Origin of the sequence: Citrobacter sp. UYEF32, assembly GCF_040546205.1 — a bacterium.
Taxonomy (GTDB): Bacteria; Pseudomonadota; Gammaproteobacteria; order Enterobacterales; family Enterobacteriaceae; genus Phytobacter; species Phytobacter diazotrophicus.
The window spans coordinates 57,011-168,822 of sequence record NZ_JBEPNI010000005.1 but is presented as its reverse complement, the minus strand read 5'-3'; the positions used below and the strand labels follow the sequence as shown (position 1 = coordinate 168,822).

General features: G+C 53.3%; 121 protein-coding genes and 1 pseudogene (1 of these 122 cut by a window edge). 61 read left to right on the top strand and 61 right to left on the bottom strand.

Annotated features, from left to right (window positions below):
* From ABIB59_RS15400 to ABIB59_RS15370, 7 genes are all read left to right on the top strand, one after another.
* Window positions 1–279, top strand: partial view of a methyl-accepting chemotaxis protein gene (locus tag ABIB59_RS15400; protein ID WP_039078951.1) — the end only. It extends 1,299 nt beyond the left edge of the window; the window shows 279 of its 1,578 coding nt (coding positions 1,300–1,578); its start codon lies off the left edge, out of view; it ends in the stop codon at window positions 277–279.
* Between the two features lie 254 nt (window positions 280–533).
* Window positions 534–2,387, top strand: a complete 1,854-nt coding sequence (locus ABIB59_RS15395; RefSeq protein ID WP_354036354.1) for a type VI secretion system family protein — start codon at window positions 534–536, stop codon at window positions 2,385–2,387.
* Window positions 2,384–3,055 (top strand): DUF2931 family protein, encoded by a 672-nt coding sequence (locus ABIB59_RS15390; RefSeq protein ID WP_502910514.1) that lies wholly within the window; start codon window positions 2,384–2,386, stop codon window positions 3,053–3,055. The genes ABIB59_RS15395 and ABIB59_RS15390 overlap by 4 nt, the downstream gene beginning before the upstream one ends.
* A gap of 42 nt (window positions 3,056–3,097) precedes the next feature.
* Complete coding sequence (locus tag ABIB59_RS15385; RefSeq protein ID WP_125124627.1) at window positions 3,098–3,757, top strand: DUF2931 family protein; 660 nt, start codon at window positions 3,098–3,100, stop codon at window positions 3,755–3,757.
* A gap of 42 nt (window positions 3,758–3,799) precedes the next feature.
* Window positions 3,800–4,456, top strand: coding sequence for a DUF2931 family protein (locus ABIB59_RS15380; RefSeq protein WP_354036047.1), 657 nt, complete (start codon window positions 3,800–3,802; stop codon window positions 4,454–4,456).
* Window positions 4,457–4,498: 42 nt separating this feature from the next.
* Complete coding sequence (locus ABIB59_RS15375) at window positions 4,499–5,155, top strand: DUF2931 family protein (protein ID WP_354036045.1); 657 nt, start codon at window positions 4,499–4,501, stop codon at window positions 5,153–5,155.
* A gap of 42 nt (window positions 5,156–5,197) precedes the next feature.
* A complete protein-coding gene (locus ABIB59_RS15370) occupies window positions 5,198–5,872 on the top strand; it encodes a DUF2931 family protein (RefSeq protein ID WP_110295275.1) in 675 nt (224 codons plus the stop codon).
* Window positions 5,873–5,953: 81 nt separating this feature from the next.
* Here ABIB59_RS15370 and ABIB59_RS15365 read toward each other — a convergent pair whose 3' ends face one another.
* Window positions 5,954–7,369: an aldehyde dehydrogenase family protein gene (locus ABIB59_RS15365; protein WP_354036043.1), complete on the bottom strand. Its 1,416-nt coding sequence runs from the start codon at window positions 7,367–7,369 to the stop codon at window positions 5,954–5,956.
* Window positions 7,370–7,467: 98 nt separating this feature from the next.
* On the opposite strand from ABIB59_RS15365, the gene ABIB59_RS15360 reads away from it, so the two are divergent.
* Window positions 7,468–8,370 (top strand): LysR family transcriptional regulator, encoded by a 903-nt coding sequence (locus ABIB59_RS15360; RefSeq protein WP_039078947.1) that lies wholly within the window; start codon window positions 7,468–7,470, stop codon window positions 8,368–8,370.
* On the opposite strand, the gene ABIB59_RS15355 is transcribed toward ABIB59_RS15360, so the two are convergent.
* The gene (locus tag ABIB59_RS15355; protein ID WP_354036040.1) at window positions 8,362–8,841 is read right to left on the bottom strand and encodes a carboxymuconolactone decarboxylase family protein; all 480 of its coding nucleotides are present in this window, start codon (window positions 8,839–8,841) and stop codon (window positions 8,362–8,364) included. The genes ABIB59_RS15360 and ABIB59_RS15355 overlap by 9 nt on opposite strands.
* 92 nt (window positions 8,842–8,933) lie before the next feature.
* Between ABIB59_RS15355 and pdxR the strand changes: the two genes are divergently transcribed.
* Complete coding sequence (pdxR, locus tag ABIB59_RS15350) at window positions 8,934–10,331, top strand: MocR-like pyridoxine biosynthesis transcription factor PdxR (RefSeq protein ID WP_354036034.1); 1,398 nt, start codon at window positions 8,934–8,936, stop codon at window positions 10,329–10,331.
* Between the two features lie 386 nt (window positions 10,332–10,717).
* Here pdxR and ABIB59_RS15345 read toward each other — a convergent pair whose 3' ends face one another.
* The 9 genes from ABIB59_RS15345 to sad form a co-directional block, all read right to left on the bottom strand.
* Window positions 10,718–12,169 carry a tagaturonate reductase gene (locus ABIB59_RS15345; RefSeq protein ID WP_039078944.1) on the bottom strand — a complete coding sequence of 484 codons (1,452 nt, stop codon included), beginning with the start codon at window positions 12,167–12,169 and terminating at the stop codon, window positions 10,718–10,720.
* Between the two features lie 137 nt (window positions 12,170–12,306).
* Complete coding sequence (locus tag ABIB59_RS15340) at window positions 12,307–12,834, bottom strand: GNAT family N-acetyltransferase (RefSeq protein WP_039078943.1); 528 nt, start codon at window positions 12,832–12,834, stop codon at window positions 12,307–12,309.
* An 80-nt stretch (window positions 12,835–12,914) separates the two neighbouring features.
* Window positions 12,915–13,883, bottom strand: coding sequence for a sensor domain-containing diguanylate cyclase (locus ABIB59_RS15335; protein WP_125124623.1), 969 nt, complete (start codon window positions 13,881–13,883; stop codon window positions 12,915–12,917).
* Between the two features lie 110 nt (window positions 13,884–13,993).
* On the bottom strand, window positions 13,994–14,986 hold the full coding sequence (locus tag ABIB59_RS15330; RefSeq protein WP_107222766.1) for a sensor domain-containing diguanylate cyclase: 993 nt from the start codon (window positions 14,984–14,986) through the stop codon (window positions 13,994–13,996).
* Between the two features lie 212 nt (window positions 14,987–15,198).
* Complete coding sequence (locus tag ABIB59_RS15325; protein WP_107222767.1) at window positions 15,199–16,644, bottom strand: GGDEF domain-containing protein; 1,446 nt, start codon at window positions 16,642–16,644, stop codon at window positions 15,199–15,201.
* Window positions 16,645–16,768: 124 nt separating this feature from the next.
* Complete coding sequence (locus ABIB59_RS15320; RefSeq protein WP_039078939.1) at window positions 16,769–17,125, bottom strand: DUF4186 domain-containing protein; 357 nt, start codon at window positions 17,123–17,125, stop codon at window positions 16,769–16,771.
* The gene (gene glsB, locus ABIB59_RS15315) at window positions 17,125–18,051 is read right to left on the bottom strand and encodes a glutaminase B (protein WP_354036030.1); all 927 of its coding nucleotides are present in this window, start codon (window positions 18,049–18,051) and stop codon (window positions 17,125–17,127) included. Before glsB ends, ABIB59_RS15320 begins: the two co-directional genes overlap by 1 nt.
* A 49-nt stretch (window positions 18,052–18,100) precedes the next feature.
* A complete protein-coding gene (locus ABIB59_RS15310) occupies window positions 18,101–19,690 on the bottom strand; it encodes a methyl-accepting chemotaxis protein (protein ID WP_039078937.1) in 1,590 nt (529 codons plus the stop codon).
* Window positions 19,691–19,792: 102 nt separating this feature from the next.
* Window positions 19,793–21,181 carry a succinate-semialdehyde dehydrogenase gene (sad, locus tag ABIB59_RS15305; protein ID WP_354036028.1) on the bottom strand — a complete coding sequence of 463 codons (1,389 nt, stop codon included), beginning with the start codon at window positions 21,179–21,181 and terminating at the stop codon, window positions 19,793–19,795.
* Window positions 21,182–21,285: 104 nt separating this feature from the next.
* Here sad and ptrR point away from each other — a divergent pair, with 104 nt between their 5' ends.
* On the top strand, window positions 21,286–22,164 hold the full coding sequence (gene ptrR / locus ABIB59_RS15300) for a putrescine utilization regulator PtrR (protein ID WP_039078935.1): 879 nt from the start codon (window positions 21,286–21,288) through the stop codon (window positions 22,162–22,164).
* On the opposite strand, the gene ABIB59_RS15295 is transcribed toward ptrR, so the two are convergent.
* Window positions 22,118–22,600, bottom strand: a complete 483-nt coding sequence (locus ABIB59_RS15295) for a GNAT family N-acetyltransferase (protein WP_354036026.1) — start codon at window positions 22,598–22,600, stop codon at window positions 22,118–22,120. The two genes, ptrR and ABIB59_RS15295, sit on opposite strands and share 47 nt — an antisense overlap.
* A gap of 147 nt (window positions 22,601–22,747) precedes the next feature.
* On the opposite strand from ABIB59_RS15295, the gene ABIB59_RS15290 reads away from it, so the two are divergent.
* Entirely contained in the window at window positions 22,748–23,692 is a 945-nt protein-coding gene (locus tag ABIB59_RS15290; RefSeq protein ID WP_354036024.1) for an L-lactate dehydrogenase, read from the top strand.
* Window positions 23,693–23,705: 13 nt separating this feature from the next.
* On the opposite strand, the gene ABIB59_RS15285 is transcribed toward ABIB59_RS15290, so the two are convergent.
* From ABIB59_RS15285 to dtnK, 3 genes are read right to left on the bottom strand one after another with little or no spacing between them, the layout of a single operon-like run.
* Entirely contained in the window at window positions 23,706–24,467 is a 762-nt protein-coding gene (locus tag ABIB59_RS15285; protein WP_039078932.1) for a DeoR/GlpR family DNA-binding transcription regulator, read from the bottom strand.
* 1 nt (window position 24,468) lies between these two features.
* The gene (locus ABIB59_RS15280; RefSeq protein ID WP_107222770.1) at window positions 24,469–25,455 is read right to left on the bottom strand and encodes a D-threonate 4-phosphate dehydrogenase; all 987 of its coding nucleotides are present in this window, start codon (window positions 25,453–25,455) and stop codon (window positions 24,469–24,471) included.
* Entirely contained in the window at window positions 25,448–26,683 is a 1,236-nt protein-coding gene (dtnK, locus tag ABIB59_RS15275) for a D-threonate kinase (protein ID WP_125124619.1), read from the bottom strand. Before dtnK ends, ABIB59_RS15280 begins: the two co-directional genes overlap by 8 nt.
* Before the next feature lie 175 nt (window positions 26,684–26,858).
* Between dtnK and ABIB59_RS15270 the strand changes: the two genes are divergently transcribed.
* From ABIB59_RS15270 to ABIB59_RS15245, 6 genes are all read left to right on the top strand, one after another.
* Window positions 26,859–27,998: an iron-containing alcohol dehydrogenase gene (locus tag ABIB59_RS15270; protein ID WP_169039419.1), complete on the top strand. Its 1,140-nt coding sequence runs from the start codon at window positions 26,859–26,861 to the stop codon at window positions 27,996–27,998.
* Between the two features lie 21 nt (window positions 27,999–28,019).
* Complete coding sequence (locus ABIB59_RS15265; protein WP_039078929.1) at window positions 28,020–28,904, top strand: dihydrodipicolinate synthase family protein; 885 nt, start codon at window positions 28,020–28,022, stop codon at window positions 28,902–28,904.
* Window positions 28,905–28,979: 75 nt separating this feature from the next.
* Window positions 28,980–30,392, top strand: coding sequence for a sodium:solute symporter family protein (locus ABIB59_RS15260; RefSeq protein WP_079498237.1), 1,413 nt, complete (start codon window positions 28,980–28,982; stop codon window positions 30,390–30,392).
* 1 nt (window position 30,393) lies between these two features.
* Window positions 30,394–31,557 (top strand): sialidase family protein, encoded by a 1,164-nt coding sequence (locus ABIB59_RS15255; RefSeq protein WP_079498235.1) that lies wholly within the window; start codon window positions 30,394–30,396, stop codon window positions 31,555–31,557.
* Window positions 31,554–32,024, top strand: coding sequence for a NanQ anomerase/TabA/YiaL family protein (locus ABIB59_RS15250; protein ID WP_169039420.1), 471 nt, complete (start codon window positions 31,554–31,556; stop codon window positions 32,022–32,024). The genes ABIB59_RS15255 and ABIB59_RS15250 overlap by 4 nt, the downstream gene beginning before the upstream one ends.
* Before the next feature lie 2 nt (window positions 32,025–32,026).
* Window positions 32,027–32,704 carry an SDR family NAD(P)-dependent oxidoreductase gene (locus ABIB59_RS15245; RefSeq protein WP_039078925.1) on the top strand — a complete coding sequence of 226 codons (678 nt, stop codon included), beginning with the start codon at window positions 32,027–32,029 and terminating at the stop codon, window positions 32,702–32,704.
* A gap of 54 nt (window positions 32,705–32,758) precedes the next feature.
* Here ABIB59_RS15245 and ABIB59_RS15240 read toward each other — a convergent pair whose 3' ends face one another.
* Window positions 32,759–33,553, bottom strand: a complete 795-nt coding sequence (locus ABIB59_RS15240; protein ID WP_354036021.1) for a PhzF family phenazine biosynthesis protein — start codon at window positions 33,551–33,553, stop codon at window positions 32,759–32,761.
* 182 nt (window positions 33,554–33,735) lie between these two features.
* Here ABIB59_RS15240 and ABIB59_RS15235 point away from each other — a divergent pair, with 182 nt between their 5' ends.
* On the top strand, window positions 33,736–34,938 hold the full coding sequence (locus ABIB59_RS15235) for a sugar transporter (protein ID WP_039078923.1): 1,203 nt from the start codon (window positions 33,736–33,738) through the stop codon (window positions 34,936–34,938).
* 94 nt (window positions 34,939–35,032) lie between these two features.
* On the opposite strand, the gene ABIB59_RS15230 is transcribed toward ABIB59_RS15235, so the two are convergent.
* Window positions 35,033–35,707, bottom strand: a complete 675-nt coding sequence (locus ABIB59_RS15230) for a MarC family NAAT transporter (protein ID WP_039078922.1) — start codon at window positions 35,705–35,707, stop codon at window positions 35,033–35,035.
* 239 nt (window positions 35,708–35,946) lie between these two features.
* Between ABIB59_RS15230 and marR the strand changes: the two genes are divergently transcribed.
* The 3 genes from marR to marB are packed head-to-tail and all read left to right on the top strand — an operon-like array spanning window position 35,947 to window position 37,030.
* Window positions 35,947–36,381 carry a multiple antibiotic resistance transcriptional regulator MarR gene (gene marR / locus ABIB59_RS15225; protein WP_039078921.1) on the top strand — a complete coding sequence of 145 codons (435 nt, stop codon included), beginning with the start codon at window positions 35,947–35,949 and terminating at the stop codon, window positions 36,379–36,381.
* 18 nt (window positions 36,382–36,399) lie between these two features.
* The gene (gene marA, locus ABIB59_RS15220; RefSeq protein WP_139153698.1) at window positions 36,400–36,783 is read left to right on the top strand and encodes an MDR efflux pump AcrAB transcriptional activator MarA; all 384 of its coding nucleotides are present in this window, start codon (window positions 36,400–36,402) and stop codon (window positions 36,781–36,783) included.
* Between the two features lie 31 nt (window positions 36,784–36,814).
* Window positions 36,815–37,030 (top strand): multiple antibiotic resistance protein MarB, encoded by a 216-nt coding sequence (marB, locus tag ABIB59_RS15215; RefSeq protein ID WP_039078919.1) that lies wholly within the window; start codon window positions 36,815–36,817, stop codon window positions 37,028–37,030.
* A 38-nt stretch (window positions 37,031–37,068) separates the two neighbouring features.
* Here the strand turns inward: marB and eamA are convergent, their stop codons facing one another.
* Entirely contained in the window at window positions 37,069–37,962 is an 894-nt protein-coding gene (gene eamA, locus ABIB59_RS15210) for an O-acetylserine/cysteine exporter (RefSeq protein ID WP_132441140.1), read from the bottom strand.
* A 194-nt stretch (window positions 37,963–38,156) separates the two neighbouring features.
* On the opposite strand from eamA, the gene ydeE reads away from it, so the two are divergent.
* Window positions 38,157–39,344 carry an efflux MFS transporter YdeE gene (gene ydeE / locus ABIB59_RS15205; protein WP_071194273.1) on the top strand — a complete coding sequence of 396 codons (1,188 nt, stop codon included), beginning with the start codon at window positions 38,157–38,159 and terminating at the stop codon, window positions 39,342–39,344.
* 14 nt (window positions 39,345–39,358) lie between these two features.
* On the opposite strand, the gene ABIB59_RS15200 is transcribed toward ydeE, so the two are convergent.
* The 3 genes from ABIB59_RS15200 to ABIB59_RS15190 form a co-directional block, all read right to left on the bottom strand.
* On the bottom strand, window positions 39,359–40,588 hold the full coding sequence (locus ABIB59_RS15200) for an MFS transporter (protein WP_039078916.1): 1,230 nt from the start codon (window positions 40,586–40,588) through the stop codon (window positions 39,359–39,361).
* Window positions 40,589–40,744: 156 nt separating this feature from the next.
* Window positions 40,745–41,851, bottom strand: coding sequence for a cobalamin-independent methionine synthase II family protein (locus ABIB59_RS15195; protein ID WP_107222775.1), 1,107 nt, complete (start codon window positions 41,849–41,851; stop codon window positions 40,745–40,747).
* A gap of 153 nt (window positions 41,852–42,004) precedes the next feature.
* Window positions 42,005–42,400, bottom strand: coding sequence for a rhodanese-like domain-containing protein (locus ABIB59_RS15190; protein ID WP_039078914.1), 396 nt, complete (start codon window positions 42,398–42,400; stop codon window positions 42,005–42,007).
* Between the two features lie 67 nt (window positions 42,401–42,467).
* On the opposite strand from ABIB59_RS15190, the gene ftrA reads away from it, so the two are divergent.
* Window positions 42,468–43,472, top strand: coding sequence for a transcriptional regulator FtrA (gene ftrA / locus ABIB59_RS15185; protein WP_354036017.1), 1,005 nt, complete (start codon window positions 42,468–42,470; stop codon window positions 43,470–43,472).
* A 109-nt stretch (window positions 43,473–43,581) separates the two neighbouring features.
* Window positions 43,582–43,677 (top strand): protein MgtS, encoded by a 96-nt coding sequence (gene mgtS, locus ABIB59_RS15180; RefSeq protein WP_039078912.1) that lies wholly within the window; start codon window positions 43,582–43,584, stop codon window positions 43,675–43,677.
* 289 nt (window positions 43,678–43,966) lie between these two features.
* On the opposite strand, the gene ABIB59_RS15175 is transcribed toward mgtS, so the two are convergent.
* The 3 genes from ABIB59_RS15175 to ABIB59_RS15165 form a co-directional block, all read right to left on the bottom strand.
* A complete protein-coding gene (locus ABIB59_RS15175) occupies window positions 43,967–44,164 on the bottom strand; it encodes a hypothetical protein (RefSeq protein ID WP_039078911.1) in 198 nt (65 codons plus the stop codon).
* 595 nt (window positions 44,165–44,759) lie between these two features.
* Window positions 44,760–44,921 carry a hypothetical protein gene (locus ABIB59_RS15170; protein ID WP_158276519.1) on the bottom strand — a complete coding sequence of 54 codons (162 nt, stop codon included), beginning with the start codon at window positions 44,919–44,921 and terminating at the stop codon, window positions 44,760–44,762.
* A gap of 360 nt (window positions 44,922–45,281) precedes the next feature.
* Window positions 45,282–45,668, bottom strand: a complete 387-nt coding sequence (locus ABIB59_RS15165; protein ID WP_079498229.1) for a winged helix-turn-helix transcriptional regulator — start codon at window positions 45,666–45,668, stop codon at window positions 45,282–45,284.
* 99 nt (window positions 45,669–45,767) lie between these two features.
* Here ABIB59_RS15165 and ABIB59_RS15160 point away from each other — a divergent pair, with 99 nt between their 5' ends.
* Both ABIB59_RS15160 and ABIB59_RS26405 read left to right on the top strand, forming a co-directional pair.
* Window positions 45,768–46,499: an SDR family NAD(P)-dependent oxidoreductase gene (locus ABIB59_RS15160; protein ID WP_039078909.1), complete on the top strand. Its 732-nt coding sequence runs from the start codon at window positions 45,768–45,770 to the stop codon at window positions 46,497–46,499.
* 48 nt (window positions 46,500–46,547) lie between these two features.
* A pseudogene (locus ABIB59_RS26405) lies at window positions 46,548–46,643 on the top strand (MBL fold metallo-hydrolase); the annotation flags it as partial.
* Between the two features lie 77 nt (window positions 46,644–46,720).
* Here the strand turns inward: ABIB59_RS26405 and ABIB59_RS15155 are convergent.
* Entirely contained in the window at window positions 46,721–47,269 is a 549-nt protein-coding gene (locus ABIB59_RS15155) for a thioredoxin fold domain-containing protein (protein ID WP_071194278.1), read from the bottom strand.
* A 279-nt stretch (window positions 47,270–47,548) separates the two neighbouring features.
* On the opposite strand from ABIB59_RS15155, the gene ABIB59_RS15150 reads away from it, so the two are divergent.
* Genes ABIB59_RS15150 through ABIB59_RS15135 form a run of 4 tightly spaced genes read left to right on the top strand, consistent with a single transcriptional unit; the run spans window position 47,549 to window position 51,339 of the window.
* A complete protein-coding gene (locus tag ABIB59_RS15150) occupies window positions 47,549–48,364 on the top strand; it encodes an SDR family NAD(P)-dependent oxidoreductase (protein WP_039078907.1) in 816 nt (271 codons plus the stop codon).
* Window positions 48,365–48,390: 26 nt separating this feature from the next.
* Window positions 48,391–49,152 carry an SDR family oxidoreductase gene (locus tag ABIB59_RS15145; protein WP_354036350.1) on the top strand — a complete coding sequence of 254 codons (762 nt, stop codon included), beginning with the start codon at window positions 48,391–48,393 and terminating at the stop codon, window positions 49,150–49,152.
* A gap of 41 nt (window positions 49,153–49,193) precedes the next feature.
* Window positions 49,194–50,393 (top strand): MFS transporter, encoded by a 1,200-nt coding sequence (locus ABIB59_RS15140; RefSeq protein WP_039078905.1) that lies wholly within the window; start codon window positions 49,194–49,196, stop codon window positions 50,391–50,393.
* 10 nt (window positions 50,394–50,403) lie between these two features.
* Window positions 50,404–51,339, top strand: coding sequence for a GlxA family transcriptional regulator (locus ABIB59_RS15135; protein ID WP_039078904.1), 936 nt, complete (start codon window positions 50,404–50,406; stop codon window positions 51,337–51,339).
* A gap of 2 nt (window positions 51,340–51,341) precedes the next feature.
* Here ABIB59_RS15135 and ABIB59_RS15130 read toward each other — a convergent pair whose 3' ends face one another.
* The gene (locus tag ABIB59_RS15130) at window positions 51,342–52,292 is read right to left on the bottom strand and encodes an AraC family transcriptional regulator (RefSeq protein ID WP_165158606.1); all 951 of its coding nucleotides are present in this window, start codon (window positions 52,290–52,292) and stop codon (window positions 51,342–51,344) included.
* A 121-nt stretch (window positions 52,293–52,413) separates the two neighbouring features.
* Between ABIB59_RS15130 and ABIB59_RS15125 the strand changes: the two genes are divergently transcribed.
* Together ABIB59_RS15125 and cspE are read left to right on the top strand one after the other, a co-directional pair.
* Entirely contained in the window at window positions 52,414–52,947 is a 534-nt protein-coding gene (locus ABIB59_RS15125) for a carboxymuconolactone decarboxylase family protein (RefSeq protein WP_354036013.1), read from the top strand.
* Window positions 52,948–53,384: 437 nt separating this feature from the next.
* A complete protein-coding gene (cspE, locus tag ABIB59_RS15120; protein WP_016495754.1) occupies window positions 53,385–53,597 on the top strand; it encodes a transcription antiterminator/RNA stability regulator CspE in 213 nt (70 codons plus the stop codon).
* Between the two features lie 246 nt (window positions 53,598–53,843).
* On the opposite strand, the gene ABIB59_RS15115 is transcribed toward cspE, so the two are convergent.
* The 5 genes from ABIB59_RS15115 to ABIB59_RS15095 form a co-directional block, all read right to left on the bottom strand.
* On the bottom strand, window positions 53,844–54,971 hold the full coding sequence (locus tag ABIB59_RS15115; protein WP_039078899.1) for a response regulator: 1,128 nt from the start codon (window positions 54,969–54,971) through the stop codon (window positions 53,844–53,846).
* Window positions 54,964–56,046 carry an HDOD domain-containing protein gene (locus ABIB59_RS15110; RefSeq protein WP_354036011.1) on the bottom strand — a complete coding sequence of 361 codons (1,083 nt, stop codon included), beginning with the start codon at window positions 56,044–56,046 and terminating at the stop codon, window positions 54,964–54,966. Before ABIB59_RS15110 ends, ABIB59_RS15115 begins: the two co-directional genes overlap by 8 nt.
* Before the next feature lie 5 nt (window positions 56,047–56,051).
* Window positions 56,052–57,146, bottom strand: a complete 1,095-nt coding sequence (locus tag ABIB59_RS15105; protein WP_107222783.1) for a sensor histidine kinase — start codon at window positions 57,144–57,146, stop codon at window positions 56,052–56,054.
* A gap of 3 nt (window positions 57,147–57,149) precedes the next feature.
* Window positions 57,150–58,262, bottom strand: a complete 1,113-nt coding sequence (locus ABIB59_RS15100; RefSeq protein ID WP_039078896.1) for an FIST N-terminal domain-containing protein — start codon at window positions 58,260–58,262, stop codon at window positions 57,150–57,152.
* Between the two features lie 238 nt (window positions 58,263–58,500).
* On the bottom strand, window positions 58,501–59,295 hold the full coding sequence (locus ABIB59_RS15095) for an AraC family transcriptional regulator (RefSeq protein WP_110295252.1): 795 nt from the start codon (window positions 59,293–59,295) through the stop codon (window positions 58,501–58,503).
* Between the two features lie 77 nt (window positions 59,296–59,372).
* Between ABIB59_RS15095 and ABIB59_RS15090 the strand changes: the two genes are divergently transcribed.
* The 4 genes from ABIB59_RS15090 to ABIB59_RS15075 all read left to right on the top strand — a co-directional run bounded on the left by ABIB59_RS15090 (window position 59,373) and on the right by ABIB59_RS15075 (window position 63,101).
* The gene (locus tag ABIB59_RS15090; protein ID WP_354036008.1) at window positions 59,373–61,424 is read left to right on the top strand and encodes an FUSC family protein; all 2,052 of its coding nucleotides are present in this window, start codon (window positions 59,373–59,375) and stop codon (window positions 61,422–61,424) included.
* Window positions 61,414–61,629 carry a DUF1656 domain-containing protein gene (locus ABIB59_RS15085; protein ID WP_071194287.1) on the top strand — a complete coding sequence of 72 codons (216 nt, stop codon included), beginning with the start codon at window positions 61,414–61,416 and terminating at the stop codon, window positions 61,627–61,629. The genes ABIB59_RS15090 and ABIB59_RS15085 overlap by 11 nt, the downstream gene beginning before the upstream one ends.
* Window positions 61,626–62,489 (top strand): HlyD family secretion protein, encoded by an 864-nt coding sequence (locus ABIB59_RS15080; protein WP_039078892.1) that lies wholly within the window; start codon window positions 61,626–61,628, stop codon window positions 62,487–62,489. The genes ABIB59_RS15085 and ABIB59_RS15080 overlap by 4 nt, the downstream gene beginning before the upstream one ends.
* 324 nt (window positions 62,490–62,813) lie before the next feature.
* A complete protein-coding gene (locus ABIB59_RS15075; RefSeq protein ID WP_039078891.1) occupies window positions 62,814–63,101 on the top strand; it encodes a hypothetical protein in 288 nt (95 codons plus the stop codon).
* Between the two features lie 95 nt (window positions 63,102–63,196).
* Here ABIB59_RS15075 and ABIB59_RS15070 read toward each other — a convergent pair whose 3' ends face one another.
* Together ABIB59_RS15070 and ABIB59_RS15065 are read right to left on the bottom strand one after the other, a co-directional pair.
* Complete coding sequence (locus ABIB59_RS15070; RefSeq protein WP_354036005.1) at window positions 63,197–63,628, bottom strand: NUDIX hydrolase; 432 nt, start codon at window positions 63,626–63,628, stop codon at window positions 63,197–63,199.
* 58 nt (window positions 63,629–63,686) lie between these two features.
* Complete coding sequence (locus ABIB59_RS15065; RefSeq protein WP_039078889.1) at window positions 63,687–64,256, bottom strand: LOG family protein; 570 nt, start codon at window positions 64,254–64,256, stop codon at window positions 63,687–63,689.
* A gap of 186 nt (window positions 64,257–64,442) precedes the next feature.
* On the opposite strand from ABIB59_RS15065, the gene ABIB59_RS15060 reads away from it, so the two are divergent.
* The gene (locus ABIB59_RS15060) at window positions 64,443–64,589 is read left to right on the top strand and encodes a hypothetical protein (protein WP_158276518.1); all 147 of its coding nucleotides are present in this window, start codon (window positions 64,443–64,445) and stop codon (window positions 64,587–64,589) included.
* A gap of 91 nt (window positions 64,590–64,680) precedes the next feature.
* Here ABIB59_RS15060 and ABIB59_RS15055 read toward each other — a convergent pair whose 3' ends face one another.
* The 3 genes from ABIB59_RS15055 to ABIB59_RS15045 all read right to left on the bottom strand — a co-directional run bounded on the left by ABIB59_RS15055 (window position 64,681) and on the right by ABIB59_RS15045 (window position 65,648).
* Window positions 64,681–64,860, bottom strand: coding sequence for a hypothetical protein (locus tag ABIB59_RS15055; protein WP_125124603.1), 180 nt, complete (start codon window positions 64,858–64,860; stop codon window positions 64,681–64,683).
* Between the two features lie 106 nt (window positions 64,861–64,966).
* Complete coding sequence (locus ABIB59_RS15050; protein WP_107222788.1) at window positions 64,967–65,269, bottom strand: hypothetical protein; 303 nt, start codon at window positions 65,267–65,269, stop codon at window positions 64,967–64,969.
* Window positions 65,270–65,453: 184 nt separating this feature from the next.
* Window positions 65,454–65,648: a hypothetical protein gene (locus ABIB59_RS15045; protein ID WP_071194289.1), complete on the bottom strand. Its 195-nt coding sequence runs from the start codon at window positions 65,646–65,648 to the stop codon at window positions 65,454–65,456.
* A 466-nt stretch (window positions 65,649–66,114) separates the two neighbouring features.
* Between ABIB59_RS15045 and ABIB59_RS15040 the strand changes: the two genes are divergently transcribed.
* Window positions 66,115–66,399, top strand: coding sequence for a hypothetical protein (locus ABIB59_RS15040; RefSeq protein WP_039078886.1), 285 nt, complete (start codon window positions 66,115–66,117; stop codon window positions 66,397–66,399).
* A gap of 172 nt (window positions 66,400–66,571) precedes the next feature.
* Here ABIB59_RS15040 and ABIB59_RS15035 read toward each other — a convergent pair whose 3' ends face one another.
* Window positions 66,572–66,850, bottom strand: a complete 279-nt coding sequence (locus tag ABIB59_RS15035; RefSeq protein WP_079498210.1) for a hypothetical protein — start codon at window positions 66,848–66,850, stop codon at window positions 66,572–66,574.
* 251 nt (window positions 66,851–67,101) lie between these two features.
* Window positions 67,102–68,499, bottom strand: coding sequence for a H(+)/Cl(-) exchange transporter ClcA (gene clcA, locus ABIB59_RS15030; protein WP_039079142.1), 1,398 nt, complete (start codon window positions 68,497–68,499; stop codon window positions 67,102–67,104).
* A gap of 229 nt (window positions 68,500–68,728) precedes the next feature.
* On the opposite strand from clcA, the gene ABIB59_RS15025 reads away from it, so the two are divergent.
* Window positions 68,729–69,247, top strand: coding sequence for a DUF6622 family protein (locus ABIB59_RS15025; protein ID WP_354036001.1), 519 nt, complete (start codon window positions 68,729–68,731; stop codon window positions 69,245–69,247).
* 717 nt (window positions 69,248–69,964) lie between these two features.
* Here the strand turns inward: ABIB59_RS15025 and dcp are convergent.
* Entirely contained in the window at window positions 69,965–72,010 is a 2,046-nt protein-coding gene (gene dcp / locus ABIB59_RS15020) for a peptidyl-dipeptidase Dcp (protein ID WP_354035999.1), read from the bottom strand.
* Window positions 72,011–72,182: 172 nt separating this feature from the next.
* Between dcp and ydfG the strand changes: the two genes are divergently transcribed.
* The 3 genes from ydfG to ydfZ all read left to right on the top strand — a co-directional run bounded on the left by ydfG (window position 72,183) and on the right by ydfZ (window position 74,085).
* Entirely contained in the window at window positions 72,183–72,932 is a 750-nt protein-coding gene (ydfG, locus tag ABIB59_RS15015) for a bifunctional NADP-dependent 3-hydroxy acid dehydrogenase/3-hydroxypropionate dehydrogenase YdfG (protein WP_039078881.1), read from the top strand.
* Window positions 72,933–73,022: 90 nt separating this feature from the next.
* Entirely contained in the window at window positions 73,023–73,709 is a 687-nt protein-coding gene (locus ABIB59_RS15010; RefSeq protein ID WP_039078880.1) for a GntR family transcriptional regulator, read from the top strand.
* Between the two features lie 172 nt (window positions 73,710–73,881).
* A complete protein-coding gene (ydfZ, locus tag ABIB59_RS15005; protein ID WP_039078879.1) occupies window positions 73,882–74,085 on the top strand; it encodes a putative selenium delivery protein YdfZ in 204 nt (67 codons plus the stop codon).
* Between the two features lie 32 nt (window positions 74,086–74,117).
* Here ydfZ and ABIB59_RS15000 read toward each other — a convergent pair whose 3' ends face one another.
* The 6 genes from ABIB59_RS15000 to ABIB59_RS14975 all read right to left on the bottom strand — a co-directional run bounded on the left by ABIB59_RS15000 (window position 74,118) and on the right by ABIB59_RS14975 (window position 81,661).
* Window positions 74,118–75,581 (bottom strand): mannitol dehydrogenase family protein, encoded by a 1,464-nt coding sequence (locus ABIB59_RS15000; protein WP_071194295.1) that lies wholly within the window; start codon window positions 75,579–75,581, stop codon window positions 74,118–74,120.
* A 207-nt stretch (window positions 75,582–75,788) separates the two neighbouring features.
* Window positions 75,789–77,123 carry an MFS transporter gene (locus ABIB59_RS14995; RefSeq protein ID WP_039078877.1) on the bottom strand — a complete coding sequence of 445 codons (1,335 nt, stop codon included), beginning with the start codon at window positions 77,121–77,123 and terminating at the stop codon, window positions 75,789–75,791.
* Between the two features lie 58 nt (window positions 77,124–77,181).
* The gene (gene manD, locus ABIB59_RS14990) at window positions 77,182–78,396 is read right to left on the bottom strand and encodes a D-mannonate dehydratase ManD (protein WP_071194297.1); all 1,215 of its coding nucleotides are present in this window, start codon (window positions 78,394–78,396) and stop codon (window positions 77,182–77,184) included.
* 255 nt (window positions 78,397–78,651) lie between these two features.
* Window positions 78,652–80,031 carry an MFS transporter gene (locus tag ABIB59_RS14985; protein WP_039078875.1) on the bottom strand — a complete coding sequence of 460 codons (1,380 nt, stop codon included), beginning with the start codon at window positions 80,029–80,031 and terminating at the stop codon, window positions 78,652–78,654.
* A gap of 166 nt (window positions 80,032–80,197) precedes the next feature.
* Window positions 80,198–81,223: a Zn-dependent oxidoreductase gene (locus ABIB59_RS14980; RefSeq protein WP_354035995.1), complete on the bottom strand. Its 1,026-nt coding sequence runs from the start codon at window positions 81,221–81,223 to the stop codon at window positions 80,198–80,200.
* A gap of 111 nt (window positions 81,224–81,334) precedes the next feature.
* Window positions 81,335–81,661: a YnfA family protein gene (locus tag ABIB59_RS14975; protein WP_039078873.1), complete on the bottom strand. Its 327-nt coding sequence runs from the start codon at window positions 81,659–81,661 to the stop codon at window positions 81,335–81,337.
* Window positions 81,662–81,804: 143 nt separating this feature from the next.
* Between ABIB59_RS14975 and ABIB59_RS14970 the strand changes: the two genes are divergently transcribed.
* Both ABIB59_RS14970 and speG read left to right on the top strand, forming a co-directional pair.
* On the top strand, window positions 81,805–82,146 hold the full coding sequence (locus tag ABIB59_RS14970) for a DUF1283 family protein (protein WP_039078872.1): 342 nt from the start codon (window positions 81,805–81,807) through the stop codon (window positions 82,144–82,146).
* A 62-nt stretch (window positions 82,147–82,208) separates the two neighbouring features.
* Window positions 82,209–82,769, top strand: a complete 561-nt coding sequence (gene speG / locus ABIB59_RS14965; protein ID WP_108701219.1) for a spermidine N1-acetyltransferase — start codon at window positions 82,209–82,211, stop codon at window positions 82,767–82,769.
* A gap of 18 nt (window positions 82,770–82,787) precedes the next feature.
* Here the strand turns inward: speG and ABIB59_RS14960 are convergent, their stop codons facing one another.
* Window positions 82,788–83,486: a YnfC family lipoprotein gene (locus tag ABIB59_RS14960; protein ID WP_064572401.1), complete on the bottom strand. Its 699-nt coding sequence runs from the start codon at window positions 83,484–83,486 to the stop codon at window positions 82,788–82,790.
* 93 nt (window positions 83,487–83,579) lie between these two features.
* Window positions 83,580–84,218: a LysE family translocator gene (locus tag ABIB59_RS14955; RefSeq protein ID WP_110295241.1), complete on the bottom strand. Its 639-nt coding sequence runs from the start codon at window positions 84,216–84,218 to the stop codon at window positions 83,580–83,582.
* A 108-nt stretch (window positions 84,219–84,326) separates the two neighbouring features.
* Between ABIB59_RS14955 and ABIB59_RS14950 the strand changes: the two genes are divergently transcribed.
* The 10 genes from ABIB59_RS14950 to osmV all read left to right on the top strand — a co-directional run bounded on the left by ABIB59_RS14950 (window position 84,327) and on the right by osmV (window position 94,051).
* Window positions 84,327–85,238 (top strand): LysR family transcriptional regulator, encoded by a 912-nt coding sequence (locus ABIB59_RS14950; protein WP_079498202.1) that lies wholly within the window; start codon window positions 84,327–84,329, stop codon window positions 85,236–85,238.
* Between the two features lie 91 nt (window positions 85,239–85,329).
* On the top strand, window positions 85,330–85,635 hold the full coding sequence (locus ABIB59_RS14945) for a DUF1161 domain-containing protein (RefSeq protein WP_071194302.1): 306 nt from the start codon (window positions 85,330–85,332) through the stop codon (window positions 85,633–85,635).
* Window positions 85,636–85,790: 155 nt separating this feature from the next.
* The gene (gene ynfE, locus ABIB59_RS14940) at window positions 85,791–88,229 is read left to right on the top strand and encodes a selenate/tellurate reductase subunit YnfE (protein ID WP_354035990.1); all 2,439 of its coding nucleotides are present in this window, start codon (window positions 85,791–85,793) and stop codon (window positions 88,227–88,229) included.
* 10 nt (window positions 88,230–88,239) lie between these two features.
* Window positions 88,240–88,857: a DMSO/selenate family reductase complex B subunit gene (locus tag ABIB59_RS14935; RefSeq protein WP_079498197.1), complete on the top strand. Its 618-nt coding sequence runs from the start codon at window positions 88,240–88,242 to the stop codon at window positions 88,855–88,857.
* 1 nt (window position 88,858) lies between these two features.
* Window positions 88,859–89,716, top strand: coding sequence for a dimethyl sulfoxide reductase anchor subunit family protein (locus ABIB59_RS14930; protein ID WP_354035988.1), 858 nt, complete (start codon window positions 88,859–88,861; stop codon window positions 89,714–89,716).
* Window positions 89,717–89,736: 20 nt separating this feature from the next.
* A complete protein-coding gene (dmsD, locus tag ABIB59_RS14925) occupies window positions 89,737–90,351 on the top strand; it encodes a Tat proofreading chaperone DmsD (RefSeq protein WP_110296307.1) in 615 nt (204 codons plus the stop codon).
* 255 nt (window positions 90,352–90,606) lie between these two features.
* Window positions 90,607–91,317, top strand: coding sequence for an osmoprotectant ABC transporter permease OsmY (gene osmY, locus ABIB59_RS14920; protein ID WP_108701215.1), 711 nt, complete (start codon window positions 90,607–90,609; stop codon window positions 91,315–91,317).
* Between the two features lie 26 nt (window positions 91,318–91,343).
* Window positions 91,344–92,246, top strand: a complete 903-nt coding sequence (osmX, locus tag ABIB59_RS14915) for an osmoprotectant ABC transporter substrate-binding protein OsmX (protein ID WP_071195528.1) — start codon at window positions 91,344–91,346, stop codon at window positions 92,244–92,246.
* 9 nt (window positions 92,247–92,255) lie between these two features.
* The gene (gene osmW / locus ABIB59_RS14910; RefSeq protein WP_335255121.1) at window positions 92,256–92,903 is read left to right on the top strand and encodes an osmoprotectant ABC transporter permease OsmW; all 648 of its coding nucleotides are present in this window, start codon (window positions 92,256–92,258) and stop codon (window positions 92,901–92,903) included.
* Complete coding sequence (osmV, locus tag ABIB59_RS14905; RefSeq protein ID WP_039078847.1) at window positions 92,903–94,051, top strand: osmoprotectant ABC transporter ATP-binding protein OsmV; 1,149 nt, start codon at window positions 92,903–92,905, stop codon at window positions 94,049–94,051. Before osmW ends, osmV begins: the two co-directional genes overlap by 1 nt.
* Before the next feature lie 106 nt (window positions 94,052–94,157).
* Here the strand turns inward: osmV and bioD are convergent, their stop codons facing one another.
* The 3 genes from bioD to ynfL form a co-directional block, all read right to left on the bottom strand.
* Complete coding sequence (bioD, locus tag ABIB59_RS14900) at window positions 94,158–94,853, bottom strand: dethiobiotin synthase (RefSeq protein ID WP_039078846.1); 696 nt, start codon at window positions 94,851–94,853, stop codon at window positions 94,158–94,160.
* A gap of 125 nt (window positions 94,854–94,978) precedes the next feature.
* Window positions 94,979–96,199 (bottom strand): sugar metabolism global transcriptional regulator Mlc, encoded by a 1,221-nt coding sequence (mlc, locus tag ABIB59_RS14895; RefSeq protein ID WP_039078845.1) that lies wholly within the window; start codon window positions 96,197–96,199, stop codon window positions 94,979–94,981.
* A 130-nt stretch (window positions 96,200–96,329) separates the two neighbouring features.
* Window positions 96,330–97,226: a multidrug efflux transcriptional activator YnfL/SxtR(Kp) gene (gene ynfL, locus ABIB59_RS14890; RefSeq protein WP_354035984.1), complete on the bottom strand. Its 897-nt coding sequence runs from the start codon at window positions 97,224–97,226 to the stop codon at window positions 96,330–96,332.
* A 108-nt stretch (window positions 97,227–97,334) separates the two neighbouring features.
* Here ynfL and ynfM point away from each other — a divergent pair, with 108 nt between their 5' ends.
* Complete coding sequence (ynfM, locus tag ABIB59_RS14885; protein ID WP_039078843.1) at window positions 97,335–98,585, top strand: multidrug efflux MFS transporter YnfM/SxtP(Kp); 1,251 nt, start codon at window positions 97,335–97,337, stop codon at window positions 98,583–98,585.
* Window positions 98,586–98,649: 64 nt separating this feature from the next.
* On the opposite strand, the gene ABIB59_RS14880 is transcribed toward ynfM, so the two are convergent.
* Window positions 98,650–98,742: a KPN_01571 family protein gene (locus ABIB59_RS14880; RefSeq protein WP_223886976.1), complete on the bottom strand. Its 93-nt coding sequence runs from the start codon at window positions 98,740–98,742 to the stop codon at window positions 98,650–98,652.
* 169 nt (window positions 98,743–98,911) lie between these two features.
* Here ABIB59_RS14880 and ABIB59_RS14875 point away from each other — a divergent pair, with 169 nt between their 5' ends.
* From ABIB59_RS14875 to ABIB59_RS14860, 5 genes are all read left to right on the top strand, one after another.
* The gene (locus ABIB59_RS14875; RefSeq protein ID WP_071195525.1) at window positions 98,912–100,399 is read left to right on the top strand and encodes a carboxypeptidase M32; all 1,488 of its coding nucleotides are present in this window, start codon (window positions 98,912–98,914) and stop codon (window positions 100,397–100,399) included.
* A 68-nt stretch (window positions 100,400–100,467) separates the two neighbouring features.
* On the top strand, window positions 100,468–100,938 hold the full coding sequence (locus ABIB59_RS14870) for a GNAT family N-acetyltransferase (protein ID WP_354035981.1): 471 nt from the start codon (window positions 100,468–100,470) through the stop codon (window positions 100,936–100,938).
* A 301-nt stretch (window positions 100,939–101,239) separates the two neighbouring features.
* Window positions 101,240–101,641 (top strand): acid resistance repetitive basic protein Asr, encoded by a 402-nt coding sequence (gene asr / locus ABIB59_RS14865; protein ID WP_039078840.1) that lies wholly within the window; start codon window positions 101,240–101,242, stop codon window positions 101,639–101,641.
* Between the two features lie 91 nt (window positions 101,642–101,732).
* Entirely contained in the window at window positions 101,733–101,816 is an 84-nt protein-coding gene (gene ydgU / locus ABIB59_RS26400; RefSeq protein ID WP_090088754.1) for a small membrane protein YdgU, read from the top strand.
* A gap of 101 nt (window positions 101,817–101,917) precedes the next feature.
* A complete protein-coding gene (locus ABIB59_RS14860) occupies window positions 101,918–102,739 on the top strand; it encodes a trypsin-like serine peptidase (RefSeq protein WP_071195522.1) in 822 nt (273 codons plus the stop codon).
* A 2-nt stretch (window positions 102,740–102,741) separates the two neighbouring features.
* Here ABIB59_RS14860 and ABIB59_RS14855 read toward each other — a convergent pair whose 3' ends face one another.
* From ABIB59_RS14855 to ABIB59_RS14835, 6 genes are all read right to left on the bottom strand, one after another.
* Complete coding sequence (locus ABIB59_RS14855) at window positions 102,742–104,904, bottom strand: bifunctional diguanylate cyclase/phosphodiesterase (protein ID WP_039078838.1); 2,163 nt, start codon at window positions 104,902–104,904, stop codon at window positions 102,742–102,744.
* Between the two features lie 110 nt (window positions 104,905–105,014).
* On the bottom strand, window positions 105,015–105,344 hold the full coding sequence (gene mdtI, locus ABIB59_RS14850) for a multidrug/spermidine efflux SMR transporter subunit MdtI (protein WP_071195520.1): 330 nt from the start codon (window positions 105,342–105,344) through the stop codon (window positions 105,015–105,017).
* Window positions 105,331–105,693: a multidrug/spermidine efflux SMR transporter subunit MdtJ gene (mdtJ, locus tag ABIB59_RS14845; protein WP_354036347.1), complete on the bottom strand. Its 363-nt coding sequence runs from the start codon at window positions 105,691–105,693 to the stop codon at window positions 105,331–105,333. Before mdtJ ends, mdtI begins: the two co-directional genes overlap by 14 nt.
* Window positions 105,694–105,807: 114 nt before the next feature.
* Window positions 105,808–105,906 carry a protein YdgV gene (locus tag ABIB59_RS26395; RefSeq protein WP_418904010.1) on the bottom strand — a complete coding sequence of 33 codons (99 nt, stop codon included), beginning with the start codon at window positions 105,904–105,906 and terminating at the stop codon, window positions 105,808–105,810.
* A 189-nt stretch (window positions 105,907–106,095) separates the two neighbouring features.
* Window positions 106,096–107,163, bottom strand: coding sequence for an AI-2E family transporter (locus ABIB59_RS14840; protein ID WP_039078864.1), 1,068 nt, complete (start codon window positions 107,161–107,163; stop codon window positions 106,096–106,098).
* Window positions 107,164–107,179: 16 nt separating this feature from the next.
* A complete protein-coding gene (locus tag ABIB59_RS14835; RefSeq protein ID WP_334749044.1) occupies window positions 107,180–107,356 on the bottom strand; it encodes a hypothetical protein in 177 nt (58 codons plus the stop codon).
* A 160-nt stretch (window positions 107,357–107,516) separates the two neighbouring features.
* On the opposite strand from ABIB59_RS14835, the gene umuD reads away from it, so the two are divergent.
* Window positions 107,517–107,939 carry a translesion error-prone DNA polymerase V autoproteolytic subunit gene (gene umuD, locus ABIB59_RS14830; RefSeq protein ID WP_071195519.1) on the top strand — a complete coding sequence of 141 codons (423 nt, stop codon included), beginning with the start codon at window positions 107,517–107,519 and terminating at the stop codon, window positions 107,937–107,939.
* Window positions 107,940–107,947: 8 nt separating this feature from the next.
* Here the strand turns inward: umuD and ABIB59_RS14825 are convergent, their stop codons facing one another.
* The 4 genes from ABIB59_RS14825 to ABIB59_RS14810 all read right to left on the bottom strand — a co-directional run bounded on the left by ABIB59_RS14825 (window position 107,948) and on the right by ABIB59_RS14810 (window position 111,792).
* On the bottom strand, window positions 107,948–108,709 hold the full coding sequence (locus ABIB59_RS14825; protein WP_039078835.1) for an SDR family NAD(P)-dependent oxidoreductase: 762 nt from the start codon (window positions 108,707–108,709) through the stop codon (window positions 107,948–107,950).
* Between the two features lie 269 nt (window positions 108,710–108,978).
* Window positions 108,979–110,040 (bottom strand): ABC transporter ATP-binding protein, encoded by a 1,062-nt coding sequence (locus tag ABIB59_RS14820; protein ID WP_039078834.1) that lies wholly within the window; start codon window positions 110,038–110,040, stop codon window positions 108,979–108,981.
* A gap of 2 nt (window positions 110,041–110,042) precedes the next feature.
* Window positions 110,043–110,912: a carbohydrate ABC transporter permease gene (locus tag ABIB59_RS14815; RefSeq protein ID WP_354035977.1), complete on the bottom strand. Its 870-nt coding sequence runs from the start codon at window positions 110,910–110,912 to the stop codon at window positions 110,043–110,045.
* The gene (locus ABIB59_RS14810; protein WP_107224162.1) at window positions 110,890–111,792 is read right to left on the bottom strand and encodes a carbohydrate ABC transporter permease; all 903 of its coding nucleotides are present in this window, start codon (window positions 111,790–111,792) and stop codon (window positions 110,890–110,892) included. The genes ABIB59_RS14815 and ABIB59_RS14810 overlap by 23 nt, the downstream gene beginning before the upstream one ends.
* Window positions 111,793–111,812: the final 20 nt, after the last annotated feature.

Genomic DNA, 111,812 nt, shown 5'->3' with positions numbered 1-111,812 from the left:
TCTCGTTATGCAGACACCGCCAGCCGGGCGATGGAGCAGATCGTCACCTCTGTTAATAAAGTGACCGATATTGTCGCGGAGATTTCCGCTGCCTCGACCGAGCAGCATCAGGGGATTCGTGAAATCAGCGTCGCCATCGACCAGATGGATCAGGTTACCCAGCAGAACGCCACGCTGGTGGAACAGGCCGCTGTCGCTGCTCACTCCATGTCTGAGCAAAGCGAACAATTGCGTAACTCCGTGCGTTTCTTCCAGTTAAAAATGCAAGATCCACGCTAAGAAAACGTGACGCCGGGAAACCGGCGTCTCTCAATCACCGTCACCCTTCTTCATTCCTTCGCAACTCTCTTCTGACATTCCTGATACTACAACCCAGAAAAACCCTTAGCATCATCCTGGAATACGGCTGGAATTTAGGTTTAGTACAAAGAGCTGGTTACCATACGCACAACGTCTTTGAAACGTTTCCAGATTTGAAAATCTACTGACAGGCGTTGCCGAAGGATCGGAATCAAACATCAGGGAGGATAATGATGGCAATAGGATATTTTTTAGTCAGAGGCGACAAAACCACCTGTGGCGGCGTCATTATTGAGGGGGCAGATGATCATACCATCATGGGAATACCGCAGGCACGAGAGTTCGATAGCGTAACCTGCGGCAGATATTCTGGCGTTTATAAAATAATAGGGGGTGTTCCCCAGACATTTCTTCACGACAAAATGATGGCAGGGACGCTGCACAGCATGAGTAGCTGCCCATGCCGTTCTCGATTTATCGCATCTCAGCTCAACGATACATATGAAACAGGCGGAGGTGGCCGAGAGCCAACACAGCACGCGCAATCTGCCCATAAGCCAAATTTGGCCGCACCTGCTCCTGAACAGGAAAAACAGGAAGAAAAGCGCGAAGTGACGCTTACGATTGGCATTTTCTTTGATGGTACAGGCAATAACGCCGTCAATGCCGCAAACATGATGAAAGCATGTACAGCCGAACACTACCACATTTCAGGCAGGGAAGCCGAAACGCTTCTGGGTAAATGTGCACGAGATAAATTCGGTGTTTCAGGTATCGGCGCGACCAGTTATTTGGGGTATTACACCAACGTGCACTGGTTGGCGACGTTGTATAAAACAATGGGATCTGTCAATGATACTAACTTTCAAAAAGAACTATATATCGACGGTATTGGAACCAAAGCCGGAGAACCAGATAGTATGCTTGCGCAAGCACTGGGCTGTTCTGATACTGGCGTTTTAGCTAAAGCAGAAAACGCTATTAGTAAGATCAGCGGATTACTTGCGGAAATCATTGAGGAAATTGTCAGTAAACTACCAAACCAAAAACTCATCATTCAGTCCCTCCAGTTCGATATCTTTGGTTTTAGCCGTGGCGCAGCAGCAGCCAGACATTTTGCCAACCGGGTATATGCACGAGACCCGGCCATCATTAGCGCTATCCAGGATGGCATGCGAGGTATGTCCTTTACGGGGCTGCCCGCCGGAAAGACCCGTTTTATTGGCATTTTTGACACTGTGGCTGCAATTGGCACTCCGACAAATGGGTTCAATCCCCATAATGCCGACACAGGAGCAGTAAATATTGCGCTTCGTCCCGGCGTGGCAGAAAAAGTCTTTCACATCACGGCGGCACATGAATGCCGATTCAATTTCGCGCTAAATAGCGTAAAACCCGCATGGCCGGAGCTGGCATTGCCAGGCGTACACTCGGACATTGGCGGAGGGTACCTGCCATTACTGGAGGAAAATCTTTTTTTGACGCGCCCGCAAACGGATACCGTGCCGCTCCGGCAACCCGGAGAAGAGACCAGAGGTTACTATCAAACCCTAAAACAAATGGCAATCCTCGATAATTACCCCTGCATTGCCCCGATCATGCGTACCAGTGAAATTTCTGCAGAGACCTGGTTTGATGACCGTATGCCGTCTGATCGCTATGGTGAACCACAAAAACGCAGCTATGCTGCATTAACGTTGCGACACCGAAATGTCAAAAACGACTGGTCGAAAGTAGTGCTACGAGTGATGCTCGATGCAGCGCAGGATGCGGGGGTGTTATTTGAGGATATTCAAGAAAACGATAATTTGAATCTTCCTCCTGAGCTGATTCCGCTTTGTAAAAAAGCGATCGCAATAGGAAAAGCCGTGCGATCCGGCCAACCGCCGGAAAAATTTAGCGAAAAAGAATTGAATATAATCGCCACGAACTATATTCACTGCTCGGCGCACTGGAATGCCATTCTCACTGATTCGAGCGGCGTTATTCGTGGTGGCGCTTCCCCTGCCGAGCTGATTGGTTTTGTTAACCGGCCAGATGAAAATTGGATTCGAACGATTTATAACATGGACGGGAAAAAGGCATGATGTCAAAAATCCCCGCAGCCCTGATTTTGTTGATGGCTTTAAACGGCTGCCAGGCACGTGCACCGCAGACGCCGGAAGAAACCGGCGAAATGCCTTACGGCAAGTGGCAGTTCGCCTTTTTTACTCCTCACGCCTTACCCGCTTTAGTCTCACGTGTGTTGATTATTGACAGTGAAGATGTCGTTTATACCTTCGGCACGCTTGATAGAGTACCCGGCTATCCCGGGACCATAGGAACCTGGAATAACCGGGTCAGGATGCATGCACATTTCAACAAAGCGCGCCATCCTCCGGCCATGATGTTGTTCTGCTGGGACTCGGTGATTGATAAAAAAACGTACGAGACGCGGATTGTGTTTCACCGCTCCATCCACGACACCATGATGACGCCAACCGGGAAAGATCGCTTAGGCAACACGGCCTGGTACAAGACCCTGCTGATTGGTCTGGCACCGGAAGGGAAAGTCCGGATATGGCTGCAGAACAGCGCAGAGGGAGATAACCTTCCCGTTGAGCCACGAAGGCTCACCACCCTGTCCGGGGAAGGTCTTGATGCCTGTAAACAGGTGCCGACACTAATTGATTTTAATTACAGTATTCCTGATGGATATGACCAGTACGTAAAAGATTTCATCAAGGATAAAACCTACCCCTACGGTCGCTGGTGATCCTGGCTGAAATAACGGACTGTTCCATGGATGGAGAAATCTATGACACGTAAAACCCCCGCAGCCCTGATACTGCTGATGACTTTAAACGGCTGTCAGGCACATTCGCCGCAGACGCCGGAAGACACCGGCGAAATGCCATACGGCAAATGGCAGTTCGACTTTTTTACCCCCCATGCCCTACCCGCTGATGTCACACGTGCGTTGATTATTGACAGCGAAGATGTCGTTTATACATTCAGTACGCTCGACTACACCGAGTCCGATCCTGCTGTTGTCGGGACCTGGAATAACCGAACGGGCAGCAGGAGTATTCGCTTCAACAAAGCGCGCCATCCTCCAGCCATGATGTTGTTCTGCTGGGACTCGGTGATTGATAAAAAAACGTACGAGACGCGGATTGTGTTTCACCGCTCCATCCATGACACCATGATGACGCCAACCGGGAAAGATCGTCTAGGCAACACAGCCTGGTACAAGACCCTGCTGATTGGTCTGGCACCGGAAGGGAAAGTCCGGATATGGCTACGAAGTAGTGCAGCAGGCGATAACCTTCCCGTTGAGCCACGAAGGCTCACCACCCTGTCCGGGGATAAACTGGATGCCTGCAAAGGAATAACTAACCATTCTCAGGGTTATGGTTACACCAAAACAACCCGCGAGTTTATCAAGGATAAAACCTACCCCTACGGTCGCTGGTGATCCTGGCTGAAATAAAGGACTGTTCCATGGATGGAGAAATCTATGACACGCAAAACCCCCGCAGCCCTGATACTGCTGATGACTTTAAACGGCTGTCAGGCACATTCGCCGCAGACGCCGGAAGACACCGGCGAAATGCCATACGGTAAGTGGCAATTCGCCTTTTTTACCCCTCACGCTTTACCCGCAGATGTCACACGTGCGTTGATTATTGACAGCGAAGATATCGTTTATACATTTAGCACACTGGACAGCCAGCCCGGGGATCCTGACACTATAGGGACATGGAATAACCGGGTCCGGATGCGTGCACATTTCAACAAAGCGCGCCATCCGCCGGCCATGATGTTGTTCTGCTGGGACTCGGTTATCGACAAAAAAACGTACGAGACGCGGATTGTGTTTGATAAATCCATTTACGACACCATGATGACGCCAACCGGGAAAGATCGCTTAGGCAACACGGCCTGGTACAAAACCCTGCTGATTGGGCTGGCACCGGAAGGGAAAGTCCGGATATGGCTGCAGAACAGCGCAGCGGGAGATAACCTTCCCGTTGAGCCACGAAGGCTCACCACCCTGTCCGGGGATAAACTGGATGCCTGCAAAGGAATAACTAACCATTCTCAGGGTTATGGTTACACCAAAACAACCCGCGAGTTTATCAAGGATAAGACCTACCCCTACGGTCGCTGGTGATCCTGGCTGAAATAACGAACTGTTCCATGGACGGAGAAATCTATGACACGTAAAACCCCCGCAGCCCTGATACTGCTGATGGCCTTAAGCGGCTGTCAGGCACATGCGCCGCAGACCCCGGAAGACACCGGCGAAATGCCTTACGGCAAATGGCAGTTCGCCTTTTTTACCCCTCACGCCTTGCCCGCAGATGTCACACGTGCGTTGATTATCGACAGTGAAGATGTCGTTTATACCTTCGGCACGCTTGATAGAGTACCCGGCTATCCCGGGACCATAGGAACCTGGAATAACCGGGTCAGGATGCATGCACATTTCAACAAAGCGCGCCATCCTCCGGCCATGATGTTGTTCTGCTGGGACTCGGTGATCGACAAAAAAACGTACGAGACACGGATTGTGTTTGATAAATCCATCCACGACACCATGATGACACCAACCGGGAAAGATCGCTTAGGCAACACGGCCTGGTACAAAACCCTGTTGATTGGTCTGGCACCGGAAGGGAAAGTCCGGATATGGCTGCAGAACAGCGCAGCGGGAGATAACCTTCCCGTTCAGCCACGAAGGCTCACCACCCTGTCCGGGGATAAACTGGATGCCTGCAAAGGAATAACTAACCATTCTCAGGGTTATGGTTACACCAAAACAACCCGCGAGTTTATCAAGGATAAAACCTACCCCTACGGTCGCTGGTGATCCTGGCTGAAATAACGGACTGTTCCATGGACGGAGAAATCTATGACACGCAAAACCCCCGCAGCCCTGATACTGCTGATGACTTTAAACGGCTGTCAGGCACATTCGCCGCAGACCCCGGAAGACACCGGCGAAATGCCTTACGGCAAATGGCAGTTCGACTTTTTTACCCCCCATGCCCTACCCGCTTTTGCCACACGTGCGTTAATTATTGACAGCGAAGATGTCGTTTACACGTTCAGTACACTCGACTACACCGAGTCCGATCCTGCTGTTGTCGGTACCTGGAATAACCGAACGGGCAGCAGGAGTATTCGCTTCAACAAAGCGCGCCATCCACCGGCCATGATGTTGTTCTGCTGGGACTCAGTGATCGACAAAAAAACGTACGAGACACGGATTGTGTTTCACCGCTCCATCTACGACACCATGATGACGCCAAGCGGGAAAGATCGGTTAGGCAACACGGCCTGGTACAAAACCCTGCTGATTGGTCTGGCACCGGAAGGGAAAGTCCGGATATGGCTGCGAAGTAGTGCAGCGGGCGATAACCTTCCTGTTCAGCCACGAAGACTCACCACCCTGTCCGGGGAAGGTCTTGATGCATGTAAAGAGGTGCCGACACTGATTGATTTTAATTACAGTATTCCTGATGGATATGACCAGTACGTAAAAGATTTCATCAAAGATAAAACCTACCCCTACGGTCGCTGGTGATCCTGGCAAAAAGGATCCATGGCTGATCCTTTTTGTTTTCAGTTCATAAATCGGTCTTGCGAAAAACCATTTTTTACTGGGCTACCTGACCACCGCCTTCGGCTCCATAAACGCCGCTATCCCCCAGCGCCCCATTTCGCGACCGATCCCTGAGTGTTTAAAACCGCCAAACGGTGCCCCGGCTTCGTGTGCCAGGGTATTGATTTGCACCCGACCGGAGATGATACGCCCGGCGATACGCTGTGCGCGCTGCACATCTGCGCCCAAAACCAACGCGCTAAGACCGTAATCCGTGTCGTTAGCGATTGCTACGGCGTCGTCATCGTCTCGATAGGGAATAATCGACAATACCGGGCCAAAAATCTCCTCACGGGCGATGCGCATACTGTTGTCCACATCGGTAAAAAGTGTCGGTTTCACAAACCACCCCTTCCCGCTGTTTTCCGGACGCCCTTCTCCGCCAGTCAGCAGACGTGCGCCCTCTTGCAGGCCAAGGTGAATATATCCCTGTACCCGCTGCCACTGTTTTTCGCTGACCATCGGGCCAATGTCCGTTTGCGGGTCGAGCGGGTCACCGGATTTCACCGCCGCAACCGCTTTGCGCAGCGCCTCTTCACACTCGGCTTTGCGCGATTGTGGCACCAGAATTCGCGTACCGGCGATACACGCCTGACCGCTGTTCATAAAACCGGCCTGGATGGCAAGCGGTACCGCTGTCGCCAGATCGGCATCGTCCAGAATCAAGGTTGGAGATTTACCGCCAAGCTCCAGTGTCACACGTTTAAAACTTTCGGCGGCATTACGCAAAATCGCCTTACCGGTCTGCGTCGAGCCGGTAAACGAAATTTTGGCAACGTCCGGATGACGGCTTATGGCCTCACCCACCACCGCGCCAAAGCCGGTAACGATATTGCAAACACCCGGTGGTAGCGCGGCCGTATGCAGCGCTTTCATCACCACATGGGTTTGTAACCCGCTCATCTCGCTTGGTTTGATCACCGCCGTACAACCAGCCGCCAGCGCCGCGGCGAGTTTGCCGCAGATAAACCCGGCGTTACTGTTCCACGGTGTAATAAGCCCGGCCACCCCGAGCGGTGTCATCTTCACCTGGGCTTTGCCAACCGCAGTGGAAAATTCAAATTGCCGTAAATCATGTATGACCTGATCAATCACCGCCACCGGATAACTGGCCATCCACGCGGAACGTGACGCCGGGGCACCGTACTCCTCGATAATGGCATGCAGCAGTTCATCCTGACAGGCGGCCATGGCATCACGCATTCGCTGTAAAACTGCCAGCCGCTCTTCAACACTTGTGTGCGACCAGTGAACAAAGGCCGCTTTTGCCGATGCAATTGCCCGCGCGGCGTCATCGGCATTTGCCATACGTATCCGCCCTGTTACCTCGGCGGTAGAAGGGTTATATAGTTCGAAATAGTCCTCGCCCTGGGGCCGGGTAAATTCGCCATTGATCCAGAGATGTTCAAGCTGTCGCATAGTGTCCTCCACGGTTAATGCAGCCAGTCTGGCACAGCTTTATCGCGCCGATAATCCGGGTTATCCTGCAAGGGTTGTTTCGATTATCAGGATAATCTATGCATCGTTCAGGTTTGATTGAACTGGAAGTGGTGATGGCGGTGCTGCGTCGGGGAAGCTTTCGTGCCGCAGCCCAGGAGCTGGGGATGTCGGCAACGGCGGTCAGTAATGCCATCGCCGGGCTGGAAACGCGTCTTGACGCCAGACTTTTTAACCGCACGACTCGCAGTGTCGCGCTCACCGAAGCCGGACAGCGTTTTGTCGCCCGCATCGGTCCGGCATTGCAAGAGATCCAGCAGGCCGCGGACGAAATTCACAGCCAGCCTGATGAGCCTTCCGGTACCTTACGCATTAATGTACCGCAGGCTATCGGGCAGCTATTTTTCGATGAACTGGTGATTGCTTTTCTGGCGCGCTATCCGCAAATGCGCATGGAAACCGCCAGTGATGCCCGCATGATCGATATTGTCGCCGAGGGGTACGACGCCGGGGTTCGTCTGGCGGAAGCGGTTCCACAGGATATGATTGCCGTGCCGCTGACGCCGGATATTCATATGCGGGTGGTCGCCACGCCACAATGGTTTGCTGAACACGGCACGCCGCTCACCCCGGAAGCCCTCACCCGGCAGCAAGGTATCTGCATGCGAATGTCGCACGGGGGTATTTATCGCTGGGAGTTTGCGCGTCACGGCGAACAATTTGCCATTGCCGTGCCGCCGAGACTTGCCACCACCGACCTGTTTACATCCATTGCCGCGGTACGCGCCGGGCTCGGCATCGGTTTTTTACCGGAATTGTATATTGCAGATGATTTACGTTCAGGCCGGCTGGTCAGTGTGCTCAATGAGTGGACACAGCCCTTTAAAGGGCTGTGTTTGTATTACCCCGGTCATCGTCATATCCCTGCCGGTTTGCAGGCGTTTATCGCCTTTATCCGCGAGTACAGGCAGCACTCACTGTAACCCGGCGCGATCCAGACCATAGGCCGCATCCTGCGAGCCGGGTGCTATTTGCGCGAGAATCTGCAGGCGGTTCCAGGCGTTGATGGTGGCAATGGCAAACGCCAGTTCGGAAATTTCTACCTCGCTAAAATGATCCCGCGCGTGGCGATAAACCTCATCCGTCACCCCTTGCGGACCGAGATGTGTTAAGGCTTCGGTTAACGCCAGCGCCGCTTTTTCTTTGGCGCTAAACAAGGGTGATTCCCGCCAGATAGCCACATGGTAAAGACGCAGTTCGCGTTCGCCGCGCAGTTTGCCCTGCTTCACATGCATATCCAAACAAAACGCGCAGCCGTTAAGTTGAGAAGCGCGAATATCCACCAGGTTTTTGATTGCTCCATCCAGTGAACTTTTATGTGATGCCATACTGGCTTCAACCAGCGTGTTGATAAGTACAGGTACGGTCTGAAAGTGGTTAGCACGAGTGGTCATTGTCATTTTCCTCATGAATTGATTTGACAGCCGCTATCTTAGAGATTTATGACGTACTAAAAAGGTACAAAAACAGACAAATGAGGTAGGACATGAGGTTAGGCTATCGTGACATTTACGAACGCTATCGGCACAACATTCTCAGCGGGTTGTTAAGACCCGGAGACAAAGTCCCTTCGGTGCGTGTGCTGGCTGACGAACTGGAGGTGGCGCGAAAAACCGTGGAAACGGCGTATGCCATCCTGGTAGGCGAAGGCTATCTGGTCAGCCAGGGTGCGAAAGGCACACGGGTAAACCCGGACCTGCTGATCCCCAAAAAGGCAGAATGCCCCGTTCAGGCCTGGACCGCTGACACACAGCTCAGATCAATGGTAGATGTTCGCGACAGGGAGGGCTATTTCCGTCTGGGCATTCCCGCACTGGATGCCTTTCCTTACAAGAAATGGCTGCTTCTGTCCGGCAAAGCCGTGCGCGCTATGTCACCCAAAGAGATGACCAATCCCCCATTGATGGGCTATCCGCCGCTACGTGAGGCCATTGCCCGTTATCTGAGTGTTTCTCGTGGGCTGACTTGCACGGCAGAGCAGATTTATATCACTGGAGGTTATCGTAATAATCTTACGCTTATCCTCGATGCGCTGGCGGCGCGCGATGATAAAGTCGTTATTGAAAATCCGGGCTATATCTTTGGCCAGCAATTACTGAGAAAGAAGGTCGAAAACCTTCATTACGCGCCAGTCGACAAGCAGGGGCTTAACGTTGATTATCTGCTGAAATACCATTCGGATGCCCGCTTTGTCTGCATCACTCCCTCACACCATAGCCCGCTGGCGGTCACCCTTTCCCTGCCGCGTAAACGCCAGTTACTGGAGTGGGCCAATGCTAACAACGCATGGATCATAGAAGATGATTATGATGGCGAATTCCATTACACCCGCAAGGTACTGCCTGCCCTCAAGAGTATTGATAATGAGGATCGGGTCATTTATATGGGCACATTCAGTAAAACGGTGATGCCTGCCCTGCGTATCAGCTATCTGGTTATGCCGCGCACCACCCTTAACGCCTTTCATGAGGCCGGTGAAATCACTGAAAGCGCACAACCGGTGCTGACACAAAAAATCGTTGCGAACTTCCTTGCTGAAGGACATTTCTTTCGCCATTTAAAGAAGATGCGCACGCTTTATCAGCAACGTCGCCAGATGGCACTCGATGCGCTAAGCCTGGTTTTTCCGGATCTGTTTGATGTTGAGGTTAACGATGGCGGCATGCACATTATCGCTTTTTTGCGCCATGGCACAGAAGATGTACATCTGGCAAAAATCTGGCAAAACGCCCAGCTAAAGGTCAGTCCACTTTCAGAGTGGTATAACAGCCCTGAAAAACGCTACGGGTTAATCATGGGTTACACCAATATTCATAGCAGCGAAGAGGCGGTGGCGTTATTACAACGAGTGGCGAAAGAAACACGGGAATGGTTTAAGGCCTGAAAGGGGAACGTGTCCCCTTTCAGGCAACTACTCAGGGCAAAGTACTGACGAATGAGATATCCCATGCCGTGGCAATAAGCGAAATACTGACGACCAGACCCATAACAACAGGCACCGCTCTTTCCAGCTTTTCCATTGCTTGTCCCTCTCTTTCGTTCTTGTTGCGCCAGGCTGCGGCAACAACGGATTTCCCTGGCCGAACGTATCGGCACTGGTGTGGCAAAGTAAAGTATAGAAAAGATCTTCCGTCCTGACAGACCTTTTCACATTTTTCCGCCGATTCTGATGCGCGTGCTTTAATCCTCTTTAATAGTATGTTGTAACTAAAAGCAGGAAAAAGAAAACCCGGCGCAAGCCGGGTTCGTTACACGCTTAACAGAATGCCATTAGCACAGCGGTTTCACAGCCTGACGCATGCCCTGCAGCAGGATAGCGTCGAGATCAAGAGAAACTTGTTCTACCAGTCCACTGACTTGAGTCAGGTCCTGCTCCCAGTGTTCGCTGACCGACAATACCGCTTTTACCAGATCGCTGGTGCTGATCTGATGATCACCATGTTGGCCCCACAGTTGCTGGTAACGGGTGATCCAGTGGGCGTCATCCTGCACCGGATAGGCTTCGCCATTGCGGTCTGCACGGTAGAAAGCGATCAACGCGGCCAGCGCAAAAGTCAGGCGCGCAGGCAGTTTACCGGTAGCTTTCTGCCCTGCCAGCAGTTGCGGCAGAATGCGGGTACGGAATTTGGTCATGCCGTTCAGGGCGATAGAGAGCAACTGATGTTTGATATACGGGTTACGGAAACGCCCGGTCACCGCGCTGGCAAAGGATTCCAGCTCATCACGCGGCAGGTCGAGCACCGGGATAATCTCTTCATAAATCGCTTTCTCAACAAAGGCACAGATTTCGGTATCGTTCATGGCCTCGCCTACGGTATCAAGACCCGCCTGGAAGGCAACCGGAACCAGTGCGGTATGCGCACCGTTCAGAATAGCGACTTTGCGTTCTTTATAGGGTTTGATGTCGTCGACAATCAGCACGTTCAGCGGATATTTGTCCAGACGTAGTTCGGCGGCCAGTGACTGCGGCCCCTGGATCACAAACAGATAGAAGTGTTCTGCGGTGTCGAGGAAGTTATCATGGTAACCCAGTTCCGCTTCAATTTTTGCCACTTCATCGCGCGGATAGCCCGTTACGATACGGTCAACCAGCGTTGAGCAGAAGGTGTTAGCAGAATCGAGCCATGCCACGAACGCATCGCCCAGCGCCCAGTCCTGCGCATAGCGCAGCACCAGTTCACGCAGCGCGTCACCGTTGTAGTCAATCAGTTCACACGGGATGATGACCCAACCTTTATCTGCCGCGCCGTTAAAGTGGCTAAAACGTTCGAACAGCAGACGGGTCAGTTTCGCCGGATAGCTCACCGCAGGTGCGTCATCGAATTTGTCGCCAGCGTGATAGCTGATACCGGCTTCGGTAGTGTTGGAGAAAACGAAACGCATCTCCGGGTTATGCGCAAGTTTCAGGAACTCATCGTACTGCCCGTAAACACTGATTTCACGATTCACGGAACGGATCAGGCGTGAGTCGCTAACCGCTTCGCCCTGCTCATTCAGGCCACGAATGATAGTGGTATACAAGCCGTCCTGGGTGCTCAGAGAAGGCGGGAAGTCGCTGTCGATTGGACGAACAATCACCACCCCGGCATTGAGGTCAGTGTGCTCGTTCAATAAATCGATCTGCCAGTCGACGAAGGCACGCAGAAAGTTGCCTTCGCCAAACTGAATCACACGCTCTGGGTAAGAAGCGCCGGGGAAATCGCGACGGTTAACTGTGTTCACAATGGGTTCCTTTTTTGATTAGTCATACAACCTAGGAAGATTGGTCTAATAACTTATCAAACTTTTCGACCATGAACCCCTGTTTTGATCAAAGCGAGACAACATTTCCAACGGCAATCACAAAAATACAACACCCGTCACAAAAACTTATAAAAGACGCTCGTCGCGGTCATCGCCCCATCTGGCATTAGGGCATAGCGCGGGATCTCACCGACCTTTTGCCAGCCGCACCGGGTATAGAAAGATTCCGCCCCGCTCCCGGTACTGGTGTCCAGTACCAGTACCGTTTTTCCCTGCTCACGGGCAACGATTTCAAGGTGTGCCATTAACTTACCGGCGATACCCTGACGTCGGGCACGTTCATGCACCAGGAGTTTGGCGACATCGGCACGATGCGGCTGGTTTTCGGGCTGGTTGACAATAAGCTGAACGGTGCCGTTTATAAGGCCTTCACTATTTTCATCTACCAGTACGACGCGTTCATTACGCCCTGCGCTGTCAGCCACACCCTGCCAGAAGGCGCGAGATTTTTCCCGCCCAAAAGGCAACATAAAACTGACGGACGCCCCGCCCTGCACGCAGTTTTCTAATACGTCACAGAGTTCATCGATACGGGCACGGATTTCGCTGGCATCAAGGAGGCGAACTAAAGAGGTGGTGGTCATTTTTGTTCCTTAAAAATAACCACTATGCATTTTACATATTGTTAACACAACATCCCGTGCCATAGGTTTTTATTATGTCACTAGCGTTCGCGATGGTTTTTCGTCTTCATGGCGTACATTTTGGCATCCGCATCTTCCAGCCAGGCTTTTATATCGCCGTTACCGTTATGATCGAACTCACTTACCCCCCAGGAAAAGGCAAGCTTCCAGGGTTTGCCAGAGGACAAGTTCCAGGCCTGAGTCTGCTCCACCAGATACTCCAGGGCAATCCACGCCCCCTGTTCATGGGTGTCGGAAAAAAGGACTGCGAACTCATCCCCACCATAGCGCACTAACAGATCCGCTTCCCGGAAGCTTGCGCGCATCACTTTTGCCATTGAGCGCAGGGCCTCATCGCCCTCGCTGTGCCCCCAGGTGTCGTTGATCTGTTTGAAACCGTCGAGATCCACCCACGCCAGCGCTAGCGGTTCAGCGCGACGACGGGCGCTGTTTATCGCAAATTTCACCAGGTTATCAAACGCACGGCGGTTAAACAGCCCGGTGAGTTCATCGGTGGTCGCGGCGCTCATCACCGCAAACTCATTTTCCACGATCAGCGCAAAATCTTTCAGAATATCCACCTCGGCGGATGAGAAATCGCGCGGGCTGCGGTCGAGCAGGCAAAATGAGCCGACCAGCGCCCCATCGGGCAGACGCAGCGGATAGCCTGCATAAAAGCGCAGATGGGATTCGCCGGTTACCAGTGGGTTATCACAAAAACGTTCGTCGCTACCGGCATCGTTGACGATAAGCGGCGTTGTGCTGAGGATGGTGTGTCCACAAAAGGAGAGATGGCGCGGCAGGCTTTCGTGGGCGGTGCCGTCACTGGTTTTAAAATGCAGAGTCTTTTCACCCACCAGGGTCACCAGCGCGATAGGAACATTGAACAACCGCTTTGCCAGCCTTGTCAGGCGGTCAAAACGTTCATTAGTTCCTGTATCAAGCAACCCGGATTCGCGCAACGACGCCAGGCGTTTTTCCTCATCAAAGGGAATTGCAGGAGTTTTCATAAAGTGCCTATCTCGCTAGTCAGTATCGGCAGGTGTCCGCGATTATAAGACGTGATCGAGCGACCGATTCGCGGTGTACAGGATAAAGCTTAGCGTATTCAGCACGTTTGTCAGTGTGAGTAGATTTGATTTTTGCCGCGGCGTTTTGCTTTATAGAGGGCGTCATCCGCCGCTTTCAGCCAGTCGGTGACGTTTTGCATCCCCTGGGTCGCACTGGCAATGCCAATACTCAGTGTACAGTGGAAGGCATATTCCTGAGTTACGCTCATCACGGCAGCGGAATCCATAATTCGCCCGGCAACGGCAAGCGCCTCTTCCTGGGTAGTATCCGGAAGCAAAATCACGAATTCATCCCCACCCAGCCGCGCCGGGGTATCCGTTTTTCGCGTCGCGGCATGCAGGATCTTCGACACTGTGACCAGCAGCGCGTCGCCCACTTTGTGACCAAACCGATCGTTAACTTCTTTGAAATTATCGATATCGATGAACATCAGCATTGAATTGCGCGGCAGTTCACGCAGTTTATCCAACTCATACTGGATACGTTTTTCCAGCAGGCGACGGTTGGCAATATCCAGCAGCGGGTCCATCATCGCAATGCGTTCCAGCTCGCGGCTTTTATTTCGCAGCTTTACGGCAATATTGTCGGTCAGTACGCTGAGCGCCAGCATATAGATGGCAATCAGGGGCAGCGTCGTGAACATGGTGCGCTGAGACACCTCAACATAAAAATCCATACCCTGCGCCACCCATGCCGCCGCAAAAGCGGCCAGCATTAACATCCCCGCTTTGCGCATCAGCTCAACGCCACCCGCCGAGAGGCGATCGGCGAGCAGGATCGTGGCAATGACCACCGATGGCAGGGGGTTAACCGACATCATGGCTATCCAGAAGCCACCGGCACCGGCATCTAAGATCAGGTTTTGATGTTCCAGCGTCAGGGGGATGTCGGAGCAGCGGGCGCGCATAAACGCCAGTGTCGGCCAGATAAAGGCATTAGCGCCCAGTAAGAGTATCAGCCACAGGGGACGATGGAGTTCCAACAATACGGAGAGGATGGGGAAAAAACAGAGAAAGGTCCCAAGAATACGCATCAGGTACATGCGCCTGACGAACCTGCCGCCAGTGATCCGCTCGCTTTTCTTCAAATTGTCAGATCCATTCATGGCGCAAATTTTTTCCGATACATATACTCGGTTATAGTATTGACGATGAAAATTTGTAGCAAGTAATTTAATAACTTATCGCTATCGTTTTGCCTTATTACATTGCAGATGCGCGCTGTCGAAACAGGAGATTGAGAAACCGTTCGGGCTCAGAAACTGACCGAAGGCTTTAATGTTTCTTCCAGTGGCGACTGACGCATACTGGTGCAATTTCGCCCCGCCTTTTTGGAACGATAAAGATACTCATCCGCCTCAGCGAGTAATTTATTAAAAGCCTCCGTCAACGAGCCGGAAAGGACCTGTCCGTTGCTGACGCCAATACTGACCGTCAGGCGCAGTGTCTGGTCATGCCAGTGAAAAAGTTGCCCCTCAACCGACTTACGCAGCCGTTCAGCCAACAGAAAACCCTGCTGCGGACCAGGCGTAGCGGCTATTACCGCGAACTCTTCACCGCCCATCCGGGCAATAATGCCCTGCTCCCCCAGCGCCTGACGAACCTTCTGCGCAAACGAGGTGAGTATCCGGTCGCCGCACTCGTGCCCGTGGTTATCATTAACGCTTTTGAAGTAATCGATATCCAGCAGCATGACCGTCAGATGTTGGTTGGCAAAGCCATTACTGTCATGGTTGAGCGCTTCATACAGACCGGAGCGGGAGTAGACGCGGGTCAGAAAATCGTAGTCCGCGCGCAAAGACACATGGCGCATCAGACGGTTGATGGTTTCTACGCTAACAGAAACGATGACCGGGCAAATTGCCATTGTGGCAATGCCCAGTCGGGCAGAAAACATGCGCGACATCTGTAACGGCGAGGCGACAAAAATATTGATCAACCCGTTGGCCACCAGGATGATCTCCAGCCCGCCGGTTATCAATGTCAGCAGGCAGGTCAACGGCAAGGAGAAAGTGACGGCGCACCAGATAAGCGCCGGCAGCGGGAATGCCAGACTGCCCGCTCCCCCTACCCACACCGAGGCCAGTACGGAGACAATCAGCGCCAGTACTGGCAGCAACGTTTTGCTATTTAAAGCCAGCCGCGTATCCGGCCAGACAGCGGTCAGAATGCAAGGCAGGATCAGTACGCCCGTCGAGAACTGCTCGCTGAACCAGTCACCAAAGAGCATCAGGAAATCTTGGTTGATGACTACCCCCATCGAGCCAAAGGCACCGAAAAGCGAGCAGAGCATTGCCGACACCAGACAGTAGCCAAAAAGATTAAGGGCGTTTATGGGTTGCGGCGCATGACGCATAAGCCGCTGCTCGCGTTGCACCAGTTGCGCCATGGTTATGATAAAAACCATGTTAGAAAAGTTAATCACCACCGATGACCAGCCCCACGAGGTGGTGACGCCGTCATAGATAAGCATCGCCACAAAGCTCATCAGATAGTAAGGCCAGCGCTGTAAGAAAGCGTAACGGGCAAAGATCCCTGCCATTACTGCATTTAGCGGCCAGAAGAGCGAAAGCGCCTCGACCAGACGCAGCATCGCCCCAACAAAATAAAAAAGCGTGGTGATCAGAAAAATCACCGTCGCATTGATGAACGGCTGATCATTTCGCAGCAGGCGAAATGTGGGCGAAAAAAGAGCGCGCATTACTTATCAATCCCAGGTAAGGATGTTGCAGGTCATTTCGACGCGACAAAAACGGCGTATAGCTTAACATGTAATGTCGATATAACAGACTTTTAACATGTGTTTGCCGTTTAATTCATTAGTGTTATGAATTCATTTGCAGGACCAGCCAGTGATAAATCACCCCGACGATATAGCGCTGCTGTACCTCTGTAAGTTCAGCGCCTGCAGGAATAGCGTGCCATTTTGCCAGACACCCCCGACAGCAGGTGGCCGTGGCATGCTGGGCAATAAAGACCGGATGACCGCGCATCGGCGTCTGTTTGCCGTCATTATGAGGTAGCGCAGGGGCCAGGCGCCGGGCAACAAAATCAGCCGCGTGTGCCGCGATAACCTCTGCGCCCTTATCCACGCAGTACTGGCGCTCTTTCGCCCCCAGCCGAAAGCGGGAACGAAAAGTGGAGCGGGCAAGCCGCGCAAACAAAGCGTCGTAGTCAGACATCAATACACCGAACGCCCCAGTTTTTGGGTCAGCGCCTCCAGTAGGGCAATCCCCGCCAGTGAATTGCCGGCCTCGTCCAGTTCCGGGCTCCAGACCGCAATGGCCATCTCTTGCGGCACAATCGCGACAATGCCGCCGCCCACGCCCGATTTTGCCGGTAACCCGACACGCCAGGCGAACTCACCGGCATTTTGATACATGCCGCTGGTTGCCATCAGCGCGTTGACCTGGCGTGTTTGTTGCGGCGTTAACACCGGTTGCGCAAGGTGCGGCGCCGTGCCTTTATCGGCCAAAAAGAGAAAGGTCCGCGCCAGCTCGACACAGCTCATTTTCAGCGCGCAGTAGTGAAAGTAGTTTTGCAGTACCGTGGCAACATCATTATTGAAGTTACCAAAGGATTTCATCAACCAGGCAATCGCCGCGTTACGCGCGGAATGTTCAAACTCGGAGCGGGCCACCACGCTGTCGAACGTGATATCCGGCGTGGCGGACAGTTTGCGCACGATTTCCAGCATCCGCTGGCGTGGGGCGCTCAGGCGGCTATGCAACATATCGCAGACCACCAGCGCGCCCGCATTGATAAACGGATTACGCGGTTTGCCCTGCTCTATTTCAAGTTGCAATAGAGAATTAAACGGCTGACCGGACGGGTCTTTACCGACACGCGTCCAGATTTCATCCTCCTCGTAATGGTTCATCGCCACCACAAGGCTGAGGACTTTTGAAAGTGACTGAATGGAAAAACGCTCGTCGGCATCACCTGCCTGGAAATGTTCACCGTCGACGGTACAAATGGCGATGCCCAATTTATCCCCGCTGACGGTCGCCAGCGCGGGAATATAGTCTGCCACTTTTCCCAGACCTTTCAGCGGGCGTACCTGCTCAAGCAATGCCTCAAGTACGCTGTTATCCATGACTGTCGCCACACCCGATCCTTACTCGCAGCCGTAAAATGGGCTGCGAGTATAGCAAAAATCAGGCCGGGAGACGAAAGCGGGAAACGGCCTGCATCAGCGCGTGAGAATCATTATGCAGTTGCACGGACGCTTCGGTGGCATCCGTGACCAGCTCCCCGGTGCGGCGCGCCACCTTATTGAGCGAATGCAAACGACGGGTCATATGATGAATGCTCTCCCCCTGGCTTAGGGTCGCCGTGGAGATATCGTTCAGTAATCCGCTAAGATGCCCGACCAGGCCGGTGACCTGTTGCAGGTTATCTTCCAGCTTACTGACCGCGTGAGTACCGTCGTTAATGCCCTGCAAAGAGTGGTTGATCAGTTGCTGGATGGTTTGCGTCGAATGGCTGCTCTTACGCGCCAGCAGACCCACCTCTTTGGCCACCACCGCAAAGCCGCGCCCGTGGTTACCCGCGTGCGCCGCCTCGATGGCGGCATTGAGCGCCAGAATATTGGTCTGGAACGCCACCCCTTCAATCAATTCGACGATACCGCGCATTTCAGACGCCCGGCCCACAATCGCCTGCATCGACTGGTTTACCGTCTCCATCATGCTGTCGCCCCCCGCCGCGACTTTACGCGCTTCATCAGCACGTTCACTGGCAAGCTGGGCATAGCCGCTATTGCCTTCAACATGGGATTCAAGGGTCGCGATATGGGCCGTCACGTCCTCAAGCTCTTGTGCCTGGCGGGTCGATTGCTGATACAGCTTCTGGTTGCCCTGCGCCAGGCTATCAATATTGTTCACCATCGAACGGGTGGCGTGACTCACCTGGCTGACCAGTTGCTGTAACCCGTGTTGCATGGTGTCGACGCTCAGGACAATCTGATCAACTTCACGGTTGAAGCGTTTGACCTCCGGCAATGGCGTGGAAAGGTCACCGGCGGCCAGAGTATTGATATGGGCAATTAGCCGACGCAGCGGTGAAATTACCCAGCGCGACATGCCAAACCAGACTGCAATGGCAATAACCACCAACAGCACAGGCACCAGCACAAACACCTGTTGCAGGCGCGCTAGCCCGCCCATTAAGGTCAGACGGCCTTCATCGGCCCGCTTTTCACTGGCCTGCTGAAAACGCGCGTAGTTGTCGTTAAAATCGGCCTGAAACGCCTGGGCCGGAACGGCAAAGAACGCATCGATAGAATTGGTTTTCACCAGCCCGTCGGCCTGTTCTTTGATTGCCCCGTAGAAAAGCTGGTAACTGTTGATCAGCCCGTCATCTTTCGGTGGATTCATCGCAAGCCATGCCTGCCAGGATTTCTGCGACGTCGCAAGCGCAGCCTGCGCCTCATCCATCAGGCTATGCCAGCTACCGTCAGAACCGGTCTCTTTATCCTGCATAAAATAGACGCCTGCGCGGTTAAGCAGATCGCTTGCCGCCAGTAACGCCACGCGGGCTTCATCGACTTTTACCTGTTGCAGGTGGGTTTGTTGATTGAGTTGTTCGTTGTGTTGCGCATCGCGCAACGACAGGGTGAGAACGAAGGAGGAGGCAATCTGGAGTGCGGAAAAAAGTCCTATTATCCAGAAGATACCTGCCAGTAAGCCAAACTGCCGTGGTGTCAATTGCCGAAAAATTCGGCGGAAAATTTGCTTTAAGTTCATGATATTCTTCTATAACCTCACGATGCCCGCGAGTTTACGAAAGAAGTATGACGAAACCATGACATCCGCAGACGGCGCGCCCCCGCAAGGGCGCGCATACGATCACAGGCGATCTTTCCATACGGTTTGCACGTTACAAAACTCGTGCAGACCGAAATGCGACAACTCACGACCAAATCCGCTTTTCTTCACACCACCGAACGCCACGCGGGCATCGCTGGCGCTGTAGCCGTTAATAAAGACGCCACCGCACTCCAGGCGGGCGGCAATATCCTCTGCCAGCGCCATATCGGCGGTAAACACCGTCGCAGACAGACCGAAATCACTGTCATTGGCCAGTTCCAGCGCATGTTCCGCATCGCGCGCTACGGTGATGGCTGCCACCGGGCCGAACATCTCCTGACGGAAAGCGGTCATCTCTGGCGTCACATGGGTCAGCACGGTTGCCGGGTAGTAGTTCCCTGCCCCGGAGGGTTTTTCACCGCCGAGGGCCAGGGTTGCCCCTTCGCTGACCGTCGCCAGTACCTGAGCGTGCAGTTCATCACGCAGGTCGTAACGTGCCATCGGGCCAAGGTAGGTTGACTCAGCCTGCGGTTCCCCCTGGGGTAAGGCCGCCGCCGCCGCGATAAATTTCTCCGTGAAGGCATCGGCAATGCTGGCTTCAACAATAAAACGTTTAGCCGCCGCGCAAACCTGCCCGGTGTTCTGATAACGTCCGGCCACTGCTGCTTTCACGGCCAGATCGAGATCCGCATCACCAAGGACAATAAACGGGTCGGACCCGCCCAGTTCGAGCACACATTTTTTCAGCGCGGCGCCGGCCTGAGCGCCAATCGCCGCCCCGGCACGCACGCTGCCGGTAACGGTTATTGCCGCAATGCGCGGATCGTTAATCGCCTGGCTCACGCCGTCGTTGGTGGCATTCACCCAGCCAAAGACGCCCTGCGGCACCCCGGCTTCGGCAAAGATTTTGCCTGTCAGCGCCGCACAACCCAGCACATTCGGCGCATGCTTAAGCAGATAGCTGTTGCCCGCCAGCAGAATCGGCACCGCACCGCGCAGCACCTGCCACAGCGGAAAGTTCCACGGCATCACCGCCAGAATCGGCCCCATCGGACGGTATTCAATGGTCGCCCGGTTGTTTTCAACCTGGGTGGCTTCTGAACCCAGCATCGCCGGGCCGTGTTCGGCGTACCAGTCGCACAGGTTGGCGGATTTAGCGACTTCGCCGCGCGCCTGGGCTATCGGTTTGCCCATTTCTTGTGAAATCAACTGCGCCATCGCTTCGCCGTGACGGCGCAATACCTCACCGACCGCACGCAAAACCTGCGCACGCTCATTGACACTTTTTTGCCGCCACTGGCGATAGCCTCTGGCAGCAAGTTCCAGGGCAGCGTCGACGTCTTCACGGCTGGCCCAGGGGGTAGCCGACAGGGTTTCCCCGGTCGCCGGATTCACGGAAATGGCATGGGTGGCAGATGAAATTGACATAATTCTCTCGCTTTCGCTGTTCAGGTATTGCGCTATCGTCGCTGAATTTGTTATTCCTGAAAACTGAATAATATTAACTTCACTATTCACGAATGGAGAACGCTATGGATTTAACGCAGCTTGAGATGTTTAACGCCGTGGCGCAGACCGGCAGCATTACCCAGGCCGCGCAAAAAGTGCATCGTGTGCCGTCGAATCTGACCACCCGCATTCGCCAGCTTGAGGCCGACCTGGGGGTGGATCTCTTTATTCGTGAAAACCAGCGGCTGCGTCTTTCTCCCGCCGGGCACAGCTTTTTGCGCTACAGCCAGCAGATCCTCGCGCTGGTTGATGAAGCGCGGATGGTTGTGGCCGGGGACGAGCCACAGGGGTTGTTTTCGCTCGGTTCGCTGGAGAGCACCGCAGCAGTGCGTATCCCGGCCACACTGGCGAAATATAATCAGCGCTATCCGCGCATTCAGTTCGATCTGGCAACCGGGCCTTCCGGCACGATGATTGACGGTATTCTCGATGGCACGCTGAGCGCCGCCTTTGTCGATGGGCCGGTGATGCATCCCGGTCTGGAAGGCATTCCGGTCTACCGTGAAGAGATGATGATTGTCGCCCCGCACGGCCACGAGCCCATCACCCGGGCCGCCCAGGTGAATGGTTCCAGTATTTATGCGTTTCGCGCCAACTGTTCCTATCGTCGCCATTTTGAGAGCTGGTTTCACGCCGATCAGGCTACCCCCGGGAAAATCCACGAAATGGAGTCCTATCACGGCATGCTTGCCTGCGTGATTGCCGGTGCCGGACTGGCGCTTATTCCGCGCAGCATGCTGGAAAGTATGCCCGGTCACCACCAGGTCGGCGCCTGGCCGCTGGCGGAAAACTGGCGCTGGCTGAACACCTGGCTGGTGTGGCGGCGTGGTGCGAAAACCCGCCACCTGGATGCCTTTATTGAAGTGCTGAAAGCCGATCCGCAGTCAGCCGTTTTTCCATAAAAATACTGAGCGGATCTTCTGCGTAAGGGGCAAAAGCCTCCCGCTGCTGGTATCCGCAGCGTGTATAAAGACGAACTGCCGACTGCTGTTTAATGCCCGTCTCCAGGCGCAGCGTATGGCACTCGCGCGCAACGGCCGCCGCTTCCAGGGCATTCAGCAGCTTATCCCCCAGTTGCTGACCCCGGTGGCGCGCATCGATATAGACCCGCTTCATCTCACCGGTACCATCGTCGTTAAGCACAATGGCACCGCAGCCGACCATCTCTCCGGACGTATGTACGATGGCTTGCATGATTACGCTCTCAGGTGGCAGGGTTGCCAGATCCAGCAGGTGATTACTCTCCGCCGGATAGAGTTGGGTTTGATAAGCATCCAGGGCGGCAATCAGAGTACGAATGTCCGGCTGGCTCGCCGAGGCGGGGATAAAGGTATACATGGGCTCTCCTGTTATGGTTCTGTTAAATTACGCGCAAACCCTGCTCACTTCGCCATACAATTAACTTATATATCCCTGTCCGGATTGCATAAATCGCGCCTGCGGCGGTAATTTACGCTCACGCGTAATCGTGATAACGGAAGAGAAATGAATACCAGAGCCCGCAAAGTGATGATCATCGGTACTGGCAATGTTGGCGCATCGGCGGCTTACGCCCTGCTGAATCAGAACATTGCCGAAGAGTTGATCCTTGTTGATTTGAACCGCGATCGCGTTGAAGGCCATGTGCAGGATCTGGCGGATGCCGCCGCGTATATGCCGGGCATGATGCATATTACCCACCGCTACGCCGCCGACTGTGCCGATGTGGACATTGCGGTCATCACTGTCTCCGGCGGCCCGCTTAAACCGGGGCAGACCCGCCTGGACGAGCTACAAAACACCGCGCGTATCGTTAAAAACATTGTGCCGCAGATGATGGAAAACGGCTTTAACGGCATCTTTCTGATTGCCACCAACCCGTGCGACATCATCACCTGGCAGGTGTGGAAACTCTCTGGCCTGCCGCGCAGCCAGGTCATTGGTACCGGCGTGTGGCTGGATACCACCCGGTTGCGGCGCGCGCTGGCGCAGACGCTGGATATCGGCGCGCAGAGTATCGATGCTTTTATCCTTGGTGAGCATGGCGACACCCAGTTTCCGGTGTGGTCGCACTCGTCGGTCTACGGTTCGCCGATTGCCGATGTCTGGAAGCGCCGTACCGGGCAGACAATCGATTTTGACGGACTGGCGGAGAGCGTGCGCAAGCACGGTTTTGAAATTTACGCCCGTAAAGGCTGCACCGAGTACGGTATTGCCGGAACCATTGCGGAAATCTGCCGCAATATCTTTACCGGAAGCCACCGCGCGCTGGCGATCTCCTGCGTACTTGACGGTGAGTATGGCGTAAGCGACGTTGCTATCGGTGTCCCGGCGGTCCTGACCCAGAGCGGCGTACAGCAGATTATTGAGTTACAGCTTGAAGAGGACGAAGTGGCGAAATTCAACCACTCCGTATCGGTAATAAAAGCCAATATCGCGCGCCTGCCCTGAGGGCGTGGCCCGGTTATTCCGCGATGGTTAACCGGGCAGGTAATACGGCAAGTTTCTGGCGGATATCGTCACCCAGGTGACTGTCGGTGACAATATCTGTCAGTGAATCAAGACGGGCGACGTTAAACAGCGACCACGCCCCGTATTTACTGCTGTCGGCCAGCAACACCCGGCGCTGCGCATTATCAATCAATGCCCGTTTCAGCGCCGCCTTCTCTTCGGTTGGCGAGGTGATGCCTTTTTCCAAATCCCAACCGTTGCAGCTTACGAATGCCAGATCCGGCCAAATCCCCTGTAACAGTTTACGGCCATGATCGCCGATGCAGGACTGGCTGGTGTCATCAATACGCCCACCAATAATTGTCACTTCGATCTGCTTAAACTCGGAGAGGAACAGCGCAATGTGCAAATCGCTGGTGATCACCCGCAGCGGCAGATGCGTCAACTGACGGGCAAGTTCAATCATGGTGGTACCGGCATCAAGGACAATCGCGTCACCGGCTTTCACCAGCGACGCGGCCGCACAGGCGATGGCATGTTTTTCCGACAGGTTACGCTGCATTTTCTCATGCGTCGTCGGCTGCGAGGGGATAAACCGGTTAAGGGTAACGCCGCCGTGCGAACGGCTTATCACCCCTTCCTGATCGAGTTTGATCAAATCGCGGCGAATGGTGGCAGGAGACGCATTGGTGATGGTCACCAGTTGGTCTACCGTTACCAGATTATGGCCTTTCAGATAATCCATAATCTGTTCTAACCGGTTATATCCCTTCATATTATTCTCGTGTGATTTGCATAGCTAACTGGATGGAAACCGCCATGCTCTCCGGTTTCGCTTTTCCGGTCCAGGCGATATCAAAAGCGGTGCCATGATCCGCAGAGGTACGGATAAACGGCAAACCAGCAGTGATATTAACCCCATCGTAAAAGCCCAGCAATTTTAACGGAATATGTCCCTGATCGTGGTACATCGCCACCACCATGTCGTACATCCCTTCGTTGCACTGCATAAACACCGTATCTGGCGGGCACGGGCCGTAAACATTGATGCCTTCGGCTTTCATGGCCTCAACCGCCGGACCTACGGTGGTGATCTCTTCATCGCCAAACAGACCATTTTCTCCGGCATGCGGGTTCACCCCGGCCACCGCGATACGCGGATTTGCAAAGCCAACGCGTTTGAGGAACCTGTCCGCCACACGAATCACCGTCTTGATGCGATCCTGATTCAGGGTATCGAGGAATTTACGCAGCGCGATATGCGTAGTGACGTGAATCACTTTGAGTTTGTCGGTATAGAGCACCATCGCGTAGTCATTAATGTTGGTCAGTTTCGCCAACAGTTCAGTATGCCCCGGATAGTGGTGGCCGCCTAAGTGCAGTGCTTCTTTGTTCAGCGGTGCGGTGGCAATGGCCTTCACGTCGCCGGCCATCGCCAGTTCGGTCGCACGACGTACGCAGCGGTAGGCCAGATCGCCTGCCTGGGCTTGTACTTTACCGGGTTCCAATGCCTGCGGGTCCGCCAGCGGTTCATCCAGTACGTTAATCACGCCAGGGGCAAAATGGGCCTCACTGACCTGGTTAATAATGCGCAGTTCCGCATGCGGCGTGATGTTCAGCGCCAGAATACGGTTGAACGTTTGGGCACAGCCCACAACCACAACCGGCGCCCCGGACAGTTCCCCTTCGACCAGCGATTTAATAATAATCTCCGGACCAATCCCCGCAGGATCGCCCATGGTTACGGCAATAATGTTAGTCACTCGACTTCTCCTCAATAAAATGCAAAACCTTGCGCAACGTGGTTTCGTCGCCGAAACCGCCCGCTTTGGTCATCACTGGTCGTTGCCATTCGCAACCTGAAAAATATCCCCAAGGCACGCAACCTGCGGCGCGCCCACGAATCTGAAACCCTTTTGCCCCGAGCGCCCTGGCGACCGCTATCGCCACATCACCCCCCGAGAGATAGAGACCGTCAGGCGTACTGTGTTGCAGCACATCGCGGGTAAGTGCGCCTAAATAATCACAAATACGCTCGCCGCACTCAGCGCGGCTCACTCCCCAGCGCTCGCACAGCGCCGCCACCTGATGGCGCGCCTGTTCATCCGGGCAGGTATGGACCAGGCAATGGCGTCCACCGTTAAGCGCGGCGACAATCGCGGCGCGATAATCGGTGGCTGACGACTGAAAGACGTCATTAATGTCAACAAAGATGTGTTCGCAGCGTGGATGCTGCGCGGCTATGCTCACCTGTTTTTGAGCGATTTCACTCATTGAGCCGACAACCGCCAGTACTACCGGCTGTTTTTGCGGCGCCAGACGGCGTGACAGGGCATCACATAACCCGGCGGAACCGACCAGCAGCGGCCTTTCACTCGCCTGCATGGCATGGGTGATGATGTCATCCAGATCGGCGTCCGTTTGCGCATCCACCACCAGCAGCGCAGGGGCTTGCGCACTGCCACTCAAGAGTGCGACGGGCAACTGCGAGGGTGTGATGTTCTGGCTATGTCCGCTAAAGAGCGCGCCCACGTCCGCACGGGTAATCGGCGTTTTCGGATCGCTGGCAAACTCGGTGTCGGTAAGCAGCACGCCATTGACCAGGCATTTCCCCTCGCGGGTGATGCGCCCTGCAGCCGGAAATGCCGGGGCGATAATCACGGCCTTTGCACCCGTAATTCGCTGCATGGCCATCACTTCCGCCCCCGGATTACCGCGCAGCGTGGAATCTATCTTTTTCACCAGCCACGCGGGTGAAGAGAGACGCAGTACGCTTTCGGTCAGTGCGGCGACCTTCTCGTACGCCGCCGTCGCCGTCATCGCCCGGCTGTCGCTGTTATAAATGAGCGCCTGCGCATCACTTTGATATGTCGCTTCCAGTGCTACTTCTACACGCATCCCTGCCTGCGCCAGGCTTACGCCCGCATCGTTTGCGCCTGTGAAGTCATCGGCCAGAATCACCACTTGCTGGACCGCGCTTTGTTTGTTCATCCCTACTCCGCGTCGTTACATTCTGGATATGATTATATTCAATCATAATTGATTATATGTGAGCAAGATCAACTTATTTAATTTGCGAATAAATTATAAATTTATGCCATACAGTGACCGTGATTGAAAAAAGATGATTGAGTTCAATCACCACAAAGACAGACAGGAGAACGTTGTGGTAACAATAAACAGCACCCTGATAAGCGGCGCAGGGGCCATCCCCGCTATCGCGCCTTTGCTTACAGGTAAAAAGAAACTCTTACTGGTCAGCGATGGCAACGTCATCAAACTTGCCGCAACGCAGCAAATTCTGACGCTGCTGCAGGCAGAAGGCCGACTGGTACAGATTATTGACAACGTACCGCCGGAACCCAGCCAGCATGATGTCGCCCGTATTCTCGCCGATGCGCCAGACGCGGCATTTGATCTGGTCGTCGGTATCGGCGGCGGCAGCGTTCTCGACGTCAGCAAACTGTTATCGGTACTTTATCACCCGCGCTCTCCGGGCCTTGACGCCCTGCTGGCCGGGGAAAAGCCGACCGCACGCGTACCGTCTTTATTGATTCCGGCCACCGCCGGGACCGGCTCCGAAGCCACGCCGAATGCGATTCTGGCGATCCCGGAACAGAACACCAAAGTGGGGATCATCTCTCCGGTGCTGCTGCCAGATTATGTCGCCCTGCTGCCGGAACTGACCACCAGCATGCCTGCGCATATCGCCTCTTCTACCGGTATTGATGCCCTGTGCCACCTGATCGAGTGCTTTACCGCCACGATCGCCAACCCGGTGAGCGACAACGTCGCCCTGACCGGTCTGCGTAAGCTTCTGCACAACATCGAAACCGCCGTCAGTGAGCCACACAACCTCACCGCGCGCCTCGAAATGTTGTGGGCCTCTTATTACGGTGGGGCGGCGATCACACATGCGGGTACCCACCTGGTGCATGCGCTCTCCTATCCGCTGGGTGGCACTTACCACCTGCCGCACGGTGTCGCCAATGCCATTCTGCTGGCCCCCTGCATGAAAGTGGTGCGCCCGTACGCCGTCGAAAAATTTGCGCAGGTGTGGGATCTGGTTCCGGGCGCGGATACCACGCTCAGCGATGAGGATAAATCCCACGCGCTGGTGGATTACTTTGCCGCGCTGGTAAAACGCCTCAACCTGCCGGACAACCTGGAAGCGCTGGGGGTGCCGCGCGCGGATGTTCCGTCGCTGGCCGATGCCGCCCTGAACGTTAAGCGCTTGATGAATAATGCCCCTTGCACTGTTGATCACGCCGCCGTGCAAGCGATTTACCAGACATTGTTTCACTGATTTTTCATGGAGAGATGTGCAATGAGTAAGAAAATTGAAGGCGTGCTGACGGCGATCGTCACGCCTTTTGATGAAGAAGGCGGATTGAACGTTCAGTCACTAAAAGAACAGGTCAATCGCCAACTGGCTGCCGGAAACGGTATTTTCTGCGGCGGCACAAACGGTGAGTTTTTTGTGCTGAATGAGCAGGAAAAAATCACCGTCACCGCAGCCTGTGTTGAGGAAGTGGCCGGTCGCGCCAATGTGGTGGCTCATATTGGTGAGATCGCTACCCGCGAAACGATTCGTCTGGGTAAACAGATTGAAAAACTGGGCGTCGACGCGGTCTCCGTGATTACCCCCTATTTTGTGCCCTTAAAACAAAACGAATTAATTAACCATTATACCGCTGTCGCTGATGCCCTTAGCGTCCCGGTATTTCTCTATAACATCCCTGCCCGCACCGGGAATACTCTTGAACCGCAAACCGTTCGCGTGTTGGCGGAACATCCGAACATTATTGGCATTAAAGACAGCGCAGGCAGCTATGAAAGCCTGAGCGGATTTCTGAACGCCGTAAAAGATATCGATAATTTCGATGTCCTTAACGGACCGGACTCCCTGATTCACCGGGGATTCGTGGAAGGGTGTTCAGCCTGTATCTCTGGCCTTGCGAACGTCGCCCCGAATGAAATTAATGCGATCTGGTCGCATTTCAGGGCTGGCGACGTGGAAGGTTCTCGTCAGGCGCAAGAAAATGTCACCGGCCTGCGCACCGATCTCTATAGCGTAGGGTTCTCTCCGGCGGCGGTTAAAAAAGCAGTACAACTGATGGGCTATAACGTCGGCGAAAGTCGTTATGCCGTTTCATTCACCGAAGAACAACAACTGCAAATTCGCCAGATAGTGACGCAGTACGTGCGTTAAGGCGTTTTTCATTCGTCATTAGAATATTGGGCACCTCAGGTGCCCTGGCTTCACTCGCCCCAAAGAGAGGCAAAGATGAACACGTTTACTTCACAAGATACCCTGATCATTGTCGGTATAGTCATTGCCTATATCGTCTTTACCACCTGGCTTACCTTCCGTTTACGCAGTAAAAACTCCGGCGATTTTATGGAAGGCTCGCGCGCAATGCCGGCCTTTCTGGTAGGCATCTTATTGATGTCTGAATACATCGGCGCCAAATCCACTATCGGTACCGCACAGGCCGCGTTTGAAGGTGGGATTGCCGCCTCCTGGTCCGTTCTGGGCGCGGCTATCGGTTTCCCGTTGTTTGGTCTGCTGCTGGTAAAACGTATTTATAACACCGGCAAAATCACCATCTCCGGCGCGATTGCGGAGAAATACGGCAACAGCACTAAGAACATCATTTCTATCATCATGATCTACGCGTTGTTGCTGGTAAACGTCGGTAACTACGTCAGCGGCGCGGCGGCTATCGCAACCGTGCTGAAAGTGAGTCTGCCGGTGGCAGCCTTTATTACCGCGATTGTCAGTACGTTCTACTTCGCTTACGGCGGGATGAAAGGGGTCGCCTGGGTTACCCTGCTGCACAGCGCACTGAAATATTTTGGTATCCTGGTGATCATGGGCTTCGCGCTGTACAAAACCGGTGGTTTCACCCCTATGATCAGAGAGATGCCGCACTTCTACTGGACCTGGGACGGTAACTTTGGCCCAAGCACGATTTTCGCGTGGTTGATTGGCACCATTGGTTCTATTTTCTGTACCCAGTTCGTGATTCAGGCCATCTGTTCTACCAAAGACGTGAAATCCGCCAAACGTTCCACCTGGATTGCCTTCTGGTTCTGTCTGCCTATTTCCCTGGCGATTGCGGTGATCGGTGTGGCAGCCAAATATCTGCATCCGGAAATCAGCAGCCTGTACGCGATGCCTATCTTCCTGCAGGATATGAATCCGTGGATTGCCGGACTCGTGACAACGTCACTTGTTGCCTCCATTTTCGTGAGTGTGAGTACCGTGGCGCTGGCTATCGCCTCGCTGGTCGTCAAAGATTTCTACGTGCCTTACCGCAATCCAACGCCGGAGCAGGAATTTAAAGCGACGCGCTGGCTGTCTCTGTTTATTGGCTTCCTGCCGCTGATTTTCGTGCTGCTGGTCCCGGAAGTACTGAAACTGTCGTTCTTTACCCGTGCTATTCGGTTGTCCATCACCGTGGTCGCTGTGATTGCCTTCTATGCGCCCTTCTTTAAAAGCACCCGTGGTGCGAATGCTGGCCTGATTGGCGCCTGTGTCGTCACGTCTGTCTGGTACGTGCTGGGCGACCCGTTTGGTATTAACAATATGTATATTGCGCTGATTACCCCTGCGGTGATCATGGTTCTTGACCGTCTGATCCCGAATAAAGAACACCCAAAAGCGCCAACACCCGTTCAAAATAGTGGAGTTTGATATGTCCGTAACCGTTAATCGTGATGGTGTAATTCGTCAACAGGAAGACGCACAGGTACTGAGTGCAATGCTGCCCTCGCCCTGCCCGCAAAACCACGCGGCCAACATCCTGCCGCTACCTGATGGCACACTGATGTGTGTCTGGTTTGGTGGCACCCAGGAAGGGGTAGCGGATATTTCCGTGTGGGGCTCACGCCTCGCACCGGGCAGCGAACGCTGGAGTGACGCGGTGAAGCTGTCTGACGATGCCACCCGCTCTGAACAGAACCCGGTCCTTTTTCTGGCCCCGGATAACGTACTGTGGCTGATGTGGACCGCGCAGATCTCCGGCAACCAGGACACGGCAATTGTCCGCTATCGCCAGTCGACCGATCTGGGTGTCAGTTGGGGTGAGATTGCCACGCTGCTTGATAAGCCTGGTACCTTTATTCGCCAGCCGATCACCGTACTGGAAAACGGCAACTGGCTGCTGCCGGTCTTCTATTGCCGCACAAAACCGGGCGAAAAATGGGTGGGTAATGATGATGTCAGCGCGGTGAAAATCTCCGCCGACCAGGGGAAAACCTGGCGTGATGTTGACGTTCCGCAAAGTCTCGGCTGCGTGCATATGAACATCACCGCGCTACACAACGGCACGCTGGTCGCGCTCTTTCGCAGCCGCTGGGCGGATAACATCTATTACAGCCAGTCCACTGATGGCGGTGAAAGCTGGTCCGTACCGGAACCGACAACGCTGCCTAACAACAACTCGTCTATTCAGGTCACGACACTGGCGGACGGTAATCTGGCGCTGGTCTTTAACCACATGAGTGCCGCAGGTGCGCTGGAACGTCGCGCCTCCTTATACGATGAGATTGATGATGGCGACGGACGTAAAGAGCCGGAAGTGACCGAAGGGCGAAGCGCGTTCTGGGGGGCGCCGCGCGCGCCGATGACCGTGGCGATATCGCCTGACGGCGGGAAAAGCTGGCCGTGGCAGCGTCATCTTGATGAAGGCGACGGCTATTGCATGACCAATAACTCCCAGGAAAAACTGAACCGTGAGTTCTCCTACCCGAGCATCAAACAGGGCGCGGACGGCAGTTTGCATATTGCTTACACGTATTTTCGCCAGGCGATTAAATACGTGCGCGTATCACCGGAATGGGTTAAGGAGTCAGTGTGATTTTTGGCAATCTTAACGCCCTGCCGCAGGCAGGGTTACCTGCGGTGTTGCGCGAAATTCTCGCGCTTCCCCAGTGTTCGCTCGCTGCACTGCAGACGCGCGATGACGGACGTTTTCAGTTACCGGGCGCAGAATGGTTCTGTACCGTTGGCCCGGCCAACACGCAACGGCGTGAAGACCGCCATACGGAATATCACCACCAGTGGGCGGATATTCAGGTACTGCTGACGGGGGAAGAAATTATCTGCGCCGGTACGCAAAATACGCCGCTGGCAACGGATGAGGAACGTAAACCGGATCTGTTTATCACCACCACCGCAGAACTGCCGGTCAGTATGCTACTGCAAGCGGGTGATTTTGCCGTGTTCTTACCCGGCGAACCGCATCAGGCACTGTGCGCGGCGGCGGAACCCATGACCGTTCGCAAAGCGGTGTTCAAAGTGCCGCGCTCACTGCTGGGGGGGTAAACATGCCACATGCGATTGTAACGGGGGCAAGTTCCGGGATTGGCGAGGCCATTGTCAGCCGCCTGCTTGAGCAGGGGTGGAATGTCACCGGGCTTAGCCGTTCGAAGGTCACGCGCGACAACACACACTTTAACAGTGTCTGTGTCGATCTCAGCGACAGCGCGGCGCTGCGTGATGTGCTCAATACCCTGCCCGTGCCCCATGCGCTCATTCATGCCGCCGGAATGATGGCCGCCGCACCGCTTGGTGAAATAACGCCTGAGGTCAGTCAGCGGTTGTGGCAATTGCATGTGCTGGCGGCGGAAACACTGGTGAACCACTTCGCTCCACAGATGGCCTCCGGGGGCAGGATCGTGGTTATCGGTAGCCGGACGTCGCGCGGCGCGGCGGGACGATCGCAGTATGTTGCCACCAAAGCGGCGCTTGTGGGAATGGTGCGCAGTTGGGCAGCGGAGCTTGCGCCGCGCGGTATCACGGCCAACGTGGTGGCGCCGGGTGCGACGCAAACGCCGATGCTCAGTGCGCCCGGACGCGAAAGCTCGCCACCCAATATGCCGCCCATCGGACGGTTGATTAAACCGGAAGAAGTGGCCGCGCTGGTGGGATTCGTCCTGTCACCGGACGCGGCGGCCATGACCGGTCAGGAGCTGGTGATATGCGGCGGCGCATCGCTTAAGTAACGAAAAAGGGGGTGACACTGTCACCCCCTTTAACTTTCTCAACGGTGCTTATTTTTAACCACGTAAATAGACTTTGCCAATCAGATAAATGGTGGCCTGGCCGCCAATCAATACCCTTTCGCCACGCGCTTCGCAGCGCAGTTCTCCGCCACGGGCTGAGAGCTGGCGGGCCTGCAAAACGGTCTTACCGAGCTTATCCGCCCAGTACGGAATCAACATGCTATGAGTCGAACCGGTTACCGGATCTTCCGGCACTGATTCACCCGGACAGAAAAAGCGACTGACAAAATCATGCTCGTCGCCCGGTGCGGTAATACAGACCATTTTGTTTAAGGGGATCATCGCGGCAATATCCGGGGTAACGGCTTCAACCTGCTGTTGATTATCCAGCACCACCATGTAATCGCGCGCCACACGCACCTCTTTGGACTGGGTGATACCGAGCGTTTCAAACAGCAGCGCAGGCGGCGTTTCCACCTTTTCTGTTTGCCAGGCCGGGAAGTCCAGCGTCAGCCAGTCGCCTTTGCGACTTACGGTAAGCGGGCCAACAAAGCGGGTAGTAAAGTTAATCTGCGTCTCGGGGTAGTCCAGATATTCGAAAATCACATGGGCTGCGGCAAGCGTGGCGTGACCACAAAGGTTGATTTCATACTGCGTGGTAAACCAGCGCAGCTCGAAACCGTCGTCGTTACGAACAAAGAAGGCGGTTTCCGACTGATTATGTTGTTGCGCCATTTTCAACAGCACATCGTCAGGTAACCATTCTGTTAGTGGACAAACGGCGGCGGCGTTGCCGCCAAACGTACGGTCGCTGAACGCGTCCACCATGTAGAAGTCGATTGTATGCATAGCCTTTCCTCTTGTTTTCCTTTTTGTTTTAGTTCGTTTTTCCCTTGTATTGCTTTTTGTTTCAACTGGCATCGTTGTGCCCCACCGAAAAATGAGACATTGATCACAAAAAGTTTGTATTTTGAGCAGAATTAGATCTAAGATCTGCACATCTTCTTCTCCTGCTACCGATCCCAAAATATATGACAACACAAATGGTTTCACGAAAAGTCGCGTGGCTCCGGGTGGTGACGCTTGCCGTTGCTGCGTTCATTTTTAATACCACTGAGTTCGTGCCCGTGGGGCTGCTGTCGGACATCGCGCAAAGCTTTGACATGGAAACACCGCAGGTCGGTATTATGCTGACGATCTACGCCTGGGTTGTGGCGCTGATGTCGCTGCCGTTTATGCTACTGACCAGTCAGGTGGAGCGCCGTAAGCTGCTGATTGGCTTGTTCGTCCTGTTTATTGGGAGCCATGTTCTCTCCTTCCTGGCGTGGAATTTCCATGTGTTGGTAATAAGCCGTATCGGTATCGCTTTCGCTCATGCCATTTTCTGGTCTATTACCGCCTCCCTGGCCATTCGCCTCGCCCCGGCAGGCAAACGCGCGCAGGCGCTGAGTCTTATTGCTACCGGTACGGCGCTGGCTATGGTGCTGGGTATTCCGATTGGTCGCGTCGTCGGGCAATATTTTGGCTGGCGTACCACCTTCTTCGCCATCGGTTTTGGTGCGCTGGTCACCCTACTGTGTCTGATCAAACTATTGCCGAAACTGCCCAGCGAGCACTCCGGTTCGCTGCGTAGCCTGCCGGAACTGTTCCGTCGCCCGGCCCTGTTGTCGATTTATTTGCTGACGGTCGTGGTGGTTACCGCCCATTACACCGCCTACAGCTATATTGAGCCGTTCGTGCAGAATGTGGCGGGCTTTAGCGGTAATTTCGCTACCTTACTGCTGCTGATTCTCGGCGGTGCGGGGATCTTTGGCAGCGTGCTGTTTGGCAAGCTGGGCAATAAACATGCCTCCGGTCTTATTAGCGGCGCAATTGGCCTGCTGCTCATTTCGCTGTTGCTGCTGCGCCCTGCGGCAGGCAGTGAGATGAACCTTGCCGTGTTGAGCGTCTTCTGGGGTATCGCGATTATGATTATCGGCCTCGGTATGCAGGTGAAAGTCCTGGCGCTGGCACCGGACGCGACCGATGTCGCCATGTCACTGTTTTCCGGCATTTTCAATATCGGGATTGGCGCGGGCGCGCTGGTCGGTAACCAAGTCAGCCTGCAATGGTCGATGTCAGCCATTGGCTATGCGGGCGCCATTCCGGCGCTGGCCGCGCTGGTCTGGTCGGTCGTGATTTTCCGTCGCTGGCCGGTATCGCTTGAAGAAAGGCAGCAACCGCACCATATGTAATGCCTCACCGTCAGCGGGTCGCAGTTGCGCTACCGCTGACGGTATTTATCTCCCCGCCTCTGGCTCTGGCGCCATCAGCGTAACGGCTGTCACATCAGGCAGCGGCGTGGTAGGTCGTAATGATTTCCAGCACGCCATTAATGATAAATTGCACCCCCATACAGACCAGCAAAAAGCCCATCAGACGAGAAATAGCCTCAATTCCACCCTTTCCTACCAGCCGCATTATCGCCCCGGAACTGCGCAGACATCCCCACAGGATCACCGCCACGGTGGCGAAAATCAGCGGTGGCGCAATCCACAACACCCATTCAGGGAAGGCGCTGCTTTCGCGCACGGTCGACGCGGAACTGATGATCATCGCAATCGTCCCCGGCCCGGCAGTACTCGGCATCGCTAAGGGCACGAAAGCGATATTGGCCGTCGGTTCGTCTTCCAGCTCTTCCGATTTGGTTTTGATCTCCGGCGCTTCATGCATTTTCTGCGGCGGGAAAAGCATACGAAAGCCGATAAAGGCCACAATAAGCCCACCGGCGATACGCAACCCCGGAATTGAAATCCCGAAGGTGTTCATCACCACTTGCCCGGCATAATACGCCACCATCATGATGGCAAAGACATAGACAGAGGCCATCAGCGACTGGTGATTGCGCTGGGCGCTGTTCATATTGCCGGCGAGCCCTAAAAAGAGCGCAACGGTGGTGAGCGGGTTTGCCAACGGCAGTATCACCACCAGTCCAAGGCCAATTACTTTCAATAAATCCATCATCTAATAAGGCTCTCCAGGGCCAACAAACGTACCGGAGAGTATATCTTCATCGCGACCTGCCCGGCAGTGGCTTTGCTTATCTCTTTATTAATTAAGAAAAAACAAAGAGATAGCTGACGAAAAATGCAGACATAACGCGGCTTTAGCAAATCGTGGCATAAGCTAATTCATTCAGTTGACTTATACTTGCCTGAGCAATAATATCTGCCGTGACTAATATACTTGCCGGGGCAACCACTGTGAAAAGCACAAGTGATCTGTTTAACGAAATCATTCCACTTGGTCGCTTGATCCATATGGTTAACCAAAAGAAAGATCGCTTACTTAACGACTATCTCGCGCCGCTGGATGTCACCGCCACGCAGTTTAAGGTGCTCTGTTCTATCCGCTGCCAGGGATGTATCACCCCGGTTGAATTAAAAAAGATCCTCTCTGTCGACCTTGGTGCGCTGACGCGCATGCTTGACCGACTGGTCTGCAAAGGCTGGATCGAAAGAAATCCTAATCCGCATGACAAGCGCGGCGTGCTGGTGCAATTAACCACCGACGGCGCCGCGTTGTGTGAGCAATGTCATCAATTAGTAGGGCAAAACCTGCATCAGGAATTAACAAAAAACTTAACGGCAGAAGAAGTGGCAACTCTGGAGCACTTGCTCAAGAAGATCTTGCCGTAACGAAAAAGAGGTATGACGATGTCCAGACGCAATACTGACGCCATCACTATTCATAGCATTTTGGACTGGATTGAAGATAACCTGGAATCGCCGCTCTCACTGGAAAAAGTGTCAGAGCGTTCGGGTTACTCCAAATGGCACCTGCAACGGATGTTTAAAAAAGAGACGGGGCACTCCCTGGGACAGTACATTCGCAGCCGTAAGCTGACTGAAATCGCACAGAAGCTGAAAGGCAGTAATGAACCGATCCTGTATCTCGCGGAGCGCTATGGGTTTGAATCGCAACAAACCCTGACGCGCACGTTCAAAAACTACTTTGACGTGCCGCCACACAAGTATCGTGTGACAGAAATACCCGGAGAGTCTCGCTATCTATTTCCGTTAAACCACTGTAATTGCTAATCGCCTGTTTTAAAGACGTATCGAGGAAATCATGAAACGTATTGCCTGTGCCGCCCTCACCGTGATGGTGTTACTGACCGGCCAGAGTTATGCGGAACAATTCGCACACCCTGCGAAACAGAACCCACGTGACACAATGGTAATGCCCACCTCCCATGAACAGTCGCCTTTCGACTTTAACCACATGGGAGCTGGGAGTGATAAATCCGACGAATTGGGCGTGCCTTATTACAACGAGCGCACCTAATCGTTTTGCCCCGCCTTCGGCGGGGCTTTTTTTATCTCTTACGCCTGAACTGCCCGACGTAAGCGAAAACCAAACACATTGATGTACAGCCCCGCCATAATCAGCACCGCCCCGCCCAGTTGCAACAGGGACAACGACTCACCCAGCAGTAGCGCGGCACTGGCCATCCCGACCACCGGCACCAGCAGCGACAGCGGCGCCACGCGCCAGGTTTCATAACGCCCAAGCAGCGAACCCCAGATACCATAGCCGACAATCGTCGCCACAAACGCCAGATAAACCAGCGACAGAATAGTCGTCAGGTCAATACTGACCAGGCTTTGTCGCATCGACGCCGGGCCTTCAAAGACCAGCGATGCCACCATAAAGGGAATAATCGGAATCAAGGCGCTCCAGACCACCAGCGACATGACCGGCGGGCGTGAGCTGTGGCTCATGATTTTTTTATTGAAGATATTGCCGCAGGCCCAACTGAACGCCGCCGCGAGGGTAAGGGCAAAACCGATCATCGGGATGTGTTGCCCGCTCAGGCTGGCCTCAATCAGCACCATCACGCCGAAGACCGCCAGCGCAATGCCCGCCAGTTGTTTCCCCTGCAGACGTTCGCCGAACACGCCTGCGCCAAGGATGATGGTGAAAAACGCCTGCGCCTGCAGAACCAGTGACGCAAGGCCCGCAGGCATGCCGAACTTGATGGCGCAAAATAAGAATGCAAACTGCCCGAAACTGATGGTCAGACCGTAGCCCAACAGTAAGCGCAGAGGCACTTTAGGGCGCGCAATAAACAGCAGTGCCGGAAAGGCCACCAGAACGAAGCGTAAACCCGCCAGCATAAGTGGAGGCATGTTGTGCAGCCCGACTTTGATCACTACAAAATTCAGGCCCCATACCACCACAACCAACAGCGCCAGCAGTCCATCTTTACGCGTCATTCTTCGCCTCTGATTTTTAAACTTTTGTAAAAATTTACGTTAACGCAAAAAACAGTCCAGAGACAGATCATTATTTTTGGCAGGTCAGTTTTGGCATCCACGGATAAATCAACCGATGTACATCACGCTTTATGCATGTTATTGCTGTTAGACATCACAAAAAACTATAACAACAGGCATTGTCGGGCAGGAAAATGATCTCAACACAAAAGCGCTCTACCGCCGCGCTACTGGCGTCGTCGTTGCTGTTAACCATTGGCCGCGGCGCAACGCTGCCATTCATGACTATCTATCTCAATCGCCAGTACGCCATGTCCGTTGACCAGGTGGGTTACGCAATGACGACGGCGTTGACCATTGGCGTGGTCTTTAGTCTTGGCTTCGGTATCCTGGCGGATAAATTCGATAAAAAGCGCTATATGTTGCTGGCCATCGCCGTCTTCCTGCTTGGTTTTAGCGCTATTCCACTGGTCAGCCATGCCGGTCTGGTGGTGTTATTTTTCTCGCTCATTAACTGCGCCTATTCGGTATTTTCGACCGTTCTGAAAGCCTATTTTTCCGATACGCTGGGCGCGGCGGCGAAAGCGCGGATTTTTTCGCTCAACTATACGTTTATTAATATCGGCTGGACCGTCGGGCCGCCGATCGGCACGATGCTGGTCATGTACAGCATCAATCTGCCTTTCTGGCTCGCGGCCTTCTGTTCCGCGATACCCCTGGTGTTTATTCAGCTATTTGTTCGCCGCGTGCGCATGGCGCAGAGCAGCGAAAACAGCGTGGCCTGGTCGCCATCGGTCTTATTGCGTGACCGCGCGCTACGCTGGTTTACGTTATCCGGCCTGCTGGCCTCTTTTGTTGCCGGGTCGTTTGCGTCTTGTATCGCGCAGTATGTCATGTCGATCGCCGACGGCGACTTTGCCGAGAAGGTCGTTGCCGTAGTACTGCCGGTGAATGCCGCAGTAGTAGTAACGTTGCAATATGGGCTGGGCAGTAAGCTGACGGCAAACAACCTGCGCCCGTTAATGGCCTTCGGCACCGTCTGCTTTGTGCTGGGGCTGGGCGGGTTTATGTTCTCAGGGGACAATCTCTGGTTCTGGGGCGTGTCGGCCGCCGTCTTTACCCTTGGCGAAGTGATTTATGCCCCCGGCGAGTACATGCTGATCGATAACATTGCCCCGCCGGGGATGAAAGCGAGCTACTTCTCAGCCCAGGCGCTGGGCTGGCTGGGCGCGGCAATGAACCCGCTGTTAACCGGGATTATCCTGACCACCCTGCCGGCATGGACGCTCTTTGTCATTATGATGGTCACCATCGTGCTGGCATGGCTGATGATGCTGCGGGGGATGCAGGCAAAACCACTGGGTGCGTTGCAGACAAGCTAACGCCCGTCTGTGCTTTAGCGGTTCGGGCGGATCTGCGGCGAGTTGTCGAGCAAACGAATGGCGGGAACAAAGCAGGCCGCCACCGTCGCCAGCACCACCGCCAGCGCGCAGGCCAACAGGACAGGCGTGCTGCCATAGTGCTGCGCCAGCGGACCGGCGGCAATTTCACCAACCGGGATCGCAACAAACGAGCCCAGGGCATCATAGGCATACACCCGCGCCAGTTTTTCAGGCGGGATATGGGTTTGCAGTGACTGCGCCCAGACCACGCCAAACAGACCAAAGCTCACGCCGGCCAGGAAGAAACCAGCCATCAATGCGGTCGTCGTGGGATAGATTCCCAAAGCCAGCAACGGCAACGCGCAAAAGTTAACCAGTATCACCCCAATAAACAGATCGCGTCGGGGACGCCAGCGCAGCGCAATCAGCGAACCGGCAATCAGGCCAATGCTTTGCGCCGCCACGCCGAGCCCCCAGCCGGTACGGCCAAAGGTTTCATCCGCCACGATGGGGCCGAGTACCATCGCCATCCCACTAAAGGCTGCATTGACAATAGTAAACTGCACCACAATCGCCCAGACCCAGGTACGGGCGATAAACTCTTTCCAGCCATCGCGCAAATCCTGCAGGATATTTGATTGCGTTTCATGTGATGCGATTGCCCCAACACGAATCAGTAAGTAGAGCGGAGCCGAGGCCGCAAAGCCAAGCGCATCAATCGCCAGCCCCCATCCAGGACCGATAGTGCTGGTGAGCATACCGCCAAGCGACGCGCCAATCACCGTACCGCCATACACACCAAGCTGGATAAGAGCATTCGCTTCGCGCAGGGTACGCAGGGGCACCGTCTGCGGCACCATCGCCGAAGAGGCAGGCAACGCGATGCCCGCCGCCGCGCCGTTAAGCGCGCCGAGCACAGCCAGCAGCATAATGGTTGCGCTGCCGTCGAGCACCAGCCAGGCCACCATCCCCTGGGCCACTGCCGCTACCAGCGAAGAGGAGACCAGCACCAGGCTTCGTGAATAGCGGTCCGCCAGCACACCGCCGAGCAGCAAGAAGATAACGTTGAAGAGTGAACGTGCCGCCACAACCAGCCCCAAGTCCGTCGCGGAGCCGCCGATATCCAGCACCGCAAACGCCAGCGCAATCGGGGCAATGCCGTTTCCCAGCACGGTCAGCAGGCGGCCAAAGAACAGGTAGCGAAAAGAAGAAGAGTGAAAGGCCCGTTGGCCGCGCGACGCCATCACCTCAGTGTCCACAAATCTGCTCCGATTTATCCCTTTTTGTCGCCATTAATGGCTCCCTTGTGTCTGGTTCTGGCCTGGCCGAATAAATAAAGAAAGGACATGCAGGGTGACCCGCATGTCCAAAGTATTCTGTTTGTCGTTATGACTGGCGGATTACCACACCTCTTCCGCTATCTGCGTAACCAGGCGCACTTTATCCCATTGTTGCTCTGCTGTCAGCGTGTTCCCCTCCTCCGTTGAGGCAAAACCACACTGCGGGCTCAGGCAAAGCTGGTTCAGGCTGACATATTTCGCCGCCTCCTGTAAGCGTGCTTTGATGCCTTCCGGGTTCTCCAGTTCCCCATTTTTGGTGGTAATCAGCCCCAGCACCACCTGCTGTTTGCCTGGGCGAATAAAACGCAGCGGCGCAAAATCACCGGAGCGGTCATTGTCATACTCAAGGTAGAACGCATCGACATTCACGCTGCCAAACAATACTTCCGCCACCGGCTCATAGCCGCCTTCGGAAATCCAGGTAGAGCGGAAATTGCCGCGACAGACGTGCAGACCAATCGTTAAGTCCGCCGGTTTGCCTTCCAGCGCTTTGTTCAGTACGCGGGCATAGATTCGCGCCAGCTCATCCGGGTCTTCACCACGCTCCACTATCTGACGGCGCTGATCGTCAGAGCACAGGTAGGCCCAGACGGTATCGTCCAGTTGCAGATATCGACAACCTGCGGCGTAGAACGCATGGATCGCGTCACGCCAGGTGGTCGCAAGATCGTCAAAATAGTCTGCCAGGTCCGGGTAGACGGTGGCGTCGATATCTTTACGGCCACCACGGAAATGCAGCACGCTCGGGCTTGGAATGGTCATCTTCGGCTGGGCATTACCGCTGATGCTTTTCAGGTAAACAAAGTCTTCCAGCATTGGGTGATCGCCAAAACCGAGTTTCCCGGTCACCCGCACGCCGTGTGCTTTGGTCTGCACGCCATTGAACTGGATGCCTTTATCCGCGTCATAGCGCTCAACGCCCTGCAGACCATCAAAGAAATCGAAATGCCACCAGGCGCGGCGGAACTCCCCGTCGGTCACCACATGCAAGCCGCAGTCACACTGCTGCTGAACCACCTGACGGATAGCCTCGTTTTCCACGGTACGCAGTTGCTGTGCGCTGATTGTGCCCTGCGCAAATTGTTGACGAGCCTGTTTAATGGCATCCGGACGCAGGAAGCTGCCTACTACGTCTGCGCGGAACGGGGCCTGATGACGCTGCTGCATGGTGATCTCCTTGCACGCCGGGCCAGATAGTTTCCCGGCGTGATAGTTCATTATTTGAATTTTTAGCCTTCTGGATGGCTAAACGTCCAAATAAAATGTCATACGCAGCGTCTGTGTGGCAAACGAGATTTTCTCATCACACATGAAAAAAATTCATCTTGCCGCGAAACTGTACCCTTCATCTTCCCAGCCGGTTATCCCGCCGATCATAATTTTCACCGCCAGCCCCAACCGCGCCAGTTTGAGCGCCGCACGGTCCGCCCCATTACAATGGGGGCCTGCGCAATAGACAACAAAGAGGGTATCCTGGGGCCATTGCGCCATGCGTTCTGGTGTCATTTGCGAATGCGGCAGATGGATCGCGCCGGGAATATGGCGCCTGGCGAAGGTCTCCGGGCTGCCCACCACATGTAACAACACAAAATCTTGCTCCTCGTGGTTTAACGCGTGGTGAACGTCGGCGCAATCTGTCTCGACGCTCAGGCGGCGCAAAAAGTGGCTGGCGGTAATCTCAGGCGAGGCGGCAGGAACTTCCGATACATAGCTCATAGTGCTTTCTCCAGGTTTGTGTTAACACTAATGTAACGAAAACAGGACACAGCGACTGTATAGCTTTATGCCAGATAACCGCAAAAACATGACAATTTCACTGCCCCACGAACATCAACACCTGGTCGTCGCTCTCGCTTATGACGGTTTATGTACTTTTGAGTTTGGCGTCGCCGTGGAAATTTTTGGTCTGCCACGCCCCGAACTGGGCGAGAACTGGTATCGCTTCGCCGTTGCGGCGGTGGATGAAGGTGAACTGCGTGCGACCGGCGGTATCCGCATTGTGACCGAAGGCGGCGTGGAACTGCTCGAACAGGCCGATACAATCATTGTTCCAGGCTGGCGCGGCGCGCAAATGCCGGTACCGGAGACGCTTTGCCAGGCACTTCGCCAGGCCCATCAGCGCGGATGCCGGATAATGTCTATTTGCTCCGGGGTCTTCGTGCTTGCCGCGGCCGGGCTCCTCAACGGACGAAAAGCGACAACCCACTGGCGCTACACTGATCTGCTGCGTCAGCGCTATCCGGCAATCAAGGTGCTGGAAGATGCGCTCTACTATGATGAGGGCCGCGTGATGACCTCTGCGGGTAGCGCGGCAGGCATCGATCTGTGTCTGCATGTTGTCCGCACCGATTTCGGTCGCGACATCGCCAATAATGTTGCCCAGCGTCTGGTGGTTCAGCCCCACCGCGACGGGACACAGACGCAAAAAGTGACGGCACCGGTGGCCCGTTCGCGGGAGAGTCAGTCGCTGGGTAAACTGTTTGATTTTGTGCACCAGCAACTCGCCGCAAGCCATACCGTTGAGTCGCTGGCCCGTCATGTCGGCATGAGCCCGCGCACATTTTTACGCCGGTTTGCGGAATCCACTGGCACTACACCCGCCCGCTGGATTTTGCAGGCCCGTCTGCGGCGCGCCGAAGAGTTGCTAACCCAGTCACGAATGAATATCGACGTGATTGCCGAACAAATCGGTTTTAGCAATGGTGCCGCCCTGCGCCATCATTTTCAGCAACATTACGCACTCACCCCAGGACAATTTCGCAAAAAATTTACGCTGGTGAATAAATAGTTCACATAATTAAGCTATTGTTTAGATTCAATGAGGTAGTATTCCATTCAACGCGGCAAATAACGAAAGGTAAGTGAGGTTAGTATTATTCGATAAAAGGAGAGTAACCATGTTAGGAAATATGCATGTTTTTATTGCAGTGCTGGGAATCATTTTATTTTCTGGTTTTCTTGCTGCTTATTTTAGCCATAAATGGGACGACTAATGAACGGAGATAATCCCCCACTAAACAGGCCCCTCGCGCCGATACGCCGCGAGGGGCCTTCTTTTTTGCCGTAATGCAGGCAAAAAAAACCGCCAGTTCACACTGACGGTAAAATGCTTGCATGGATAGATTTGTGTTTTGGTCTATACGCTACCCTGTAGCCACAGGATTAACGGATCACGTTTAATCTACCCACCGTTTCCTAAATAAAGACTAAACGATGGCAAACTAAGCCCCGGAATCACATTTGTCATGGCCTTAATGTGACGCCACGCAAAATAGTGGGCCTTTATTTCCCTTTCATTACCAGACTCGCCGCCTGCGTAAAAATGGCATCCTCCACCCCGTCGCCCCTGTTTCTGCCCTGACGCTCTATCTCTTCAATGATATTGTCCCGATTAATAACCTTACCGCCCGAAATCAGCCCAATAACGGCGGCCCCAATGGCTAATCCAATGAGTCCCGTACGCTCGTCATTGAATTTCATACCGTTTCCTCTCTGTTCGACCTCTTTGTTGGGTCAGGAAAAATTTAGCATAGGGTTTACAGGCCGCCATTCCTCGAGGCTAAAAAGCGATAAAAATCTTACTGAATGCAGGGTTTTTAGATGAGGCGAAACGGTATTGCGTATCCTGATAATAGAGCCGAGAGACATTAATTCGGGCTAATCAACTGATTTTTCAGTACGCAAAAATGCCATGTCGGCAGGATGGCGCTTCGTGACTCTCTCTGACCCGCAGGCCAAAAAAAATGTAACGAAACCTGACATTCTGCGACTAAAAGGTGAGTGGTAAGCGCGTTATGCAACGTACCCATTGTTTTCTTGTGACGCCGTTCTCTCCCCCAACGGGCCGCAATTGCTCAACCCCCGTGCGCAATAAAACAAGCATCGTCTGGTTGCAGATCATGACAGGTAAAAGTGCAATTTTTGATAAGTGAGGCTGGTGTCATTTTTAAAGGAACATAAGAGTAAAAATACGCAGGCAAGAAGACGATAAACAGAGAGGGGTATAAGAGAGGATAAAATTTACACCCCGGCCTTCGCCAGGGCGTTTATTATGCAGCTAATTTTGCATTATTATTCAGTGCCACTTCAGCCCATAATGTTCGCGGACGACCTTTTCCAGTGCGACGCGATCAACGGTTACTGCCGCCCGTTCTTCGGGAATGGCCAGCCGATATTCGCAGCCGGGGATAATGGTAGTTAGCCGATGCAATCTTTTTTTATAACGGATCCATTTCATATTCATCCCCTACCTCTACAGCGCAATTCATTCTTGCTTTATTTTATTGTAGTCAGGGTAAACCTTGAGCGTAATGATAAAGATCATCTATTTATTTTGTTTTATGAAAAAAACTAACGGGATACAGATTGTAGTGGCACAAATGTTAACACAATACGTCTGGATTTGCGTATCTGATATACAAGCAAACGTACAAAAGATATTCAGCCACCCTTCATATGAAAGTTGCATTTAAAATAAATAACGTTTTGCGCAAACACGCGGCTATTTTACCAGCCTGTTTCAGAAATACGCACTGACGCTCAGTATCCCGCTTAAAAATAACCCACGGGATATCTCTTTTAGCAGCAAAACGTTCTGTCAGACGACGGACTCTTCTTCATGTCGCTGTTTGTCATACTCTTTTTGCGCAGCCTCCAGAGTCGGACCATGTTCCAGCGCCCAGTGGTAAAGCGCCTCGAAAGGTTCACGCAGCGAATGTCCTAAAGGGGTAATACTGTATTCCACCCCAACCGGCATGGTGGGCAGCACTTTTCGGTATATCAAACCGTTGCGTTCAAGGCGCTTGAGAGCATCAGCAAGCGCCTTGTGGGTAATGCCATCCAGGCGGCGGCGTATCTCATTGAAGCGCGAAGGTTCCGTGCACAGTACGGTCAGGATCAGAATCGACCATTTGTTGGTGATGTGCTCAAGCACCGGACGCGTTTTTCCTACTTCTCTCAGGCTGTTGCAATCAATTTTTGTCATGTCGGTATATCCATTGATATCTGGTATAAACAAAGTGCGTAATTGATACTAAATATAAAACTTATATCATCTGTTTTCCACTCACTGAGGAGAGCAATGATGAACAGACTCAATAATAAAGTGTCCGTCGTACTGGGCGGAGCCAAAGGCATCGGTCTGGCGATTAGCCAACGTTTCGCCCACGAAGGTGCCGCCACCTGGTTTACGTCTCGTCGGGATGAAGAGTTGCAGGCCGCCGCTGCCACCATCGGAAACAATGCCCTGCCATTGCGCGCCGATGTCAGCCAACAAAGCGAGCTCATCCGAATTATGGAAAAAGTGCAGGCCGAATCCGGTCATATTGACGTGCTGGTGATTAACGCCGGTATGTCGGAACATGCGACGCTGGAACAGATTTCCGCCGATCATTTTGAGCAGATTTTTGGGCTGAATGTCCGCTCTCCGGTGTTTGCGTTGCAGGCGGCCCTGCCCCTGCTGAAACCCGGCGCCAGCGTGGTGTTAATTGGTTCGATAGCCGACGTTATTGGCTCGGAAGGTTATGGGGTCTACAGCGCCAGCAAAGCCGCGCTGCGATCTTTTGCACGTACCTGGACACGTGAACTCGCCCCTCGCGGTATTCGGGTGAATGTCGTCGCACCCGGTCCGGTGGACACGGAGATGATGGCCGCCGCATCGGAGGCGTTCCGTCAGGGGATCATTAGCGCCATTCCGTTAGGCAGAATGGGCACGCCGGAGGAAATTGCCAGCGCCGCGCTGTTCCTTGCCAGTGATGACAGTCGCTATATCGCCGGTGCGGAAATTTGCGTCGATGGCGGGCTGACCCAGGTGTAATAAAGACCGTGCTGTAAAGAGGCCGCTATGCGGCCTTTAATCAAACCCTTTTATATTCTGGAAAACAAAGGGGTAAAAATTGTCTTTATTGGCAAGCTTGTTCATGTGGCTGCGGTGCAATTTCCACAGCCCAGTGTCACGATCATCTAATATCCACGTCGCCAAAGCAGCGGCCCGTTCTGGCGATGAAACACGTCGTGACTGGCCGCCTGTGCAGTATATTAGTGTAATTCAGAGAGAATTCTGTCCGGCGATACGCTGCCCAGGAAAGTATGGGCGGAGCTATCGAGCACAACCATCGCGGGCGTTACCTCTACGCCCAGCCGGTCTGCAAGTGCAGATTGTTGAATGATCAGATTCTTACATTTTTCCGTGCTGTCATTTGCCGGTAAAAATCCCGCCATCGCATTTTGCAGGCTTTTCGGGCGATCTGACGCACACCATACTCTGGCCATATCTTCGATAACCGAATCTTTTATTGATGACGGAACAACAGTCAGAAACGACATGGTCAAACCTGCATCCGTATATTTCTTTATATTTTTGACGACGAAGCTGCAATAGACGCACTGATTATCTACGAAGACTAACAATTTGTGTTTTTCCGGACTGGCCTGAAAGGTAATAGGTTCAAGCGCAGGTAAAGAGTGTGAGATATCTTCATAGGCCATCTGCGGCGTGGTATCGGTGGCGGGGACAGACGACGCCAGCGCTGCAGAACTGGCTGAAATCATAAAAACTGCACTTACTGCTTTAAGAAAACCCTTCATTCCCTTTTTCCTTCCTGATTTGGTTTCGGATTAACGCTACTGTGGCGGTGCCAGTAAACGCCTTATCCATTATTTTTTCAGCATTTTATTGCATAACTGTGCATCGCTTCGTTTAAGCAGGCCATCTTCGCAAGTCCGAACAGTAAAGCTGCGACATCACCTGTCACCGCACTGGTGAATCCAGAATGTCCTGAATAACGACCATTATCGTCATTTAAGACATTCCTTTCTTCCTTATGATTCTTCCATCGAATCAATGGTGACTGAAAGGAACCTGCTATGAACATCGCGACACACCCCAGTAAAGGCACAGCCGTGATCACCGGTGCATCAACCGGCATCGGTGCTATTTACGCCAATCGCCTGGCACGCATGGGTTACGACCTGATTATTGTTGCCCGCAATCACAACCGCCTGAATCAGATGGCAAGCCATATCACCGCCGATACGGCCCGCAATGTTGAGGTGGTGGCGGCCGATCTTGGCGATGCCGAACAACTTAACGCCCTCGAGAAAAAACTACGCGACGATGCCAGCATCACTTTACTGGTCAACAATGCGGGCACGGGCACACACACGCCGCTGTTATCCAGCGATGTCGACCAGATGCAGGCGATGATTAACCTGAACGTGGTTGCGCTGACTCGCCTGACATATGCCGTTGTTCCCGGATTCGTCGCGCGTGGCAACGGCGCCATCATCAATATCTCTTCCATCGTCAGCATCGCACCGGAATTGTTAAACGGTGTTTACGGCGGAACAAAAGCGTTTGTGCTGGCCTTTAGTCACTCCTTGCACCACGAACTGGCCGACAAAGGGATACAGATTCAGGCCGTATTACCAGGCGCAACGGCAACGCCATTCTGGGATAACGGCGGACTCCCGCTGGAGCAGCTCGATAAAGCGATAGTTATGAGCCCTTATGACCTGGTGGATGCCGCGCTAACAGGCTTTTTGCGCGGTGAACTTGTCACCATCCCTTCTTTGCACAACGAAGCCGAGTGGCTGGCGATGGAAAACAGCCGCAAGGCCATGATCCAACATCTTTCGAGCAATACCCCGGCTGAACGCTACCGCGACAGCGCTGGCCGCTAACCCTTTTATCCAACAGGAATGACATGATGAAACTCACCGGAAACACTCTTTTTATTACGGGCGGCACCTCAGGCATTGGTCGCGCCATCGCCGAAAAATTTCACCAGCTTGGCAATCAGGTGATCATCTCTGGTCGTCGTAAGGCGCTACTGGAGAGCGTGACTGCCGCCAATCCGGGTATGGATTACGTGGTCCTCGATGTCACCAGTGCTTCAGATATCAAAAAAGCGGCACAGCAAGTACTGTCTCGCTATCCGGCGCTGAACGTAGTGATAAATAACGCAGGGATTATGCCGTTTGATAATCCCGCCGCGGAACTGGATGACGAGATGGCCACCACGCTGCTGGATACCAATCTGCTGGGCACCGTTCGGGTGAGCGCCGCGTTTGTTGAGCATCTGAAACAGCAAGATGATGCGGTACTGATCAACAACAGTTCCATACTGGCCTTTTTGCCACTGGTCACTAACGCGTTCTATTCAGCAACCAAAGCCGCGATCCACTCTTATACCCTTTCCCAGCGCTTTTTGCTCCGCGACGCGGGAGTGAGCGTGATAGAGATTGCACCGCCGTGGGTGGACACCGATCTGATCTACAAAAGTGGCGATGCACGGGCAATGCCCTTAGCAGACTTTATCGAACAGACCTTCGAGAAACTGGCTACGGATAACCCCGAAGCCATTGTCGATAGCGTGCTCCCTGCCCGCGCCAACCCCGGTGCGAATGAACACGCAATGGTGAACGCGTTTAATCAGGCGATGGTTGAAAACCCAATCCCGGTTGCGTGATCGGATGTCGGGCAGGCAACTGCCCTTCGCTGGAGTTTATGATGCAAAACCACATTTCCACGCCGCAACGCCGCGCGCTCTGGGCGCTGAGTATTGCTTATTTTATTCAGGCAACAGGTTCCCTTTCCGTTGCCGGTAGCCTGGCGCCCATTTCCCATGAATGGGGACTCAGCGATGCGCAAAGCGCCCGTTTGCTCTCTATTTTCGGCCTGACGTTTGCCCTGGGTGCGCCACTGGCGCAAGTGATGTTTGGCACGATGATGCGCAGAACCCAGGTCCTGGCAGGCATGCTGGTGTTCGCGCTGGGGGGCGCTATTTTTGCCGTCGCGCCGAATTACGCATTGCTGGTCATCTCGCGTATTGTGATGGGGCTGGGGGCGTCGCTGATAGGCCCGGTGCTGGTGGCGTTGGGCGCTGAGTTAGTGTCCCCCAGGGAGCGTGGCAGCGCCATTGCCATGATTTTGCTGGGCGTGTCGATGGCAAGTATGGTGGGTATTCCGCTGGCCGCGTGGATAGCCAATGCCTGGGGGGCGCGGTGCTTGTTTACCCTTGTCGCGCTGGTAAGTCTGATAACCGCTACAGGTGTGTGGCTGCTGGTGCCGAATGAGGTTAAAGGCGTCGATATCCGTTTGCGTCATGTCGGCCAGGTGCTGACCGACGGTAAATCGCTGTCCGCGTTTTTGGTGGTCTTTTTTATCACCTCCGGGGTATACGATATGTATGCGTTTATCTCGCCGATGATCCGCGACCGCTGGCACGGTGCGGCCACCGATGTCTCTATCGCGTTAACGGTTATTGGCGTGGCAGGCATACTGGGCAACCTTTTTGTCAGTCGTGCTGCACGCGTTTACAGTGCGGAGCGTTTACTGATCATCGGTATGACCTTGCTGGTCGCAGATATGCTGCTGATAACGCTGCTACCCGCTCAACTGGCGTGGTTGTTTATCCTGCTGGTGGTGTGGGCCTTTTCAACGGACCTGCTATGGCCAACGCAGCAGCGACGCATCGTGGAAATCTCCTCAGCAGAAACGCGGGGGATTTCGCTGGCTTTAACCAGCGCCTTTATGTTCTGCGGTATTGGTTTTGGCTCAGCGGTCGCGTCCTGGCTTTATCCTCTGAGCGGTTTTTACGGTGTGATGATAAGCTCGATGCTGTTTTTGTTGCTGGCATTGGCCAGCCTGGGTATATCGGAGCGGCTACGCGCCCGTTCTGCGCAATGGGTAAATGTTGAATTGCCATAAAGAGGTTGCGATGCACCGGATAGGATTGATTATTTCTGACCACTTTCAGATGCTGGCATTGTCGACGCTGACGGTATTTGAGTTTGCCAACTTCGTGGCTGAAAAGCCTTTTTACCAGTTGACGGTCTATTCCGAATCCGGTGGCAAGGTGCGTTCCTCCTCTGGTATTGGCGTGGATTCCGAACAGTTGAGCGACGAAACCCTGGTTGATTCCTGGCTGGTGGCGGGGGTGCTTTCCCCGGTAGAGGAGCCCGCAAGCCCGGCGGTGATTCATTTTCTGCAAACCTCTGCCCGAAAAGCACGCCGTATCGCGGGCATCTGCACCGGCGCCTTTGTGCTGGCACAGGCCGGGCTTCTGGCGCAAAAACGGGCCACCACGCACTGGGCGCACTCCCGCAGTTTCACCACGCTGCATCCCGGCGTTCAGCTTGAAGATGACCGTATCTTTATTATCGATGACACCATCTGGACTTCGGCAGGGATGACCGCCGGGCTGGATATGGCGCTCGGTATGGTGGAAAAAGATCTTGGCGCAGAGATTGCCCGTATTGTGGCGCATCGCCTGGTCATGAATCAGCGCCGTTCAGGCGGCCAGACACAGCATTCCGAAATGCTGGCGCTGGCGCCTCGCTCAGATCGCCTGCAAAGCGCGCTCGAATATGCCCGCAACAACCTGCATAAAACGCTGACGGTGGAACTGCTGGCCGATGCCGTGCATGTCAGCGCCCGCCAGCTCAGCCGCCTGTTTCGTCAGGAAACGGGGAAATCTCCGGCGAAAGCTATCGAAGGATTACGGCTGGAAGCGGCAAGATTGATGATTGAACAAAGCCGCCTCTCCCTGGATACCATTGCCCGTGAAGCCGGTTTTCGCGACCGGCGTCATATGCGGGAGGTTTTTATTCGCGGCTATGGTATTCCGCCGCAGTCACTCCGTACGGGCAGGTAGTATTAAGCAGTAAGGTGCGTGTCTGCCCGCGTCCCCGGTTTTTGCAGACTCGCTTTTCGGTAGACGGACGGGGTGATGCCATAGCGTTTTTTAAAGGCTTTGGTGAATGATGACAGCGACAAAAAACCACACCTTTCGGCAATGATATCCACCGCCAGAACCCTTTCATCAATCAGTAACCGTGAGGCCAGCGCCATACGCAAATGTGTCAGCCACGATTGTGGCGTCTGGTGATAACTGTGCGCAAAATACCGGGCAAAGGTTGCGCGCGATAAAAAACAGCGCTCAGCCATTAACTCAAGGGTCCACGGGTACGCCGGATCCGCGAACACTGCTAATAACGCAGGCGTCAGACGCTTATCACTCATCAGCCGCAGCATACCCGGAGGCGGTTCTCGCAGCGAAAGTAAAATCCGCAGCATCATCGCCAGCAGCGTATTTGCCAGCCCTTTAACCATCGCCATACTGCCTGGTAAACTGTTCTGGCTTTCACGGACTAACATCGTCAGTAACATTTCCAGCTCCGGAAAGCTTTTGCGCTCCGCAGGCTGAAGATGGATAAGCTCGCTCTCTTCGGCGAACAGCCAGGTGCAGTCCGCCCCAAAATAAAACTCCCCGCACAATACCTCAACGGACGGTCCCGAACCTTCCGTGCGTACCTGCGTCAAAATGCCATTATGATGCCCCTGCGCGGGTACCACTTGTCCCCAGTCCACCAGGCTTTCAAGGATATGGGGCGAACCCTGAGGAAGCAGCAGAATATCTCCGGCACGCACGTTAAGGGTTTTACCTGCAATGTGCAGGCGCGCCTCCCCCCGCATAATGACATGCCATGGCACAATCCCGGCTGGCAGTTGCTGATGGTCAGCAGCCCATCGCCCGTTAAACCGACAATGAAGATTCACCACGCATTGCGGTGCCAGCACAGCCAGTAATGAACTGAGGTTATCCACGCGCACTCCTGAGACGATAAGACAAAAAATAGCGGATTTGGGGGCAATAATAGCATGGCCTGCGCCCTATGATGTGTCCATCGCCAATACGGTGGCGCACATTAACTGACAGGAGAACACTATGAGCCGTTTAACCGCAATTCAGGTCGAAAATGCCACAGGCAAAACTGTCGATCTTTTCACAATGATCAAACGCGCAATGGGTAAAGTGCCAAACGCATATCAGACGATAGGTATCGCGCCCGAGATCCTGGGCCAGGCGCTGCAACACAATGCCACGCTGGCAAAAAGTACGCTGAGTAAACAGGAGCTGGAAGCCATTAACCTGGTCGTGAGTGAACTCTCCGGCTGCGATTACTGCCTGGCCGCGCATACCTTAACGGGCAAAATGGCCGGTTACAGCCTCGCGCAAACACAGGCACTGCGCCGGGGCGAATATCCGGATGATGCCCGTATTGATGCGCTGGTGAAATTCGTCGCAACCGTGGTCTCAACCCGCGGTACGCTGGCGGAAGAGACGGTAACCCGCTTCCTGGCGGCAGGCTTTAACGACCGCCAGGTTATAGAAATCATCAGTGCGATCAGCGCGATTCTGTTTACCAACATGGTCAACCGCGTCAACAATACCGTGGTGGATTTTCCACCCGTAAACTAAACACACTCGGACATTAAGATTTCTATCATGGCGGTGACGGGTTCCTTTGCACATCATTACCCGCCCCGCCGTTCTCACGGGCAGGCACGGCCTGACGCGCTACAATTTTTCCACCAGCGTTTTTAATTGCCTGAGTAAATCGTCTTTTTCATCTTCATCGCTGCCTCCGTACGGCCAGCCAGATAGCCGTCCGGGCGTGTAAGCGGTTAAAATAAAAAAATATAAACGTTGCTTAATTAATTTCGCTATGTCTTAATAGCGCCATCGGTTTGGAATACAGACCTTATGAAAGCAGTTTTAGTAAAGCAGTCCTCAGTTCAAGTGTTATCCATAGATATCCTTCTTCGAGAGCCTCCTCCTAAGTGCCAAATAAGTCACTCTAACATTACAGGCCATTATTGCCACTCTGCGTGACCCATAAAATTAAGGAAGTATCTATGTCTAATAAAATGACTGGTTTAGTAAAATGGTTTAACTCCGATAAAGGTTTTGGCTTTATCACTCCTGACGATGGCAGCAAAGATGTATTCGTACATTTCTCTGCAATCCAGAGCGACAGCTACAAAACGCTTGATGAAGGCCAGAAAGTATCCTTCACTATCGAAAGTGGCGCTAAAGGCCCTGCGGCCGGTAACGTTACCGCGCTGTAAGTTGCGCGCATTATCAGTGATGTTTACAACAGCGATGAAGACAATAGTCTGAGCAGATAAAATCTACTGATAAAAATAAACCCGCCGAGTGCGGGTTTTTTATTGCCTTACATTCAGCCAGCGGCTCGCTTTTATTATTTCCGGTTAGCGGACCGGTTATTAAACAGCCAGCGCCTGACCTACCCCAAGGTAATTTACCCTCTGCCCTTGCAGCCCTTTTATCGACAGAGGGTTATCTGTATTTTCTCAGATGGACGTTCCCCGTACCCGGATAGGCTCTTTGATGGCATTCACGGACAACAACCGCTGGAGCGCATTAATAGCGGTGTCAGTAAGTTCATGCCCTTTGGTCAAGACCATCAGTCCATTCGATGTCAGGATATCTTCCTCAACCACCCATCCGGGCAGCAGTTCGCGAATATGAGCAGAACGAACGCCACTCACGTTTGCGCGGAAATCTGACAACGCCTTAATGATGTAGTCGGGTAGTGGCGGCGTGGCCGCACGCAGAATTTCCCATGGCCGCTCCAGGCTCCAGCCACGGACGGCATGTTTTTCCAGTTCGAGCGCGGCACGCAGCAAATGCGCGCCTCGCAGAACCTCCAGAGGGACATTCGGCGCCGGCTCTTTCGCCTGGTGACGTATAATTCCCGCGACCAGTTCGAGGCGAGGAATGTTCTCAACCAACCGCCCGGCTACCTCCGGATGACCAAGCAGCAGTTTTTTCTCTTCATCCGTCAGTTTACGCTGGGCCGCATCGGCCTGGACGATATCCGCAGGAATACCAACACAGCCTATCTGGCTTAGTGACGCCGCGATGGTGTAAATCCATTCATCGGGCCACTCCAGTTTTGGCAACGCATGATTCACACATGACTGCGCGAACGCGGAGCGCTGAAAAGCCCATGGCGCGACCATCGCGAGCACTTCGGTCAGCGTTTTCACCGAAGCGGTAAGCGTGGTGGCAAGCAACTCTTTTTCGGCACAAATAAGGCGATACTGGCGCACCGCCTCATTCAGCGTGGCAATCAGTTCGTCTTTTGGACAAGGCTTACACAGATAGCGAAAAATGGCCCCTTTATTGATAGCCGCAATTGAAGATTGCACATCGGCCTGACCGGTCAGCAGAATGCGAACACTGTCGGGAGAGATTTCCCGCGCTTTCGCCAGAAAAGTCGCCCCGTCCATGCCTGGCATACGCATATCGGACACGATGACGGCAAACTTTTCGCCCCAGCGAACGGCGTCAAGCCCGGCCTCGCCGCTCTTTGCGACCACTACATCAAATTCCCCAAAAAGATTGCGTTCAATGGCGGCGAGCACATTGGGTTCATCATCCACGCACAGTACCCGAGCGAGGGCAGTATCAGTCATGATGGGTCTCCTTTATATGAGCAAGCATTTGCTGCCACAGAGGGAGCTGGTTCAGCATGCCTGTTTGTTCGAGATAATCGTTATCGGGTACGTTATTGTTCGCCAGCGCGACCGCAACATGTACGGTACCGATGGCACCGAAGCTATTATTCGTAAGGCGTGAAGGCTGGGCTTGCCGGGCAACGATCTCGACAAGATCGCCGGGCAATCCCCACAACGCCAGCATCCAGGCCCCCAGAGCGGCGCGGCTCGTGGGGGAATGGCCTTCATGCGCCATGTTGATATCGGGAAGCAGCAGAGCAATATTGGCGAGCAATGCGGCGGTCGACTCCAGCCCCTCGTGGCCACACATGCGGGCGGCAAGTTGCGAGGCGAGAAAGGCCTTACGTTGTAACTCACTGACAACAGGATCACTGTTCGCTTCGGTAAAAAATTCAGGGGTCTGGATCAATGACGTTATCTGCTCCAGCCCCAGGTGGGTGATGGCACTGCCGATATCATGAATTCGTGCCCCTCGTGTGAACCAGGCCGAATTCGCAATCTGCAAAAATCTGACCGTCAGCGCGGGATCGCGCCTGATGAGATCGGTTATGCGCGGGATATCACAGGCAGTCCCGGAAAGGCATTGTCTCAGTTCAGCGAATATCTCAGGTGTGGCAGGCAGGTGGCTGATATGCCCCGTTAAATCAATGAGTCCCGGATCGTCAATGGTCTGGCGTAGCGCGAGCGTACTTTCGATCATCTCGATCAGAGCTGTACTGTCACACGGCTTAGACACAAACCGGTGCGCGACCTGGAGCATTCGTTGGGTTGATGTGGGCTCTGAATAGCCAGAAAGGATGATCCGTACCGTACCCGGCCAGCGGGCGCGAACCTGGGTGAGCAACTCAGCCCCATCCATAAAAGGCATGCGCATGTCCGATACCACAACATCTGCCGGAGTCTGTTCAAGCATCGCCAGCGCATCAGGACCACTACTTGCAAAGCGGCATTCCCAATCAGGGTTATACATCATGACCGCTCTCTCAATGCCCGAGAGTATGCGGTTTTCATCGTCAACAAACATCACCTGCATGCCGTTCATCCCTCTTTGCGACTATGAAGCGGAAATTGCAATATGAACGTTGACCCCACCCCTTCCTCAGACTCGCAGCGGATATGTCCCATGTGTTTGTCGATGACCGTCGAGTAGACAATGGCAAGCCCCTGCCCCGTCCCCTTACCGACGGCTTTGGTCGTGAAGAAGGGATCGAAAATACGATCCAGGATACCAGCGGGTATGCCGCTACCATCGTCCTGCACCCGTATTTCCATAAAGTCGCCGTTTTGCTCAGCGGAGATGACAATACGGCCTTTTTCCTTAACGCCTTTCTGCAGGGTATCAGCAATCGCATGGGCGGCGTTGACCACTAAATTAAGTATGGCCTGACCGACCATATCGCGCAGGCATGGCAGCAAGGGCAAATCGTCGCCAAAATGGGTTTCCAGATCAGCGACATATTTCCACTCGTTGCGCGCGACCGTCACGGTTGTACGAATGACCTCACGGATATCGACAGATTCTTTCTCATTTTGCGATGGGTGAGAAAACTCCTTCATGGCAGCGACAATTTTCGCAATGTGCTCAAGGCCTTCCAGGGACTCATCTAACGCTGAGGGAATCTGGCTGCGCAAAAAATCAATCCGGGCACGTTTTAAAACCGTATCGAATGCCTCTATCGTCGGCTCATTGTCCAGTTTCTCACGCGCAACGTCGACCACCGCAAGCGCAGCATCAAGTACCTTTGTCAGCGTTGCATGGGCGGTTTTCACAAAACCGACATTGTCAGAAACATACTGAGTCGGGGTATTAATCTCATGCGCAATACCTGCGGCAAGCTGACCAATAGACTCCATTTTCTGCGCTTGCAACAGTTGGGCCTGCGCTAACCGTAATTCCGATAATGCTTTTTCAAGCTCGCGCCGCTCGTTCTCGAGTTCCATCGTCTTACGAGCAACGACTTTCTCCAGACCAATATTCTGTTCCAGAATCGCAAAAGGCGTTGTATGGCTATGCCTGGCCTCTTGCGCAATACGGCGTTTCAGGACATCGATTGTTTTATCGCGGGCAAGAAGTTTGCGCTCATAATCGGCAAGTGACAGGCCCGCATTGGGTTCGTGGGTAAAAGAAGACATAATTTAGCCTCCGATAGCAACGCCTGTGAATGTCTGGTTTACGTGCAGCCCGTTGTACTGCTCGCCGTAGGTAGAAAAACCGATCACATTGTTCTGGCGCATAATGTCGCTAATCGGTTCTTCAAGCCCTTCTTCTTCAAACTGGAGGCGGCGAAGAATACAATCGCAACCAATGATGACACGTGGGTCAGGAATTATTTCATGAACTTTTTCAAAAGATTGCCTGAAGGTCTCGATGGGATCTTCTGCTCTGCCAATCGAAATAATCAACCCCTCTTCAATCGCGCAATAGCAGGTTAACGAAAAATCGGCGTTCCATTTCTGAATGGAGCGTACATAAGGTTCATCGCCAAGCGAGAGCACCAGCGGGTTGCGAGAAAATATCGTGGGGGTTAACTCGTCCACGCTCAGGCCGAGAGATTCGGCGTAGACTTGTGCAGCAGGTTCGCCGTTAATTTCAAAAATGATCCGTTTCTCCGGATCGGCTTCGGTAATCACCAGTTCCACATCGCTGGGAACAAAGTGTTGAATTTTAAACGTCGCAAGAGGAGAGTGGGTCTCAATGACCGCAAAAACCGCGGCGTCTGATACAAATTTACCGTTGCCGTCGTAAATGAAGCTTTGTTCAAAGCGCAGGTCATCACCCGCCGATCCCCCGATGATAGGCACATTCCCTATCTGCTGATAAAGATTAGCCACAAGTCGCTCTTCTGCCATCGAAAGCCCATCGACAAGCAACAGACCGAAGCGATTAATATTCGGCCTTGCCTCGCTGTCGAGACGGATTTTTTCAGCCATGTCCGCAATAACGGCAGAGTATTCAACTAAAGGATGGATCATAAAAGCGGAGGCCCGAAATTCGCTCCCTAAGCCCAGGCCGAGCATCCCGGAATGCTGAAAACCATCCAGGCCAATTTGCCCTGAGGAGGTGCATCCTATAAGCGTGCATGAAAAGGTTTTTTTTAATTCGCTGCCTAATATTTCAAGATCATAATCCGGAGAGCAAAAAAATAAGATGGTTTCAATATCCTCATGACCAATCTTATTGGCAAATTCAGCTACAGCCTGGACAGGATCGCGTAATTCACTACTTGCATATTTTAGTTTGACATTCACGGCATATTCTCCGGCTGAGAAAAGCGATAGTGTTTATTTTAAACAGTACATGCTCAAAAAGATGCTCGTCTGGATTCAACAGTTGGGGAGTCATAAAAGCTGCCACCAGGCCACTTATGAATGCCTGTCTTAATTAGTTATACATGCATGGCATTTCTCTTCAAAGACGCACGTGAACTTTCTTTTCAGGCCGCCGTCTGGATCACTTTTGTTACCCTTTCATCCAAAACCCGGCTAATTAACGTACGTCTGTTTTTCGTTCGGCAAAATAGTGCGCAGGGGTGCTGCCCATCGTTTTTTTGAACATGGTGATGAAGGCATTCACCGATTCATACCCCAGGTTTGCCGCCACATTTTGTACCGAGACGCCGCTTGCCAGCGCCTGGAGCGCAAGGATCAGATGGAGCTGCTGACGCCATCGTCCGAAGGTTAGCCCTGTCTCGCGTAGCATCAAGCGTGCCAGCGAGCGCTCGCTGAGCGCCAGCCGTTTAGCCCACGCTTTAAAGGTGCTGCGATCCTCCGGGTTACTGACCAGCGCATCTGCCATGGCGCGTATTTTGGGATGGGCCGAAACGGGCAGACTCAATTTCTGTTGCGGCATGGTGGCTAACTCATCAAGCGTCACTCTGGTCAGTCTTGCGACATGGCTATCGGGTGGGTAATCGATGCCCTCACGCGTTAAGCGGTCCACCAACTCTTTAATCAGGGATGAAATCGCCAGCGTGCAACATTTTTCCGGAAGCGCAGTGGCGCCGGGTTCAATAAACAGATAATTGAGATGGGCGTTCCAGGTCGCTTTAGCGCTGTGAGGAACACCGCCCGGTATCCAGACTGCGCAATTTGGCGGCACTATCCATATGTCATTTTCGGCGCGACAGATTACCGCGCCATACAGCGCAATGATCAATTGCCCTTTGCGATGTGTATGCACCGGCACTTCGGCCTCGTAATCAATAAAATCAAGATGCCGCGCCACTGCCGGGCACGAGGTGGCATCAGGGTCAAATAATGTTGTAACGAATTGGGGCTTCATGTGATTGGCAACATTTAGGTATTTTTTGACAGAATAGAGTATTTAATAGCATACGCAAGCCGGTAATAATCCCCGGCATGAACACATTCGCTCTCTTTCACAGTCATTTTTTACGCGCTACCAGCAAGCTATTACGCCGTGTGGCTTCTCCCGCACTGCTGAACGACGCTAACGCGTTGCTCTATTCTGCAAAGACTTTTACCGCCGCGATGCTCGCCTATTTTATTGCGTTGTCGATAGGTCTTGAGCGCCCGTCGTGGGCCATCATTACCGTGTATATTGTCTCGCAAACCTCGGTGAGCGCGTCACTGAGCAGAAGCCTTTATCGCCTGGCAGGTACGGTTATCGGCGCCGGAGCGACCGTTTTGATCGTGCCCACTTTCGTGAACATGCCGGTGCTTTGCAGCGTGATGCTCACAGGCTGGATAACCTTCTGTCTCTATTTATCCCTCCTTGTACGCACTTCACGTGCGTATGCTTTTGTATTAGCCGGTTACACCGCGAGCCTGATTGGTTTTCCTGCGGTGTTTGATCCCGGCACTATTTTTAATATCGCCATTCTCCGCGTGCAGGAGATCATGATTGGTATTTTCTGCGCCGCACTTATTCACAGATACGTATTGCCCGCGCGTATTTCAGGGGTGTTCAACAACAAATTAGCGCAGACATTACGCTCGGCCCGGCTGAAAATTGCCGACACCTTAGCAGGCAAACCCGATGAGCATTCCGATAGCCTTCATCTGGCGCTGGCACTGCAGTTTTTGCAGGGTATCAGCCACCATATTCCTTATGACTTTGCCCTTTCAGCGCCGGTCCGCCAGGCGCGAAAAGCCATCCATGACCGTCTGGCACGTCTGTTAATTGTGAATTGTGAATTACGCGATCGCTTACCGACGCCAGAGCAGATACCCGTCGAGCTGCGGTTGTTGCTAAAGGATGTCCAGGCCTGGCTTACTCATGAGGGAGAAAGCGAGCAGATAATCAGCGCAGAGGCGCTAAAAAAACGCAGTGAACAGTTAACGGCGTTATACGCTTCGCAGTCGCCGACAATGACAGATGCGATACGGGCCAGTTTTACGCGCCACCTGACAGAGGCCATCGTGCTTTTACAGCAATGCGAACGCCTTTCTGATGCGGTTCGCCACGCGAAAAACACCCCTGCGCTGATGGAGGTCAAGGCTGCAAAAGGCTACGTATTCCACCGGGATCACCTTAGCGCTGCACGCACAGCGCTGGGGGCTTTCTCGATAATCTTAAGCGGCTGCCTGATTTGGATTTACTCAGCCTGGCCTGATGGCGCCACGGCGGTCTCTGTTCTTGGGGTCTGCTGTACGCTGTTTGCCAGTTTCGACACGCCAGCCCCCCACCTTGTGAAATATATTATGGGTTCCGTCTGGGGGGTACTGATAAGCCTGTTCTATAGCTTTGTCCTTCTTCCGCAAGTGACCGATTTCGCGGTATTGGTTGCGGCGCTTGCCCCCGCCTATTTGCTGGCCGGATCGCTCCAGGCGCGCCCGCCCACCACATTTATGGCCATGGGGATCACCCTCACCCTGCCTATCCTTTGCGAATTAGGCGCGCATTACAGCGGGGACTTCGCTGTAGCCATCAATACCTCTATTGCCTTGTTTGCCGCCATCGGCTTTGCCGTGGTCAGCATGAGTTTGTTGCAAACGGTGCAGGCAGACGCGGCCATTAACCGTCTGCTGAAACTCTGTCGACGCGATATCCGGCGCAGCGTGAAAGGTGTTTTTAAACCCGATGAGACGCACTGGACCAATCTGATGATAGACAGAACAGCCCTTTTACTGCCGCGTTTGCAACGCAGTGAGCACGCCTCAGAACAGGTGCTTGAGCATATGTTGCACTATCTGCGAATTGGCCTCTCTGTCATGCATTTACGCCACTGTTATTCGCGGGCGGAAAGAAAAACAGCCCGGGAGATCAATGACCTGCTTTACCAGCTTATTCACACGAAAGACATACCCGCCGTACGCGAGCGCATTGCGTCAATGATTTGCCTCTCTCTGCCTGCGCCAGATGAACAATCGCGCCAGGTTGTCGACAGGCTTGTTGACCTGCACTGCGCACTGCGAAGTAGCAAGAAGGAGCAAGAAAATGCTGAATGACATCAATATTGGGGGGGTATTTCTCCCCGGTCTGCTGGTCATTGCGCTTATTAGCCTGGCCTGCACGCTGTTACTCGTGCCGCTGTTCTCTTTCAGCAGGTTTTATTGCCGTTTGCCTTGCCGCCCGCTGATTGGTTTCTCACTGTATATCGTCACTTTTTTCCTGTTCCTGCAGGACGCTAACGCGCTGGGGTTATTTGCATGAAATCGTTTCTCTCTTTATTGACCCGCTATGCGCTGACGCTAAGCGCAGCCGCCGTGTCAGCTATTCTGGCCTTCATGATGTGGAAGCATTATGCGCAGACGCCCTGGACCCGCGATGGCCGGGTTCGTGCGGATGTAGTGCAAATTGCGCCGGATGTCTCAGGGCCGGTTATCAGCGTGGCTGTCAGAGACAATCAGTGGGTGAATCGTGGCGATGTTCTCTATTCCATCGATCCGCACTGGTTAACGCTGGCGTTGCTCAGCGCGCAGGCTGATGTCGATGCTAAACGTCATGAAATGCTGATGCGCCAGGATGCCGCCAGACGACGTGTGCAGATAAAAGGCATGATTTCCGGTGAAGATTTGCAGCAAACAAGCAGCGCGGCGAATATCGCAACGGCCAATTATCATGGTGCGCTGGCTGCGCTGGAACTGGCTGAACTCAATTTATCCCATGCCACCGTGCGGGCGCCGGTTGCCGGTTATGTCACGCATCTGCGGCTTCGCCCCGGCGACTACGCAACTGCCGGAGAAACAAAGGTAGCCATCGTCGACGCGCAAAGTTTCTGGGTGGTGGGTTATTTTGAGGAAACCAAACTGCGCCACATTCGCGTGGGAAATACCGCGCACATTGCGCTGATGGGCTTCGAGCCCGTCCTGACCGGCCACGTTGAGAGTATCGGGCATGGGATTGGTGATAATAATGACGACACGGGCGGTCTGGGCCTGCCGCAGGTTGAGCCGACTTTTAACTGGGTACGTCTTGCCCAGCGCATCCCGGTGCGTATTCACATCGATAACTTGCCACAAGGGGTCGAGTTAGTAGCAGGATTGTCGGCAAGTATCTCCATCGCACCTTAGGCCACGCTGGTTGTGGCAGTTATCCAAATCATTCCCCTTACGGCGTGGATAGCACCGCGCCCGTTGTCTCTTGTGGCGGTCGGAATGACGTTTCTCGCGTCCCGTCACAATAACATTCGGTGCGCGTGGAAAATAAGATATATTCCGGAGGAAAAATTCAGCGTCCTTTTACGCTCTTTCTTAAGCGTTTTTAAATTCTGCGCGCGAATTTGTCGGCACACGATGAGTTAAATACATTTAAAAATTATTCACCCGCAGGTGCCAGGCGTATTTAAAATTGTTATTCTGGTTGTGCTTAATCACCTCTCTCCTTAAGGAGCACCCATGCCAGAGTACTGTTTTTTTAAAAAGGGTAAGCATACCGTTGCTCTGAAAAAATCAGATGAACAACGCGCATTTCAGTTGACTGAGCAGGGTTATGAAAAGCAGTTTGAAGAGGTCATCGCCGCGAATGAAAAACAGGCGCTTGCCCGTTTTGCTGATATTCGCCGGGAAAAGGAAATCGATCAGCATAACTTCCTGGCAGGCGCTATTGCTATGCCGCTGATAGGCGTTATGACGGCGGCGGCAACGTCTCTTTTCAAAAAGAAGAAAGACGCAAGCAAAACATAACGCCCTTACATGAAGGGGCACCGGATTGACGGGCCGCAGCCCTGAACGTTGCAGCCCGCCAGCGGTGATAATCGTCACTGCGACAACATCCCCATTCACGCGTGAGCGGGGTTTATCTGTTTTATCGCCAGTTCCACGACATCTTTACTGAAAGAAAAATCACCGCTCAGTAACGCCGCAGCGTCAAACCAGCGCGCTTCAAAGACATCCGACGCGGCAATCGGTTCTCCCCCCTGCCAGGCACAAACGACCGGGATCAGCAGATAATGGTAAAGAAGCTCGCCGGCGGCGTTGTAATCGAATGCTTCCAGGGGCACACCCGTCGACTGGTAAATAACCCTCAGCCCGGTCTCTTCGTTTACTTCACGCAACGCGGCCTGTTCTATGGTTTCGCCTGCCTCGATTTTTCCACCCGGAAAACCCCAAAAACCTGCGTCAGGTGGGTTAGAGCGACGTACAAGCAGTACACGAGATTCATGGACGATCACCCCCAGTACGGCGGCAACGGGATGTATGGTGTGTGGCATGATACGCTTTCCTGCGCGCACTGGCCGGGAGCGCCCGGCGCAGCGCCCTTAAATACGATTAATTTTTCACCCACTTACTCGCAGGCGCCTGATAGTTGCGAAAATACGCCACGACACTTTCGACATCCGTGGAAAACGGCAGCATATCGGCATAGCGGGCATGCATGAATCCCTCGGTAACCATTTTCTCAACCATCGCCTGCAGCGGATCGTAATAACCGTTGATATTCAGGAATGCGCAGGGTTTGTGGTGGATACCGAGTTGTGCCCAGGTCCACTGCTCGAAAATCTCTTCCAGCGTACCCGCACCACCCGGCAGTGCGATAAAGCCATCCGATAGCGCCGCCATTTTGGTTTTTCGCTCGTGCATATTTTCCACAACGTGAAGTTCACTCAGCCCCTGGTGCGCGATCTCCTTTTCAAACAGACCTCGCGGCATAACCCCCACCACGTGGCCGCCGTGCGCCAGGCAGGCATCGGCAACGGCGCCCATCAGACCAACCTTACCGCCACCGTAGACAAGAGAAATGTCGGCCGCCGCGAGGGTTTTGCCCACATAGCGCGCCGTTTCGATATACAGCGGATTTTCCCCGGAAGATGAACCACAAAAGATACCAATCGCTTTCATTACAACACTCCGTTGTTAGTAGAGGCGGTAATTTACCATATCTTTGTGTCAGCTTATTGCGCCTGTGGGTTGGACAATGTTGACCGGCACATTCAGGGAATTAAATGCGGAACAGTAAATTTAATAAGCTCAGTTTTTGTTCCGTAATTGTTGCGTACACTCACGTTAACCATTAAGGAGGTACGTATGAATATCGATAGCTGGCTCAATCAACTGCTTAACGCTTTCACCGAACAACATAAACCTGCATGGATGCCACAATGCCTCTGGCTGTCACCGCAGCAGAAGATAGCGATTATCCGTGAGTTGATCTGTCCGGTGAGTAAAAAGTAAAAACATCATCTGGCGTCAGGGAGGCCAGATGATATTGATAAACAGTGCGGCCTCCCCACCAACAACCGGGGGCGTCCGTGAGTCCGGAAATTCACTCCTCTTCGGCTTCCAGTGCCCGCTTGATATCATTAAGTTTTGCTGTCTGGCGGCGCATCTCCAGCAGATAGAGCGCTTCATAGGCTTCAATACCCACAAGGTTTTGTTCACCCAGCATATCTAAATCCTCTACCAGTAATGCGATCTCTTCCGGCGTGATTTTCGGTCTCATCATCACCCTCCTTTGGGTTAAACAAGCCAGCTTTGCGTCAAAAGACTACAGGTAAGTATAACGGCAGTGGCTCCTTTTAACGAAGCAGCCGCCTTTTATCGGCCTGGTGCTATTCGTACTTGTTTCGGTGTCGCTGGCAGTAAAGCAGAAGATAATCTTCAAATGAGGGGGGTAAATTGAACGTTATCGCCTGTTGCACCACGTGAATACCGTAGTGTTCAAAATAATCACTACGCGTTACGCGAAACTGGTCGATGAGGATTAGCGGTTTAGGATCAGACAGCGTGCTTTTTTGCTCGTCGATGACCTTCACTAAATACGTATCAGCATCTATCGCAATAACATCATAACGAACAAGACGATCGCCGGATTCGGCTGACAGGTAGTGCGTTTTTATGGATGAGTAAATCATTGGCTTACTCCTTTTATACGCGACTTATCAGAAGTATATCCGCTTAAATGAGGAGTGAAATAGTAGCGTTCACATTTCTTAGATTCGTATTTACGTCTTCCTGGTGATAATACATTTCTGCCAAACGTAGACACAGCCCAAATTGACAGGCCCGCTTATCCAGGCAGGCCGTGGTCAAATAAATTTACCCTTTCATTGGGGACGCAAGCGGTCCACCAACGATCTCTATTTCAACGTCATGACAGATCTCAAACCCTTCCGTAAGGCGCCAGACACCGGTCATTATTTTTCCTGTATCCATATTCTCAACTTTATCATGGGTATAGTAAGCCACCTGCACAATACCCTGGTGCTGGATCCAGTAATAACCCTCTTTCATGGGTACACTCTGCGAGTTACTCGCCGGAATGAGTGCTATGCAAGGTCACTCAAAATACGCGGCAAAAGATAAAGACCCAACAGGAGAATTGAGTCATTCAGGATGTGGAAACCGTGATGCCGGGTGCCTCCCGGTGTTCCTGACGGTCAGTCAGAAACGCATTCGCTATTCGCGACTTGCATGGTATGAAGACCAGCCCCACCGCTGAGGGGGATTCATCACGTCAGAACGATTGTTTGTCGGTTTGCCTTACCGAACCGTTTAAGTTTAGCCGCAAAAGGTACGTTTCACCAGCCTGGCCCGCCGCGTATGTGCGCCATAACGAATTAATGCAAAGTAAACACATTCTTAACTACCACATCGAAAATAGATAGCGAAAAAACTCAACTTCTTTCCCACCAGGCCGTTAATATAAATATGGGATAAAAAGTGAATGCAGATAGCCTGTCTGCGCGAGGAGAGAAAAATGCCGAAAATTTCTTTTGATCCTGAGTCCGGTGAACATAAGGTCATTGGTGTGATCACAACCGTCAATGTCACGCATGGCGGTTCCCTCTTCATTACTGAGACCGAAAACGGCGGCGTAACGACAACCACCGTCGAGTTTAATAACGGCGGATACGTCTCTTCTACACCAAACGAGGAGGGATTATGTGTCGCCAGCAAAGATGTGCTGATTACCTATACTGACGATCCGAATAACAAAGGCGGCATCACAATGAATGTGACCATGGATGAAAGCGTCAAATAAACGTCTGAGTACGGGTAATAAAAGCGTCGCTTTCAGGTCCTGCGGCGACGCTTTTAACGATGATTTATGCATTTCCTCTTTTGCTGTCTGATTAATTAATTTTTTGTCATTCATGGAGAATCCTGATTCTTATGAATGGACAATTGAATATATCATCATTCCTGTTGAATATTTAACTGACTAAACCATTTTGTCTGGAAAACGCCTTAACTTTCATTTTGAATGTTTCCAGGTCGTCTTGCTCCGCAAGTAATATGATATTTCCGCGAATATTATTTATTTGTTGTCGGTGTACATCCGTCAGTTTTTGCGCGGCAACAGGCTGGAGGAGGATAGCGGAGAGCGTTATTAATTTTTCGCCTGACCGTTCAGATATCACCCTGATTGCATCTGGGAAGTACCCAGGCGCACCGGCCATCACGCTGTTTATAATCAAGAAAAAATAGTCCATCGCGCACTCCCTCTCTTGAACGGGTTTTAGTACGGATTACTTCTATTAAATTACTTTTAATATATAGCCTGGCAATAACGTTGCATTGCTATTATCAGCACAGTATGACGCTGATTAACAAGAATTAATTATCGGGAAGAAGATCCAGATTCAGAAAATCACAGTGTACTGCCCGTTTTGATGTCAGAGACAAACAGCAACCAGGTTCGACGGCACCAGCGAATGGCCGTCGAACCAGTGCGGAGAGCAGGTTATGAGGGCACCGAGCCTTCTGGCGCCGTCTGTTTTGCCAAAGTACGCGCCAGAATCGAAGAATATAACGGTTTCCCACCAAGAAATTGTGCGAGTAACGTCGCACCGAGGCAGGTAATAATCATCGGCAGTATGAGCTGATAATTATCTGTCATTTCCAGTACCAGGACGATCCCCGTTAGCGGAGCACGAACGGACGCAGCAAATAACGCCCCCATCCCGGCAATGGCAAACGTACCGGCTTGAAGCCCATAGGCCGGGAACAACTCCGCGACACCCACACCATAGGCGGTGCCGAGCACGGTACCTAACGCCAACATTGGCGCGAAAATTCCGCCAGGCGCCCCGGAGCAAAAACAGAGCAGCGTTGTAAGCAGACGGACCAGAAACATCACGATTAATGCATAAAACGTAAAGCCGCCGCTGGCCGCATCGGGGATCAATTCAAAGCCGCCTCCGGCCCCTGGCGCATAAAGCAGCGCAAGGATGCCACATCCGCCGCCTATACATCCCCCTACCACCAGGGTTCGCCATGTTCGCCCGCCATAGATATGCTGAAAACCATCCTGAAAAAGAAAGACGAGGCGATTAAATAATACGCCGACGAGGCCAAATAACATCCCCAACACGAGATACAGCCACAGCGTATTGACTGGCGCATTGGATAACTGCCCTACGGCGATGACCGGGCTTTCGCCATTAAATGTGCGAAATACGATGCTTGCCATGATCACGCCAATAAAAACGGCTTTGATGGAGATAAGGTTATAGCGAAATTGCGGCCTCATCTCTTCGAGAATAAAGAGAATACCCGCCAGCGGTGCGTTAAACGCTGCCGCCAGACCGGCAGCCGCCCCCGTTGCCAGCAATGAATGGCGCGCCTCACCATGTTTTATCCGCAACAGGTCAGAGACCATTCGGCCAATATTACCACCGAGCTGAACGGTTGGCCCTTCTCTCCCGAGCACCATGCCTGCGCCGAGCGTTCCCATACCGCCAAAAAACTTCACCGGTATGACACGCCACCAGCGTACAGGGCGTAACTCTTCCAGCGCGCCTTCGATTTCAGGAATACCGGAGCCCGATGCTTCAGGCGCAAAACGCCTGACGAGAAAATAGCCCATCACCGCCAGCAGCCCGGAGATAATAAAAGCCATAATCCATAGCGCCCACCCGCTTAAGTCAGCCTGCTGCAGAAAACTTATTCGCCAGTGCTGCACGGCATTGACGGCGCGAAAGAATGCGACGCCAGCAAACCCTACGAGCGTGCCAACAATAGCAGCACAAATTAATACGGCGACGGGCGTCCGGTCACGGTACAGCAACGCTTTGAACATGCTTTTGCGTGCCAGTTCCGTTTCTGGAACTTGCACATCTGATGAACCAGGAACAATCATTTTTTGCAATGTCATCTACCAACAAGGGAGGAGAGTTTAACGCACCTTATGCCGACTAAACAAAAACGATGTCGTTACAGGACGTATCACTTCCCTTGCAACAGGTTCTTTCGCGCGGAATAACGCCCTGTCGTGTTGCTGTCAGCCCGCTGTCGTGTGGGTGTCGTGTTGCTCTTATCTGGCCCCAGACATACTTCTGCCGGGTAAACATTCAGCCAGGAGAATAACCATGACTATTTTCACCATCCTCAGTCATACCCCGCTGTGGGTATGGATACTTTTTGCTTTTCTTATAATGCGGGGTTATGCCGCGCTCTCAGAGCGCGAAATGAATATCAGTCAGTTGTTTATTTTACCGCTACTCTTTCTGATTTGGGGAGTATGGGGTTTAAAGGAAGAGTTTAATTTTAATGTTGCCTCATTAGTGGGCATGTTTAGCGGACTTGCGTTGGGTATTGTGGCCGGGTGGCGGTTATGGAAAAACCAGCCTCGTTTAAAAAACAAACCGCATAGCGACAGAATTATTCGCGCGGGCACGCCTCTGACACTGATTTTTATTATCATGGGCTTTGGCTCGAAATATTGTTTGCTGGTTTGGTTGTCGTTGCATCCGGAAGCACACTATGCCGTACAATTCAGCGCCCTGTTCGGCGTTATTACCGGATTTGTTGATGGGTTATTCTGGGGTGGGACACTGAATCTTTTTTCCTCATGGCGCAAAATGTCGCCACATGTACGAGGCGCTTAGGCAGATTCTGCGGCACTCTGGCACACCCTTTTGGCAAATTATGCGGCCTGCTGTAGTCATGCAGGCCCACGGAACATAATTACTCGCCGTTGAGTACCAGCTTATTATATGCCTCTAATAGTTGCGTCTGAGAAACATAACGGTCGGCCACAAAAGAGATGGCGCCACATTTACCATTGCTAAACGTCACAAAGCTAATCTCTATCGCCAGGCTTTTTACAACCGCGCCGGGATAGATACAATTAATCTTACGTTCATACGGTCTGACATCGATTAATTCAGCAGGTTTATCTTTGATAAATAAAAGGACTTTCCTCATTTTTCATTCACATTAATCAATAGATACCTGAGTGGAATGTAATTATTACATCACCCTGGCTGGCATCTTAATTTCAGGAATAATCTGAGAGCACATAACACTCATCAAAGCGTCGTGCTTTCCGGATTTATTTTATCCCTCCCTTACAGCCGAAAAAAACAAAACATACTATGGAGATCAGGCGACATTAAAAAAATAGTCTAACGTCACGAGACCATCGATTAAAGGTAGACATACTTAATGAATTATTACATCAATAAATTATTTCATTATCAACTATGTCGCTTGAATCACATTGCACCGCTTCGGTTAGCACGTTAATTTAACGTTTGCGTAGCATTTAATTATCACGCATAAAAAACCGGGCATTAGCCCGGTTTTTTATGCTATTTCTGGCCCTACTCGCTCAGGCCTCGGTTTTTCAGCATCGGTTCAATCTGTGGGTCATGACCGCGCCACTGGCGATAAAGTTCAGCTAAATCAGTACTATTGCCACGCGACAAAATCGCTTCGCGGAATCTTTGCCCGTTTTCTCGGGATAAACCGCCCTGCTCCACAAACCACTGGAAGCCGTCATCCGCCAGCATTTGCGTCCACAAATAGGCGTAATAACCCGCTGCGTAACCACCGCCGAAGATATGGGCGAAGTAGCTGCTGCGATAACGGGGCGGTACCGCAGCGATATCAAGCCCTTCGCGGCGAATCGCCTGCGCTTCAAAGGCATCGACATCGCTGACCTGAGTCACTCCATCCAGACTGTGCCAGTTCATGTCCAACAAAGCCGCACTCAGCAACTCCGTCATGTCATAGCCTTTATTGAACTGGGTACTGCGCAACATTTTTTTGCGTAGCGCTTCCGGCATTGGCTCATCGGTTTGATAATGGCGCGCATAACGTGTGAACACCTCAGGATGGCTGGCCCAGTGCTCGTTAATCTGTGACGGGAACTCAACGAAATCACGCGGCGTATTGGTCCCCGACAGGCTGGCATAGCGCTGGCGGGCGAACAAACCATGCAGCGTATGACCAAACTCGTGAAACAGGGTGATGACATCATCCCACGATAAGAGCGCCGTCTGCCCGGCGGCCGGTTTCTGGTAGTTGCAGACATTGTAAATAACCGGTTTGGTGGAAAGCAGCGTCGATTGCTCGATGAAATTCCCCATCCATGCGCCGCCGCTCTTTGAATCGCGGGCAAAGAAATCGCCATAAAACAGCGCCAGCCCTTCATCATTCTGGTCGAATATTTCCCAGACTCGCACATCCGGGTGGTAAACAGGAATATCGGTACGTTCTGCGAAACGAATGCCAAAGAGTTGGCTCGCTGCATAGAACACCCCTTCGCTCAGCACCGTGTTGAGCGCAAAATAAGGGGTGACCTGTGATTCGTCGAGGTCGTATTTCGCGCGTCGGACCTGTTCGGCATACCACGGCCAGTCCCAGGCCTGGGCGGTGAAGCCCCCCTGCTGTTCATCAATGACCTGCTGAATATCCGCCAGTTCACGTTCAGCGCGGGCACGTGCCGCCGGGGCAATACCGCGCATAAAATCAAACGCGGCCTGTGGATTGCCTGCCATCTGGTCGGCCATTTTCCAACTGGCGTAATCCGGGAAGCCGAGCAATGACGCCTGTTGCGCCCTTAATTGCGCCAGCCGCAATACGATAGCGCGCGTGTCATTGGCATCCCCGCGCGAAGTCCGTGACCAACTGGCAGTAAACAGGTTTTCGCGCGTCTGACGGTCCCGCAGCGCGGCCAGCGCCGGTTGCTGTGTGGTGTTTAATAGTGAAAGCAACCAGCGATCGGTCAGCCCTTTTTCTCGCGCCGCATCGGCTGCGGCGGCGATAGCGTCATCGCTCAGTCCGTCGAGTTGATGGAGATAATCCACCACCAGACCACCGGCTTTGTCTGCCGCCAGCAGGCGCTGATTAAACTGGCTGGTGAGCGTAGCCGCCTCGGTATTTAATGCTCTCAGTACCGCTTTATCGTCAGCGGAAAGCGTCGCGCCAGCCAGTATAAAGCGCTGATACATCACCTCGACCAGCCGTAAAGATTCATCATCCAGACCGGCTGATTCCCGATTGCGCCAGACGGATTCAACGCGCGCAAACAGGGCGTCATTGAGATAAATATCATTCGCCAGTTGCGCAAGTTCAGCGGAGAACGCTTCGTCGAGTTGCTGTAAAAAATCATTGGTATGCGCGGAGGTCATCGCGAAAAAGACACTGGTCACTCGCGTCAACAACTCACCACTGCACTCCAGCGGCAACAGGGTATTATCAAACGTGGCGGGAGCCGGGTTTTGCGCAATGGCGGACACCTCGGCGCGTTTTTCCTCAACCCCACGGTCGAATGCGGGGCGATAGTGATCCTGATGGATAAGATCGAAGCGCGGTGCCTGATAAGGCAGCGTGCTGACATCGAAGAAAGGATTCGTTACCGACATAATTTACTCCTGAATGCGGTTAGTTACCCCAGACCAGACATCCATGGTATTGGCTGTGATGATCTATCAGTAGCACAAAGTGAAGATTTTTTGCCAGGCTTAACTTAGGTTACCGCCACCGAGCGGTGCGTGCTATGGTAATACACCACAAAAAGCGTTGAGGAACAGCAAGATGATAATTTTGGTTACCGGGGCAACAGCGGGTTTTGGTGAGAGTATCACACGTCGTTTTATTGAAAATGGACACAAAGTCATTGCAACAGGCCGCCGTCAGGAGCGCCTGCAAGAGCTGAAAGACGAACTGGGCGACAATCTGTTTACCGCGCAAGTTGATGTGCGTAACCGCGCAGCCATTGAAGAGATGCTGGCAAATCTGCCTGCTGAATGGAAAGAGATTGACGTGCTGGTGAATAACGCCGGGTTAGCCCTGGGACTCGAGCCTGCGCACAAAGCCAATGTGGATGACTGGGAAACCATGATCGACACCAACAACAAAGGCCTGGTCTATATGACCCGGGCGGTGCTGCCGGGCATGGTGGAACGCAATCGCGGTCATATCATCAACATCGGTTCGACCGCAGGGAGCTGGCCGTATGCTGGTGGTAACGTCTATGGCGCCACCAAAGCTTTTGTGCGTCAGTTCAGTCTGAACCTGCGCACCGACCTTAACGGCACCGCCGTTCGCGTAACCAATATCGAGCCGGGCCTGGTGGGCGGTACGGAGTTTTCGAATGTGCGTTTTAAAGGCGATGACGCGAAAGCCGAAAAAACCTATGAAAATACCAACGCCCTGACACCGGAAGATGTGACCGAGGCGGTCTGGTGGGTGGCGACGCTGCCAAAACACGTCAATATCAATACCCTGGAAATGATGCCAGTAAGCCAGACCTATGCGGGTCTGAGCGTACATCGCGCAGGCTAATTTTCCCGCCCCGGCCTGCGGGCCGGGTATGGGAACGGCGTCTATTTAATGGTATGGTAGCTGGGTTAACCTCTTAAAAAGTAAGTGCGAATGATCGTTGAAACCCAGCTCAATCCGACGCAACCCGTCAACCAGCAAATTTACCGTATTCTCCGTCGGGATATTGTTCATTGCCTGATTCCGCCGGGAACCCCGCTTTCTGAAAAAGAAGTGTCGATCCGTTTTGACGTTTCACGTCAGCCCGTGCGTGAAGCCTTTATCAAGCTGGCGGAAAACGGTCTGATTCAAATCCGCCCCCAGCGCGGCAGCTATGTGAATAAAATCTCCCTGGCTCAGGTCCGTAACGGCTGCTTCGTGCGTCAGGCCATTGAGTGTGCGGTCGCCCGTCGCGCCGCCGGGATGATGACGGACAGCTATTGTTATCAGCTTGAGCAGAATCTCAATCAGCAACGCACTGCCATTGAGCGCAAGCAGTTGAATGATTTTTTCCAGTTGGATGATGAGTTTCACCAGAAACTCGCGCAAATTGCCGACTGTCAACTTGCCTGGGATACCATTGAAAACCTCAAAGCGACCATGGACCGTGTGCGCTATATGAGCCTTGACCACGTGTCACCTCCGGAAATGCTGCTGCGCCAGCATCAGGATATTTTTGATGCGCTGGAAAAAAGAGACGCCGATGCGGTGGATCAAGCGATGACCCACCATCTGCAGGAAATCAGCGGTTCTGTGAAACTCATCAGCCAGGAAAATCGCGACTGGTTTAGCGAAGAGTAATTCCCCTCCTCCTGTTTTGTTTTTGAAACGTTGTGCTGTTTTTGCGCGCTAAAAAGTGTGACGTTGATCAAAAACAAAAAATCATCTTAGCAAAAGCGTTTTCATAAGGCGTCCGTGACGGGGACGCCTTATGCCCCGGCATGTTTTGCGGATGATAAAAGGAGAAACCACCATGATGACTTATGATCGTAACCGTAATGCAATCACCACCGGCAGCCGCGTCATGATTAATGGCACAGGTCGTACCGGGAAAATTATCGCTATCCATGCCAATGGAATGACGCCAGCTCAGTTGCGTCGTAGCAAAACGGTAGAAGTGGAAGGTTGTGAAGGCCAGTTTGAACCTGTTGAACTGATTCGCCTTGGCCTGCACTAATGGTGTGATGCCGCCTGAAGGCGGCATTTAGATCAGAATTTCGCCGCGTACTGTGCAACCGTGGCTTTCGCGCCGTTCGCCAGCAATGCCTGATAGGCACGCGTTACCTGTTCAACAAAGATCGCATCTTTCGGCAGTTCAGTGCCAAAAATCGCCTCAATACCCAGCAATGCGTTAACGCGTGCTTCCCCTTCTGCACTGCCTGCTACAGCCTGCTGAATCACAGCCAGCAGCGGATCGCTCACTTCGATCGCATTGCCCTGCTCATCAACACCGCCCACATAGCGCATCCAGCCTGCAACCCCCAGCGCCAGCAGATCAAAGGCATGCTGATGGACACGGTGCCAGCGCACGGAATCCAGCATACGTTGAGGCAGTTTCTGGCTGCCATCCATCGCAATCTGCCAGGTACGGTGACGCAGCGCCGGGTTGCTGTAACGCGCAATCAGCAAGTCCGCGTAATGCGCCAAATCGACCCCTTTCACTTTCAGCGTCGGTGCCTGCTCCTGCAACATCAGGGCATGGGCAGCGCGACGATAGTTGTCGTCTTCCATGCACTCATTGATGTGCTGGTAACCGGCCAGATAGCCCAGATAGGCGAGGAAAGAGTGACTGCCGTTGAGCATGCGCAGTTTCATCTCTTCAAATGGCACCACGTCAGCGACGAGTTCAGCCCCGGCTTTTTCCCATTCCGGGCGACCTGCCACAAAGTTATCTTCGATAACCCACTGACGGAACGGTTCACAGGCCACGCCCGCCGGGTCGCGCACACCGGTCAGTTGTTCAATTTTATCCAGCGTATCGGCTGTTACGGCGGGAACAATACGGTCAACCATTGTTGACGGGAAGGTCACGTTCGCGTCAATCCAGTCGGCCAGTTCTGCATTAACCGCACGGGCATAGGCGCAAATAACATTACGTGTGACATGGCCGTTTTCCGGCATGTTGTCGCAGGACATCACCGTGAAGGCCGCCAGCCCTTTAGCCTTACGACGCGCCAGCGCTTCAACAATCACCCCGGCGGCAGATTTCGGCTGCTGCGGATTTTGTAAATCGGCGGCAATAAACGGGTGATCGAGCATCAATTGCCCGGTAGCCGGAGAGTGGCAATAACCTTTTTCCGTAATCGTCAGTGACACAATCGCCACCTGCGGTTCACACATCGCCGCAAGAACCGCTTCCAGACCATCAACCCCGGCATGCAGTGCGCGTTTGGCGACACCGACAACACGCGCAGTCCACGCATCAGCAGACATTTCCGCCACGGTATAGAGATTATCCTGCGCTTTCAGATCAGCAATTTGCTGTTCGCCGCCAATCAGATTGACCTCACAGTAGCCCCAGTCGCTGCCATGCTCTGTTGCCAGAATGTCAGCATAGACAGATTGATGTGCGCGATGGAACGCACCGAATCCCAGATGCACAATGCGCGGGACAAGACGTTGACGGTCGTATGCCGGAACAACGGCATTCGCCTTTAACAGCTGATTTTCCATGGTTTTACTCATTTGATAGTTAAAAATCGCTTCATTGCGGTGAGTGACATCATCATGCTGTAAACCATCTCATTTGATTGGTATGACATCTTTGATTCAAGTCAACTACCATACAAGAAGGATGAGGTTTTACAGTTTGTTTTTACTGAATTCATTCCCCCTCCCAGAGAGGGGGCAACAAAAGAGCCGTAAGTCTGGTTTTTATTATCAGTGTTGTCCCCACTGTTGGTATTCGCCCTGGCGTCGGCGCGGCGCGGTTTCAGGCATTAGCGCCAGGCCAATCACCGAAATCACACCTAATACGATGACATACGCCGCCATACCGTAATAATGCCCACCGGTCATCTGCAGGATTTTCACCGCCACCAGCCCCAGAACACCGCTACCAATCAGCGAACCGACCTGCCAGATCAGGGCGATACCGCTGCAACGGATATGTGTCGGGAATAATTCCGGGAAGAACGATGCCTGGGGTGCGTAACACATGCTGTGGCCAAAGGTAATAACCATGACCATCGCAATCTGCGTCAGCCAGTAACTGTCCTGATTGATGGCGAGGAAGAACGGAATAATGGCAAGCACCTGCAATAAAGCCCCGGCGATGTAAACCGGTTTACGGCCAATTTTGTCGCTTAATGCCCCCATCGCCGGGATGGCAATAATTTCCAACAGTACGGCGACGATCATGGCATCCATCAGGATATTGGCGCTTAAGTTATTTGCTTTACCGTAGGCCAGCACAATCACGGTAAACATGGCGAAGGTACAGGCTTCGATTAATTTCGCGCACACCCCTTTCACCACAATCCCCGGATAATGACGGATAACCTCAACAACCGGGCGGGATTCAACCGCTTTGGTTTCGCGGATTTTGGCAAACACCGGCGACTCATCAATACGTAAGCGAATAAACAGGCCAACGATGACCAACAGTGCGCTCAGCAGAAAGGGAATACGCCAGCCGTAATCCATCATCGCCTCTGGTGAGAGAACGCCGTTGAGTAAGGCAAAGAGGGCCATTGGCAACAGGAAGCCAGCCGGTGCACCAATTTGTACCCAGCTCGCAAAGAAGCCCCTGCGCGCCGGCACAGAGTATTCGGCGGTCATTAATACCGCCCCCGCCTGCTCACCTCCGACGCCAAAACCTTGTAAGACGCGGATCAGGATGAGTAATACCGGCGCCCAGATACCGATTTTTTCATAGGTTGGTAATAAGCCGATGCAGAACGTTCCCAGCCCGACGATTAAGATTGTGATAACCAGTGCTTTTTTACGCCCGACTTTATCGCCGATATGACCAAAGACAATGCCGCCTAACGGACGGGCTAAAAAGCCCACCGCATAGGTGGCAAATGCGGCCAGGGTACTGATAAGAGGATCGGTACTGGGGAAAAAAAGGTGACCAAAAAACAGAACAGCGGCCGTACCGTAAGCGAAGAAATCATAATATTCCGCCGCGGTACCGATGGCCGACGCGGTGGCGACACGTTTGATAACAGGTGTGTTATCTGTTGCGTTTTTGATATCCACTGAACTTACCATAATCGTATTCCCGAGTAAGAAGTTTGTTATTTGGGCAACATCCTTATCAACGTGTTAACTACCAGTTCCACAACGTGCCATCTTCCAGCCGGGCGACCGGCAGACACGCTGGATCGTAGGGGTATTTTGCCGCCAGTTTTTCATCAAACTCGATGCCAAGGCCTGGTTTGTCGCCTGGATGCATATAGCCATTATCAAAGCGCCAGCTATGTGGGAAAACTTCGAGCATTTGCTCTGAATATCCCATGTACTCCTGGACACCGAAATTCGGTACCCACAGGTCAAAATGCAGCGCCGCAGCATGGCAGATCGGCGAGAGATCGGACGGACCGTGCGAACCGGTACGGACCTGGTAGAGTGAAGCGAAGTCAGCGATACGGCGCATACCCGTTATCCCACCCGCATGGGTAATCGTGGTACGGATATAGTCGATAAGCTGCTCTTCAATAAGTTGCTTGCAGTCCCAGATACTGTTAAACACCTCACCCACCGCAATCGGCGTGACGGTATGCTGGCGAATCAGACGGAAGCACGCCTGGTTTTCAGCAGGCGTCGGGTCTTCCATCCAGAACATGCGGAACGCTTCAATGCTTTTACCAAAGCGCGCGGCCTCAATTGGCGTCAGACGGTGATGCATGTCATGCAGCAGGTGTTCGTGGAAACCGAATTTGCTGCGCACGGCGTCGAACAGTTTGGGGGTAAAATCGAGGTATTTCTCGGTGGACCACAGTTGCTCTTCCGGCCACACCCCTTTGGTTGCCGGTTCGTAGGCGAGCCCTTTACCTTTCGCCATACCGTAGGTGGTTTTCATTCCCGGTACGCCGCACTGCACCCGAATCGCTTTAAAGCCCATCTCTTTGTGCCGCGCGTAATCTTCCAGCACATCATCAATGGTGTGACCCGTTGTGTGGCAATAGACCATCACCCCATCGCGGGAAGCGCCGCCCAACAACTGATACAACGGCATGTTGGCGGCTTTAGCCTTGATGTCCCACAGCGCCATATCTATAGCGGATATCGCCGACATCGTGACCGGGCCACGGCGCCAGTACGCGCCTTTATAGAAAAACTGCCAGATATCTTCAATGCGGTGTGCATCACGCCCGATTAACTGTGGGCAAAGATGGTCTTTCAGGTATGAGGCCACGGAGAGCTCGCGACCATTGAGGGTGGCATCGCCGAGTCCAACAATGCCTTCATCGGTGGTGATTTTTAATGTAACGAAGTTACGCCCCGGACAGGTGACAAAAACCTCGGCCCCAACAATCTTCATTTTTCGTTCCTTACACCTTCACTGTGATGCAAGAAATTTATCTTTACGCATACTACCATACAAGTATAAAAGACAAGAAACCGATCCGTGATCACAAAAAAAGCGCCTGGATTTTACGCGCACCAAACGACACAGGGCCGCGCCAGCTCTCACTGGTGCGGCCCTGGTAACCCTTAACCCCGGTACATGTCTCTTACGACATGACGTTTTGCCTGTCGCCGCCTGAGCGGCAACTATGACTACCGGGCAGGCACATTAATTCGCCTGATGAATAGAACTAACCGCCCGATTCCGCCCCTGCGCTTCGGCAGCATCTTCCAGAATGCTAAGATCGCGGTCTTTGACTTCCGGCATCAGAATCGCCGACACCAGGCCAATCAGTGAATAGACAATGACCATCGCCAGAATCGGCAGCCAGGAACCGGTCATGTTGCAGAAGATCCCCGCCAGAACCGGGCCAAAGCCTACGGCCACCAGACCACCCGCCTCTTTGGATATCGCCATCCGGGTAAAGCGGTTACGCGAACCGAAGATTTCAGCCATGGTGATATTTTCCAGTGCGAACAGCCCCAGTACGGCAAAGTTATGGATAACAATCAACGCCGTCATGATAACGCCCGGACTGTAGCTCTTATCCACGACAATCGACAGCATCGGGTACGCCAGAATGATCGCCGAGATATTCAACAGAATGTAAGGCAAACGGCGACCAAATTTGTCCGACAGCCAGCCCAGCAACGGAATGGTGACAAAACCAATGATGGAGCTGATCATCAACGCATCCGTAGGGATAGATTTATTGAACATCAGCGTCTGCACCAGATACCCGGCAAGGAAAGTTTGAATCAGACCCGAGTTACCAGCCTGGCCGAAACGTAAGCCGGTCGCCAGCCAAAACGATTTGCTCGTAAACATCGCCCCCAGCGAACTTTCTGATGACTTACTCTGTGCAGGTGCGTGTTCGCCTTCGTTAACTTTTTCAAACACCGGGCTTTCTTTGAGGTTCATTCGCAGCCAGATAGCAAAGATCATGACCACAACACTCGCCAGGAACGGAATACGCCATCCCCATGCCAGCAGTTCTTCTCTGTCGAGAGCAAAGAACATCACCGCCCAGATAGCCGTTGCGCTCAGCGTACCGCAGTTAGTGCCCATCGCCACCAGCGAAGAGATAATCCCTCGCTTCCCTTTTGGCGCATATTCCGCCAACATGGTCCCCGCCCCGGAAATTTCCGCACCGGCACCCAGCCCCTGAATAATACGTAACGTCACCAGCAACACAGGGGCAAATATGCCAATTTGCGCATAGGTTGGCAGTACGCCAATTAATGTCGTGCAGATCCCCATCATGGTGATGGTAATAAACAGCACTTTTTTGCGACCAATACTGTCACCCATTTTGCCGAAAATAAACGCACCGACAATACGGGCGATATAGCCTGCACCGTATGTCCCCATCGCAAGAATAAGCGCCATCGCTGCGGATTGTTCAGGGAAGAATATTTCATGAAAAACCAGTGCTGCGCCTAATGAATAGAGCTGGAAATCCATAAATTCCAACGCGGTGCCCAGCCAGCCGGATACTGCCGCTCTTACCAGGTCTTTTGTGCTTCGCTCATGTGTTGTTTCTGTCATAATGGCTATCTCTAAGAGGTAGATGCGTATACGCCTAATCCTTCAGGCTGCCTCTTTATTGGCTGCACTCATTTATCTCAGTTACGTACAACGCTTATGCGTCTGAGATGTCATTTATTTGCCGCCTCGATGCAACATGAATGATTTTGCGTAGATAAAAATGTCTTTATTGTTCATCGGAAAAAGTCAGTAATACCTTGCAGCACTTACGCTGGTCCTTCTCAAATACTTCTATTGCGTCGATAACGTGCTGATAATCAAAAGCATGAGTAATCAGTTTATCCGGATCGATTAATCCTTTTTGCAACCACTCGATAACCGTGGGGAATTTATTCGCGTTCAGGCGAGAAGAAAAAATAGAGAGCTCTTTACCCGTAATACCTTGCTGAATAATCTGGCAAGGATCGCTGGAGAAGCCCATCAGAACAATGCGCGCCGCCGGTGAAGCCAGGCTAATGGCCTCCTGCAAAATTGACGGGTGGCAGGCAGCATCAACAATCAGCGTGGGTTTAAGCCCCTTCTCCGCTAAAAACTCTTGCAGGGATTGCTGCCCGTTATTAATGACCCAGTCGGCACCGCAGTTTTTTGCCATGGCAAGACGTTCATCGATACGGTCGGCCACAATAATTTGCTTCACGTTATAAACGCCTTTCAGCGCCTGAACGGTTGTTAACCCCATTGGACCAGCACCGTAAATTAGCGCAACGTCATTTTCTCTGGGGGCGGCCTGACCGGTGACATTCGCAGCGATAGTAAAGGGCTCAATCATCACGGCATGTTTATCGGAGATGGCATCCGGAATAGTGAACGCATTCTTAGCCGGTACTGTCGCATATTGGCTAAACCCACCGTCGCGATGCACCCCTAATACGACCAGTGAAGTACAAACATTCGGTTTACCAATTGAACAGGGATAGCACTCACCGCAACTAATAACCGGATCAACCGAAACACGCTCACCAATACGTTTTTTATCAACCCCATCACCCACCGCGTCGATAATGCCGAAGAACTCATGACCAATAACGCGCGGGTATTTTGCAAAGGGATTATGGCCACGATAAATATGGCTGTCTGAACCACAAATCCCGGCAAGTTTCACCTTTACCCTGACTTCGCCTGCTGCAGGTACAGGCAATGGACGCTGTTCAATGACCAGGTTATTTGGCTCTCTGATAACCACACTTTTCATACGTAAATTCCTTACATCTTTTATTGCGATGAAGGGAATTTACGCAACTGAACTACTACCATACAAGTATAACGATCAAAAAAGCTGCGAGCGATCACAAAAAACGGGCGCTTACGCGCGCCCCCACCCGGCAACGATAATCAGCATGCCGCAAAGTGCGATGGCGGCCCCCGTCCAGTCATACAGGCTGAGTTTCACACCATCCACCACCCTCAGCCATAATAAAGCCGTGCAGACGTACACCCCGCCATAAGCGGCATAGACTCTCCCGCTGGCGGCAGGATGCAGGGTCAACAGCCAGACAAAAAGCGCCAGCGCGAGCGCAGCCGGAAGCAGCAACAGCGGCGTAGCCCCCCGTTTCAGCCACAGCCACGGTAAAAAGCAGCCGACGATTTCACATATGGCGGTCAGGAAAAATAGCAGGGTTGTTTTGATCATCTCTCGCGTTTTCATTGTGTCGTGGTTGAACTATCTTAACGGATAACCCACTAATATGTGGACACCCGGCAGGGTATCCGCCCAGGGATGAATCGAGTAGAATTGCTCTGTAGCTTTTAGATCCCCTCAAGAAGGAAATTGCAATGAACATTTCACTTAGCAAACGCCTGTGCCTGACGGCAATGCTGACGCTGGGTGCCATCGTGTACACCGCCAGTGCCCCAGCGCAGACCAACAAGTTAGTGATTGAATCCGGCGACAGCGCGCAAAGCCGCCAGCAAGCAGCCATGGAAAAAGAACAGTGGGATGACACCCGTTCGCTGCGCCACAAAGTTAACAAACGTGTGGAAAAAGAGTGGGATAAAACTGACGTCGCCTTTGACGCACAGGATAATTGCCACAAAAGCGCTAACGTCAACGCATACTGGGAACCCAACACCCTGCGTTGCCTTGACCGCCGTACCGGTCGTCAGATTACGCCATAACCCCTTTCCTACTTCGGGCGTTTCCCCACGCCCGTCTTTGCTGTTGTCAAAAAGGATGTCCTATGACCGACGTTGCCCATGTCAAACTTCGCCCGCTCGAACGTGAAGATCTGCGTTTTGTGCATCAACTGGATAACAACGCCAGCGTCATGCGTTACTGGTTCGAAGAACCGTATGAAGCCTTTGTCGAGCTGTCAGATTTATATGACAAGCATATTCACGATCAAAGCGAACGCCGTTTTGTGGTGGAATATGATGGGGACAAAGCCGGACTGGTCGAGCTGGTTGAGATTAACCACGTCCACCGTCGAGCCGAGTTCCAGATAATCATCTCGCCAGAGCATCAGGGAAAAGGTCTCGCCACCCGCGCGGCAAAGCTGGCGATGGATTACGGCTTTACAGTGTTAAATCTCTATAAGCTCTATCTGATCGTGGATAAAGAGAATGAGAAAGCCATCCATATCTACCGTAAACTCGGGTTTATGGTGGAAGGCGAATTGATTCACGAATTTTTTATTAACGGCGAGTACCGTAATACTATTCGCATGTGTATTTTCCAGCAGCAATACCTGGAAAACCATAAAAGCAGCGGCGGAACATTGCTGAAACCCACCGCACAGTAAGCGCGGTGGTGAATGCCATCAATAGTATTCGATGGTGTTCTTAATGCTGTATTTCTTCGCGACAGAAGGCGTCACGCTCGTATCGACAATCTCCAGTTGGCAGGCCACCGGGTTATCATGCTTGTCGTACTCGCAGGTCTGTTTGACATTACCCAGTGGTTTATCATTCAGCGTGCTGACCGACGTATAATCGAGCTTCTTACCTTTTACATTCGATGGGGTCGAGACAACAGACAGATGCATATCTTTCGAGGTTGTTGATTTGCCCAGTGGATAGCCTTCGTCATCGTAACGGTAGTTGACTTCAACATCTTTACCACGCGCGGAAGAGATAAAGCCGCGCTCATCCGTATCCCACGTCAGCCCCGCGCTGGGAAATTCCGCCAACTGACATTTCCCTTGTAGACGAAGACGTTTTTCCTGGGTATCAGCATCAAGGTAATAGTTGGCATTCAGTACCAGTGAAACCCCGGTATTGTTTTCCAGATCATGCAGTTCCAGTGAATCGAAACACCCTTCTTTGGACATCGTGCCGCTGACGCGCTTCGATACCTCACCTTTTTCATTCAGTAATGTCTGGCTGAAATCTTTTACTGGACCGCGCAGTGGGTCAAAGTCGAATTCATTCGAAAAACTCGCCATCTCCGGCGTAAAAGATACAGGTCCTTTGTTGTCATCACACCCCGCCAGAATGGCCATCAGTGCGATGAGTATCATTTGTTTTTTCAATAGGTTCACCCAAATATCACAATGCGTTGCGCTTATCTTAGCAAATCTTGTAATTATTCGGGCAGAGACAATATCATTTCATCACATAAAGAGCGATTTCGCGCCCGTAAGGTTCCAGGCAACCCCACAAACGGCCAATAGCAATAAAAAGAGCGCCGCACAGGCGGCAAAACGTCGACTTTGCGTGACAGGGAGAAAACGTTTGATAGCAACGATATAGCCCGCCATGACGGCAAAATCGAACACGATCCACAGCAGGCAAAGCGTGGTAATGCTGGTGGTAAAATCGCGGCTAATGGCAATAAACTGCGGGAAAAATGAGACAAAAAAGAGAATATCTTTTGGATTGGAAATACCGGTGAAAAATCCGCGCATAAACCCACCTGCCAGCACAGCCTTACCCCCCTCCTGTACCGGCCTTTGCGCCCAAATCTCACGCAATGACTGCACCGCTCCCCAGCCAATAAACACAGAACCGCCGATGCCCAGCAGCGCCAGATACCCTTTGTCCAGCGATACCGCCCCGGCGATAGCGAGAACGGCCAGGGTTATCAATACCAGCGAGGCGAGATTTGTTCCCAGAAGGGTTAGAAACGCCCTCGTATACCCCACGCGTGCCGCCGTCCCGGTCACTAACAGCACAACGGGACCGGGTGTTAAGAGTAAAAAAAGCACTGCGATAACATACGCGCTCAGGAGCGCAAGATTGAGTTCAGCCATAACGCGTTTCCCCCTGTTTTATCGTTCAGGGTAAAGGCGTACGCACCGGATGAAAAACGAGTTAAACTGGCCTCAATCGTGAGTAAAACTCAATATAAATAAATCGCTATGAAACAAAACATCCCGCATCTCTATGCCTTACGCGCCTTTACCGTAGCGGCACAATCCAGCTCATTCAGCCAGGCCGCCGAATTACTCAATGTGACCCCAGGCGCAGTCAGTCGCCATATCCGCACGCTGGAAGATCACTTCGCTTGCCAGCTTTTTGAGCGTAATGGGCCGAAGGTGATGCTTACTGATGCCGGGCGCATGCTGGCGGTACAGTTACAACAAGGGTTTTCACAACTGGAGAATGCCTGTCGGCAACTGCGCAGCACCCATGTGCAGTTGCGGCTCAAGGCCCCTTCCACGCTGACGATGCGCTGGCTACTGGATGTGATGGCAGATTTCCGGGCGCAACACGAGACGCCGGAAGTCGAGGTATCCAGTATCTGGATGGATATCGACAATGTCGATTTCACCAAAGAGCCTTTCGATTGCGCCATCCTGCTCGGCAATGGACATTTCGGTGCGGGAACGCGCTGTTTGCGACTGTTTGATGAATGGCTGCTCCCCCTTTGCGCTCCTGATTTGCTTGATAAGGCGCGTGATAATCTGGCGGCCTGTGAGCTTATCCACCCCTCACGCGACCGCCGGGACTGGCGACGCTGGCTGAACAGTAGCGGCTTGTATAGCGGGTTGAGTCTGGCGGGCGGCAAAGTATTTGATACCCTCGAACAGGGCATGCTGGCAGCGATGGGGGGACATGGTGTAACGATTGGCGATCTTCTGCTCAGCCAGAGCGCGATGGATCAGCATCTGCTGGTCGCGCCGTTCCCGCTGGCGATCGGTACCGGCGATGGCTATTACCTGGTCTGGCCTGGCGATTCGGCACGGCAGAATAATATCGACAAACTTGCCCTTTTTTTGCAGAAAAATATACCTCGCTATGTACATAACGATATAACGATACAAAACTAAGATAATGCGCATTCCTGTTTTGCGCAGATTTCGCTTAGCCTTACTTCTCAATACTACGCATTGAGCATTATTAATTAAGAAGGAGTCGCAAATGAAACATTCACTCTGGTTAGGTGCACTTTTGTTCATCGGCTCGGCATCTGCTTATGCCGCACCGGATTCCTGCGAAAGAGTAAAAAACGATATACAACAACGCATTATAAATAACGGCGTCCCCGAGACAGACTTTACGCTTACCATCGAACCCAACGATCAAAATAGCGCGTCGGGCGCCCAGGTTGTGGGCCATTGTAGTAACGATAACTGGAAAATTCTTTATACCCGCACCCGGGGTAGCGCGAATGCACAATCGGGGGAAATAACGCCGCAAGAGAGTGGCAAACCCGCCGCACAATAACTTCATTACCTTACAAAAATAATGGGGATTAGCCCTCTTCTTGATCCCCATTAAGATCCCCCTAACTCTTATTAAGTAGCATCACTCTCATCGTTAGCATGCTCGTAATTTCGACGCGTAATATTTTTCTATTATAAGCTATAACGGAGTGAGCTATGTCCATTGTTGAGAGTGGTGGCGGGATCAGCCGCCGAACACTCGTTAAATCCACTGCGCTGGGTTCGCTAGCGCTGGCGGCAGGCAGTTTTTCTCTGCCTTTTGGCATGCGAACCGCTGCTGCTGCGGTTCAAAGCGCCCTGCAACCGGCAGAAGATAAAGTCGTATGGGGCGCCTGCTCCGTCAACTGTGGCAGTCGCTGTGCGTTGCGTTCACACGTACGCGATAACGAGGTCTACTGGGTCGAAACAGACAATACCGGGGAGGATGTTTACGGTAATCATCAGGTTCGAGCCTGCCTGCGCGGACGTTCAATCCGTCGTCGTATCAACCATCCGGATCGTCTGAACTACCCCATGAAACGCGTGGGTAAACGTGGCGAAGGTAAATTCGAACGTATATCCTGGGATGAAGCACTTGATACCATCGCAGGTAGCCTGAAAGGGATTGTGGAAAAATACGGTAACGAGGCGGTGTACATTAACTACTCCTCCGGTATCGTCGGCGGCAACATCACCCGTTCTTCCCCTTCTGCCTCTATTATTGCCCGCCTGATGGCCATTTACGGCGGCTTCCTCGGCCAGTACGGCACTTACAGTACGGCGCAGATCGCCTATGCGATGCCTTACACCTACGGCTCCAACGAAGGCAACAGTACGTCAGACATCGAAAACACCAAACTGGTGGTGATGTTTGGCAACAATCCGGCTGAAACCCGTATGAGCGGTGGCGGCATTACTTATTTTCTTGAACAGGCGCGCGAACGTTCCAATGCGCGCATGATCGTTATCGACCCGCGTTATACCGATACCGCTGCCGGGCGCGAAGATGAGTGGATCCCGATACGTCCGGGCACCGATGCCGCACTGGTTGCCGGTATCGCCTGGGTATTGATTAACGAAAACATGGTCGATCAGCCATTCCTGGACACGTACTGCGTCGGGTATGACGAAAAAACCCTGCCAGAAGGCGCGCCAGCCAATGGTCATTACAAAGCCTATATTCTGGGCCAGGGCGACGACGGCATTGCCAAAACGCCGCAATGGGCTTCTGCCGTGACCGGTATTCCGGTCGACCGCATTGTGAAACTGGCGCGTGAGATTGGTCAAACCAAACCCGCCTGTATTTGCCAGGGCTGGGGTCCGCAGCGTCAGGCAAATGGCGAATTAACCGCCCGCGCTATCGCGATGCTGCCCATTCTGACCGGTAACGTCGGTATCAACGGCGGGAATAGCGGCGCGCGCGAGTCCACCTATACCATTACCATTGAACGCATGCCGATGCCGGAAAACCCGGTAAAAACCAAAATTTCCTGCTTTAGCTGGACCGATGCCATTGAGCGCGGCGCAGAGATGACCGCCCTGCGTGACGGTGTTCAGGGTAAAGACAAACTCGACGTCCCGATCAAATTTATCTGGAACTATGCCGGTAACACCATCACCAACCAGCATGGCGACATCAACCATACCCATGACGTTTTACAGGACGACAAGAAATGCGAAATGATTGTCGTCATTGAGAATTTCATGACCTCGTCGGCGATGTATGCGGATATCCTGCTGCCCGATTTAATGACCGTTGAGCAGGAAGATATCATCCCGAATGATTACGCCGGCAACATGGGTTATCTGATCTTTATCCAGCCGGTTACCGCACCGAAATTTGAGCGTAAGCCGATTTACTGGATAACCAGCGAAATCGCCAGACGCCTGGGGCCGGATATTTACCAGAAATTCACCGAAGGGCGCACACAGGAAGAGTGGCTTAAGTATCTTTACGCCAAAATGCTGGCAAAAGATCCCCAACTGCCCTCCTATGACGATTTGAAAAAAATGGGGATTTACAAGCGTAAAGACCCCGCCGGGCACTATGTGGCCTATAAAAAATTCCGCGACGATCCGCAGGCTAATCCGCTGAAAACACCCTCTGGCAAAATTGAAATCTACTCCAGCAGACTGGCCAGAATTGCCAATACCTGGGAGATTCCTAAAGGGGAAGTGATCAGTCCGTTACCGGTTTATGCCTCGACGCCAGAAGGCTGGGACGACCCGGCACGTAGTAAATATCCGCTACAGATGTTCGGTTTCCATTACAAATCCCGTACCCACTCCAGCTACGGCAATATCGATATCCTTGAGGCCGCCTGCCGCCAGGAGGTGTGGATCAACCCGATTGATGCGCAAAAACGCGGCATCGTCAGTGGGGATATGGTCAGGGTGTTCAACGGACGCGGCGAAGTACGCATTGCCGCTAAAGTCACTCCGCGCATCATGCCGGGAGTGAGCGCCATGGGCCAGGGGGCCTGGCACAACGCCGATATGCAAGGCGATCGCGTTGACCATGGTGGCTGCGTGAACACGCTGACCACCCATCGTCCGTCACCGCTGGCGAAAGGTAACCCGCAGCACACCAATCTGGTCGAAATCGAAAAGGTTTAAGGAGTAGCCGATGACCACACAATATGGATTTTATATCGACTCCGCGCGCTGCACCGGCTGTAAAACCTGTGAGCTGGCGTGTAAGGATTACAAGAACTTAACGCCGGATGTCAGCTTCCGCCGCATTTACGAATACGCGGGGGGAGACTGGCAAGAGGATAACGGTGTCTGGCACCAGAACGTTTTCGCCTATTACCTCTCCATCGCCTGTAACCACTGCGAGGATCCGGCCTGTACCAAAGTCTGCCCCAGCGGGGCGATGCACAAACGCGAAGATGGCTTTGTGGTGGTGGACGAAGATATCTGCATCGGCTGTCGTTACTGCCATATGGCCTGCCCGTACGGCGCGCCGCAGTTCAACGCCGAAAAAGGCCATATGACCAAGTGCGACGGCTGCTACAGTCGTGTCGCCGAGGGGCATAAGCCGATTTGCGTGGAATCCTGCCCGCTGCGTGCGCTGGACTTCGGTCCCATTGAAGAGCTGCGTAAAAAATACGGTGAGCTGGCGGCTGTCGCTCCGCTCCCGGCGTCGCACTTCACCAAACCGTGCATTGTGATTAAACCTAACGCCAACAGCCGCCCGACAGGGGATACCACCGGCTATCTGGCAAACCCGCGGGAGGTGTGAGATGGGTAACGGATGGCATGAATGGCCGCTGGTGCTGTTCACGGTATTAGGGCAATGCGTGGCAGGTGGTCTTATCGTCACCGGGATGGGCTGGATGGCGGCGAAAAACGATGCGCCCGAACAGCAGCGAATTACGCGGAGCATGTTCTTTCTTTGGGTATTAATGGGCATCGGCTTTATCGCCTCTATGATGCACCTCGGTTCACCGATGCGCGCGCTGAACTCACTCAACCGGGTGGGCGCCTCTGCGTTAAGTAACGAAATCGCCGCTGGCTCGATTTTCTTCGCCGTAGGCGGCTTCTGGTGGCTGGTGACAGTGCTGGGTAAAATGCCGGCTGCGCTGGGCAAAATCTGGCTGGTGGTCAGCATGGTGCTGGGCGTAGTATTTGTCTGGGCTATGAGTCGTGTCTATCAGATTGATACGGTACCCACCTGGCATAACGGATACACCACCGCCGGGTTCTTCCTCACGATGCTACTCGGTGGCCCGCTACTGGCGGCACTGCTGCTGCGTCTGGCGCACGTCACGTTCAATGGCGCGACCTTCGCCTCGCTGAGCGTGGTGGCGTTGCTGGCAAGCCTCGGTCTGGTGATTCTGCAAGGGATGAGCCTTGCCGGGATCCACAGTTCCGTGCAGCAGGCCAGCATGCTGGTGCCAGCCTGGAGTGAAATGCAGGTCTGGCGCATGGTCCTGCTGGCCGCGGGTCTCGGCTGTTGGCTCTGTCCGTTGATCATGCGAAAACAGCCACGTGCTGTCAGCCTGCTTGCCGGTGTCATACTGGTGGTTGCAGGCGAACTGGTGGGGCGCGGTCTGTTCTATGGGTTACATATGACTGTCGGTATGGCGGTTGCAGGTTAAGCAGAGATTCAGGGAACGTAATGACTGACACTTTTTACACAGCCGATTTCGCCTTTTCGGCACGCATTCTGGGGGCGCTGTTTTACTACCCGCCGGAAAGTGAACAGACGCAGGCGCTGATCGCCGCATTCCGCCAGGGGGAATGGCAAACCCAATGGCCGCTGGCGCCGGAGGCGTTGACTCCGCTCGTGCCGTTATTTTGCGCAGAAAGCAATGAAACAATTCCCGAGGCCTGGCAACGGCTGTTCATCGGCCCGTGGGCGCTGCCTGCGCCGCCCTGGGGATCCGTCTGGCTGGATAAAGAAAGCGTACTCTTTGGCGACTCCACACTGGAGCTTCGCCAGTGGATGCGTGACAACCACATCGTCTGGGAGGCCAGTCAGAATGAGCCGGAAGATCATTTTGGCACTCTGCTGATGCTGGCAGCCTGGCTTGTTGAGAATCAGCGCTACGCCACCTGTGATGAGCTGCTTGCCTGGCATCTTCTGCCCTGGGCCGGACGCTTTCTTGAGATTTTTGTAGCGGAAGCCCGTCACCCGTTCTGGCAGGCGGCGGGAAGGCTTGCCCGGTTAACGCTTAGCGACTGGCAGAGCCGTTTATTAATGCCGGTTGCCCAAAAAGCGTTATCGCGTTAATCCCTGCCAATGCGCCCTTAAGGTGACAATGTCACTTTAAGGGCGCATTTTTAAGACAATTCTTTAGTTCCCCTCTTAGCCGTTATCCCATCAGCGATAGCGTAAATCCTCCGCAAAATCCGCAGGTTAAAAGATTCGCGCCAAACTGGAATCCTTCCCAGGTGCTTGCTATAGCTCAAATACCCTGCCGAACATGGCATAACAACACGCAACTCTCCGTTGCCATAACGCATGCACACAGGGAGACACACTGCAATGCACACTTCCGCACTCTCACGCGCCCTGCTGTTTATCGCGGCTATCGCCGTCGTACTGGCGCTCCTGGTTTGGGGTATTGGTCTGGATACAATCAGAGCCCGCCAGGTGGATTTGGTCTATCTCGGGCAACAACACTTGATACTGGTGTTCAGCTCTATGTTCTTTGCTCTGCTGGTCGGTATTCCCAGCGGGATTGCGCTTAGCCGCCCGGCTGCGCGCGGTGTCGCCGAATACGTGATGCAGATTTTTAACGTCGGTAACACGCTGCCACCGCTGGCCGTACTCGCACTGGCGATGGTCATCATCGGGATTGGTGATAAACCCGCCATTATCGCCCTTTTTCTGGCCTCACTGCTGCCCATTGTGCGTAACACCTATGCGGGGCTCTGCTCGGTTCCGGCATCGCTGCTGGAAGCCGCGAACGGCATCGGTATGACCAAATGGCAACGGCTGTATCAGGTGGAGTTGCCCAATGCATTGCCGGTTATCCTCTCCGGAGTGCGTATCGCCACGGCCATCAACGTGGGCACCGCGCCGCTGGCCTTTTTAATCGGTGCCAGCAGTTATGGCGAGCTGATCTTCCCGGGTATCTATCTGAACGATTTCCCGACCTTGATTCTGGGTGCGGCGGCAACCGCGCTGTTTGCCCTGATTCTGGACACGCTGCTGGCGGCGCTGGGGCGTTTTCTGAGCCCTCACTCAGCCTGAACCCAATAATAAGAAAAGGAATCCCTATGAGACTGACTTCACGCCTGTTGGGGCTATTGAGTGCCACGCTGCTTTTTACGGCAAGCGTACACGCCGCCCCGCTGATTCTGGCGACCAAAAGTTTTACTGAGCAGCATATTCTCTCGGCCCTGACGGTGCAGTATCTGCAAAAGAAAGGGTTTCAGGTGCAGCCACAAACCAACATTGCCACGGTGATTTCCCGTAATGCGATGATCAATAAACAGGTTGATATGACGTGGGAATATACCGGCACCTCGCTGATTATCTTCAATCATATTAAAGAGCGTATGACGCCGGAACAGTCTTACGAAACGGTAAAACGGCTGGATGCAAAACATGGCCTGGTGTGGTTAAAACCTGCCGATATGAACAATACCTACGCCTTTGCGATGCAGCGTAAACGCGCCGAGGCCGAGCATATCAATACCATGTCTGACATGGTGGCGAAGATTGAGCAGATTCGAAAAACCGATCCTAAACACAACTGGATGCTGGGGCTGGATCTCGAATTCTCCGGGCGTAGCGACGGTATGAAACCCTTCCAGCAGGCCTATAACCTTGAGCTGGACAGGCCGCAAATCCGTCAGATGGACCCCGGGCTGGTCTATAACGCCGTCCGTGATGGCTTCGTCGATGCCGGTCTGGTCTACACGACGGATGGCCGGGTAAAAGGCTTCGATTTGAAAGTGCTGAAAGACGATAAAGGCTTCTTCCCCAGCTATGCCGTGACGCCGGTGGTGCGTAAAGACACGCTGGAGGCCAATCCGGGGCTGGAAGAGGCGCTTAATACGCTTTCTGGTCTGCTCAACAACGACGTCATCATGACGCTCAACGCAAAAGTCGATATTGACCATCAGACGCCACAGCAGGTGGCGCACGACTTCCTGCGTGAGAAAGGTCTGCTGTAAGGAGCGCCTATGGATACGATTCACTACATGATGGATAACTGGAACTATCTGGCAATGCTCACCTTCCAGCACCTCTGGCTGGTGCTGCTTGCAGTCGGTCTGGCAATTGTGACGGGTGTGCCGCTGGGGATCCTTATCGTAAGGCATAAATGGCTGGCAACGCCCGTGCTGGGGCTGGCAACGATTGTGCTGACCATCCCGTCGATTGCCTTATTCGGCCTGATGATCCCGCTTTTCTCGCTGATCGGCCAGGGGATTGGCGCCCTGCCCGCTATCACCGCCGTATTTCTCTACTCCTTGCTGCCGATTGTGCGTAATACCCATACCGCGCTGGACAGTCTGCCTCCTGGCCTGCGTGAAGCCGGACGCGGCATTGGCATGACCTTCTGGCAACGTCTGCGCTGGGTAGAGATTCCCATGGCGCTGCCAGTGATTTTCGGCGGTATCCGTACTGCGGTGGTGATGAATATTGGCGTTATGGCCATCGCGGCGGTCATTGGCGCAGGCGGCCTGGGGCTACTGTTGCTCAATGGTATCGGCGGCAGCGATATCCGCATGTTAATTGCCGGGGCGCTGATGATCTGTTTACTGGCCATTGTGCTCGACTGGTTACTGCATCGCTTGCAGGTGGTTCTGACACCGAAGGGGATTCGATAATGATAAAACTGGAAAATTTAACTAAACAATTCACCCAGAAAAACGGCCAGACCGTGAAGGCCGTCGACAATATCAACCTGCACGTGCCGCAAGGTGAAATGTGCGTACTGTTGGGCCCGTCCGGCTGCGGCAAAACGACCACGCTTAAGATGATTAACCGCCTGATTATGCCCAGCAGCGGTAAGATCCTGGTCAATGACAAAGATACCAGCGACATGGATACTGTCAGCCTGCGTCGTAATCTGGGCTATGTTATCCAGCAGATCGGTCTGTTTCCCAATATGACCATTGAAGAGAACATTACCGTGGTGCCGCGCATGCTGGGCTGGGATAAAGACCGCTGTAAGCGTCGTGCCGAAGAGTTAATGGATATGGTGGCACTGGATGCGAAAAAATTCCTTCACCGCTATCCGCGTGAGATGTCCGGCGGTCAGCAGCAGCGTATCGGGGTGATTCGCGCACTGGCGGCGGATCCGCCGGTCCTGCTGATGGATGAACCGTTCGGCGCAGTCGATCCCATTAACCGCGAGGTTATCCAGAATCAGTTTCTGGAGATGCAGCGCACGCTGAAAAAGACCGTCATGCTGGTCAGCCACGATATAGATGAAGCGTTAAAGCTGGGGGATCGGATTGCGGTGTTCCGCCAGGGGCGTATTGTGCAGTGCGCCAGCCCGGATGAGCTGCTGGCCAAACCGGCGAACGAGTTTGTCGGCTCTTTTGTCGGCCAGGACCGTACATTGAAACGTCTGCTGCTGGTTTCCGCAGGCGATGTCACCGACCAACAGCCAACGCTGACGGTACGTGAGTCGACGGCGGCGCAGGAGGCGTTCGCGATGATGGACGATAACGATATTCGCGCGATTACCGTGGTGGATGGCGACGGTAAACCGCTGGGTTTTGTGAAGCGTCGCGAAGCGCGAGGCGCGCAGGGCGATTGCGCCGGGCTGCTGCATCCATTCCGAATCACCGGGAAAGCTGAGGATAATCTGCGCGTGGTATTGTCGAAGTTGTACGAGAGTAATACCAGTTGGATGCCGATTGTTGATGAAGCCGGGCGCTACAACGGGGAGATTTCACAGGATTATATTGCAGATTATTTAAGCTCCGGCAAAACACGCCGGGTGCTGAATATTCACAGCGATGCCTGACCCCGGCTGGCGCGACGCTTAGCCGGGCTACGTATGAGGTATGTGCCGCACCAAACGCGTAGCCCGAATCAGGCGCTTGCGCCGCCATCCGGGTCTGGCTGCCGGTTTACGCCAATACACGCTCGGCGGCCAGCATCCCTTTCGCCATCTGCAAATTGATATACTGCGCCAGGTCGCGCTGTTCAGCACGCGGCAGATAAGGTAACTCACCCACCAGCGGCGCAGGCAACTTGCGGCTGAGAACATTAATAATTTCAGCGTAATGCGCAAGCCCTGGGTTAATGCGGTTAGCCACCCAGCCAATCAGCGGCAGACCATCGCTGGCAATCGCCTGAGCGGTCAACAGCGCATGGTTGATACACCCTTCCTGTATCCCGACTACCATCAACACGCCCATTTGCTCTTGCACAACCCATTCGGAAAGCGGACGCAGATCGTTCATCAGGCTACGCCAGCCGCCCGTCCCTTCCACCACCACATGATCAACCTGCTCGCACAGGCTGGCCAGGCCATTGGACAACAGGGTGTAATTGATCGCAGAACTGTGCGCCACGCTACTTTCATCTTCGCTAAACGCAATGGGATTGACAGCAGAATACGGTAAATCAATTGAAGACACGCTTTGCAGCACCAGCGCGTCTTTATTGCGCAGGCCTTCCGGTGTCTCTTTGCTCCCTTTAGCGACTGGCTTGTAACCCGCGACGGTACTGCCACAAGCGGCCAGCGCCTGTAGCAGCGCGCGGGACACCACTGTCTTGCCGACAGACGTATCAGTACCCGTTACAAAGAAACGCTTAAGCATCGCTAACTCCACCGTTATGCTACGAAAATATAAATCAGGAAAATAATTCAGTAGCGAAAGTCTACGTTAGGGATGCGATGTTCAGCTTGAGATAGCGCAATTTTTAGTAGAACAGTGTAAAAATGTTACCCCTGCAACAAACGAATCAACAAGGATCCGTTATACATCGCGTCTTTCACCAGTGCCGCACCTGCCATAGTGCCCTGATTGGTGAATTGTGTACTTTCGACGGCGATATGTTTGCTGTAGGCGGGCAGCGCCTGCTGGCGAATGCAATCAGCAATCGCCGGGAAGAGGATATCCGCCGCCTTACTGAGCGGCGAACCAATGAGAATTTTTTGCGGATTGAATAAATTCACCATGATGGCGAGAATGCGACCAACATTCGCCCCCACGCCACTGATAATGTCTTTCGCCAGCAAATCGCCCTGTTGAGCCGCTTCACATAACGACTCTACCGTCAGCGGTTGTTGATGCAACATCGAGCTCATGGACTGGCTCATGCGTAGCTGCGCCAGTTCCAGCACACTCTCCACGCTGGCAATGGTTTCCAGACACCCATGATTACCGCAGTAGCAGCGCTTACCGTATGGGTCGACCTGCGTATGACCGATCTCCACCAGGCTACTGCTACCTGCATGAAGTAGGCGACCGTCGGTAATAACCCCGGCCCCAACGTTATGATCGATAACCACCTGGATAACATCACGCGCCCCGCGCGACGCGCCAAACAGCGCCTCTGCCATGGTCCAGGCGCTGATATCATGCTGCACATAGACCGGCACACCGGTGTGCTGTTCCAGCATTTCCCCCAGCGGCATATCTTTGACGTCTTCATAAAACGGCATGCGGTGCACAATGCCATGTTCCGTGTCGATAATCCCCGGCAAGGTGATAGCAATAGCGGTTAACCGCTCCAGCTTCTGCTGATGGCGGATAAAGAACTGATCGATATGAACAATGATGCGCTGCAGCAGCGGCTTTTCGTCGGTCAGCGGAAGCTCCTGACGCTCTTCCACCACCAGTTTGCTGCTTAAATCGCGTAAAGAGAGGAAGATCTCCCCGCGGCTGATGCGCAGCGAGAGATAATGCCAGGCTTCGGTCTCCACCACCAGCCCAACGGCAGGCCGCCCGCGGCTTCCCGGCTCCTGAATTTCGGTCTCCTGCACCAGGTGCGCCTCAAGCATTTCCCGCACAATCTTGGTAATACTGGCCGGCGCAAGCTGCGCCAGACGTGACAGATCGATGCGCGACACCGGGCCAAGCTGATCAATAAGGCGGTAGACAGCCCCTGCATTGGTCTGCTTAATCTGATCAATATGCCCAGGCTGACTATCAGCAACCACCTCTTACTCCCTTTATTTTTGAGCTCGAAATAAACTTTGGGATATGGTGAAGCACTTCAATAGTCGCCGTCAAATATTTACGTAGGCTTGTGATTTACCGCACGTTTTGCGGGCGTATACTGGCCACTTTTTATGCATTCGCCGCAGAAATGAGTTGCTGCCTGAAACGCTGTGCCGCTGTTCCCTGTTCATGATGCTTTGCCCATACGAGCCACATTTCCGATACCGCATCCGTTTCCAGGATCGGTACCCAGCGCATTTCTGTCAGTTGTACGCGCCGAAATGAGGCAGGCAGAATCGACACCCCAAGCCCTGCCGCCACCAGCCCAATAATGGTCATCGCCTCCCCCACTTCCTGGGTAATCGACGGTGTCAGGTTATAACGGCGCAACAACCCAAGAATATCGTCATACAACCCGGTTCCCACATGTGGGTCGAAAAAGACAAACGGCTCCCGCGCCAGCTCGGCCAGCGATACGCCGCTTTTCGCGGCTAAAGGGTGATCGCGATGAATCATCGCCAGCAGCGGCTCGCGCAAAATCACCTGCCAGGCCAGCGTGTCAGGCAGCAAGGTATTGCGCATCAATCCAAGGTCAAGCTTGCCCTCATTGAGCGGGGCTATTTGCTCACGAGTATTGATTTCCCGGGTCTGGATATGCACATCCGGGTAAGACTGGCGAAACGACGACAGGGTGTCAGACACCGCGCTAATAAACGGTGCCGATGAGGTAAAGCCAATGCGCAAATCGCCGTTTTCCCCCTGATGCAGGCGGGACGCCCGGCTAACGGCATCATCTACCTGGCTTAATATCTGCCGACTGTCTGCCAGAAACTGTCGGCCTGCGGGCGTCAGCGACACGCTGCGGTTGGTACGCGCCAGCAGCTTCGCGCCGATTTGCTGCTCAAGGATTTGGATTTGTTGGCTCAGCGGCGGCTGGGAAATATTTAACCGCGCCGCCGCATGACCAAAATGCAGCTCTTCGGCGACAGCAATAAAATAACGGAGATGGCGAAGCTCGATATTCATATTTTAAACATATCATTTGAGATTATTAATATATTAGACAGAACAATGACCGTTTCATACCCTTAAATACATCCCCGCCTGACCGGGATGTAAACTTAAGGATTTCAAGTGAGCCGTACAACTACCGTTGACACTCTTCCGGCAAGTGGTGTTGATGAAAATAATCGTTCTTTGCCGACACAATTTATTAAACGTGGTACCCCCCAATTTATGCGCGTCACCCTGGCGCTCTTCTCCGCCGGACTGGCTACCTTCGCCCTGCTTTATTGTGTACAGCCTATTTTGCCGGTGCTGTCGCAGGAGTTCGGCGTCTCCCCGGCAAACAGCAGTATTTCACTCTCTATCTCTACCGCCATGCTGGCCATCGGTCTGTTATTTACCGGACCGTTATCAGACGCGGTTGGCCGTAAGAAAGTGATGGTGACGGCATTGTTGCTGGCCTCATGCTGTACGCTGCTTTCAACGCTGATGACCAGTTGGCACGGCATTCTGATCATGCGTGCCCTGATTGGGCTGTCACTGAGCGGAGTTGCCGCCGTGGGCATGACCTACCTTAGTGAAGAGATCCATCCCAGCTTTGTCGCCTTTTCCATGGGGCTGTACATTAGCGGTAACTCGATTGGCGGCATGAGCGGACGCCTTATTAGCGGCGTGTTCACTGATTTTTTTAACTGGCGTATCGCGCTGGCGGCAATTGGCTGTTTTGCACTGGCTTCCGCGTTAATGTTCTGGCGTATTTTGCCGGAATCTCGTCATTTCCGTCCGAGTTCGCTACGCCCGCGCACCCTGTTCATTAATTTTCGCCTGCACTGGCGCGATAAAGGATTGCCCTTATTATTCCTTGAGGGTTTCCTGTTAATGGGCTCGTTCGTTACCCTGTTTAATTACATTGGTTATCGGTTAATGCAGTCGCCGTGGTTTTTAAGCCAGGCGGTGGTGGGGTTACTTTCCGTCGCCTATTTAACCGGCACCTGGAGTTCGCCACGCGCCGGAGCAATGACCGCCAAATATGGTCGTGGGCCGGTGATGGTCGCCTCGATTGCAATTATGCTTTCCGGTCTTTTATTAACGTTACTTCCTTCACTGTGGGCGATCTTTATCGGTATGCTGCTTTTTACTGCCGGTTTCTTTGCTTCCCACTCCGTCGCCAGTAGCTGGATTGGCCCACGCGCGCGCCGCGCCAAAGGGCAGGCTTCATCGCTGTATTTATTCAGCTATTATCTGGGCTCAAGTATTGCGGGTACGCTCGGTGGTGTGTTCTGGCATAACTATGGCTGGAACGGTGTGGGCGGCTTTATTGCGCTGATGCTGTTACTGGCGTTATTTGTCGGCAGCAGACTACATCGCCGCTTACGCTAAAGCGGTACGAGTTAACATAGAGCCCCGGTCTATTTTCGGGGCTTTTGCTCTGTGCCCTGGCAGATCAGAACATCCCTAGTATCGACGATGCCCCTAAAAGTTCACGTACTGCGTCAAGCACCATAAGAGCAAATATGATCCACACAAAGGGATTCATCATTTAGGCTTTAGGGTTGATTCAACGTATATCACCTGCGACTTTTTCATTATGGTTCAGTTGGTAATGTCCCACCATAAACCGGCGAATAATCTTGTTTGTCCATTGATAAGCGCCTGAATCTCTGTACTCTCATTCATATCGTTCCGAACCCGCTTGCAGAGGCAATATGGATAACAATCAAAACTATCAATCCCTTACCCGCACCTTCACGCGCCTGAGCCGTTTTCAGCACCTCTCCGCCATCGCCGGATGGGACATGTTCGCCATGATGCCGCCGGGGGGCAGCACCGCCCGTGGTGAGGCGCTGGCTGAACTGGGGGTGCTACAGCACCAAATCCTGACCGACAAAAAGGTGGGTGACTGGCTGCGCAATGCACTTCAAGAAGAACTTAATGATGTGGAGCAGGCCAACCTGCGCGAGATGACGCGCCAGTACCAGCAGGCCGCGCTGCTGCCGGAATCACTGGTGGAGGCCAAAGCACTGGCGGGCAGCAAGTGCGAACATGCCTGGCGCACTCAGCGTCCGGCAAATGACTGGGCCGGGTTCAGCGCGAATCTGAAAGAGGTGGTAAAACTCAGCCGCGAAGAGGCGAAGATCCGCGCCCAGGCAAAAGGCTGCTCACCGTATGACGCGCTGCTGGATATTTTCGAACCGGACATGACCAGCGCCCGCCTGGACGTCCTGTTCGCCGATCTAAAATCCTGGCTCCCGGACCTGCTGCAGCGCGTGGTTGACAAGCAATCGCGTGAAACGCTGATTGCCCCCGTCGGCCCGTTCCCGGTCGCCACCCAGCGCGAACTGGGGCTGGAAGCCATGACGCTACTCGGTTTCGATTTTAACGCCGGGCGTCTCGACGTCAGCGCGCATCCATTCTGCGGCGGCGTGCCGGAAGATGTCCGCATCACCACCCGTTATGATGAAAATGAACTGCTGAGTGCGCTGTTTGGCGTGGTGCATGAAACCGGGCACGCCCGCTATGAGCAAAACCTGCCGCGTCAGTGGCTGGGGCAGCCGGTCGCGCTGGCGCGTTCTACCGCCATCCATGAGTCGCAAAGTCTGTTTTTTGAAATGCAGCTTGGCCGCAGCGAAGCCTTCCTGAAACGTCTGTTGCCCGCGATTATTCAACATTTCGGCGCACAACCCGCGTTTGAAGAAAGTAACTTCATCGCCTGGAACCAGCGCGTTAAACCCGGCTTTATCCGCGTCGATGCCGATGAAGTTAGCTATCCGGCCCATGTGATCCTGCGTTATGAAATTGAGCGAGCATTGATTAACGGCGAGATAGAGGTGGACGATATCCCCGCCCTGTGGAATGAAAAAATGCAGGCATGGCTGGGCTTGTCAACCGAAGGTAACTACCGTAACGGCTGTATGCAGGATATCCACTGGACGGATGGCGGGTTTGGCTACTTCCCGTCGTATACGCTTGGCGCGATGTATGCCGCTCAGCTTTTCCAGGCCGCGCGAAATGCCCTGCCAGGGCTGGACGAAGCTATTGCGCAAGGTGATTTTTCCGCACTGTTTGACTGGCTGCGGCAGAATATCTGGCAGCACGGCAGCCGTTTCTCCACCTCGCAGTTGATCGAACAGGCCACTGGCGAGGCGCTGAACAGCCGCTATTTCCGCCAGCATTTAACGGCGCGTTATTTGTAATCATCCCCGGCACAGTTCACGCACCGCGCGCTGAACTGTGCCAGCCCATCACTTTGAAAGGCAAAAATATGGTTGTGCTTCACCCCATGTCTGAAACGGAATTCGCAGGCTTTCTGGCCTATTTTATTCCCGACTATGCTGCGGAGATTGCCGCTAATTATCACCTCTCCCAGGATGCGGCGTTGGCGCAGGCAAAACGGGAAATTGCCACCAGCCTGCCCGACGGTGTGCAAACGCAAGGTCAAAGCCTGAAAAGCATCGTGCATACAGATAACGGCAGCGAAGTGCAGATTGGCTATTTATGGTACCGGGCGAATGGGGAGGATCAATCGGCATTTATTTATGACTTTTACCTCCTGCCCGCGTTTCGCGGTAAAGGGCTCGGTAGCCGCGCGATGCAAAGTCTGGAGGCTCTTTTGGCAGGCGAAGGTATCCGGCAAATCAAATTACGCGTCGCCGCCGAAAATGCGCATGCCAAAAAAGTCTATGAAGCGAATGGCTACCAGGTCACCGGCTATAACATGAATAAATTGCTTTGAATCATGCCGGGGGGGCTCTGTACTGGCTTTCAGCCCCCCTTTCTGGCTTTATTCGTACAATAACGATGACGTCCACCTTGCGGATGTACATGGTTCAACTGATAACAATAAAACTAACTATCTGAAAATAAACACTTTCATCATCTAACAAAGACTACGTTCTGCGCCCCCCGCCTCGTTTGTACATCCCGTTACACGCCGAAACCAATCACTCACGGAAAGAGATCATCGCTGTCGGTATAGTCTCTTCAACGGCCCCGCAGTGGGGTTGAACAATGAAACCAAATTCGAGGATATCAGAATGAAAAAAGTATTAGCTCTGGTTGTTGCCGCTGCTATGGGTCTGTCTTCTGTTGCGTTCGCTGCTGATACCGCAGCCACAACTGCAGCTCCGGCTACCACCACTACTACTGCTGCTCCGGCCGCTGCACCTGCTGCTGCCCCGGCTAAAACCACGCATGCGAAAAAAGTTCACAAGAAAAAAACCGTTGCACAGAAAGCTCAGGCCGCTAAGAAAAAACACCACAAAAAAGCAGCAGCTAAACCAGCTGTAGAGCAGAAAGCTCAGGCTGCTAAGAAAAAACACCACAAAAAAGCAGCGGCTAAACCGGCTGTAGAGCAGAAAGCTCAGGCTGCTAAAAAACACCATAAAAAACACGTAAAACACACTGCAACTAAACCAGCTGCTCAACCGGCTGCATAAGTTACCGTGTAATACCCCGCCTGCTGTACAGGCTGAGTAAATCGTCGGCGCTGAACCCTGAGGTGAAGCGCCGTTTTTCTCTGGAGGGCCTATGCTGCGACGTTATCGTTTCGAGTTCATCCTGTTAATGCTGATTGTCTGCGCGCTCATTGCCCTTCGGCTTTTTCTTTCCTGATGTAGCACGCTGATTTTACTCCCACTTTTTTCTCGCCCCGTCTATAGTTTATAAACCTGGGTTCACATTTAATAATCATAATTACCCCACCAGAGTGTGATATGCGAAAAACCGTTGTGCTATTGCTGGGATCGTTTTTTCTCTTTTCTGCTTACGGACATGCCGACGATGGTGATGATGACACCATTGATGCGGCTCAGATCAAGACGCTGTTCTTTGGTCATGATGATCGCGTTCGCGTGACCACTCCGACCCGCTCCCCCTGGGATGCGATTGGGCAACTGGAAACAGCAAGCGGCAATTTATGTACCGCGACGCTTATTTCGCCTCACCTGGCCTTAACCGCCGGGCATTGTCTGTTGACGCCGCCGAACGGCAAACCGGATAAAGCGGTAGCGCTGCGGTTTGTTTCGCAGAAAGGAACCTGGCGTTATGAAATCCACGGCATCGAAGGGCGCGTCGATCCGTCGCTGGGTAAAAGGTTGAAACCCGATGGCGATGGCTGGATCGTGCCATCATCCGCGGCACCCTGGGATTTTGGGCTGGTTGTGCTGCGCAACCCGCCATCCGGCATTACGCCGTTACCGCTGTTTGTGGGTGATAAAGCGGCGCTGACGGATGCGCTCAAAGTGGCAGAGCGCAAAGTGACGCAGTCGGGTTATCCGGCCGATCATCTGGACACGCTGTACAGCCACGAAAACTGCATTGTTACCGGCTGGGCGCAAAACAGCGTTCTGTCTCATCAATGTGATACGTTGCCCGGCGACAGCGGCTCGCCGTTGATGCTGAAAACCGCCGAAGGCTGGCAGCTTATTGCGGTCCAGAGTTCAGCCCCGGCCGCCAAAGATCGCTGGCGCGCCGACAACCGGGCCATTTCGGTGACCGGTTTTCGTGACAAACTCGAAGCGCTGGCAAAAGAGTAAAATCAGCCCTGCCGCAGATGACGAAAATGCAAAATGTCGTCCAGCGGCATGGGTTCGCTAAACCAGTAGCCTTGTAACTGGTCGCAACCGGCCAATCGTAGCATCTTCATCTGCTTTTCATTTTCCACGCCTTCGGCCACCACCATCATTCCCAGCGCACTGGCGATACGAATTGTGCCGCTCACCAGCGCCGAGGCTTGTTCATCATCATCTACCAGCCCGGCCAGGGATTTATCAATTTTGATCGTTTCAAAATTAAAGCGTCTCAGGTAGCCGATACTGGAGTATCCGGTACCAAAATCGTCCAGTGCGACCGACATGCCCAGCGCTTTCAGGGTGGTAATAGCGATATGTGCGCGCTCCGGATTTTCCACTACATAGGTTTCGGTCACTTCCAGTTGCAGACGTGCTGGCGGGAAGCGCGTACTTTTCAGCACCTTCGCCACCTTATCTTCAAAATCCGGATCGCGAAATTGCGCCGGGGAGATATTTACCGACAATTTTAAATCGCTATACGCCTGCAGATCGTTACAGGCACGACGCAGAACAAATTGCCCCAGTTCGTAAATCAGGCCACTGGTTTCCGCAATCACAATAAAATCATCGGGTTTAAGTTCGCCACCCGGGCGGCGCGGCCAGCGGACAAGTGCTTCGACGCCAACCATCGCCAGGCTACGCGCATCCACAATGGGCTGATACCAGACATCGAATTCATCGCGTTCCATACCGTTACGGATATCATTTTCAATCAGCAACTGCCGCTCGCGAGCGCTGTTCAGCGCCGCATCGTAATGCGTGATGCGCCCTTTGCCGATACTTTTTGAGTGGTACATGGCGATATCGGCACGGCGGAAAAGCTCAGTACTGGTGCACTCCACCAGCGTGCCGCTGGCGATACCAATACTGGCTCCAATATGGATCGTCCGCTCTCCCACCTGGATGGGGTTATTCAGATACGCCAGCACGTGCCCGGCAAATCTCGCGGTCTGCTCCTCTGCCCAGGGGCCGCCAATGGTCATGGCAAACTCATCGCCCCCCATCCGCGCCAGCATCCCCTGCGTCGGCACTTTCTCCCGTAACGTCTGGGCGATGGTTCTGATCAGGCGGTCCCCCACGTCATGCCCGTAAATGTCGTTCACATCCTTGAACCCATCAAGATCGACAAAGGCGACGCTCATCATACTGGTGTCGCCCCGCGCGGCGAGCTTATCGAGATGTTCAATCAGGGCGCGGCGATTAGGCAGGTGGCTCAGCCAGTCGGTTAAGGCAATCCGACGGGCAATATTTTCCCCTTTCGCCAGCTTATACAACCCGGCGCTGCTCAGGAGAATAAACAGGAGGATCAATCCCGATGCCAGCAGGGCGATTTGACGAATATTGGCAGAGGCCGCCTCGGCAGCTTCCGCGCCCGGCAGGCGCCGTGACCAGTCTAACCAGCCCAGCACCTCCCCCGCCGAACTTTCCAGCGGCACGGCGAATTCATCCGGCTTCTGCTCCGTGAACGCTAAATCGGCTATCTGGAAGGTATCGCCCAGCTCTTTAAGGATTTGTGTATTCAGGTGGCGGGTAATCACCAGATAACGCCGGGTATTATCATTAACCGCTAAATTACCCACCATCGGGCGGATAAGGCCTATCCCTATAAATGCGGTGCCGCTGCGGGTACGGGTAATCCCGGCATAAATGTCATTACTGGAAATCAGTGAAGCCGAATTATTACGGATGAGCGCCTGTAAACCCTTGCCAAAAAAATCGAGCGAATGTTCCGTAAATGTGGCGCTGTGAAACGCTCCCCATAAGACGTTGAAGTTTTCATCAAGAATAAAGGTGCCGTCATAGAGATTATTGACTTTAAATCCCTCACCCCAGGTTTTGTAGAGCCATTGTGTATCAAGCTGTGGGCGATACGCTTCCCGCACCGCGTCATCCCAGACGGCGTTATCAATGACCAGCGAGCGCACGCGATTTACCGAGGTCTGAATCGCCCCCTGCACGGACAGTACGGTGCGGTGTTCATCAATTTCGTTGGCTTTACTACTGATCAGATGCAACGAAAGGTAGAGCAGCGCAACGATAGAAAAAATAAGCCCAATCCCTGCCAGGAAGATCATGACGAACAGGGTTTTGGCATTCGGGATATTCCGCCAGCTAAATGGGTTCAACATGCACTGCCCCCTCTATCCTTAACAGGAAAAACAGCCAGTTGAGGACTTCCGTTAACTAAGCGTAATACAGTCGGTGGATTTCGCTGCCTCTGATTCGGGCAGCGATCACATCAGGCGAGTTTTATTAGTATCATACCCACAATCAGTAAGATAACCCCCATCCAGCCTTTATTATTCAGGCGCTGGCCGAAGAGGATCCAGCCCGCCGCCAGGGTCGCGGCAATGCCGAACCCACCCCAGAGCGCGTAAGCTACTGACAAATCTATCCCTTTTACTGCCTGAGACAGCGCAGCAAAGGCACCAAGCACCGCCACCAGCGAGCCAATTCCGTATAATTTATGGCGAAAACCGGCTGAAAATTTAAGGAAAATATTGCCGACGATCTCCAGCACAATGGCCACCGCCAGCCAGGCGCCGTGAACCCACTCAAACTGTTGCATTGCAGCGCTCCTGCGGCGTCTTAGCCGCTTTCTGGGTGCCCGATTTGATAAGCACAATCCCGACCACCAACGTCATCAGCCCGGCAATTTTCATCGGGGAGAGCGCTTCATCAAACAACACAACGCTAAACAGGGTGATCAATAAAATACCGATCCCCTCCCACAGGGCGTAGGCCACCCCGAGGGCAATTTTTTTAACCGCGAATGATAATAAAATATATGACAGTGCAATCATCACCAGCATCAGAATAAAACCGGCGTGTCCGTTAGTCACACTTGCCCACTTCATTGATAATGTGCCGGTTATTTCAGCCACAATGGCCAGCGCTAATAATATCCAGTAAATCATCATGCTTCTCCTGCTTGAGAATATAATCCTGCAGGGTTCTTCCCTAACGGAAAACCCGGTGCGTAAAAAATGAAAGTCGCGTGATTTACGCGAACCTAAGCAGAGAGAAAAGGACTATAGCGCCGAGCGCCAGTGTTGTTCGCCGGAAAGCAGAAAGACAGAAGAAGTAAGACGGGAAAAGCCAGAGATGAACGTCCTGAACAAATTATCCATAAAATTACAATATCCGCACATTGCTTCTCATCGCGGCGGAACGATTGTCCTCAGTAGTAAAACACGCCCTATTTCTACCACAGGCCCTGTTTTTCCTCAAATTCTTTTCACTTCTTTACCTGTGCTCACCAGGTTTGTGGAAATGGCATCACAGCCGCCGGTGAAAAATATCGGCGGCGGCAATACAGATTATTGTTCCGATTTCATCGCCAGCGCACGGTCTTCGGCGAGTAAATTCCACGATGCAATAAACAGCCCGGCAATCATTGGCCCCAGCACAAAACCGTTAATGCCAAAGAATTGCAACCCGCCAAGCGTAGTCAGCAAAATTAAATAATCGGGCATCCGGGTATCTTTGCCGACTAATAATGGCCGCAGGATATTATCAGCCAGTCCGACCACCACGACAAAATAGAGCGTCATCATTGTACCGGTGATAATTTCCCCGGTGGAGAAGAGAAAAATAGCCGCCGGAACCCAGATAAGCGCCGTACCCACCGCCGGGATCAGCGACATGAATGCCATCAGCGAACCCCACAACAGGCTGCCGTTAATGCCGGAAAACCAGAAGCCGAAGCCTCCCAGCGCCCCCTGCACAATTGCTACCACCAGTGTCCCTTTCACCGTGGCGCGGGAGACGCTGGCAAATTTATGGAACAGGCGGCGTTTGATTTTGTCCGTCAGCGGAATAGCCGTAAATATTCTGCGAACCAGCCGGGAGCCGTCTTTCAGTAAAAAGAACAGCAGATAGACCATCAGACAGAAACTGACGGTAATACTCAGGGTATTTTTACCAATAATCACTGCGCTGCCCGCCAGATATCGCCCGGAGCTCAGCGCCACACCGGATAATTTTTCGCGAATGGCACCGACAGAGTCAAAGTCATTTTCACGTAAATATCCCTGCGCCCAACCGGGCAGATAACTAATACTGTCAGTAAAGAGTTGTGGTAAATCCGTGGCGTTATTTTGCAACCGTTGATAAAGCGCATTAATTTCCGCAATCAGTGACGTAACAATAATCATTAATGGAATAAAAACCAACACGCAGATAAGCAGTACGGTCAGCAACGAAGCAATACCGTCACGCCCCCGTAACCAGGCGGATAATTTCACCCGCAGCGGATAAAAAATAAGCGCCAGAATAACAGCCCAGATAATGGCTGCATAGTACGGCTGGATCAGGCTAAAAAACGCCACACTGACCAGCAACAACAGAACGATAAAAAAGAAATTATGGGTTTTCAATGCCGTCATTTTCGCCATCCAATGGTTAAACTGCTGCTAAGTGTAGTGGCTGGCCCAGTGAATGTAAAAAACGTCCACCGCCGCGAAATAATAAAATAGCGTTTTTTCCCTTATTATTCTCAAGGTTGCCTGCGGCCAGATGAGGGCCAGAAATACCCGAATCGCGCATTTTTTCATCATCCAACAAAAATCCTTGTGCCATCAATCTCTTCACAAAAATCGCAGCGAGGCGGCTTGATCGATACTCCTTTTTGGCGATACTGTATATAAACACAGTAATACATAAAAACAGTCATCATGGATGTATCAGCGGCGCAAGCCTCACCTTTATCAGGACGTCTACAGGTTTGTCAGGCAGCCTTATGCCTGCCATTACGTGGGAGCGACATGCAATGACAACCAGCGCTTTTCCCAGCCCGGCGGCCGATTACATCGAAGGCGCGATCGACCTGGTGGCACACTTGATTAGCCACCCGTCCGCAACCTATGTGCTGCGCACCGCCAGCGATGCCATGTGCGGCGCGGCGATCCTGCCCGGATCCTTACTGTTGGTGGACAGCAGCCTGCAACCGGCGGATGGCGATATCGTCGTCGCCCGCCTGCTGAGCGGTTTTACCGTCCGGCGTTTACGCCTCTCACCGCCGCGCCTGGTGGCAGAGAACGAAAACTATCGCACGGTATACATTGATGAGGAGGAAGGCGCGCATATTGTGGGCGTCGTCACCACTATCATCACGACGCCCCGGCGCACCCTGCACGTGCGCGCGGCCAGCGTGCGGGGGTGAAGATGCGGTCACACCAGGCGGATACCGGCGTCGATAAAAAAGAGCCCCCCGGTACAGCCACGGGCGTCATCGGAGGCGACAAACAGCGCCATGGCGGCAACGTCCCGGCCTTCAAGGGTGATATCCAGCGACTGCATGGCCTGGATCTCCTTTTCGGATTCCGGCGTGCGCCACAGCGCCTGCTGACGTGGGGTGGAAATCGCCCCCGGCACGATGCAGTTAACGCGAATGCCCGATGGCCCCAGTTCGCGCGCCAGCGTCTGGCTTAGCCCGACAATCGCCGCCTTTGACGTGGTGTAACCGGACATGCCCGGTCTGCCCTTCATAAAGCTGGTGGAGCTGGTCAGAATGATGTTGCCGCCCTCGCCTTTTTGCATCAGCGCGGCAACGGCCTGGCTGGCAAAGAATTGGTGATCAAGGTTCACCGCCAGGCTCTCGCGCCAGGCCTCCGGTTCCACCGTGAAGGTATCGGTCCGGTCGTCACGGGCGGCGTTATTGATCAGCACATCAATGCGGCCTTCCTGGGCGGCAATGTTGTTGATTGCCTCGCGCAACGCGGCAATATTTCGCACATCGACCGGATGAAAACAGGCGCCTCGAGCCTGTGCCAGCGCACTCCCCGCCGTCATATCGATATCCAGAAAATGTACCCGGCTCTCCTGCTGGCGAAACGCCGTCACCAGATCCGCGCCAATCCCGCTGGCCCCGCCGGTGATCACCACCACTTTGTTTTGCAAACTCCCGTAACGAGTATAACGATGTTCGGTCATCTTTCTGTCCCATCTGGCGCCAGTAACGCCTGCATTATAGAACCGTCGAGGGTAGCGCGTTTGACGCCAGGCCGATAAGCAATGGTTGCGCCCGCCTGTCACGCGCCTCCCCTGGGTTAAGGTGACATGCCCATGAGCTTTGACATTAAGTGACAACGTCACGCAACAACTCTACAGGCGCGGTTGCGGCAGTGACTTTTTGACAGGCGGCATCATTAATCCATCGACGCCAAAGACAATCGCTTTCCTGTTCATTACCTCCCTCAGCGTTAATTGAGTCGCACGCCGCTTGCGGCATCAAACAAATGAGCATGACGGGCATCCGGCAGGATTTTCAGCGTTTCACCTGGCAGTGCCGCCACGCGTTGATGAAACAGCGTGGTCACTTTTTGCTGGCCGATATTAAGCAGGATCTGCGTCTCCGAACCGGTGGGTTCCACCACGTTGACATGGGCATCGATCGACGCCCCCGGCGTCAGCACAAAGTGCTGTGGTCGCACCCCGTAGAGCACTCGCTGCCCGATATTCAGCCCCGGCGTCTGGGCTACCGGCAGGGCAATGCCGTCATCGGTCATCACGATGCCAGGCCGCTCCACGTGCCCGGTGAACAGGTTCATCGACGGCGAACCGATAAAGCTCGCCACAAAGGCGTTGGCCGGGCGGTCGTACAACTCCAGCGGCGTGCCCACCTGCTCAATATGCCCGTCGCGCAGCACCACGATACGGTCGGCCATGGTCATGGCCTCAATCTGATCGTGGGTGACGTAAATCATGGTGGTGTTAAGCCGCTGATGCAGCGCCTTGATTTCAGTGCGCAGCTCCACGCGCAGTTTGGCGTCGAGGTTAGAGAGCGGCTCATCAAACAGGAACAGACGCGGATGGCGCAGGATCGCGCGGCCCATTGCCACGCGCTGGCGCTGCCCGCCGGAAAGCTGCGACGGTTTACGCGCCAGCAGCGGCGTCAGCCCTAACGTGTCGGCGGCCTGGCGCACCTGGCTGTCAATTTTCGCCTTCGCCACGCCCTGCATTTTGAGCGAGAAACCGAGGTTATCCGCCACCGTCATGTGCGGATAGAGCGCGTAGTTCTGAAAGACCATCGCCATGTTACGCTCCTGTGGCGAGAGATCGTTAATCACCTCGCCGTCCAGAATCAGCTCGCCGCCGTCGATACCCTCCAGCCCGGCAATCATACGCAGCAGCGTTGACTTTCCACAGCCGGACGGCCCCACCAGGGCAATAAATTCGCCGTGGTGAATGGTCAAATCCAGACCAGGGATAATGGTCTGCCCGTTAAAACGTTTTGCGATGTTGTTGAGTGTCAGGGTTGCCATTATTAATCCTTAAGTCCACCAGCGGTTAAGCCCTGTACCAGATAGCGCCGCACCAGCAGGGTGAAGGCAACCACCGGCAACATCACCAGCGTGCCGCTGGCGGCGATTTTGCTCCACTCCCACCCTTCGTATTGCAGGAAATTCACAATGGCGACCGGGGCGGTAATAGCGTTAGTACGGGTTAAAATCAGGGCGTAGAAAAAGTCGTTCCACGAGAAGATGAAACAGAGAATGGCAGTCGCCGCGAGGCCCGGTTTGACCAGCGGCAGCGACACCCGCCAGAAACTGCCCCACAGGGAGCAGCCATCCATCCACGCCGCCTCTTCCAGCGTGACCGGAATGGCGGCAAAGAAGGTCTGCATCAGCCAGATAACAACCGCCAGGTTAAAGGTGAGATAGACAATCGCCAGTCCGATGATGGTGTCCTGCAGGCCAAGCCAGCGAAAGGCGAGAAAGAACGGAATGGTAAAGGCGATGGGTGGCGCCATGCGCGTCACCAGGATCCACAGCGCCACATAACGACGGGCGCGAAAGCGCCAGCGCGTCAGCACCCAGGCGGCTGGCACGCCGAGCAGGAGCGAAAATACCGTGGAAATCACGCTGACCATCAGGCTGTTGCCAAACGGCTGCAGGAAATTCCCGGCAATCAACTGGCGATACGCCTCCAGCGTGGGCGTGAAAAACAGCGTCAGGTCGAACGCATCCATCGACGGGCGCAACGACATGATGACCATCCACAGGAAAGGTACGAGAAACAACACCAGCAGCAGTAACGCCGCCAGCGTGCGTTTGCCTTTGAAACGCCACTTCTTGCGCCGCGTAACGGTGAACGCGAGCGGACGGCGTTCATCAGTGTGCTGTACTGTCATCATTCCACCCCGCACGGCCAATCAGCCAGCTTAAAATAAACACCCCGACCAGGATCACCACCGCGATGGCGCTGCCGTATCCCCACCAGGAAAAGTTAAAAGCCTGAATAAAACCGTAGTAGTTAGTGACTTCTGTCACCGAGCCCGGTCCGCCGTCCGTGAGGATGTAAATCAGCGGAAAGGCTTTGAAGCTGTCGATAAGACGAAACAGAATGCACACCGCCAGCACCGGTTTGAGGTGCGGCAATACGATGTAGCGGAAGATATTGAACGACGAGGCACCGTCGAGGCTTGCCGCTTCGCGCGGTTCGTTGGGCACCATTTGCAGGGCCGCCAGCACCATCAGCATGGTGAACGGAAACCACTGCCAGACGTCGGCCACCACTATCGCCCACAGCGCGGTGTCCGGGTTGGCGATAAGCGAGTTCAGCGGCAGGTTGATGCGCTCCAGAATTTGGTGCAGCGGGCTGATGTCCGGGGTGTAGATAATTTTCCAGATCAGCGCCACGATAATCGGCGGCAGTACCATAGGGATGAGCAACAAAGTACGCACCCCGTTGAGCAGCCGCGATGAGCCATTCAGCAGCAGCGCCAGCAGCAGTCCGATCAGCACCTGGAAGAAGACACTCACCACCGATAGCTTAAGCTGCGTCACCAGCGAGTTGAGAAAACGGTCGTCATGCAGCAACTGCTGATAGTTCACCAGTGGGTTACTAAAGGTGAATGTCGCTTCCGGGTTAGTCAGGCTGAACGGCGTGAGGCTGGTGACCAGCAGCGCCGCCGCCGGGACCAGGGTTAACAGCGTCAGCACCACAAGCGACGGCGATAACCCCAGCAGCCAGGCGTAATGCTGGCGCTGACGCCAGCTTTTGAGTTGTGCCATCGTTTCAATTCCATAGAGCC

Excerpts from the sequence above, each read along its gene's own strand:
- ABIB59_RS15095 (WP_110295252.1), bottom strand. The coding sequence starts at position 59,295 with ATGAAGCCCCAATTCGTTACAACATTATTTGACCCTGATGCCACCTCG.
- ABIB59_RS14955 (WP_110295241.1), bottom strand. The coding sequence starts at position 84,218 with ATGGCTGAACTCAATCTTGCGCTCCTGAGCGCGTATGTTATCGCAGTG.
- ABIB59_RS15320 (WP_039078939.1), bottom strand. The coding sequence starts at position 17,125 with ATGTCTGACTACGACGCTTTGTTTGCGCGGCTTGCCCGCTCCACTTTT.
- ABIB59_RS14875 (WP_071195525.1), top strand. The coding sequence starts at position 98,912 with ATGGATAACAATCAAAACTATCAATCCCTTACCCGCACCTTCACGCGC.
- ABIB59_RS14970 (WP_039078872.1), top strand. The coding sequence starts at position 81,805 with ATGAACATTTCACTTAGCAAACGCCTGTGCCTGACGGCAATGCTGACG.
- ABIB59_RS15200 (WP_039078916.1), bottom strand. The coding sequence starts at position 40,588 with ATGGCGTCGCGCGGCCAACGGGCCTTTCACTCTTCTTCTTTTCGCTAC.
- asr (WP_039078840.1), top strand. The coding sequence starts at position 101,240 with ATGAAAAAAGTATTAGCTCTGGTTGTTGCCGCTGCTATGGGTCTGTCT.
- ABIB59_RS14840 (WP_039078864.1), bottom strand. The coding sequence starts at position 107,163 with ATGACGGCATTGAAAACCCATAATTTCTTTTTTATCGTTCTGTTGTTG.
- ABIB59_RS15175 (WP_039078911.1), bottom strand. The coding sequence starts at position 44,164 with ATGAAATTCAATGACGAGCGTACGGGACTCATTGGATTAGCCATTGGG.
- ABIB59_RS15055 (WP_125124603.1), bottom strand. The coding sequence starts at position 64,860 with ATGATGAGACCGAAAATCACGCCGGAAGAGATCGCATTACTGGTAGAG.
- ydgU (WP_090088754.1), top strand. The coding sequence starts at position 101,733 with ATGCTGCGACGTTATCGTTTCGAGTTCATCCTGTTAATGCTGATTGTC.
- ABIB59_RS14870 (WP_354035981.1), top strand. The coding sequence starts at position 100,468 with ATGGTTGTGCTTCACCCCATGTCTGAAACGGAATTCGCAGGCTTTCTG.
- ABIB59_RS26395 (WP_418904010.1), bottom strand. The coding sequence starts at position 105,906 with ATGGATAATTTGTTCAGGACGTTCATCTCTGGCTTTTCCCGTCTTACT.
- ABIB59_RS15330 (WP_107222766.1), bottom strand. The coding sequence starts at position 14,986 with ATGTACCTGATGCGTATTCTTGGGACCTTTCTCTGTTTTTTCCCCATC.
- osmW (WP_335255121.1), top strand. The coding sequence starts at position 92,256 with ATGGATACGATTCACTACATGATGGATAACTGGAACTATCTGGCAATG.
- ABIB59_RS15065 (WP_039078889.1), bottom strand. The coding sequence starts at position 64,256 with ATGAAAGCGATTGGTATCTTTTGTGGTTCATCTTCCGGGGAAAATCCG.
- ABIB59_RS14835 (WP_334749044.1), bottom strand. The coding sequence starts at position 107,356 with ATGGCACAAGGATTTTTGTTGGATGATGAAAAAATGCGCGATTCGGGT.
- ydfZ (WP_039078879.1), top strand. The coding sequence starts at position 73,882 with ATGATGACTTATGATCGTAACCGTAATGCAATCACCACCGGCAGCCGC.
- ABIB59_RS15080 (WP_039078892.1), top strand. The coding sequence starts at position 61,626 with ATGAAATCGTTTCTCTCTTTATTGACCCGCTATGCGCTGACGCTAAGC.
- dtnK (WP_125124619.1), bottom strand. The coding sequence starts at position 26,683 with ATGAACAAACAAAGCGCGGTCCAGCAAGTGGTGATTCTGGCCGATGAC.
- ABIB59_RS15240 (WP_354036021.1), bottom strand. The coding sequence starts at position 33,553 with ATGCATACAATCGACTTCTACATGGTGGACGCGTTCAGCGACCGTACG.
- ABIB59_RS15035 (WP_079498210.1), bottom strand. The coding sequence starts at position 66,850 with ATGGACTATTTTTTCTTGATTATAAACAGCGTGATGGCCGGTGCGCCT.
- eamA (WP_132441140.1), bottom strand. The coding sequence starts at position 37,962 with ATGACGCGTAAAGATGGACTGCTGGCGCTGTTGGTTGTGGTGGTATGG.
- ABIB59_RS14980 (WP_354035995.1), bottom strand. The coding sequence starts at position 81,223 with ATGAAAAGTGTGGTTATCAGAGAGCCAAATAACCTGGTCATTGAACAG.
- ABIB59_RS14880 (WP_223886976.1), bottom strand. The coding sequence starts at position 98,742 with ATGAATCCCTTTGTGTGGATCATATTTGCTCTTATGGTGCTTGACGCA.
- osmY (WP_108701215.1), top strand. The coding sequence starts at position 90,607 with ATGCACACTTCCGCACTCTCACGCGCCCTGCTGTTTATCGCGGCTATC.
- ABIB59_RS14855 (WP_039078838.1), bottom strand. The coding sequence starts at position 104,904 with ATGTTGAACCCATTTAGCTGGCGGAATATCCCGAATGCCAAAACCCTG.
- ABIB59_RS15010 (WP_039078880.1), top strand. The coding sequence starts at position 73,023 with ATGATCGTTGAAACCCAGCTCAATCCGACGCAACCCGTCAACCAGCAA.
- sad (WP_354036028.1), bottom strand. The coding sequence starts at position 21,181 with ATGTCAATTTCATCTGCCACCCATGCCATTTCCGTGAATCCGGCGACC.
- marB (WP_039078919.1), top strand. The coding sequence starts at position 36,815 with ATGAAACGTATTGCCTGTGCCGCCCTCACCGTGATGGTGTTACTGACC.
- ABIB59_RS14815 (WP_354035977.1), bottom strand. The coding sequence starts at position 110,912 with ATGATGACAGTACAGCACACTGATGAACGCCGTCCGCTCGCGTTCACC.
- ABIB59_RS15385 (WP_125124627.1), top strand. The coding sequence starts at position 3,098 with ATGACACGTAAAACCCCCGCAGCCCTGATACTGCTGATGACTTTAAAC.
- ABIB59_RS15160 (WP_039078909.1), top strand. The coding sequence starts at position 45,768 with ATGAACAGACTCAATAATAAAGTGTCCGTCGTACTGGGCGGAGCCAAA.
- pdxR (WP_354036034.1), top strand. The coding sequence starts at position 8,934 with ATGAGGTTAGGCTATCGTGACATTTACGAACGCTATCGGCACAACATT.
- ABIB59_RS15390 (WP_502910514.1), top strand. The coding sequence starts at position 2,384 with ATGATGTCAAAAATCCCCGCAGCCCTGATTTTGTTGATGGCTTTAAAC.
- ABIB59_RS14935 (WP_079498197.1), top strand. The coding sequence starts at position 88,240 with ATGACCACACAATATGGATTTTATATCGACTCCGCGCGCTGCACCGGC.
- ABIB59_RS15145 (WP_354036350.1), top strand. The coding sequence starts at position 48,391 with ATGAAACTCACCGGAAACACTCTTTTTATTACGGGCGGCACCTCAGGC.
- ABIB59_RS15285 (WP_039078932.1), bottom strand. The coding sequence starts at position 24,467 with ATGAAGGGATATAACCGGTTAGAACAGATTATGGATTATCTGAAAGGC.
- dmsD (WP_110296307.1), top strand. The coding sequence starts at position 89,737 with ATGACTGACACTTTTTACACAGCCGATTTCGCCTTTTCGGCACGCATT.
- ABIB59_RS14930 (WP_354035988.1), top strand. The coding sequence starts at position 88,859 with ATGGGTAACGGATGGCATGAATGGCCGCTGGTGCTGTTCACGGTATTA.
- ABIB59_RS15325 (WP_107222767.1), bottom strand. The coding sequence starts at position 16,644 with ATGCGCGCTCTTTTTTCGCCCACATTTCGCCTGCTGCGAAATGATCAG.
- ABIB59_RS15125 (WP_354036013.1), top strand. The coding sequence starts at position 52,414 with ATGAGCCGTTTAACCGCAATTCAGGTCGAAAATGCCACAGGCAAAACT.
- ABIB59_RS15335 (WP_125124623.1), bottom strand. The coding sequence starts at position 13,883 with ATGAAAACTCCTGCAATTCCCTTTGATGAGGAAAAACGCCTGGCGTCG.
- ABIB59_RS15380 (WP_354036047.1), top strand. The coding sequence starts at position 3,800 with ATGACACGCAAAACCCCCGCAGCCCTGATACTGCTGATGACTTTAAAC.
- ABIB59_RS15155 (WP_071194278.1), bottom strand. The coding sequence starts at position 47,269 with ATGAAGGGTTTTCTTAAAGCAGTAAGTGCAGTTTTTATGATTTCAGCC.
- bioD (WP_039078846.1), bottom strand. The coding sequence starts at position 94,853 with ATGCTTAAGCGTTTCTTTGTAACGGGTACTGATACGTCTGTCGGCAAG.
- ABIB59_RS15340 (WP_039078943.1), bottom strand. The coding sequence starts at position 12,834 with ATGACCACCACCTCTTTAGTTCGCCTCCTTGATGCCAGCGAAATCCGT.
- marA (WP_139153698.1), top strand. The coding sequence starts at position 36,400 with ATGTCCAGACGCAATACTGACGCCATCACTATTCATAGCATTTTGGAC.
- ABIB59_RS15140 (WP_039078905.1), top strand. The coding sequence starts at position 49,194 with ATGCAAAACCACATTTCCACGCCGCAACGCCGCGCGCTCTGGGCGCTG.
- cspE (WP_016495754.1), top strand. The coding sequence starts at position 53,385 with ATGTCTAATAAAATGACTGGTTTAGTAAAATGGTTTAACTCCGATAAA.
- ABIB59_RS15050 (WP_107222788.1), bottom strand. The coding sequence starts at position 65,269 with ATGATTTACTCATCCATAAAAACGCACTACCTGTCAGCCGAATCCGGC.
- ABIB59_RS15115 (WP_039078899.1), bottom strand. The coding sequence starts at position 54,971 with ATGACTGATACTGCCCTCGCTCGGGTACTGTGCGTGGATGATGAACCC.
- ABIB59_RS15190 (WP_039078914.1), bottom strand. The coding sequence starts at position 42,400 with ATGAGCTATGTATCGGAAGTTCCTGCCGCCTCGCCTGAGATTACCGCC.
- ftrA (WP_354036017.1), top strand. The coding sequence starts at position 42,468 with ATGCCAGATAACCGCAAAAACATGACAATTTCACTGCCCCACGAACAT.
- clcA (WP_039079142.1), bottom strand. The coding sequence starts at position 68,499 with ATGATTGTTCCTGGTTCATCAGATGTGCAAGTTCCAGAAACGGAACTG.
- ABIB59_RS15260 (WP_079498237.1), top strand. The coding sequence starts at position 28,980 with ATGAACACGTTTACTTCACAAGATACCCTGATCATTGTCGGTATAGTC.
- ABIB59_RS15245 (WP_039078925.1), top strand. The coding sequence starts at position 32,027 with ATGCCACATGCGATTGTAACGGGGGCAAGTTCCGGGATTGGCGAGGCC.
- ABIB59_RS15150 (WP_039078907.1), top strand. The coding sequence starts at position 47,549 with ATGAACATCGCGACACACCCCAGTAAAGGCACAGCCGTGATCACCGGT.
- ABIB59_RS14960 (WP_064572401.1), bottom strand. The coding sequence starts at position 83,486 with ATGATACTCATCGCACTGATGGCCATTCTGGCGGGGTGTGATGACAAC.
- ABIB59_RS15230 (WP_039078922.1), bottom strand. The coding sequence starts at position 35,707 with ATGATGGATTTATTGAAAGTAATTGGCCTTGGACTGGTGGTGATACTG.
- speG (WP_108701219.1), top strand. The coding sequence starts at position 82,209 with ATGACCGACGTTGCCCATGTCAAACTTCGCCCGCTCGAACGTGAAGAT.
- ABIB59_RS15165 (WP_079498229.1), bottom strand. The coding sequence starts at position 45,668 with ATGACAAAAATTGATTGCAACAGCCTGAGAGAAGTAGGAAAAACGCGT.
- ABIB59_RS15375 (WP_354036045.1), top strand. The coding sequence starts at position 4,499 with ATGACACGTAAAACCCCCGCAGCCCTGATACTGCTGATGGCCTTAAGC.
- ABIB59_RS14945 (WP_071194302.1), top strand. The coding sequence starts at position 85,330 with ATGAAACATTCACTCTGGTTAGGTGCACTTTTGTTCATCGGCTCGGCA.
- ABIB59_RS15025 (WP_354036001.1), top strand. The coding sequence starts at position 68,729 with ATGACTATTTTCACCATCCTCAGTCATACCCCGCTGTGGGTATGGATA.
- ABIB59_RS14950 (WP_079498202.1), top strand. The coding sequence starts at position 84,327 with ATGAAACAAAACATCCCGCATCTCTATGCCTTACGCGCCTTTACCGTA.
- osmV (WP_039078847.1), top strand. The coding sequence starts at position 92,903 with ATGATAAAACTGGAAAATTTAACTAAACAATTCACCCAGAAAAACGGC.
- ABIB59_RS15265 (WP_039078929.1), top strand. The coding sequence starts at position 28,020 with ATGAGTAAGAAAATTGAAGGCGTGCTGACGGCGATCGTCACGCCTTTT.
- dcp (WP_354035999.1), bottom strand. The coding sequence starts at position 72,010 with ATGTCGGTAACGAATCCTTTCTTCGATGTCAGCACGCTGCCTTATCAG.
- ABIB59_RS15000 (WP_071194295.1), bottom strand. The coding sequence starts at position 75,581 with ATGGAAAATCAGCTGTTAAAGGCGAATGCCGTTGTTCCGGCATACGAC.
- manD (WP_071194297.1), bottom strand. The coding sequence starts at position 78,396 with ATGAAGATTGTTGGGGCCGAGGTTTTTGTCACCTGTCCGGGGCGTAAC.
- ABIB59_RS14860 (WP_071195522.1), top strand. The coding sequence starts at position 101,918 with ATGCGAAAAACCGTTGTGCTATTGCTGGGATCGTTTTTTCTCTTTTCT.
- ABIB59_RS15355 (WP_354036040.1), bottom strand. The coding sequence starts at position 8,841 with ATGACCACTCGTGCTAACCACTTTCAGACCGTACCTGTACTTATCAAC.
- ABIB59_RS15365 (WP_354036043.1), bottom strand. The coding sequence starts at position 7,369 with ATGCGACAGCTTGAACATCTCTGGATCAATGGCGAATTTACCCGGCCC.
- ABIB59_RS15070 (WP_354036005.1), bottom strand. The coding sequence starts at position 63,628 with ATGCCACACACCATACATCCCGTTGCCGCCGTACTGGGGGTGATCGTC.
- ABIB59_RS15075 (WP_039078891.1), top strand. The coding sequence starts at position 62,814 with ATGCCAGAGTACTGTTTTTTTAAAAAGGGTAAGCATACCGTTGCTCTG.
- ABIB59_RS15060 (WP_158276518.1), top strand. The coding sequence starts at position 64,443 with ATGAATATCGATAGCTGGCTCAATCAACTGCTTAACGCTTTCACCGAA.
- ABIB59_RS15255 (WP_079498235.1), top strand. The coding sequence starts at position 30,394 with ATGTCCGTAACCGTTAATCGTGATGGTGTAATTCGTCAACAGGAAGAC.
- ABIB59_RS15170 (WP_158276519.1), bottom strand. The coding sequence starts at position 44,921 with ATGAAATGGATCCGTTATAAAAAAAGATTGCATCGGCTAACTACCATT.
- mgtS (WP_039078912.1), top strand. The coding sequence starts at position 43,582 with ATGTTAGGAAATATGCATGTTTTTATTGCAGTGCTGGGAATCATTTTA.
- ABIB59_RS15110 (WP_354036011.1), bottom strand. The coding sequence starts at position 56,046 with ATGCAGGTGATGTTTGTTGACGATGAAAACCGCATACTCTCGGGCATT.
- ABIB59_RS15135 (WP_039078904.1), top strand. The coding sequence starts at position 50,404 with ATGCACCGGATAGGATTGATTATTTCTGACCACTTTCAGATGCTGGCA.
- ABIB59_RS15045 (WP_071194289.1), bottom strand. The coding sequence starts at position 65,648 with ATGAAAGAGGGTTATTACTGGATCCAGCACCAGGGTATTGTGCAGGTG.
- ydeE (WP_071194273.1), top strand. The coding sequence starts at position 38,157 with ATGATCTCAACACAAAAGCGCTCTACCGCCGCGCTACTGGCGTCGTCG.
- ABIB59_RS14820 (WP_039078834.1), bottom strand. The coding sequence starts at position 110,040 with ATGGCAACCCTGACACTCAACAACATCGCAAAACGTTTTAACGGGCAG.
- ABIB59_RS15105 (WP_107222783.1), bottom strand. The coding sequence starts at position 57,146 with ATGTCTTCTTTTACCCACGAACCCAATGCGGGCCTGTCACTTGCCGAT.
- ABIB59_RS15195 (WP_107222775.1), bottom strand. The coding sequence starts at position 41,851 with ATGCAGCAGCGTCATCAGGCCCCGTTCCGCGCAGACGTAGTAGGCAGC.
- umuD (WP_071195519.1), top strand. The coding sequence starts at position 107,517 with ATGCCTGCCATTACGTGGGAGCGACATGCAATGACAACCAGCGCTTTT.
- ynfL (WP_354035984.1), bottom strand. The coding sequence starts at position 97,226 with ATGAATATCGAGCTTCGCCATCTCCGTTATTTTATTGCTGTCGCCGAA.
- mdtJ (WP_354036347.1), bottom strand. The coding sequence starts at position 105,693 with ATGATTTACTGGATATTATTAGCGCTGGCCATTGTGGCTGAAATAACC.
- ABIB59_RS15295 (WP_354036026.1), bottom strand. The coding sequence starts at position 22,600 with ATGTATACCTTTATCCCCGCCTCGGCGAGCCAGCCGGACATTCGTACT.
- ABIB59_RS15370 (WP_110295275.1), top strand. The coding sequence starts at position 5,198 with ATGACACGCAAAACCCCCGCAGCCCTGATACTGCTGATGACTTTAAAC.
- ABIB59_RS14810 (WP_107224162.1), bottom strand. The coding sequence starts at position 111,792 with ATGGCACAACTCAAAAGCTGGCGTCAGCGCCAGCATTACGCCTGGCTG.
- ABIB59_RS15040 (WP_039078886.1), top strand. The coding sequence starts at position 66,115 with ATGCCGAAAATTTCTTTTGATCCTGAGTCCGGTGAACATAAGGTCATT.
- ABIB59_RS14825 (WP_039078835.1), bottom strand. The coding sequence starts at position 108,709 with ATGACCGAACATCGTTATACTCGTTACGGGAGTTTGCAAAACAAAGTG.
- ABIB59_RS15360 (WP_039078947.1), top strand. The coding sequence starts at position 7,468 with ATGCATCGTTCAGGTTTGATTGAACTGGAAGTGGTGATGGCGGTGCTG.
- ynfE (WP_354035990.1), top strand. The coding sequence starts at position 85,791 with ATGTCCATTGTTGAGAGTGGTGGCGGGATCAGCCGCCGAACACTCGTT.
- ABIB59_RS14995 (WP_039078877.1), bottom strand. The coding sequence starts at position 77,123 with ATGGTAAGTTCAGTGGATATCAAAAACGCAACAGATAACACACCTGTT.
- ABIB59_RS15310 (WP_039078937.1), bottom strand. The coding sequence starts at position 19,690 with ATGAACTTAAAGCAAATTTTCCGCCGAATTTTTCGGCAATTGACACCA.
- ABIB59_RS15235 (WP_039078923.1), top strand. The coding sequence starts at position 33,736 with ATGACAACACAAATGGTTTCACGAAAAGTCGCGTGGCTCCGGGTGGTG.
- ABIB59_RS14985 (WP_039078875.1), bottom strand. The coding sequence starts at position 80,031 with ATGACAGAAACAACACATGAGCGAAGCACAAAAGACCTGGTAAGAGCG.
- osmX (WP_071195528.1), top strand. The coding sequence starts at position 91,344 with ATGAGACTGACTTCACGCCTGTTGGGGCTATTGAGTGCCACGCTGCTT.
- ABIB59_RS15085 (WP_071194287.1), top strand. The coding sequence starts at position 61,414 with ATGCTGAATGACATCAATATTGGGGGGGTATTTCTCCCCGGTCTGCTG.
- mdtI (WP_071195520.1), bottom strand. The coding sequence starts at position 105,344 with ATGCAACAGTTTGAGTGGGTTCACGGCGCCTGGCTGGCGGTGGCCATT.
- ydfG (WP_039078881.1), top strand. The coding sequence starts at position 72,183 with ATGATAATTTTGGTTACCGGGGCAACAGCGGGTTTTGGTGAGAGTATC.
- ptrR (WP_039078935.1), top strand. The coding sequence starts at position 21,286 with ATGGATTTAACGCAGCTTGAGATGTTTAACGCCGTGGCGCAGACCGGC.
- ABIB59_RS15290 (WP_354036024.1), top strand. The coding sequence starts at position 22,748 with ATGAATACCAGAGCCCGCAAAGTGATGATCATCGGTACTGGCAATGTT.
- ABIB59_RS15395 (WP_354036354.1), top strand. The coding sequence starts at position 534 with ATGGCAATAGGATATTTTTTAGTCAGAGGCGACAAAACCACCTGTGGC.
- ABIB59_RS14975 (WP_039078873.1), bottom strand. The coding sequence starts at position 81,661 with ATGATCAAAACAACCCTGCTATTTTTCCTGACCGCCATATGTGAAATC.
- ABIB59_RS15090 (WP_354036008.1), top strand. The coding sequence starts at position 59,373 with ATGAACACATTCGCTCTCTTTCACAGTCATTTTTTACGCGCTACCAGC.